This window comes from Planococcus kocurii, from assembly GCF_001465835.2.
Taxonomy (GTDB): Bacteria; Bacillota; Bacilli; order Bacillales_A; family Planococcaceae; genus Planococcus; species Planococcus kocurii.
In genome coordinates this window covers 2,614,465-2,729,807 of record NZ_CP013661.2, presented here as the reverse complement: position 1 = coordinate 2,729,807, position 115,343 = coordinate 2,614,465, and the positions used below count along the sequence as shown (strand labels likewise).

Annotated in this window: 99 protein-coding genes and 1 riboswitch (2 of these 100 only partly in view); of the genes, 26 read left to right on the top strand and 73 right to left on the bottom strand. The window is 40.3% G+C overall.

The genetic code is table 11. The features are described from left to right. The 5 genes from AUO94_RS13255 to AUO94_RS17460 form a co-directional block, all read left to right on the top strand. On the top strand, nt 1–224 hold the final stretch of the coding sequence (locus AUO94_RS13255) for an ABC transporter substrate-binding protein (protein WP_058384667.1). The gene continues 562 nt to the left of window position 1, outside the view; the window shows 224 of its 786 coding nt (coding positions 563–786); its start codon lies off the left edge, out of view; it ends in the stop codon at nt 222–224. A 28-nt stretch (nt 225–252) separates the two neighbouring features. After that, the gene (locus AUO94_RS13250) at nt 253–912 is read left to right on the top strand and encodes an amino acid ABC transporter permease (RefSeq protein ID WP_058384666.1); all 660 of its coding nucleotides are present in this window, start codon (nt 253–255) and stop codon (nt 910–912) included. Next, entirely contained in the window at nt 905–1,627 is a 723-nt protein-coding gene (locus AUO94_RS13245) for an amino acid ABC transporter ATP-binding protein (RefSeq protein ID WP_058384665.1), read from the top strand. Before AUO94_RS13250 ends, AUO94_RS13245 begins: the two co-directional genes overlap by 8 nt. A 136-nt stretch (nt 1,628–1,763) precedes the next feature. After that, on the top strand, nt 1,764–2,645 hold the full coding sequence (locus AUO94_RS13240; RefSeq protein WP_058384664.1) for a hypothetical protein: 882 nt from the start codon (nt 1,764–1,766) through the stop codon (nt 2,643–2,645). A 178-nt stretch (nt 2,646–2,823) separates the two neighbouring features. Then, nucleotides 2,824–2,988 carry a hypothetical protein gene (locus tag AUO94_RS17460; RefSeq protein WP_169793181.1) on the top strand — a complete coding sequence of 55 codons (165 nt, stop codon included), beginning with the start codon at nt 2,824–2,826 and terminating at the stop codon, nt 2,986–2,988. Between the two features lie 124 nt (nt 2,989–3,112). Here AUO94_RS17460 and AUO94_RS13235 read toward each other — a convergent pair whose 3' ends face one another. Then, complete coding sequence (locus tag AUO94_RS13235) at nt 3,113–4,120, bottom strand: LLM class flavin-dependent oxidoreductase (protein WP_058384663.1); 1,008 nt, start codon at nt 4,118–4,120, stop codon at nt 3,113–3,115. Between the two features lie 1,247 nt (nt 4,121–5,367). Next, a riboswitch (SAM riboswitch) is annotated at nt 5,368–5,473 on the top strand. Between the two features lie 74 nt (nt 5,474–5,547). Between AUO94_RS13235 and AUO94_RS13230 the strand changes: the two genes are divergently transcribed. From AUO94_RS13230 to AUO94_RS13210, 5 genes are all read left to right on the top strand, one after another. Continuing rightward, entirely contained in the window at nt 5,548–6,681 is a 1,134-nt protein-coding gene (locus AUO94_RS13230; protein WP_058384662.1) for a methionine biosynthesis PLP-dependent protein, read from the top strand. Next, nucleotides 6,665–7,837, top strand: a complete 1,173-nt coding sequence (metC, locus tag AUO94_RS13225) for a cystathionine beta-lyase (RefSeq protein ID WP_058384661.1) — start codon at nt 6,665–6,667, stop codon at nt 7,835–7,837. Before AUO94_RS13230 ends, metC begins: the two co-directional genes overlap by 17 nt. A 342-nt stretch (nt 7,838–8,179) precedes the next feature. Beyond that, entirely contained in the window at nt 8,180–9,244 is a 1,065-nt protein-coding gene (locus AUO94_RS13220) for a Fe(3+) ABC transporter substrate-binding protein (RefSeq protein WP_058384660.1), read from the top strand. 70 nt (nt 9,245–9,314) lie between these two features. Beyond that, nucleotides 9,315–10,946 (top strand): ABC transporter permease, encoded by a 1,632-nt coding sequence (locus AUO94_RS13215; protein ID WP_058386859.1) that lies wholly within the window; start codon nt 9,315–9,317, stop codon nt 10,944–10,946. A 1-nt stretch (nt 10,947) separates the two neighbouring features. After that, nucleotides 10,948–11,691, top strand: coding sequence for an ABC transporter ATP-binding protein (locus tag AUO94_RS13210; protein ID WP_058384659.1), 744 nt, complete (start codon nt 10,948–10,950; stop codon nt 11,689–11,691). Between the two features lie 76 nt (nt 11,692–11,767). On the opposite strand, the gene ystJ is transcribed toward AUO94_RS13210, so the two are convergent. The 15 genes from ystJ to AUO94_RS13135 form a co-directional block, all read right to left on the bottom strand. Continuing rightward, nucleotides 11,768–13,015, bottom strand: coding sequence for an NADP-dependent malic enzyme (gene ystJ / locus AUO94_RS13205; RefSeq protein WP_058384658.1), 1,248 nt, complete (start codon nt 13,013–13,015; stop codon nt 11,768–11,770). A 444-nt stretch (nt 13,016–13,459) separates the two neighbouring features. Beyond that, nucleotides 13,460–14,224 carry an SDR family NAD(P)-dependent oxidoreductase gene (locus tag AUO94_RS13200; protein ID WP_058384657.1) on the bottom strand — a complete coding sequence of 255 codons (765 nt, stop codon included), beginning with the start codon at nt 14,222–14,224 and terminating at the stop codon, nt 13,460–13,462. Continuing rightward, nucleotides 14,221–15,165 (bottom strand): 3-hydroxyacyl-CoA dehydrogenase family protein, encoded by a 945-nt coding sequence (locus AUO94_RS13195; RefSeq protein ID WP_058384656.1) that lies wholly within the window; start codon nt 15,163–15,165, stop codon nt 14,221–14,223. Before AUO94_RS13195 ends, AUO94_RS13200 begins: the two co-directional genes overlap by 4 nt. Nucleotides 15,166–15,248: 83 nt before the next feature. Then, nucleotides 15,249–16,565: a GntP family permease gene (locus tag AUO94_RS13190; RefSeq protein WP_058384655.1), complete on the bottom strand. Its 1,317-nt coding sequence runs from the start codon at nt 16,563–16,565 to the stop codon at nt 15,249–15,251. 30 nt (nt 16,566–16,595) lie between these two features. Further along, nucleotides 16,596–17,873, bottom strand: coding sequence for a histidinol dehydrogenase (gene hisD / locus AUO94_RS13185; RefSeq protein ID WP_058384654.1), 1,278 nt, complete (start codon nt 17,871–17,873; stop codon nt 16,596–16,598). A gap of 91 nt (nt 17,874–17,964) precedes the next feature. After that, entirely contained in the window at nt 17,965–18,951 is a 987-nt protein-coding gene (locus AUO94_RS13180) for a LacI family DNA-binding transcriptional regulator (RefSeq protein WP_058384653.1), read from the bottom strand. A 215-nt stretch (nt 18,952–19,166) separates the two neighbouring features. Beyond that, the gene (locus AUO94_RS13175; RefSeq protein ID WP_058384652.1) at nt 19,167–19,496 is read right to left on the bottom strand and encodes a hypothetical protein; all 330 of its coding nucleotides are present in this window, start codon (nt 19,494–19,496) and stop codon (nt 19,167–19,169) included. A gap of 169 nt (nt 19,497–19,665) precedes the next feature. Next, the gene (locus AUO94_RS13170) at nt 19,666–20,952 is read right to left on the bottom strand and encodes a nucleotide sugar dehydrogenase (protein WP_058384651.1); all 1,287 of its coding nucleotides are present in this window, start codon (nt 20,950–20,952) and stop codon (nt 19,666–19,668) included. Nucleotides 20,953–21,087: 135 nt separating this feature from the next. Continuing rightward, the gene (locus tag AUO94_RS13165; protein ID WP_058384650.1) at nt 21,088–21,591 is read right to left on the bottom strand and encodes a sugar-transfer associated ATP-grasp domain-containing protein; all 504 of its coding nucleotides are present in this window, start codon (nt 21,589–21,591) and stop codon (nt 21,088–21,090) included. A 97-nt stretch (nt 21,592–21,688) separates the two neighbouring features. After that, on the bottom strand, nt 21,689–22,636 hold the full coding sequence (locus AUO94_RS13160; protein ID WP_058384649.1) for a polysaccharide biosynthesis protein: 948 nt from the start codon (nt 22,634–22,636) through the stop codon (nt 21,689–21,691). A gap of 32 nt (nt 22,637–22,668) precedes the next feature. Next, nucleotides 22,669–23,364, bottom strand: a complete 696-nt coding sequence (locus AUO94_RS13155) for a CpsD/CapB family tyrosine-protein kinase (protein ID WP_058384648.1) — start codon at nt 23,362–23,364, stop codon at nt 22,669–22,671. Further along, entirely contained in the window at nt 23,306–24,094 is a 789-nt protein-coding gene (locus tag AUO94_RS13150) for a YveK family protein (RefSeq protein WP_058384647.1), read from the bottom strand. Before AUO94_RS13150 ends, AUO94_RS13155 begins: the two co-directional genes overlap by 59 nt. 369 nt (nt 24,095–24,463) lie before the next feature. Further along, nucleotides 24,464–25,159, bottom strand: a complete 696-nt coding sequence (locus AUO94_RS13145; protein WP_058384646.1) for a response regulator transcription factor — start codon at nt 25,157–25,159, stop codon at nt 24,464–24,466. Between the two features lie 17 nt (nt 25,160–25,176). Next, complete coding sequence (locus AUO94_RS13140; protein WP_237150124.1) at nt 25,177–28,398, bottom strand: ATP-binding protein; 3,222 nt, start codon at nt 28,396–28,398, stop codon at nt 25,177–25,179. 372 nt (nt 28,399–28,770) lie between these two features. Further along, the gene (locus tag AUO94_RS13135) at nt 28,771–30,444 is read right to left on the bottom strand and encodes a sensor domain-containing protein (protein ID WP_058384644.1); all 1,674 of its coding nucleotides are present in this window, start codon (nt 30,442–30,444) and stop codon (nt 28,771–28,773) included. A gap of 308 nt (nt 30,445–30,752) precedes the next feature. Between AUO94_RS13135 and AUO94_RS13130 the strand changes: the two genes are divergently transcribed. Then, nucleotides 30,753–31,511, top strand: coding sequence for an NRDE family protein (locus AUO94_RS13130; protein WP_058384643.1), 759 nt, complete (start codon nt 30,753–30,755; stop codon nt 31,509–31,511). Between the two features lie 97 nt (nt 31,512–31,608). On the opposite strand, the gene AUO94_RS13125 is transcribed toward AUO94_RS13130, so the two are convergent. Continuing rightward, nucleotides 31,609–32,028 (bottom strand): GNAT family N-acetyltransferase, encoded by a 420-nt coding sequence (locus tag AUO94_RS13125; protein WP_058384642.1) that lies wholly within the window; start codon nt 32,026–32,028, stop codon nt 31,609–31,611. 172 nt (nt 32,029–32,200) lie between these two features. Between AUO94_RS13125 and uvsE the strand changes: the two genes are divergently transcribed. Further along, a complete protein-coding gene (gene uvsE / locus AUO94_RS13120; protein WP_058384641.1) occupies nt 32,201–33,073 on the top strand; it encodes a UV DNA damage repair endonuclease UvsE in 873 nt (290 codons plus the stop codon). A gap of 469 nt (nt 33,074–33,542) precedes the next feature. Here uvsE and AUO94_RS13115 read toward each other — a convergent pair whose 3' ends face one another. The 3 genes from AUO94_RS13115 to AUO94_RS13105 form a co-directional block, all read right to left on the bottom strand. Next, on the bottom strand, nt 33,543–34,811 hold the full coding sequence (locus AUO94_RS13115; protein ID WP_237150218.1) for a sensor histidine kinase: 1,269 nt from the start codon (nt 34,809–34,811) through the stop codon (nt 33,543–33,545). A 112-nt stretch (nt 34,812–34,923) separates the two neighbouring features. Then, nucleotides 34,924–35,406, bottom strand: a complete 483-nt coding sequence (locus AUO94_RS13110; protein ID WP_058384639.1) for a sigma-70 family RNA polymerase sigma factor — start codon at nt 35,404–35,406, stop codon at nt 34,924–34,926. A gap of 702 nt (nt 35,407–36,108) precedes the next feature. Beyond that, complete coding sequence (locus AUO94_RS13105) at nt 36,109–36,630, bottom strand: GyrI-like domain-containing protein (RefSeq protein ID WP_058384638.1); 522 nt, start codon at nt 36,628–36,630, stop codon at nt 36,109–36,111. A gap of 226 nt (nt 36,631–36,856) precedes the next feature. Here AUO94_RS13105 and AUO94_RS13100 point away from each other — a divergent pair, with 226 nt between their 5' ends. The 5 genes from AUO94_RS13100 to AUO94_RS13080 all read left to right on the top strand — a co-directional run bounded on the left by AUO94_RS13100 (nt 36,857) and on the right by AUO94_RS13080 (nt 44,254). Beyond that, nucleotides 36,857–37,675 carry a TetR/AcrR family transcriptional regulator gene (locus AUO94_RS13100; RefSeq protein WP_058384637.1) on the top strand — a complete coding sequence of 273 codons (819 nt, stop codon included), beginning with the start codon at nt 36,857–36,859 and terminating at the stop codon, nt 37,673–37,675. 16 nt (nt 37,676–37,691) lie between these two features. Further along, a complete protein-coding gene (locus tag AUO94_RS13095) occupies nt 37,692–40,856 on the top strand; it encodes an efflux RND transporter permease subunit (protein WP_058384636.1) in 3,165 nt (1,054 codons plus the stop codon). Nucleotides 40,857–41,223: 367 nt separating this feature from the next. After that, nucleotides 41,224–42,249: a LysM peptidoglycan-binding domain-containing protein gene (locus AUO94_RS13090; protein ID WP_058384635.1), complete on the top strand. Its 1,026-nt coding sequence runs from the start codon at nt 41,224–41,226 to the stop codon at nt 42,247–42,249. Nucleotides 42,250–42,419: 170 nt separating this feature from the next. Next, entirely contained in the window at nt 42,420–43,607 is a 1,188-nt protein-coding gene (locus tag AUO94_RS13085; RefSeq protein ID WP_058384634.1) for a processed acidic surface protein, read from the top strand. After that, on the top strand, nt 43,601–44,254 hold the full coding sequence (locus AUO94_RS13080; protein ID WP_058384633.1) for a class D sortase: 654 nt from the start codon (nt 43,601–43,603) through the stop codon (nt 44,252–44,254). The genes AUO94_RS13085 and AUO94_RS13080 overlap by 7 nt, the downstream gene beginning before the upstream one ends. A gap of 54 nt (nt 44,255–44,308) precedes the next feature. Here AUO94_RS13080 and AUO94_RS13075 read toward each other — a convergent pair whose 3' ends face one another. Further along, a complete protein-coding gene (locus tag AUO94_RS13075) occupies nt 44,309–45,742 on the bottom strand; it encodes a trypsin-like peptidase domain-containing protein (protein WP_058384632.1) in 1,434 nt (477 codons plus the stop codon). A 628-nt stretch (nt 45,743–46,370) separates the two neighbouring features. Beyond that, a complete protein-coding gene (locus tag AUO94_RS13065) occupies nt 46,371–46,769 on the bottom strand; it encodes a hypothetical protein (RefSeq protein ID WP_058384630.1) in 399 nt (132 codons plus the stop codon). A 386-nt stretch (nt 46,770–47,155) separates the two neighbouring features. Here AUO94_RS13065 and secA2 point away from each other — a divergent pair, with 386 nt between their 5' ends. Beyond that, nucleotides 47,156–49,513 carry an accessory Sec system translocase SecA2 gene (gene secA2, locus AUO94_RS13060; protein WP_058384629.1) on the top strand — a complete coding sequence of 786 codons (2,358 nt, stop codon included), beginning with the start codon at nt 47,156–47,158 and terminating at the stop codon, nt 49,511–49,513. A 5-nt stretch (nt 49,514–49,518) separates the two neighbouring features. After that, on the top strand, nt 49,519–50,415 hold the full coding sequence (locus AUO94_RS13055) for an accessory Sec system S-layer assembly protein (protein WP_058384628.1): 897 nt from the start codon (nt 49,519–49,521) through the stop codon (nt 50,413–50,415). 269 nt (nt 50,416–50,684) lie between these two features. Here the strand turns inward: AUO94_RS13055 and AUO94_RS13050 are convergent, their stop codons facing one another. From AUO94_RS13050 to AUO94_RS13015, 8 genes are all read right to left on the bottom strand, one after another. Beyond that, nucleotides 50,685–51,233 carry a divergent PAP2 family protein gene (locus AUO94_RS13050; RefSeq protein WP_058384627.1) on the bottom strand — a complete coding sequence of 183 codons (549 nt, stop codon included), beginning with the start codon at nt 51,231–51,233 and terminating at the stop codon, nt 50,685–50,687. 222 nt (nt 51,234–51,455) lie between these two features. Next, nucleotides 51,456–52,151: a DUF998 domain-containing protein gene (locus AUO94_RS13045; protein WP_058384626.1), complete on the bottom strand. Its 696-nt coding sequence runs from the start codon at nt 52,149–52,151 to the stop codon at nt 51,456–51,458. A 106-nt stretch (nt 52,152–52,257) separates the two neighbouring features. Beyond that, entirely contained in the window at nt 52,258–53,358 is a 1,101-nt protein-coding gene (locus AUO94_RS13040; RefSeq protein ID WP_058384625.1) for a threonine aldolase family protein, read from the bottom strand. Between the two features lie 130 nt (nt 53,359–53,488). After that, complete coding sequence (locus AUO94_RS13035) at nt 53,489–55,165, bottom strand: glycerol-3-phosphate dehydrogenase/oxidase (protein WP_058384624.1); 1,677 nt, start codon at nt 55,163–55,165, stop codon at nt 53,489–53,491. 232 nt (nt 55,166–55,397) lie between these two features. Next, nucleotides 55,398–56,900: a glycerol kinase GlpK gene (gene glpK, locus AUO94_RS13030; RefSeq protein WP_058384623.1), complete on the bottom strand. Its 1,503-nt coding sequence runs from the start codon at nt 56,898–56,900 to the stop codon at nt 55,398–55,400. Between the two features lie 22 nt (nt 56,901–56,922). Next, nucleotides 56,923–57,753, bottom strand: coding sequence for an MIP/aquaporin family protein (locus AUO94_RS13025; RefSeq protein WP_058384622.1), 831 nt, complete (start codon nt 57,751–57,753; stop codon nt 56,923–56,925). 177 nt (nt 57,754–57,930) lie between these two features. Next, nucleotides 57,931–58,476 carry a glycerol-3-phosphate responsive antiterminator gene (locus AUO94_RS13020; protein ID WP_058384621.1) on the bottom strand — a complete coding sequence of 182 codons (546 nt, stop codon included), beginning with the start codon at nt 58,474–58,476 and terminating at the stop codon, nt 57,931–57,933. 31 nt (nt 58,477–58,507) lie between these two features. Continuing rightward, entirely contained in the window at nt 58,508–58,783 is a 276-nt protein-coding gene (locus tag AUO94_RS13015) for a YciI family protein (protein WP_058384620.1), read from the bottom strand. A 257-nt stretch (nt 58,784–59,040) separates the two neighbouring features. Between AUO94_RS13015 and AUO94_RS13010 the strand changes: the two genes are divergently transcribed. The 3 genes from AUO94_RS13010 to AUO94_RS13000 all read left to right on the top strand — a co-directional run bounded on the left by AUO94_RS13010 (nt 59,041) and on the right by AUO94_RS13000 (nt 61,659). Further along, the gene (locus AUO94_RS13010) at nt 59,041–59,760 is read left to right on the top strand and encodes an MBL fold metallo-hydrolase (RefSeq protein ID WP_058384619.1); all 720 of its coding nucleotides are present in this window, start codon (nt 59,041–59,043) and stop codon (nt 59,758–59,760) included. A gap of 280 nt (nt 59,761–60,040) precedes the next feature. Beyond that, nucleotides 60,041–61,216: a DUF2157 domain-containing protein gene (locus AUO94_RS13005; RefSeq protein WP_058384618.1), complete on the top strand. Its 1,176-nt coding sequence runs from the start codon at nt 60,041–60,043 to the stop codon at nt 61,214–61,216. Further along, on the top strand, nt 61,213–61,659 hold the full coding sequence (locus AUO94_RS13000; RefSeq protein WP_058384617.1) for a GDYXXLXY domain-containing protein: 447 nt from the start codon (nt 61,213–61,215) through the stop codon (nt 61,657–61,659). The genes AUO94_RS13005 and AUO94_RS13000 overlap by 4 nt, the downstream gene beginning before the upstream one ends. Nucleotides 61,660–61,790: 131 nt before the next feature. Here the strand turns inward: AUO94_RS13000 and AUO94_RS12995 are convergent, their stop codons facing one another. From AUO94_RS12995 to AUO94_RS12895, 21 genes are all read right to left on the bottom strand, one after another. Further along, nucleotides 61,791–62,495 (bottom strand): CpsD/CapB family tyrosine-protein kinase, encoded by a 705-nt coding sequence (locus tag AUO94_RS12995; RefSeq protein WP_058384616.1) that lies wholly within the window; start codon nt 62,493–62,495, stop codon nt 61,791–61,793. Nucleotides 62,496–62,497: 2 nt separating this feature from the next. Further along, complete coding sequence (locus tag AUO94_RS12990) at nt 62,498–63,223, bottom strand: YveK family protein (RefSeq protein ID WP_058384615.1); 726 nt, start codon at nt 63,221–63,223, stop codon at nt 62,498–62,500. Nucleotides 63,224–63,456: 233 nt separating this feature from the next. Further along, on the bottom strand, nt 63,457–64,170 hold the full coding sequence (locus AUO94_RS12985) for a sugar transferase (RefSeq protein WP_058384614.1): 714 nt from the start codon (nt 64,168–64,170) through the stop codon (nt 63,457–63,459). Between the two features lie 19 nt (nt 64,171–64,189). Next, the gene (locus tag AUO94_RS12980; RefSeq protein WP_058384613.1) at nt 64,190–65,515 is read right to left on the bottom strand and encodes a UDP-glucose dehydrogenase family protein; all 1,326 of its coding nucleotides are present in this window, start codon (nt 65,513–65,515) and stop codon (nt 64,190–64,192) included. A gap of 15 nt (nt 65,516–65,530) precedes the next feature. Next, entirely contained in the window at nt 65,531–66,421 is an 891-nt protein-coding gene (gene galU, locus AUO94_RS12975; protein WP_058384612.1) for a UTP--glucose-1-phosphate uridylyltransferase GalU, read from the bottom strand. A 256-nt stretch (nt 66,422–66,677) separates the two neighbouring features. Further along, nucleotides 66,678–67,631 (bottom strand): mannose-6-phosphate isomerase, class I, encoded by a 954-nt coding sequence (gene manA, locus AUO94_RS12970; RefSeq protein WP_058384611.1) that lies wholly within the window; start codon nt 67,629–67,631, stop codon nt 66,678–66,680. 57 nt (nt 67,632–67,688) lie between these two features. Continuing rightward, nucleotides 67,689–69,074, bottom strand: a complete 1,386-nt coding sequence (locus AUO94_RS12965) for a sugar phosphate nucleotidyltransferase (protein WP_058384610.1) — start codon at nt 69,072–69,074, stop codon at nt 67,689–67,691. A 436-nt stretch (nt 69,075–69,510) separates the two neighbouring features. After that, on the bottom strand, nt 69,511–70,818 hold the full coding sequence (locus tag AUO94_RS12960) for a glycosyltransferase family 4 protein (protein ID WP_058384609.1): 1,308 nt from the start codon (nt 70,816–70,818) through the stop codon (nt 69,511–69,513). Nucleotides 70,819–70,865: 47 nt separating this feature from the next. After that, nucleotides 70,866–71,975: a glycosyltransferase family 4 protein gene (locus AUO94_RS12955; RefSeq protein ID WP_058384608.1), complete on the bottom strand. Its 1,110-nt coding sequence runs from the start codon at nt 71,973–71,975 to the stop codon at nt 70,866–70,868. Nucleotides 71,976–72,032: 57 nt separating this feature from the next. Beyond that, nucleotides 72,033–73,409 (bottom strand): hypothetical protein, encoded by a 1,377-nt coding sequence (locus tag AUO94_RS12950; RefSeq protein WP_058384607.1) that lies wholly within the window; start codon nt 73,407–73,409, stop codon nt 72,033–72,035. A gap of 58 nt (nt 73,410–73,467) precedes the next feature. Next, nucleotides 73,468–74,439 (bottom strand): glycosyltransferase family 2 protein, encoded by a 972-nt coding sequence (locus AUO94_RS12945; protein ID WP_058384606.1) that lies wholly within the window; start codon nt 74,437–74,439, stop codon nt 73,468–73,470. A 41-nt stretch (nt 74,440–74,480) separates the two neighbouring features. After that, nucleotides 74,481–75,545, bottom strand: coding sequence for a GDP-mannose 4,6-dehydratase (gene gmd, locus AUO94_RS12940; protein WP_058384605.1), 1,065 nt, complete (start codon nt 75,543–75,545; stop codon nt 74,481–74,483). Between the two features lie 11 nt (nt 75,546–75,556). Continuing rightward, the gene (gene fcl, locus AUO94_RS12935; protein WP_058384604.1) at nt 75,557–76,507 is read right to left on the bottom strand and encodes a GDP-L-fucose synthase; all 951 of its coding nucleotides are present in this window, start codon (nt 76,505–76,507) and stop codon (nt 75,557–75,559) included. A 306-nt stretch (nt 76,508–76,813) separates the two neighbouring features. Beyond that, entirely contained in the window at nt 76,814–78,289 is a 1,476-nt protein-coding gene (locus tag AUO94_RS12930) for an MOP flippase family protein (protein WP_058384603.1), read from the bottom strand. A gap of 21 nt (nt 78,290–78,310) precedes the next feature. Further along, nucleotides 78,311–80,428: a protein kinase family protein gene (locus AUO94_RS12925; protein ID WP_237150123.1), complete on the bottom strand. Its 2,118-nt coding sequence runs from the start codon at nt 80,426–80,428 to the stop codon at nt 78,311–78,313. A gap of 45 nt (nt 80,429–80,473) precedes the next feature. Further along, complete coding sequence (gene rfbB / locus AUO94_RS12920) at nt 80,474–81,490, bottom strand: dTDP-glucose 4,6-dehydratase (protein ID WP_058384602.1); 1,017 nt, start codon at nt 81,488–81,490, stop codon at nt 80,474–80,476. A gap of 13 nt (nt 81,491–81,503) precedes the next feature. Continuing rightward, nucleotides 81,504–82,412, bottom strand: a complete 909-nt coding sequence (rfbA, locus tag AUO94_RS12915; RefSeq protein WP_062429935.1) for a glucose-1-phosphate thymidylyltransferase RfbA — start codon at nt 82,410–82,412, stop codon at nt 81,504–81,506. A gap of 17 nt (nt 82,413–82,429) precedes the next feature. Continuing rightward, on the bottom strand, nt 82,430–83,581 hold the full coding sequence (locus AUO94_RS12910; protein ID WP_058384601.1) for a DegT/DnrJ/EryC1/StrS family aminotransferase: 1,152 nt from the start codon (nt 83,579–83,581) through the stop codon (nt 82,430–82,432). A gap of 39 nt (nt 83,582–83,620) precedes the next feature. Then, nucleotides 83,621–85,099: a lipopolysaccharide biosynthesis protein gene (locus tag AUO94_RS12905; protein WP_058384600.1), complete on the bottom strand. Its 1,479-nt coding sequence runs from the start codon at nt 85,097–85,099 to the stop codon at nt 83,621–83,623. Between the two features lie 579 nt (nt 85,100–85,678). After that, nucleotides 85,679–86,590 carry a glycosyltransferase gene (locus AUO94_RS12900; RefSeq protein ID WP_058384599.1) on the bottom strand — a complete coding sequence of 304 codons (912 nt, stop codon included), beginning with the start codon at nt 86,588–86,590 and terminating at the stop codon, nt 85,679–85,681. Between the two features lie 194 nt (nt 86,591–86,784). Continuing rightward, entirely contained in the window at nt 86,785–87,909 is a 1,125-nt protein-coding gene (locus AUO94_RS12895) for a right-handed parallel beta-helix repeat-containing protein (protein WP_058384598.1), read from the bottom strand. A gap of 366 nt (nt 87,910–88,275) precedes the next feature. Here AUO94_RS12895 and AUO94_RS12890 point away from each other — a divergent pair, with 366 nt between their 5' ends. Beyond that, entirely contained in the window at nt 88,276–89,265 is a 990-nt protein-coding gene (locus AUO94_RS12890) for a GNAT family N-acetyltransferase (RefSeq protein WP_058384597.1), read from the top strand. Nucleotides 89,266–89,310: 45 nt separating this feature from the next. Here AUO94_RS12890 and AUO94_RS12885 read toward each other — a convergent pair whose 3' ends face one another. From AUO94_RS12885 to galU (AUO94_RS12850), 8 genes are all read right to left on the bottom strand, one after another. Then, nucleotides 89,311–90,777 (bottom strand): lipopolysaccharide biosynthesis protein, encoded by a 1,467-nt coding sequence (locus tag AUO94_RS12885; RefSeq protein ID WP_058384596.1) that lies wholly within the window; start codon nt 90,775–90,777, stop codon nt 89,311–89,313. A gap of 40 nt (nt 90,778–90,817) precedes the next feature. Beyond that, nucleotides 90,818–91,783 carry a glycosyltransferase family 2 protein gene (locus AUO94_RS12880; RefSeq protein WP_058384595.1) on the bottom strand — a complete coding sequence of 322 codons (966 nt, stop codon included), beginning with the start codon at nt 91,781–91,783 and terminating at the stop codon, nt 90,818–90,820. Nucleotides 91,784–92,016: 233 nt separating this feature from the next. After that, nucleotides 92,017–92,982 (bottom strand): UDP-glucose 4-epimerase GalE, encoded by a 966-nt coding sequence (galE, locus tag AUO94_RS12875; RefSeq protein ID WP_058384594.1) that lies wholly within the window; start codon nt 92,980–92,982, stop codon nt 92,017–92,019. Between the two features lie 305 nt (nt 92,983–93,287). Then, nucleotides 93,288–94,406 carry a right-handed parallel beta-helix repeat-containing protein gene (locus AUO94_RS12870; RefSeq protein ID WP_058384593.1) on the bottom strand — a complete coding sequence of 373 codons (1,119 nt, stop codon included), beginning with the start codon at nt 94,404–94,406 and terminating at the stop codon, nt 93,288–93,290. 134 nt (nt 94,407–94,540) lie between these two features. Then, nucleotides 94,541–94,774: a hypothetical protein gene (locus tag AUO94_RS12865; protein ID WP_058384592.1), complete on the bottom strand. Its 234-nt coding sequence runs from the start codon at nt 94,772–94,774 to the stop codon at nt 94,541–94,543. A gap of 193 nt (nt 94,775–94,967) precedes the next feature. After that, entirely contained in the window at nt 94,968–95,441 is a 474-nt protein-coding gene (locus AUO94_RS12860) for a VanZ family protein (protein ID WP_058384591.1), read from the bottom strand. A 195-nt stretch (nt 95,442–95,636) separates the two neighbouring features. Further along, nucleotides 95,637–96,641 carry a peptidoglycan bridge formation glycyltransferase FemA/FemB family protein gene (locus AUO94_RS12855; RefSeq protein ID WP_058384590.1) on the bottom strand — a complete coding sequence of 335 codons (1,005 nt, stop codon included), beginning with the start codon at nt 96,639–96,641 and terminating at the stop codon, nt 95,637–95,639. Nucleotides 96,642–96,885: 244 nt separating this feature from the next. Next, nucleotides 96,886–97,767 (bottom strand): UTP--glucose-1-phosphate uridylyltransferase GalU, encoded by an 882-nt coding sequence (gene galU, locus AUO94_RS12850; RefSeq protein ID WP_058384589.1) that lies wholly within the window; start codon nt 97,765–97,767, stop codon nt 96,886–96,888. Between the two features lie 435 nt (nt 97,768–98,202). On the opposite strand from galU (AUO94_RS12850), the gene AUO94_RS12845 reads away from it, so the two are divergent. Continuing rightward, nucleotides 98,203–100,437 (top strand): bifunctional diguanylate cyclase/phosphodiesterase, encoded by a 2,235-nt coding sequence (locus AUO94_RS12845; protein WP_082707587.1) that lies wholly within the window; start codon nt 98,203–98,205, stop codon nt 100,435–100,437. Between the two features lie 51 nt (nt 100,438–100,488). Here the strand turns inward: AUO94_RS12845 and AUO94_RS12840 are convergent, their stop codons facing one another. After that, a complete protein-coding gene (locus AUO94_RS12840; protein ID WP_058384588.1) occupies nt 100,489–101,682 on the bottom strand; it encodes a cation:proton antiporter in 1,194 nt (397 codons plus the stop codon). A 188-nt stretch (nt 101,683–101,870) separates the two neighbouring features. Further along, on the bottom strand, nt 101,871–102,218 hold the full coding sequence (locus AUO94_RS12835; RefSeq protein WP_058384587.1) for a helix-turn-helix domain-containing protein: 348 nt from the start codon (nt 102,216–102,218) through the stop codon (nt 101,871–101,873). 198 nt (nt 102,219–102,416) lie between these two features. On the opposite strand from AUO94_RS12835, the gene AUO94_RS12830 reads away from it, so the two are divergent. Beyond that, nucleotides 102,417–103,178: an SGNH/GDSL hydrolase family protein gene (locus tag AUO94_RS12830; RefSeq protein ID WP_058384586.1), complete on the top strand. Its 762-nt coding sequence runs from the start codon at nt 102,417–102,419 to the stop codon at nt 103,176–103,178. A 60-nt stretch (nt 103,179–103,238) separates the two neighbouring features. On the opposite strand, the gene AUO94_RS12825 is transcribed toward AUO94_RS12830, so the two are convergent. The 12 genes from AUO94_RS12825 to AUO94_RS12775 all read right to left on the bottom strand — a co-directional run bounded on the left by AUO94_RS12825 (nt 103,239) and on the right by AUO94_RS12775 (nt 115,039). Then, a complete protein-coding gene (locus AUO94_RS12825; RefSeq protein WP_058384585.1) occupies nt 103,239–104,144 on the bottom strand; it encodes a N(5)-(carboxyethyl)ornithine synthase in 906 nt (301 codons plus the stop codon). Nucleotides 104,145–104,557: 413 nt separating this feature from the next. Further along, entirely contained in the window at nt 104,558–105,313 is a 756-nt protein-coding gene (locus tag AUO94_RS12820; RefSeq protein ID WP_058384584.1) for an SDR family NAD(P)-dependent oxidoreductase, read from the bottom strand. Between the two features lie 86 nt (nt 105,314–105,399). Beyond that, a complete protein-coding gene (locus AUO94_RS12815) occupies nt 105,400–106,326 on the bottom strand; it encodes a hypothetical protein (RefSeq protein ID WP_237150122.1) in 927 nt (308 codons plus the stop codon). 181 nt (nt 106,327–106,507) lie between these two features. Next, nucleotides 106,508–107,497, bottom strand: coding sequence for a GNAT family N-acetyltransferase (locus AUO94_RS12810; RefSeq protein WP_058384582.1), 990 nt, complete (start codon nt 107,495–107,497; stop codon nt 106,508–106,510). 36 nt (nt 107,498–107,533) lie between these two features. Next, nucleotides 107,534–108,538 carry a GNAT family N-acetyltransferase gene (locus AUO94_RS12805; protein ID WP_058384581.1) on the bottom strand — a complete coding sequence of 335 codons (1,005 nt, stop codon included), beginning with the start codon at nt 108,536–108,538 and terminating at the stop codon, nt 107,534–107,536. Between the two features lie 171 nt (nt 108,539–108,709). Further along, complete coding sequence (locus AUO94_RS12800; RefSeq protein ID WP_058384580.1) at nt 108,710–109,648, bottom strand: acetamidase/formamidase family protein; 939 nt, start codon at nt 109,646–109,648, stop codon at nt 108,710–108,712. Between the two features lie 342 nt (nt 109,649–109,990). Beyond that, a complete protein-coding gene (locus AUO94_RS12795; RefSeq protein ID WP_058384579.1) occupies nt 109,991–111,400 on the bottom strand; it encodes an amidase in 1,410 nt (469 codons plus the stop codon). Further along, nucleotides 111,397–111,576 (bottom strand): hypothetical protein, encoded by a 180-nt coding sequence (locus tag AUO94_RS12790; protein ID WP_058384578.1) that lies wholly within the window; start codon nt 111,574–111,576, stop codon nt 111,397–111,399. The genes AUO94_RS12795 and AUO94_RS12790 overlap by 4 nt, the downstream gene beginning before the upstream one ends. Nucleotides 111,577–111,794: 218 nt before the next feature. Further along, nucleotides 111,795–112,049, bottom strand: coding sequence for a hypothetical protein (locus tag AUO94_RS17455; protein ID WP_169793180.1), 255 nt, complete (start codon nt 112,047–112,049; stop codon nt 111,795–111,797). 32 nt (nt 112,050–112,081) lie between these two features. Beyond that, nucleotides 112,082–112,873, bottom strand: coding sequence for an ABC transporter ATP-binding protein (locus tag AUO94_RS12785; protein WP_058386856.1), 792 nt, complete (start codon nt 112,871–112,873; stop codon nt 112,082–112,084). Between the two features lie 2 nt (nt 112,874–112,875). Beyond that, nucleotides 112,876–114,612, bottom strand: coding sequence for a DNA/RNA non-specific endonuclease (locus AUO94_RS12780; RefSeq protein WP_058384577.1), 1,737 nt, complete (start codon nt 114,610–114,612; stop codon nt 112,876–112,878). 163 nt (nt 114,613–114,775) lie between these two features. Then, complete coding sequence (locus AUO94_RS12775; RefSeq protein ID WP_058384576.1) at nt 114,776–115,039, bottom strand: hypothetical protein; 264 nt, start codon at nt 115,037–115,039, stop codon at nt 114,776–114,778. Between the two features lie 268 nt (nt 115,040–115,307). Between AUO94_RS12775 and AUO94_RS17710 the strand changes: the two genes are divergently transcribed. Then, a protein-coding gene (locus AUO94_RS17710) for a hypothetical protein (RefSeq protein ID WP_257721242.1) crosses the window boundary here: on the top strand, nt 115,308–115,343 show its 5' end (the start). 99 nt of this gene lie beyond the right edge of the window; only the first 36 of its 135 coding nucleotides appear in the window; it begins with the start codon at nt 115,308–115,310; the stop codon falls past the right edge of the window.

Below are 115,343 nucleotides of genomic sequence, written 5' to 3'. Positions count from 1 at the left end.
GTCGTATCGACGCCGCCTACATGGATAAACAAGTGGCTCTTGGCTATATCGAAGCACAGGATCTGGGTGCATTTGATGACCCAACAACTGCTTCACCCGGTATGGCCGTTGCTTTCCCGAAAGGCAGTGAGCTAGTAGAAGAAGTGAATGGCATACTTGCTGAAATGGAAGAAAGCGGCGAGTTAGATAAATTAAAAGAACAATGGCTGACTGAAGAAGAATAAATTACCTTGTAGAAAAGAGTTGTAATCGATGAACCTGGATTTTTCACAAATAGTTCCTTATATTCCGTTCATGCTAGAAGGAATTTGGACCACTTTGAAATTCGTATTTTTTGCGATTATTTTAGGTTCGATTCTTGGAACCTTGCTCGCTCTACTCAAAATAAGTAGCGTTGCACCTCTTAGATGGTTTGCCGATGCCTATACATCGATATTCCGGGGAACACCGCTGATTTTGCAATTGATGATTATTTATTACTCGATTCCACAGCTAACAGGCTATGACATTTCAGCATTTCTTTCGGCCATTTTGGCTTTTGGACTGAATTCATCCGCTTATATATCGGAAATTATTCGTGCTGGAATTCAAGCAGTCGATAAAGGACAAACAGAAGCGGCTCAAGCGCTCGGTATTCCGTACCGCTCGATGATGAAAGATATTATTTTGCCTCAAGCCTTAAAAAACATCTTACCCGCATTAATGAATGAATTTATCACCTTAACAAAAGAATCCGCTATCGTCTCGACCATCGGCTACCTCGATCTCATGAGACGCGCACAAGTAGTGGGTGCCGACTTGTTCCGTAACTTTGAACCGTTGTTATTTGTCGGCGTCATCTATTGGTGTCTCGTGATGGGCTTGACGATGATTGGTAAAGTTTTCGAACGGAGGTTAAAACAAAGTGATTAAAGTTCAACAGCTTTATAAAAAGTTTGGTACGAATGAAGTCCTCAGTGACATTTCTACTGTTGTCACGAAAGGTGAAGTCGTATCGATTATCGGTCCTTCTGGTTCAGGCAAATCCACTTTTCTACGGTGCTTAAACTTACTGGAACTACCGACTTCAGGCATTATTGAAATCAACGGTAAAAACTTAACGGCTTCTAAAAAAAATATCCACAAAATTCGGCAGCAAATCGGTATGGTATTTCAGCATTTTCATTTATTTCCTCATTTGACGGTGCTTGAGAATTTAACTTATGCACCGATGAAAGCAAAAGGCATCAAAAAAGAGGAAGCAGAATTGAAAGCACGATTGCTACTTGAACGCGTTGGCTTATCTGAAAAAGAAAAGGCCTACCCAAACAGCTTGTCTGGCGGTCAAAAGCAGCGTGTTGCGATTGCACGTGCTTTGGCTATGGAACCGGAACTAATGCTGTTTGATGAGCCTACTTCGGCACTGGATCCAGAAATGGTCAAAGAAGTGCTCGATGTCATGAAAGACTTAGCAAAATCCGGAATGACGATGGTTGTCGTGACTCACGAAATGGGCTTTGCTCGAGAAGTTGCAGACCGTGTTTTATTTTTGGATCATGGTGTATTAGTCGAGGAAGGCCAGCCGATGGAATTCTTTAGTCATCCGAAAACTGCTCGCGCTAAGGATTTTTTGGATAAAGTCTTGTAACAGGTATCCTTCTGGGTACCTGCTTTTCTATTTATCACTATTTGTTCATTTGATGCTCAAATGTGTTGGCGTTACTTCTCATTTCTGCATGTTATAATCGAAGCTGGCAAACACGCAGAAAACAGAGGTGGAAAATGTGTTTAGAAAAATCGTTATTTTAATAGGCGTCCTATTTTTCATGTCGCTGATTATCTTTACAGCTGTCATGTTCTTAAAAAATGAAGTAGAACTTTATTCGGAAACCGATGTGTCGTTAACCATTGAAAAGCCGACTTTCATTACATTCAGCGAACCGGAAGTCAGTAACAACGGTTCAGATCTTACGCAAGTTTACACGATGACTTTCCTTGGAATAGAGGTCGGCACATATACATTAGTCGATCGATCGCTTCAAAACGGCACTTCCATTATTTTCGAAGAAATCAAAAACACCGGTTGGATTCCTTACACATTGTCGATGAATGTTAACAAGTTAGAAGATACCGATTTTAAATCGTGGAATCCACAGCCGGTAGCCAAACTTGACGAAGCGTTGTATGGATTAGACTCAACGACCAATCCGCATGGCATTTTCACAACCAAAAATGGTGAAATTCTAATCGGCAATGTTTACGTATCGCGGAATCTACAACTAGGAAATGGCGACTCCGTGCAGGAATTGCGTCATGAAATTACGGATTTTACTACAGAAGAAGGCACCTTGTCGAAAAACCTTTGGTTGCCACCTAAGCACTCAAGTCAGACATGGCTAATGGCAGCTCAACAACCGTTATTCGAAACAGAAGAAGATGAAGACCAATGGATTGCATTTTCACTCGAAAATCGTTTGTCGCAGTTAAACTGGCTGACGCCTCAAGGTCCTTACGTTAAGCTTCAATTGACGGACGACCCACGAACACAACTTGCCTATGGGTATATCGATAAGCGAACGGCCGACCTCTCTTCCCTTGAATGGAATGAAACTTCGCCCTCTTTGTTCTTTGAGTCCATGATACTAAATGCTGAAATCAATCAATAATCATCTAAAAAGCGTTAAAGCCCCTGCTTTAACGCTTTTTTATATTCTTATCTTCTTTTCTTAATACCCAGGCAGTTAGCTTTCAAATTAACTAAAAATTCCGTATAATTAAAGTGAGTTAAAACCTTATTTCTGTTGCTACGCGGCGGCTGATTACTATATGAGGAGGTTGGTCATAATGGAACGCCGAGTACTCGATTCACAAGAAATAGAACTTCGGTTAGATGATGATTTTAATGCGATTCTGAATATGATTGGCGAAGGTGCACCCGTTTACACAACTTACAAAGAATTCAAGATAGAAAAAGAACGGCAGCGTGAAGAAGAAAAAGAGCTTCATTAATGTTGAATCATCGCTTTTCCGTTACCGGAGAGGCGATTTTTTTTATAACAAAAAGGGAGTGTCATGCAAAAGGAGCTACACTCAAAAGGTCCTAATTTATGACCTTTTGGGGCAGCCCCTTTACTTAATTCATCATTTTTGCTACAAAATCATATGAGCGCAAACGATCTTCCTGATAAAAAACCGGCGAATTGACGATAATCTCATTGGCTCTTGTTTTTTGAATAAAGTTTTTCAACTTTTGTCTAACAAGATCCGGTGTTCCAACCATCGTCGATTCAGAATCTAATTTGTCCCGGAAAATCGCAATTTCGCGGTCTGTCCAAACTTCCTCCAAGTGATCGATGGGTGCTCTAAATGTAGTTGGCTCGCCTCGCATCAAGGAGAACATCTGCTGCTGCGAAGAAGTCGCCAACCATTCTGCACGTTCTTGTGTTTTTGCAACAATAATCGTAACGCCAAGCATCGCGTAAGGAGCGGCCAACACCTGTGACGGTTTAAAGTTTTGATGATAAAGTTGCAAAGCCTGCATCATGTAATCCGGTGCGAAATGACTAGCAAATGAAAATGGCAAACCTTTTAACGCAGCCAGCTGTGCACTAAATCCACTCGATCCGAGTAGCCAAAGCGGAATCTTTATATTAGTACCAGGGTACGCCCGAACACGTCCGACAGGGTTAGCTGAAAAGTAATTTTCTAACTCCGCAACTTGCTGGGGAAAATCATCTCCGCTGCTATTCAAATTCCGACGTAACGCATGCGCAGTAGCTTGATCACTACCAGGTGCACGCCCTAGACCTAAATCAATGCGTCCAGGATAAATAGTTTCCAATGTACCAAATTGCTCTGCTATAACAAGCGGTGCATGATTCGGTAGCATAACTCCACCTGAACCTACACGAATCGACTCTGTTGCGCCTGCAATATGTCCAATAAGGACAGATGTCGCAGAACTGCCGATACCCGGCATATTATGATGTTCAGCTAGCCAATAGCGATTAAACCCCAATCGCTCCACATGCTGTGCCAACTCCACACTATTTTTAAAGGTCTGCGCTGTTTCTGCACCTTCGTTTATCGGTGCTAAATCAAGCACCGCCAATGGGATATTTTCAAATTTCTTAATATGCATAATTCCGTTCACTCCTATTCTCTTCCATTGTAGCGATGTTTATCTGAACCGTCCCTTTTTTTGCTCAAGCACCGAAAAGCGCAAGCTGCCATGTAGATTCGACGGGCATAAGACGCTCTGGTGAAGTGGCATGTTTTCAGCCACACAGCCGGAGTGGCTTATGACCCGAGAATCTGGCAGCTGGAGCTGGACAACATGAAAAGTGAAAGTGCCTCGTCAGCTCTGACAGGCATAAGACAGACCAGCAGTGTGGCGTTCTTTGCTACGCAGCTGGGTTGACTTATGTCCCGAAGAGCTAGGCACTTGCAACTGGACACCGAAAAGCGCAAGCTGCCATGTAGATTCGACGGGCATAAGACGCTCTGGCGAAGTGGCATGTTTTCAGCCACACAGCCGGAGTGGCTTATGACCCGAGAATCTGGCAGCTGGAGCTGGACAACATGAAAAGTGAAAGTGCCTCGTCAGCTCTGACAGGCATAAGACAGACCAGCAGTGTGGCGTTCTTTGCCACGCAGCTGGGTTGACTTATGTCCCGAAGAGCTAGGCACTTGCAACTGGACACCGAAAAGCGCAAGCTGCCATGTAGATTCGACGGGCATAAGACGCTCTGGTGAAGTGGCATGTTTTCAGCCACACAGCCGGAGTGGCTTATGACCCGAGAATCTGGCAGCTGGAGCTGGACAACATGAAAAGTGAAAGTGCCTCGTCAGCTCTGACAGGCATAAGACAGACCAGCAGTGTGGCGTTCTTTGCCACGCAGCTGGGTTGACTTATGTCCCGAAGAGCTAGGCACTTGCAACTGGACACCGAAAAGCGCAAGCTGCCATGTAGATTCGACGGGCATAAGACGCTCTGGTGAAGTGGCATGTTTTCAGCCACACAGCCGGAGTGGCTTATGACCCGAGAATCTGGCAGCTGGAGCTGGACAACATGAAAAGTGAAAGTGCCTCGTCAGCTCTGACAGGCATAAGACAGACCAGCAGTGTGGCGTTCTTTGCCACGCAGCTGGGTTGACTTATGTCCCGAAGAGCTAGGCACTTGCAACTGGACACCGAAAAGCGCAAGCTGCCATGTAGATTCGACGGGCATAAAGAAATTTTTCTTTTCCTATCCTCCCTTTACTAATCAAGCTAGTTGCCTACCCACTTCTTATATTTGCATTATTTAAAATTCAACACTTGCTTTCTTTCATTAATTGATTTATGATTAGGAACATCTAAACAGAAACACTAAACTTAATAAGATATTTCTTATCTAGAGAGACGGAGGGATTTGGCCCTGTGAAGTCTCAGCAACCAGTCTGACGAAGACTACGGTGCTAATTCCAATAGGCTTCTGCCTAACAGATGAGAAGAATGCATTTCCGGACAGGGGCTTTCTTCTTTATGAAGAAAAGCCCCTGTTTTCTTATTGAGAGGATGAGTAACATGACAAAACACAGCTTGGAAACTTTATTAGTTCAATTAGGCAATCACAGCGATCCCACAACAGGAGCCGTTAATCCGCCCATTTACTTGTCGACAGCCTACGAACATCAAGGACTTGGCCAATCAACTGGCTATGATTATACGCGCACGAAAAACCCGACTCGCTCTGTTCTGGAAGAAGGATTTGCAGAACTTGAAGGCGCAGATGCTGCATTTGCTTGCAGTTCTGGAATGGCAGCTATTCAACTCGTTTTGTCTCTTTTTCGTCCAGGTGATGAATTGTTAGTACCGGAAGATATTTATGGTGGAACATACCGCCTATTAGATCACTTTGCATCAGCTTATAATATTCACCCCAACTACACCGAGTTCAAAGATGTCCAAGACACAGAACAAAAAATAACCATTCATACACGTGCACTTTTTATTGAAACGCCCACCAATCCACTGATGCAAGAAATTGATCTCGTTGCTTATGCCGCATTGGCTAAAAAGCATAAGCTTCTATTAATCGTCGATAATACATTTTTAACGCCCTTCTTCCAACAGCCCCTATTACTGGGTGCAGACATTGTTATCCATAGTGCAACGAAATATATTGGTGGTCATAATGATGTTTTAGCTGGACTTGTTGCCGCTAAAGGCGATCGCATTTGCGAAAAACTGGCAACATTCCATAATTCGGTTGGTGCCGTTTTGTCCCCTTTTGACTCTTGGTTACTGGTTCGCGGATTAAAGACATTGCCTTTACGGATGCGACAGCATGACGCAAACGCGAAAACCATTGCTGAGTTTTTGTCTCAGCAGTCGTCTGTGTCTGATGTGTTGTATCCTGGAAAAGGCGGCATGTTGTCCTTCCGTTTGCAAAAAGAAGAATGGATAGCTCCTTTTCTTGAACACATTAAACTCATCACCTTTGCGGAAAGTCTTGGCGGTGTTGAAAGTTTTATTACTTACCCCGCCACCCAAACTCATGCAGACATGCCTTTTGAAGAACGGACGAAACGTGGCGTTTGCAATCGGTTATTGCGATTTTCAGTCGGGGTGGAACTTGCTGAAGATTTAATTGCTGATTTAGCACAAGCGTTTTCAGAACTAAATAAGGAGGTAGTTGAATATGACCGATCGCATTGAAACGAAGTTTATTCACTCTACTGGAGTCGACCCACAAACTGGAGCTGTCAATGTACCTATCTATTTATCTTCCACTTTTCACCAACAAAGCCTGGATTCGTTTGGACCGTTTGATTATAGCCGTTCTGGAAACCCCACTCGCCTAGCGTTAGAAGAAACCATCGCTAAGCTAGAAGGAGGCAAGCGTGGGTTCGCCTTTTCTTCAGGGATGGCTGCTATTTCCTCTGCTTTTATGCTGTTGTCTTCAGGTGACCATGTCTTAGTGTCAGAAGACGTTTACGGCGGAACTTATCGTTTTATCACGGAAATTTTGGACAAATTCAATATCGAATATACCTTTGTGAATATGACGGACTTAAACGAAATGGCTAATGCCATCCAGCCAAATACAAAAGTGATTTACTTGGAAACGCCATCAAATCCTGTTATGAATATTACCGATATTGAAATCGCTGCAAAACTAGCGAAAGCCAATAACTGTTTAACGTTTGTTGACAACACCTTTATGACACCGCTTTACCAGAATCCACTGGAGCTTGGTGCAGATATCGTTCTTCACAGTGCAACGAAGTTTCTGTCAGGTCATAGCGACGTCATCGCAGGTCTTGCTGTGACCAAAGATGAAGAACTTGGAAACCGTTTGGGCTTTATCCAAAACACGTTTGGCTCTGTTCTAGGAGCTCAAGATTCTTACCTGTTAATCCAAGGCATAAAAACTTTAGGTGCTCGGTTAGGCCAGTCGTCTCAATCGGCTCGCGTTATTGCTGAATACTTGCAGAACCATCCGTTAATTGAAGAAGTATACTACCCCGGATTTTCGTTCCATCCTGGAAACCCAATTCACGAACGCCAAGCTACAAATGCAGGAGCGGTTCTATCATTTCGTTTAGCTGATAAAAAATCCGTTCGTATATTTGTCGAACATCTGAGAATTCCGGTGTTTGCAGTTAGTTTAGGCGCAGTCGAATCGATTTTGTCCTATCCTGCAACGATGTCTCATGGCTCAATGCCTCCAGAAGAACGCGAAAAACGTGGAATCACCGACGGCTTGCTACGTTTTTCTGTCGGCTTAGAACATTGTGATGATTTGGTGCAAGATCTAAACCAAGCACTATTACAAGTAGCCCGTCGAAAAGGATTAAGCATCGCAAATTAAAGTTCCTTCTATAGAAAGAACTTTTGTTCTAAGAAACCCTCTTGCCTCATCTGGCAAGAGGGTTTCTTATGAATAGAGAACTCGATTTATCTTGCAGTCCTCTATCAAATTCTTCTTGGCTTTAAGCTATCTCTTGTTTTTCGCTCATTTCCATTTCTGCAACAACAGGGAATCGCAAATGAATAATGATTGGTAATTACTCACTCATTTTTTAGACACAATTATTAAAAAAACAAGAGATTCTATTGATAATGATTGACATTCTCAATTGGAACTTTATAATTGATGATGAGAATGATTTTCATTTGAAATCTCAATTACACATTAAGGGGAGAGACATCCATGAACAAACTTTTTTATCTGGTTATCGCTTTATTAGTTCTTGTTTTAGCTGCATGCGGAAGCAATGATGCATCCGAACCGGCAACAGATGCACCTGAAGAAACAGCTGAAAGCAAAGAAGTTAATTTATATACGGCAAGACATTACGATGTAGATGATGAATTATACAAAAAGTTTGAAGAAGAAACCGGTATTAAAGTAAATCTAATTAAAGGTGACGCAGATGAGTTGCTTGAGCGCATTAAGCGTGAAGGAGATGGCACTGAAGCTGATTTATTCTTGACTGCAGATGCTGGACGTTTATACCGTGCTAAAGAAGATGGCTTGCTACAGTCCGTATCAAGTGACATACTAGACGAACAAATTCCTGAAAAATTCCAAGACACAGACCAAATGTGGTATGGCTTAACAAAACGTGCACGTGTACTTGTCTACAACAAAGAAACTGTAAAACCTGAAGAATTATCTACTTATGAAGCTTTGACAGAAGACGAGTGGAATGGCCGTGTATTGATTCGTGGCTCTGAAAATATTTACAATCAATCGCTACTTGCTTCGTTTATTGAAATAGAGGGTGAAGAAAAAGCGAAAGAATGGGCTGCAGGCCTAGTAAATAATTTCGCACGTGATCCTGAAGGCGGAGATCGGGACCAAGCTAAAGCAATCGCTGCTGGAGTTGGCGACGTTGCTATTATGAACAGCTATTATTTTGGACAAATGTTGAACTCTGAAGATCCTGCTGAAGTAGAAGTAGCAGAAGGACTTGGATTGTTCTTCCCGAACCAAGATACGACTGGTACTCACGTGAACGTTAGTGGTGCGGGTGTTGTGAAAACAGCTAAAAACAAAGAAAATGCTATAAAACTTCTTGAATTCCTTTCTGCACCTGAAGCACAAGGAACGTTTGCAGAAACAAATTACGAATACCCAGTAAATGAAAAAGTCGAACCTTCTGAGTTACTAACATCATGGGGTGAATTTAAAGAACAGGACATTCCGCTTTCTGCTTTAGGAGACAATAATGCGAAATCAATTCTGATCTTTAATGAAGTCGGCTGGAAATAATGAATATGCTGTGCCCTTGCTGTATGTTTACAGCAAGGGATTTCTGGCGATTGGAGAAGGTGGCTTAACCATGCAAAGAAGATTAGCTAATATAAATATTTGGACGGTTGCAGCCATCGTCATTATCGCTGCATTGTTTTTACCGAATTTAACGATTGTGACAGGTCTTTTCACCCCCTCTAACGAGAACTGGGCACATATGAAAGAATTTGTCCTTTGGTCGTTTGTAAAAAACTCCTTAATACTCGTTGTAGCCACCGCTGCTTCAACAATTTTTATCGGTCTAAGCTTAGCTTGGCTGATTGCCCAGTATCAGTTCCCTTTCCGACGATTTTTAAAATGGGCACTGATTCTCCCCCTCTCAATCCCACCTTTTATTGGGGCCTACACGTACCACGGGATTTTTAATTATACGGGTGTGATTCAGACAACACTCCGTGAGCGCTTTGATATGGAACTAAATCCAGCATATTTTGACATCATGAACTTGCCAGGTGCTATTTTCATTTACACGGTTTTCTTGTATCCCTATGTTTACACCATCACACAAGTTTTTTTGGCACAGCAGTCGGCTTCACTCATTGAAAGTACACGATTACTTGGCAAAGGCCCATGGCGAACGTTTTTCCAAGTAGTCGTTCCGATATCGCGGATTTCGATTATCGCAGGTGCTAGTTTGGTCGTCTTAGAAGTATTAAATGATTACGGTGTAGTGAAATACTACGGCATCCAAACCTTTACAACAGCGATTTTTCAAACTTGGTTTGGCTTAGGCGACATCGAAACATCTATTAAACTAGCCGCTTCTTTAATGGGATTTGTCATTGTTATTCTGCTGATTGAAAAAATTCTGCGCGGCAGACGTCAATATAGCTACGCTTCTACAAAAGTCAGACCGCTGCCACTTGTTAAATTAACCGGTTGGAAAGCTGTTGCTGCTGCTAGTTATGGCTTCGCTATTTTGGCTTTAGGTTTTTTCATCCCGGTTGCGCAATTGATCGACTGGACCATTTTAACTTTTGGAACCATTCCATTAGATGAATTTATGTCCTATATAAGAAATTCTGTTTTCGTAGCCGGATTCAGCGCTGCAGTCATTATCGTTTTCGCACTGATTGTCGGCAATTTTGCCCGCCTCGTTCATGGCAGACTTGCTAAATTATTGCCCAAACTAACAGTTTTAGGTTATTCTATTCCAGGAGCTGTTATTGCAGTTGCCGTAGTAACTGCTTTTGTTTCATTAGATGAATTTTTAGCACCACTATATAAACTAGTTGGTATGAACACGACACTTGTACTTAGCGTGAGCATCATCTTGCTCGTCACAGCTTACATCATCCGATTTTTCGCCATTGGCTACAGTTCCATTGAAACGGGTTACGACAAAATCGGCACCGACTTCCAAGATGCTTCTCGCCTTCTTGGAGCCGGACTGACAAGAACCTTTTTTAAGGTAGACATGCCAATGATGAAAGGTGCCATCATTAGTGGATTTATTCTCGTATTCATTGACGTATTAAAAGAAATTCCATTGACTTTAATTTTGAGACCCTTTAATTTCGATACACTTTCTACAAAAGCTTTCCAATATGCCAGCGACGAAAAAATCATGGAAGCATCTCAAGCTTCTTTGCTGATTGTTGGTATTAGTGCCTTAGCAATTGTGGTCTTTTATAAGTTTTTGGAAAAGGAGTTGGATTAATATGTTCGTAACCATTGAAAATCTTTGCTTTTCTTACCCAAATACAAAAGCTGTAGCACTTGATAATTTCTCTTTAGAGATTGAAAAAGGAGAGGTCATTTCCATCCTTGGGCGAAGCGGTAGTGGAAAAAGCACTGTCCTTCGCTTACTTGCAGGGCTTGAAAATCCTTCAGTTGGAAAAGTGACGATTCAAGATCAAGTTCTTTGTGATCAACATACTTTCGTTCAACCTGAAAAACGTGGCATCGGCATGGTATTCCAAGATTATGCACTTTTCCCTCATATGACGGTTGCCGATAACATTTTATTTGGACTGTTCCGCATGAAAAAAGCGGCCAAGCAAAAGCGGCTCCAAGAAGTCTTGGAACTCGTGGAATTACAGGGTTATGAAAAACGTTATCCGCACCAATTAAGTGGTGGACAGCAGCAGCGTGTTGCGATTGCTAGAGCGCTCGCGCCAAATCCACATCTACTATTACTCGATGAACCCTTTAGTAATTTAGATGCCGAACTTCAAGAGAAAATTCGGAAAGAGTTGCGTGATATTTTAAAGAAAGCCAATATCACCTCTATCTTCGTAACACACGACGAGAAAGATGCTCATATTCTAGCTGATCGAATTGTTAAGATCAAAGACGGCAGTACTGATTTTATTGGTCGTCCTTGTGATTTACTCGATGTTTATCGTCAAGAAGCTCGCAACGCACCTACTATTGTAGAAGAAAAAGAATTAGTTCGTATTTAAAAACAGCCCTCCAATAGAGTGGTTTACTAAACCCATACAAAAACCCATTCGAAAAAAATCGAATGGGTTTCTTCTATTATAAGGTGTTGTGTTCGCCGACGACTGACAAGCTTTCTGTCTTTTGCTTCACATCTTCTATTTCAATTGCTTTCCGAGCAACGCCCGTATCCATAGCAGCCTTTGCTACTGCCGCCGCAACAGCTGAGGCCACACGCAAATCAAACGGTTTGGGTATAACATAGTCCTCATTCAGCTCATTTGCCTCTAGTAATCCCGCAATCGCTTCGACTGCAGCGATTTTCATCGCATCGTTGATGTCAGTAGCCAATACGTCTAAAGCACCTCTAAAGAGTCCAGGGAAGGCTAATACGTTATTGACTTGGTTTGGGAAATCAGAACGTCCTGTGCCAACTACTCTGGCACCGGCTTGTTTCGCCAAGTGCGGAAGAATTTCAGGGTTTGGATTGGCCATAGCGAAAATGATGGCATCATCATTCATCGTCCGGACCATGTCTCCAGTCAATGCACCTTCTGCTGATACGCCGATAAAGACGTCTGCTCCTTGGATGACATCTGCCAGTAGACCTTCTTTGCGTTCGTAATTGCTCATTTCAGCCACTTCTTCTTTAAACGGATTCATGCCATTTTTGCGTCCTTTGAAAATAGCTCCTTTTGTATCACACATGATCACGTGACCAAAGCCAAATTTACTCAGTAATTTAACGATGGCAATTCCTGCAGCTCCCGCACCGTTAACGACAATTTTGGTTTCCTGTACGTCTTTGCCGACCAGTTTTAATGCATTGATCAAGCCTGCCAAAGTAACAATTGCTGTACCGTGCTGATCGTCGTGAAACACGGGAATTCCCATTTCCTTTTTCAAACGCTCTTCCACAATAAAACAAGTCGGGGCCGAAATATCCTCAAGATTGACGCCACCAAATCCTGGTTCAAGCAATTTAACCGTTTGGATAATGGTTTCCGCATCGGTTGTATCCAAACAAATCGGGAACGCGTCAACTCCAGCAAATTCTTTAAATAATATAGCCTTTCCTTCCATAACCGGCAATGCGGCAAGCGGACCAATGTTGCCGAGGCCAAGAACTGCTGTCCCATCTGTCACTACCGCGACCATATTGCTTTTCATTGTGTAGTCGTGAACCTTTGACGGGTCTGCTGCGATTTCTCTACAAGGTTCTGCTACTCCTGGAGAATAGGCGAGGCTCAAGTCCCTTTCATTTTCCACTGCTACTTTTGACCGAATCTCCAATTTCCCCTGATGCGTCCTGTGCAGTTGCAACGAATCGTTTTTTAGCTTAGACATGTGCCTCATCTCCCTTTGTTCATAATTGTTTATTATAAAGAGTATTTTGATAATTGAAAGAGTTTTCAATTAATTTGATCAATGTTCAGACTTTAGGCGGATACAGTAGTAAAGTTTTCCTGTATCTACTGGTTAAAAAACGCTAACAAAAAGAGAACTGAAATTTCTTCAGTTCAGCTTGTAGACAAAAGAATACTTATTCATTTTTTTGTATGCATCTAGGATTTTCCGCAGGAAAGCCACTGACCGAAGGGACTTCGGGCAGTGGCTTTGCGACGAAGCTAGCGCAGCGATGCAGGAGCATGGGTTTTCAGTGACGAGGAGACTGAAGCTGAGCCCACCGGAAAGCGAAGTGGCCAGCTCAGTTGAAGATTATACATCACTATTCAGTTTAATAAGACTTTGTCTACAAGCTACTGAACTTTCTTCAGTTCTTCTTTTTAGTTAGATAGCTGTCCAGCCACCATCGACTTTAATGGTTTCACCGGTTACAAAATTAGCTAAGTTAGAAGCCAAATATAACACGGCTCCCGAGATATCTGCTGGTTGAGACAAGCCATCCAGTAAAATTCTACTGTCAATCTCTTGTTTGAACGTCTCGTCTTTGAACATATTGACAGTCAACTCGGTTTCGACAAAGGTCGGCGCTACCGCATTGACACGAATTCCTTGCTTTGCCCACTCTACTGCGAGAGCTTTTGTCAGTTGCACGAGACCTCCTTTACTTGAACAATACGCCGCTCGCTTCACATAACCGACAAAGGCCATTTGCGACGCGATATTAATGATTCGTCCACTGTTTTGTTCGAGCATGTATCTAGCTGCTGCTTGACTAGCAAAAAATGCCGTCTTTAAATTCAAGTCGAGTACCGCATCCCAGTCCGCTTCTGTTACTTCCATTGCCGGTTTCGCAATGTTAATACCCGCGTTATTAACCAATACATCAACAGTTCCAAATTCTGACGCAGCTTTATCAATCAGTTTCTGAACTTCCCCGATATCACTCAAATCCCCGGAAACTGCGAGGCATTTCGGATTGTATTCTTGTAGTTCCTTCAAAGACGCTTTGAGAACTGTTGCGTCTCGTCCAGAAATCACCACATTGGCTTTTAGTTTTGCGAAAGTCAACGCAATGTCTTTACCGATTCCTTTGCTGCCCCCTGTGACGATTACTGTTTTGTTTTCAAGTTCAGAAAAATAGGCAGTCATTCTGAGGCACCTGCCTTTAAATCCTTTTTCAAAAAGTGAATTAAGGTCTGTTCTCGTTCTTTATTTAATTTTGCCGAAACATCAGGCTCCCACGAATAAAACCCTTCTCCTGTTTTATCCCCAAGCTTGTTTTCAACTACAAGTGTGGACAGCGTTTCGCCTGATCGCTGATCTGTCGCTAGCTCTTCAAACAAATAGTTAGAGATTGCCGAGAAGACGTCAAGCCCTCCCATATCCGCAGTCATAAGTGGTCCGGTTACCGGCAACCTACGCCCAATGCTATACGTGACAGCTGCATCAATATCTTCTTTTGAAGCAACTCCAGCATCCAGTAAAGCTTGCGCTTCACGGAACAAGGCATATTGCAGACGATTGCCGATAAATCCTGGAATTTCCTTATGGAGCAAAATTGCTTTTTTGTTCATTTCTTTTAAAACAGCCATTGCTCGCTCAACAGTCTTTTCATCTGTCTGCTCCCCCTTAACTACTTCTACTAAAGGAATAAGATGTCCTGGATTCCAAAAATGCGTTACGACAAAGCGAGCGGGTAGCCGCATCTCTTCAGCCAATAAACTCGGTTTAAATCCTGAGGTGTTGCTGGCAATGATCACGTCATCGCTGATCAACGTTTCCAATCGACTATAAAGTTCTTTTTTCAGTTCCAATACTTCGGGTACAACTTCGATAATGAACGTCGAGTTCAAAATAGCTTTTTCAAAAAAAGTGGTCAATTGAATTCGTTGTCTAATTTCTTCTGCTTGGTCGACAGTAACCAGTTTATTGTCTGTCATGACTTTGAGTTTGTTATGTAATCCTCTATCCGCATTGCTAAGATCTTGTTCATCGATGCCATAAACCGTTACGGTTTCGCCGGCCCATGCTGCCGATAAAGCAATTGAGTGTCCCATCGTTCCTGCTCCGAGAATTGAAATTTTTTCCATCCCTTACACCCCTCTATCGTTTGACTGTCTCACGCAAACTGCCCAACAAACAAGGAACCGAAAGTTTGTTGGGCAGTTTCATCTTATAATCCAAGTGAGAATAATACAACTGCCAGTGCAGCACCAATGAGTGGCACGACAACGGTTAATGCACCAAATGCAGGATACGCATCTTTATGTGTTTCACCTGCAATTGAGCGAATAGTCGTTACGACATAACCACCCTGCGGCATTGAATCGAGTGAACCTGAAGAAATGGAAACCGTTCTGTGTAAGGCTTCTGGATCGACTCCCATATCTAAATAATGAGGTGCAAGCAGGGGTAAAGCAATCGCTTGTCCACCCGAAGACGAACCTGTCAATCCGGCAATGACCGCCACCGCCAGTGCACCCCCAATTAACGGGCTTCCTGGAATACCCGTCATGACATCAACCGCTGTTTCAAAAGAAGGTGTCGCTTTGACAACTCCACCAAAACCAACCACTGCTGCCGTATTAGCAATTGCGATAACAGCTCCTACTGCACCTTCACTGAAGGCATCTCCAATATTGCGGAAATATTTTCTGTTAAGAAAATAAGTTGTTGCAATACCGCCGCTTAACGCAATAATCAATGCCGAAGTTCCAAGCGAATTGTGGAAAAGAAATGAAATGCCTAGAACCACAACAAGCGGAATCATACTGAGTAAAGGATTTGGTAATTCTGTGCGTTCTTCTGCAGACGGATCGGTTTTCCGAGCGGTAAATCGCTCCCCTTTTACTAACGCTTTGGAAATCATTTTCTTCAACCACCAGTACCCAAAAATCATCATGAATAAGGCTACGATGATACTGACCTCCCACCCTGCATACGGTGTCGTTCCTAAAAATTCAATGGGAATCCAGTTTTGGATTTCAGGCGAACCAGCAGAAGTCATTGTAAAAGTGGTCGATCCAAAAGCAAGCGCCGCTGGGATAAAACGTCTCGGCAAATCAGCTTGTCTAAATAGGCTGAGTGCCATCGGATACACAGAGAAAGCGACAACGAACAAACTGACGCCGCCATAAGTTAAAACCGCACAAGCAAGAACAACAGCTAGAGCCGCACGTTTCATCCCAATTTTGCTAACGATCCATTTTGATACGCTGTCAGCTGCACCACTGTCTTCCATCACTTTACCAAAAATGGCACCGGTCAAGAACATCAAATACCAAGAAGCGATAAAGCCTGTAAAACCGGTCATGTAATTTGTTAAAAAGTTAGCTGCCCCTTCCTCAGCAAGCTGAGGAAACAACGGCAATCCATTTAATAACGCAACAAACAAAGCAGTTAACGGTGCTGCGATCAACAAGTTCATCCCGCGCATCGTCAAAATGATCAATAAAATTAAGCCACCAAACATTCCCAACATACCAAGCATAAAACAACCCCCCATACCCCTTAGAGTAACTTATTTACTGCCGTATCTTCTGACTCTGAGAAGCGCCTGTTCTGCATGTCCTGCGAAGTTTTCAAGCTGACATAAACGTGCTGCATATTCACCAATATAAGCACTCGCTTCTGGTGTTACTTTCTGATACGTAACGGTTTTGATGAACTTACCTACCCACAATCCACCTGTGTAACGAGCAGCGCCTTTTGTCGGCAATGTATGGTTAGTCCCAATTACTTTGTCGCCATATGCCACATTCGTTTCGGGTCCTAAAAATAAACAGCCATAATTCGTCATATTTTCAAGGAAATAATCAGGATTTTCTGTTAGGATTTCAACATGCTCAAATGCCAAACGGTCTGCTTCAATACGTGCTTCTTCTATTGAATCGACTAGTAAGATTTGGCCGTAATCTTCCCATGAAACGCGTGCAACATCGGCCGTTACTAATGTTTCTAATTGGCGTTCGATTTCTTTAATTGTTTCATTTGCTAGTTCTTCTGAAGTTGTAATCAATGCTCCTGGTGAAGTGGGGCCGTGCTCTCCTTGACCTAGAAGATCTGTCGCCACCATTTCGGCATCCGCTGTATGATCTGCTACCACTAGCGTTTCAGTCGGTCCAGCAAATAAGTCGATTCCAACACGTCCGTACAATTGACGCTTCGCTTCCGCTACAAAGGCATTTCCCGGCCCGACGATCATATCAACTGATTTAATTGTTTCCGTTCCGATCGCCATCGCTGCCATCGCTTGAATTCCACCAAGTAAATAGATTTCATCTGCCCCAGCAAGTGACATTGCGGCAATTGTCGCGTTTGGAATTTCTCCATTGATTGGCGGTGTGCAAGCGATTACACGTTTAACACCTGCAACTTTTGCTGTTAACACACTCATATGAGCGGAAGCAACCATCGGATAACGTCCACCTGGAATATAGCAGCCTACACTGTTCACTGGAATGTTTTTATGTCCAAGAATAACTCCTGGTATATTTTCTACTTCAACGTCATTCATAGAAGCCAGCTGTGCTTCTGCAAAGTCGCGAATATTTTTTTGGGCAAACTTAATGTCTTCGATAACATGATCAGGAACAGTGGAAACGATTTCATTTATTTCAGCCTGAGACAAGCGAAAAGATTCTGGCTGCCAATTATCAAATTTACCTGATAGTTCACGCACTGCTTGATCGCCATTTTCTTCAATGGCTAATAATGCCTCCGCCACTATTTGTGAAACTTTCGAATCGTTAGCGCTTACTTCTTCTTGGGATTTTCCTGCTTTCAATACTTTCATCATCATAATTCCTCCAAACCTTTATTTTTGAATACGTATGCAAAAATGAAACTATTTAGAGAATATGCGCATTTTCGGTAAATGTCAACACTTATTATGTCGTTTTCCGTTCAACAAATACCCCATCCACTTCTACAGCCTCTGCTGTGCCTGTGTAGTCAATCATTTCAGCTAATAAATAAGTCACCGTTTCTTCTACCATTTTTTCAATCGGTTGTTCCCAAGTTGTCAGTTCATAAGCAGGCCAAGAAGACATGCCAATGTTATCAAAGCCAATCACTTTAACTTGTGCTGGAACTTGAATTTCTTTTTTCCGTAAAGCATCCATAACTCCTAGCGCCATAATATCATTCGCTACAAAAAAAGCGGACGGCAGTGCCTCTTCTTCCATGATTGCAAGGGTTGTCTTATAGCCACCTTCATATGTATAATCTGATGAATACTTTTTGAAATTCAAATTGTGTTGAGTCACTACTTCGCTAAATCCTTCTTCACGTTCTTGACTAGTCGATGTATTTTCATTGCCCGAAATGTAAGCCATATCTTTCGAGCCTTTAGCGATCAGATATTCTGCTATTGCACGACCTGCACTCAAGTTATTGCAGCAGACCGAATAGAAATTAGAACGGCTCAATTTCCGGTTAAAAAACACCAACGGAATCTGATTTGCTCTGAAGCTTTCTGCAACATTTAGCGACATCGTTGCATCTGTGATAACCACTCCAGCAACATTGTAATTCAATAAGGTCTCAATATCTTCAGTTTGAATTTCATCGCTATTCGTATGGACGAATAGAATGCTATAGCCGAATTTTTTAAATGAAGCTGTAAACTGTGTTAAGACTTGAGGATAAAAAGGATTTTGTACGCCTTTCATCACTAAGCCTATAATTTTTGTTCGGTTGGTGATTAAACTTCTGGCAAACTCATTTGGCCGATAGCCCAGTTCTTCTGCTGCAGCCAATACTTTTTGACGTGTTTTTTTAGAAACTTTTGCACCTTCAAAATAGACTCTAGAAACAGACGATTGCGAGACACCTGCAAGCTTTGCAACATCTTTTGCATTGATTGTAGACTTCATTCTTTTCAACCCTTTTCCACTAATATCGAACTCTAGCTTACACTATAACTGCTTTTCTAGCATCCTTGTGTTTATTCGCAGTAAAAATTCCTGCAGGCAACAGCAGGAATTTTACTCTTTCATTTGCTCCGTTTTACGATTTTCTAAAACTGAAACTAGCATGAATCCTTTTGTGCTAACTTGGCAATTCTCATTGGTACAAACTTATAAAACTGTTACAAGTGAAACGAATCATCGTATAGCGGTTTCATGTGCAAATCGTATTCTTTTTTTACGTCTTCAATGTCGTAAATAGTGCCAGCGTGTTCAGCCGTACTCATCTGTTCTACTTGTTCATGAACCAAATCGGCGAAATATTTTCCGCAGGCGACATCATTCGGATATTTTGCCTTTACTTTAGCTACCAGCTCTTCATCGAGTGTTTGGTTGAAAGCATGATACATAGCTGCATTGACGATTGTTAACGATTTTTTAGAAGCATAAGACACCCTATAAAAATTTCCGTAACGATCTTTCAACAAATCTCTTTTCGGAATAATTTCCATAACTTCGCCCTCCTCCAGTTCTATACTGTTCCATACCCGTCAAGTCACTCGAAAAAACTGTAAGTGCGTAAATCCCTTGTTTTTCATTGACAAAAAAAGACCCATTTGCAAGAAGCAAATAGGTCAACTAGTGCAATTCGGTGAACTGACATTCATCCTTTTTTTATAACTATAGTCGCCATAACTGAATCTTTTCAGGTTTTTTCTTTGCATCAAGCGCCCCTTTTAGATCAAAGACTATTCCTTGTTGCTCAATCAATAAACTGTCAAACTGCTGCCAACCACTTTCTCTATAAGGCTTGTGCGGAACAGCCAAAATAACTGCATGCGCTGGTTTTAGTTGGTGGTGAGGTGAAAGATGAGACTCGTAGTAGAGAGTGGTGTCTTCAGCGGAAGCATAAGGATCTGCTAATTGCACATCGATGCCGTGTTCTTTTAGTTCCTTGACGATATCGACTACTTTAGAATTGCGTAAATCGGGAACTTCTTCTTGAAAAGAAAGTCCCAAGATCGTCACACGACTGGTTGCGACATTAGTATTCTCCTGATTCATTTTTTTGATTAACGACTGCGCAATAAAACGACCCATTCCGTCATTAATTTTACGTCCTGACACAATCACTTCCGAACGCTGCCCCAAACTTCTTGCTTTGTCCGCTAAATAATGTGAAGCTAGTCCGATTCCCTGTCCACCAACTAAATTTGGCATTGTTTTTAAAAAACCGCGTTTACTTCCTGCCGTTTCTAGCACTTCCTGTGTATCGATGCCCAACTGCTCGCAGATCTTCGCCAATTCGTTGATCAATGCTATATTAACATCTTGTTGAATATTTTCAATCAACTGTGCTGTTTCAGCAACACAAATGGAAGAGGCTTTATGTATACCCCCAGTAACGATACTGCCATAAACCATCGCCAGATATTCTGTGACTTCTTCATTTTGTCCTGCAACTACTTTTTTCATTTTTTTAAAGTTGTTTTTTTTATCTCCTGGAAAAATTCTTGCAGGGGAATACCCGACAAAAAATTCTTTGCCGCTTTCGTACCCAGAATACTTCTCGAGTAATGGAATACACAAGTCTTCAGTCACACCGGGTGCCACAATGGATTCGTAGACGATAACCGCGCCTTTTTTCATATGTTCCGCAACACATTTACTAGCCTTTTTTAAAGCGGATAAATCTGGCAGATGGTCTTCATCCATCGCTGATGGTACGGCTATGATAATAAACCCTGCATCTTTTAAATCTGAAGGGGTCGCCGTAAAAACGATCGTTGCTTTTTCAAATTCCTCACGGCTTACTTCGTTTGTCTTATCTAGTCCAAGCATCAAAGCCTGAATTCTAGCGGTATTCGTATCGTAGCCGGTAACTGGGTATTTATGATTAAACGCAATTGCTACGGGCAATCCGACATACCCCAATCCAACAACTGCTATTTTTAAATTTTGTAACATGATGACGGATATCCCCTTTCTCCTGCCTCTACCATGTGCTCTCGGATTGCCCGTGCCAATTTGTCAAATCTTGCACAGTTCTTATAGTAGAATGTCGAAAAAATAAAACAGCTAGTATAAGACACGTGAAATTTGTTAAAGTAAATTCTCTTTTTCCGTTAGTGAGGTAAGTAAGATGACTTGTCCTTTTGAAGTTAACGCTAGTTTCCATGACACAACATCTTCAACTTTGTTTTGAATATGCAAACTGATGACAAAAGCTTTAAGCCGATCAAAATGTGGAATTTGGCTTCCGCCAAAAACAAAACGTGTCTGTGGATGTTTATCAATTTTCTCAAGCGTATTCAACTTATATGCATGCGATTTTAAATTTCCTTGTTGATCCAAACCACATGAAATCTCACCGAGCTTTTCCACAAATCCATTATCGCTTTCAACCGCCCCAATTTCCAAACTGCCAGATAATAACGATACCGTATTGTTTTCGCAATACGTTACAAGATGAATCGTATTTAAAGCATACGGATAGATTTTATTTAAGAAAGGATGCTGTTCTATCATGTCTCTATCTTGAAAAGGTATGTTGCTTCCCACTAGTTCTTCAAAACTAAATTCATCTCGATATTTTTCTACACCCATCCGAATTCACCCTTTTCCTGTTTTATTATTCTACTGAGCAACAAAAAATTCGCTGCTTAAAAAGCAAAATCTTCAAACGCAATCATTCAGGTACCAGTTAGAAATTCTTTTGTTGTTCGATAATTGAAATAACCAGTTTACGCGCCTCATCTTCAGATGCTGTTTTCAACAGTTTCAACAAACGGGCCATGTCTAGTTGACTAAGCCCTTGTGATTTTTGGAGTACCTTGTAGATAGACTTCCCTTGTAGTTGAAACAAGCTACTTTTACCTATAGCTGTTTTTAGTCCTCCACCATGAAGAATGTGCTGAACTGCGTAACCAGTTTTTATTTTTTGCTCGAACAGCGGAAAGAAGTTTCCCGGTAGTTGTTCTTTAAAAACATGTGCTGGTAATCGAATGATGACGTACCGTGTCAAACTAGTTATTGAAATAGTATTTATGATTATTTCAGCCAATCTTTTATTCGCTTCTTTGAGGTTTAACGGCTTTGCTGCGTGCTCAGAAGATACTAACACAAACGCATCAACGTGATAGCGAGTGGCTGCTTCTGCACTATTTTTTGTTCCAAACGCTGAGATGTATACTGCTTTTAATGGCCTTTCTTCTGTGACATCAATTTGCTGTTGACCGTCTGTATGGTAGATTATATCGGGCTTGTATCGTTCGACTGCTTCAAAAAGACGTTTTTTGTCTTGAATATTTAAGATAATGGGGATAATTTCTGTCTGTCTTTTCATCAGTTTTCTTACTTCGTACTCAACCGAATAAATCGATTGCGGTCCATGTCCGAGCAGTAAAATTTGAGCGGGTTGATAGTGAATGAGCTGACGGCTAATTTCTGAACCAATCATTCCTCCCGCTCCGATTACCATCACTATTTTGTCAGTAAGATGAGGTGCTTGGGGCAAGACTACGTGTTCCATTTTTTCTTCCAGGTTTTCAAATCCTACGAGCACAAATGTATGGAAATGGCGAAAGAGGACAAGAACAGGAATGAGGCAACGATGAAGATTTCCAAGTAGTTGCTGTTTGCTAATCTTCATTCACTTTCTTCCTTTCCTACAGTTCCATTTGGTCATTCATTATAATTATGGTAATAGTAATTTTCCTTGTTCATCGGGTAATTATTCAACACCACTCCCAAAATTAAGGCTTTTGCCGTTGCTAAAGAATCACGTGCTTTTTCAACGCTTATTTTTTCTGATTTGCCGGTATTAACGACCAGTACCGTGCCGTCGCATCGATTGGCTAAAATTTTAGAATCGGTTACAGAAAGGATTGGCGGTGAATCGAAAAGAATATAATCGTAGGTTTCACGCATCTCTGCGATCAATTCATCCAAAGCATCCGCTTCGAGTAACTCGGCCGGATTTGGTGGGATTTGTCCACTCATAAGTAGGTCTAAATTTGCTATGCCACTCACTTTGACTGATTGCTTCAGGCTTCCTTTTCTCAACAATAAATTGGATAAGCCTGTGTTATTGCCGAGTTGAAATGTTCGATATAAAGTTGGACGCCGCATGTCTGCGTCGATCAATAGTACTTTTTTTCCAGTTTCGGCAAAAACGATGGCCATATTTGCAGCCGTTGTCGACTTTCCTTCTTCTTTTGCAGCAGACGTAAATAAAATGACTCTCGAATGCAAATCAGGCGTCGAGAAGTTAATATTTGTTCTTATTGTTCGGTATTGTTCCGCTGCGATGGAATGCGGATTAGTACGAGCCACCAATTTTCGCGGCATTAACCTTTTTGTCTTGTTCGCTGTCCGCATAATGATCCTTCTCCAATCTAGTTGTTAGATTTAACGGCTTTTCCATCTTTAAATTACTGTCTACTTGACTAACGACCCCCAAAATCTGAAGTCCAGCCATTTCTTCGATGTCTTCTTCCGAGCGCACTGTCGTGTTTAACTGCTCCAAAATTAGTGTGATGCCAACGCCAAAAGCCAAACCAACAATTGCACCAATCACCATATTGAAAATCGGATCGGGACGAATTGGATTAGGATTTGCAGTAGTTTCAGCTGCAGCTAAGATGCTGACATTATCCACTTTCATCATTCGCTGAATTTCCTCTTGGAAAACCTGTGCAGTCGTATTAGCAACCAGTACCGCTCCTTTCATAGAAGAATCTTCAACCGATAAAGTTACTACTTGTGAGCTTTCAATATTGTTGACAGTTATCCGATCGGTCAATGATTGAACCGTTTCGTCCAACTGTAATTTTTCAATTACAGTTGTTAAAATCGCAGGACTTTTAATAATGACGTTATACGTCCCGATTAATTGCAAGTTCGTATCAATATCCAAACTAGTAAAGTCCTGATTAATGGCGGTATTTTGATTGATCAAAATTTGAGTTGTCGCCTTATAAACCGGCTTTATAAGGGTATAACTTGCTACTGCACTAAAGACAACGAACGCAAGCGTAACAAAAATGATTAACGCCTTTCTCTTTTGCATCGCTTTCAGGAATTTATTCAGATTGAATGTACTCTCCATAATTAAATCCTCCTATGGTCTATCCTTTGTGCTTCTTATTTTGAAGTGACTAGGTTAAATAGACGTTAAATAATCTAAAAATTTAGAAAACAAATTATTCGTAGTTCTTACTACTTATTTTATTTTTTTAATAAAAAAAGGATGCAGTCAAAAAATCATAAACAATGACTTTTCGGCTACAACCTTGTTGAATTTGAAAAATATAAAGATGTTCTATTTCTATCAAAAGCAACTGGTCGTTCCAAAACTTTACCTCCAGGGTCTTGACAAGTTCTGTATTCTCGCCCGCGATTTTAAGAAAACAGACGGAGAAAAAGAGTTTCTTTTTCTCCGTCTGTTTTCTGTTAGAGGCTTATGGGACAGTCCCGCTTACGCTAGTATAAATTTATAGCCAAAACCTCGTACGGTTTGGATATAAATTGGATTGGCTGGGTCTTGCTCAATTTTTTTCCGTAATTTACTAATGTGTACTTTGACTGTTTGGACATCTCCTTCAGAATAATAGCCCCACACTTGATCGTATAGTTGTTCAGCGGTCCAAACTCGGTTGGGAGTCTGCGCGAGCAACAACAATAATTGAAATTCTTTATGATACAGTTTGACCTGCGTTCCTGCAACGTACAGTTCTCGGGCATCCACATGAATATGCAGGTCGTTATACTTCAAAATCGTTAGCTGTTCTTGTTCACCGCTCCTCCAACCGTTTCGTCGAAGAATTGCACGAATCCGAGCTTCTAACTCATTAAAATCAAAGGGTTTGGTAATGTAATCATCGCCCCCTACTTCAAGTCCTTGAATTTTATAAACCAACTCTTTTCGGTAACTAACGAACAAAATTGGCAAAGTAGTTTTTAATCGGATTTTTTTGCATACTTCCAGTCCATTCATACCAGGCATTTCTACGTCCAACAAAATGAGATCTGGCTTTTCTTTTTCTAATAATGTTAAAGCTTGATAGCCATCTTCAGCTTGGATAACACCATATCCTTTTTTTAGCAGAAACAACCGCATCAGTTCGCGGATGCCTTCATCATCCTCAACAATTAACACAGTCGCAACATTCATCTGTTTTCCTCCCATCCTTACTGAAAAGTTAGCGGCAATACAATGACGAAGACGCTTCCTTGTCCTTCTATACTATCCGCCCATATTTGTCCTTTATGCGCTAATACAATTTCTTTGGCGATTGCCAATCCAAGTCCACTTCCTTTGTAGCTAGCAGAACGATTGATTTTGTAAAAACGGTCGAAAATATAGGGCAAGGCCTCTTTCTTAATCCCACTTCCATTATCAGCAATGCGAACCACCAGTTCTCCATCAGATTCCTCGTCTAATAATGCATTGTCGTTGTTATTGGCGACGATTTCCATAGATAACGTAATTTTGCCTTCTTCTGGAGAAGTATGCTTAACAGAATTCCATAAAATATTGGAAATTACTTGATCAAGACGATCTAAGTCAATTGCTAATAGCGAGTGACTAATATTATCGGGATTTTTCGTACCGAAAAACTCGAAAACGCGGCCACTTTGGGTAACATCGGAAGCCATTGATTCTGCAAGCCTTGCGATCCACACGAGCGAATCTTTTTCTAAGAAACGCAGAGTCATATGTCCAGACTTGTATTTAGTCAACTCTACAAGATCTTCTGTGAGTCGTTCCAGCAGTAGTAGTTTTTTATGAATCATATCCAGATAGCGTGGGTTGTTTTCTTCGATTAAACTTTCTTTCACTGCTTGTATATAACTATGGATTAGCGTAATTGGTGTACCTAACTCATGTGAAATTGCTGACAACATTTCATTTCGAGATTTTTCAATTTCTTGAATTTCATCGTTCACTGTCAGTAGATTCATATTGGTAATTTCAAGTGCCATTGTTCGCTCATTCACATTGCGTTCAAGAAAGTAGTTCAGATTCGTAATTTCTTGAGTCAAGCTGCGCATATTTGCCAAGGTCTTAACACGCAATAAAAACTCTTCTTTATCACAAGGCTTTAGTAAATAGTCATTGGCCCCTGCTGTAAAAGCATCTTTTTTCTCTTGAAGACTGTCTGCATCCGATAACATCAAAATCGGCATTTCTGTTAATGTATACTCCAAGCGTATAAGTTTGCATAATTCATCGCTTGTCATGTCCGTTAAACTACCATCCATCACAATCAAATCTATTGATTGATGCGACAACAAATGCAGCGCTGTTTTGCCATCCTCTACACCGACTGCTTGATAGTTTGCTGATATCAGTTGCCGCAATAAAACAAGCCGATTGATTTCGTCTGTTTCAATCACCAGAACGTGCAGATTTTTTTTAGTAGGACGCTGCTTTAACAAGGAATCTGCTAACTGCGAAGCGGTCAATTCTTTCGTCTGATTTCTAGAGTCTCCTAGCAACGGAGCATTAGATGCATCCGTGCAAATGGGTAAAGTAACAATGAAAAGAGAGCCACTTTCTTTTAAAGACTCAAGTTTTAATGTCCCCCCTTGAAGTTCAATTAGATTTTTAGTGATTTTCAAATCCATCCCATGATTTCTCAACGGTTTTTCTTGCGGAATATTCCATTCAAAAAAAATTGGAATTTTCTTTTCCTCTATACTATTTCCTGTATCTTTTACTGAAATTTCTAAATCTCCTTCAAAAATCCTCGCCGATAGCACGATTTCACCTACACGGGTATGCTCAATAGAATTGTTGACAAGGTTACTCAAAATTTGTCGCAGTCGATCAGGATCTGCACATGGTTTTGGTAACGAGGCTGGTACTGTGTGATAAAGCTTGACGGCTTCATTTTTTAAAAGTGGCTTATAAATTGCGATCACATTCGTGCAAAGTTCATCAAGCGCAATCGCTGTCGTATGGCGCTGTAAAGAAGACGGCTTCTGTTTTGAAAAATCGACAACATCATTGATCAAATGTGCCATATTTTTGCTACTGGTCACCAGTTCATCCAATTGGGTTATCATCTGAGGAGACATTTTACCACTAGCAGATTGTTGAAGTGATTCTGCAATGCCAATCACACCATAAAGTGGTGTTCGCAAGCCATTTGATGCAAACGCCAGTAACTCATCTTTTCTTTTGTTGTCATTTTTTAGCGTTGTGACTTTCAGCAGTTGACGGTCATTCGCTTGACGTTCCAACTGTTGTGTTTTTTCAAGCTTCATTTTTTCTTTTTTCAGCAACGCTTTAGCAGCAAGTAAGAGTATGCTCCAACTGATAACGTACACGGCGTATTGAACAGTTTCGATATAGGGTAAAACCCCCATAGCCGTTAAAAAGGAAATGGTGAGGATGGCTATCGATACGAACAAGGCGGCAGTGTATGGAGCAGCATAAGAAATTCCTTTTTGCCAAGCGGAAAAAGCAAGAACACACGTTAAGACGATTGTTAGAGCAGAAGATGCAAAGCTGAACAGGCTTGTTAGTGAATAAGAAAAGAAAGAAACCATCACTGAAAACAAGACACACGCTACCATCCACTTAATAACCATAGAAAGCCAGTGTATGTTGAGAACACCTGACAACAATTCTTTAAGGATAAAGAACGTCATTAAACTCGCTGCACCACAAGCTACTAGTATCGTTTGATTACTTCCCCATTTAAAATCCGGCCAAATATAAGTGAAATTTAAACCTGTCCATTCAGCAGCAGTAAACAGTAACGAAACCGCCAAAATTAATAAATAAAGAAAATTTTTCTGACGATACTTAAAAAATGAGTAGATGCACCAGCCAAAAAACAACAGGCTTATTCCACTTACTAGTCCAATCATCGCCGTCATTTGCTGGGATTTAGCATCATATGCTGCGTGTTCCCAAACAGTCACAGGAAAGTATAGGACTCCTTGTGACTCAATTTTCATAAAGAATGTATTCTCACCTTTATTTAGAAGAGGCAACTTGAAAACCGGAGAGCGGCTTGAATAAAGTTTTTTCGAATCTGACATCGTTTCTCCAAATTCCGTAATCGAAAATCCCCCAGAAGGTTCTGGTGAATAAAGAACGACATGATCGAGAAAAGGATTTGCAAGTTCAAGAAGCCATTCTTCAGTTTCTGCACGATTTTCAATCGTAAACTTTACCCAATAAACATCAGATGAAAATCCCATATTCGGAATTCCATTTTCATTTAAACTAAATTTCCAACTGTATGGTGGAGACTGCAGCTCACTAATTCTAAGCGTACCTTCTACATCTTCAAGAATCTGAAGATTTTTTGAAAGTGTCTTTTTCTTATCCTCTTCACTTAACAACACTACTTTTTCGCTGTCATTCGTACTAGCAATTTTTTCAGTATCGCTCAAAAAAAAGAACGCCAAGAAAATGCAACACACTTTCACACTAATAGAAGTTTTTTGGTAGAAATTGTTCATTTTCTCACCTCAACTAATCAAATAAGTAGGAAATTATAAGAGAATATTAAAATATAGCGATAGTCTAGAGTACATATTATTATTAAATACTTCCAAAAAATATAATCATTAAAGGTCTATATAATTACTTAGAGAACCATTTTTTGTATTTTAATCAGGATTTATGGTTTGACAAAAGCATACCATTTTTTAAATTGAAAGCATACTTATTTTATTTCTGAAAATTCAAATACCACATATACGATTTATTACGATAAGTCGTCGGTTTGTTTCTGAACACAAAAAAACATGAGCTGCATTTGCTCATGTTGGACTTACGAAAAATGAATTTTTTTCCAGTTGCTTGGCTTTGTACATCGCCATGTCTGCACGCTTCATAATAGTAGAAATGGAAGTTTTCTCAGTTGGTGCTAATGCAACCCCCATACTAATCGTGATGTACAATGATAACTCTTGCACATTGATTGGTTCTTTCGTGACACGGTAAATAGCATCTGTAACTTCTGATACTTTTTCCTTATCGGCTGCATCCGTCAGTAAGACGATAAATTCGTCTCCCCCTAAACGGGCAGCCATATTTTCTCCAACCATACAACGGTGCAAACGATAACCGAACTCTTGAATAACCGCATCACCAATTTCATGTCCCCACTGATCATTAATGTCCTTGAAATCATCAATATCAATAAGTAGAATAGCTAAGTTTCTTTGGCTTGTGTCATTCTGTTCCAATTTTTCAGTTGCATACGCTTGAAAATAGCGTCGGTTTGGTAACTCGGTTAACGAATCAAAATAAGCAAAATGATGAAGTTGACTTTCATATTCTTTTTGAATCGAAATATCTCTTGCAACCATAACCATCCGGTTAAATTTTTGATCTTCTCCAAAAACCGGCATTCCACTGACTTCTGTCCAAATCCAGCCTCTACTTTTATGCAAAAGACGAATTTGTAATTGAAACGTAGAACCTTCTTTTGCTGCTTGATTAAAGGCTTGTTCAGCAACTGACGTATCTTCAGAATGAACATTATAAAATGGTTTTTTTCCAATAATACCTTCTGCTCTAAAGCCAAAAATATTTTCACATGATGGCGACATATAGAGGTATTGTTTGTCTTGGTCCATTAATATAATGACATCGTGGACATTTTCCGCAATGATTCGGAAATTTTCTTCTCCAGCTTCATAGAGACCTGAAATTTTGTCCAACTCTGTCATATCTTTGACAATCATATAAAATCCCGGGATGTTGTTTTTCACACTTATTGGAATAAACTTCACTAAGCAAGCAATCAATTTACCTGACTTATTAGAGATGCTAAAACGCCAATCTTTATTGTCACCTAAAATGGACAAGTGAAAATAGTTTTTTGCCCGCTCTACATCTTCCGCAATAACAAAGTCAAAAAAGCTTTTACCTGCTAATTCTTTCATAGCGCATCCACTGAGTATGCTGCCTGAGGAATTGCCTCCTGTAATATGTCCGTTAAAATCAACGGTGAAAATAGCATCTGCGTTATTATCAAAGAGGGACCGATATCGTGCGTTGCTTTCTTCTAGGCGTTCACGAATTCCTTCACTTTCTAGTTTGGCTATTTTCTCATTTGTTATATCTTTGACTAAGCTAACAATATGGGTACATATACCTTTTTCATCCAAAAAAGGTGTCATAACAGTTTTTGAATACAGCAACTTATTTTGGTTACAATAAAATGAATCTTCATAGCTTATACTTTGAGTTGTTTGAACGACTTCATTGTATCTTTCAGTTAAAAATGTTGTCATTGATGTGGAATGGACTTCTTTTAACTTTTTGCCAACTGAAGCAGAAACTAGTGAAGTCCTCTCTATTACTGCATTATTAAGAAAATCGTACGTAAAAGAATTCACTCCATCAACTCTTACAACAAACACCATTTCTTTAATTCCTTCCATTAATACGCGCGCAAAAGACAATGAAGCTACTTCGCTTTCCATCTCTGCTCCCCCCACTCCTTTAGAATACATATGTCCTATTCAAAACTCTTTTTATAGTGTATCAGAGATGAAATTAGATTGAAGCTTTATACCTAAATAAAAAAATATTTTTCCTACAAAAGTTTTATTTAATTGATACAAATAATCCTTTTTTACAAACAAAGCTTCGAATTTCTTGCTATTCTTACGTACTTTCTTGCTTACAAGCCCGTCTATTATTGGCTAAAAAATAGCAAAAGCATCGTGTCGCCACTGTTTCTACCATTGACTTCAACTATTGTATATACTAAATCTAAAAGGAGAATACTATGTGCCTGATCAACCTCCAATTTCGAAATCATCCAACTTACAAATTAATTATTGCTGCTAATCGAGATGAATTTTATAGTCGTCCTACTGCAGCTGCTCACTTTTGGGAAGATGAGCCCCATATACTAGCCGGTCGTGACTTGACACAAATGGGTACGTGGTTAGGTGTCACAAAGCAAGGACGCATTGCTGCATTAACAAATTTTCGCGATCCCACTAATATAGAAGCAGCTACTTTTTCTAGAGGAGCCGTCGTCAAAAATTTTTTAGCAGCTTCAACTTCCCCTAAAGACTATTTACGGTCAATCAATCCGAAAGACTATGCGGGTTTTAATCTGATTGTAGGAGATGTTGAACAATTGATGTACTATAACAATATTCAAAATAAATCCTACGAAGTTCCCCTGGGTACTCATGGACTCAGCAATCACTTTTTGAACACGCCTTGGCCAAAAGTATCGAAAGGAAAAGAAAGTCTCACTTCTTATATGGCGCGTACTTCTACAGTTGACTTGGAAGAAATTTTTGCGATACTTTCAGATGCTGAACAAGCACACGACGCTCTTCTTCCGACTACCGGTGTTAGCTTGGACTTAGAACGAATGCTGTCTCCGATATTTATTAAAACTCCTGAATACGGCACTCGTTCTTCAACAATCGTCTTAATAACGCATGACAACACCCTTACATTTGCTGAACGAAATTATGAAAACGGCCAATTTAAAGAGGATCGTCTTTTCAATTTCAAGATAAAGTAAAAAGAGAAAAAGCGCCCTCTGAATCCATTTGGGTGCTCTTTCTCTTTTTTAGCATCTATTCAAAATCAACTTACATTCTGTTGAAACTTGCGGCATTTTACGTCAATTCTTTGTATAGATAATAGTGAGTATACCCTTTAGGGAAATCTTCGAGTTTCCCCATCTCTTTAAATCCTAATCTTTTGTAGAATGCTGGTGCTTGGAAACTGAATGTTTCCAACCGAATAAGACGACAATCTTTTTTGCGTGCATAATCCTCAGCTTCTTGAATTAGTTGTTGCCCTTTTCCTAAACCACGCAGTGACTCGTCGACCCACAATATATCAACGAAAAAGCATTCCCAATCTATATGTCCAACGAGTCCACCCAGAATGTTTTCTTCTTCATCTTTTAACATAAAATTGACTTTCTCTTCTTCCGTGTAATCAATTAAATTCTTATTGTGCGTAATTAATTTGTATTTCATAAAATACGTATCTTCTTCTTGATAGCCTGTATGTAGCGTTAAATGAGTCATTTGAGTCACCTCTTCTTTAGATTTCCTTGGTATTATTATACTATAGAAAATTCTGGTTTTACAACGCCGTTATGAAGTCGAGTTACTCCCTCAAAATTCGCACATAACTTTTTCAATTTCAGGCATGTGCGCTATGCTGGAAGGGTATACGTATAGCAAGGAGCTGAACAACATGAGATTAGGTTATGCCTGTATGAACACTGAATTGAAAACGGTATTTAGAACTTTACGTGTCGCGACTGCAGAGGCAGAAGGCACGGGCAAAATAAAGGAATTGACGATGAAAAATTTCGAGACAACACTGGAAATTCTTCGCTGGAATTTAAAAAACGATATTTACTTTTACCGAGCTTCTAGTTCGATCGTTCCGCTATCCACTCACCCTATAAATGATTGGAACTGGTGGGAAGATCCAGAAGTGCTGGCCATAACAGATGAAATCCGCTTGTTTGTTAACACACATAAAATGAGAGTCTCTGTACACCCTGGTCAATATACCGTCATCAATTCACCTAGACCTGAAGTTGTTCGCAAATCGATAGAAGATCTTGAGTATCATGACCAATTGATTCAATTGCTTGGTGGATCTGATATCATCCTTCATACCGGTGGTGCTTATGGGGATAAAGACGTAGCTAAACAGCGTTTCGCTGCTGTCTATTTGTCGCTGTCTCCTAGCATTCGGAAGTGGTTACGCTTGGAAAATGATGATAAAACCTTTACCGTCAGAGACGTTTTAGACGTCCACAGCATGTGTGGCGTTCCTGTATGCTTTGATATCCATCATCATAATTGCAATAACGACGGTGAGCCCGTTGATTTTTCTGAAATCCTAAAAACGTGGCAAGGTTTTGGCACACCGAAAGTACATATTAGTACAGGCAAAGAAGGATTTACAGATTTACGCCATCACGAATTGGTTTCTGAATCCGATTTCCAACAATTAATAAGGCAATTAAACGGCATCGATGCTGATATCATGTTCGAAGCCAAACTGAAAGAGCAGTCTGTTCTGCCATTCGTACGTCAATTAATGAACAAATAAAACAGCAGCCTGTAAATAGGCTGCTGTTTACACTGTAGACAAACTTAAAGAATAAGTAGTCGTTTCATCTTAGGTATACAGGATTCTGCGCTCCATGCGGACGCTTTCCGCAGACGAAGCGCTGAGCCTCCTCGTCGCAAGCTCCTGCGGGGTCTCATCACTTCGTTCTTCCGCAGGAGTCGCCGCATTGCGCTCCGAATCCTTGAGAGAGTACTGATGAAAAGTAGATTTGTTGGGTACTCTCGCTGATTTGAGCCACCTGCTGACAACCCGTATGGCTACGCAGACTCCTGTAGAAGCAGCAAAGCGATGAAGGCTGCAGGTCCCGCAGCAAAGTCAGTAACGAGGAGACTGAAGCTGAGCCCATGGAAAGCGAAGTGGCCAGCCCAGTTGGAGATTGTACATCACTATTCAGTTTAATAAGACTTTGTCTACAATCTGAACAGCAGCCTGTAAATAGGCTGCTGTTTTATTTACTTTTCGTTGTAGCAAGATTTGCAAATTCCAAAGTAAATTCGGTACCTTTTCCTTTTTCAGAGTCTACTAAAATTTGACCCTCCATTTGACTGATGATGCTATAAGTCACCATCATTCCGAGTCCGGTTCCTTTAAGTTTACTAGAGAAGTAAGGTTCCCCTAAACGTCTGACTTGTTCTTTTGTCATACCGACTCCTGTATCGGTTACCCGAATCCATACTTTTGTTGGAGATGATTTGACGGTAAGGACTAGCTTGCCGCCTTCTGGCATCGCTTCAATACCGTTGCGGATAATGTTGACTAGCGCTTGTTGGAATTTATAACGATCGATTAGAATTTCAGCACTTTCATCCAGTTCATCTGTATGCATTTCTACATCTTTTCCATTTGCATAAGGTACCATAATTTTCAGCACATGACTGACTTCTGAAGCGACAATGATTGGTTCAAGCTGACCATACGTAGGCTTAGCGTATACTAAATAATCCTCGATTAACTCTTCCGCAGCATCGATTTCTCTCAAAATCGTTTGATGAAATTCTATCTGCCTTTCGCGACTGTACTCATATTCCTTCATTAACTGAACAAACCCTTTAATACTTTGCAAAGGATTTCTCAATTCGTGCGAAACGGCTGCTGCAAAATGGCTAACTGTTTCCATTTTTTCGTGCTTCAGAAAAGCTTCATACATGTATTCTTGTCGCTGCATATGTTCAATCATTAAAGCCGTTAACGCAATAATGGTACCTTGATTGATCATTAACATGATCCAAATACCCACAATATCGTGAATCGGATTTCCAAAGAAAAAAGCACCTGCGAACAAATTGAAAAGGAGTGAAGTAATTGAAATGCTAAATATCAACATAATTTTTCGAGAACGATTGATGCGCATATAGAGCGGTCGAAAAAATGGCACTCCTACCGCAATGACAAATTGATTCAAAAGAGCGATGTACATTCCGTCTCCACCAATAATAATCCGACTGATTGAAGCCACAAGGAACAAAATGGCTGAAACCAATGGACCTCCGTATAGGGCTCCAACGATCATTGGAACTTGGCGCAAGTCAAAAATATAGCCATCGGTTATAAACTGATAAGGAAACAGCATACACAGTACAAGCGATACTGAAAAAAGTACAGTCATCATAAAGCGATGACTAACAAAGAAATTTCGTTGACCTGCTGTCGCCAACATTTGATAAACGATGAGTGGAAACACAATAAAAAAGATATTATTAATCATCCCCGTCATCATTGCTTCCAAGAAAGTCACCCCCTTTTTTAGTGCTGCGCTACTCATTTTTGTAAGGTTTGATCCTTTTCTGTCACTTCTTTCATAGGGTCATTTCCATTAATGTTACCACTTTTTATGTCTTAAATGGATGGTCTATTGCATCTCTCACCTTTTTCAATAGTCGTTCGCGTCTCTTTTTCATGCCAGCAAGTGAAATACCTTGTTGATCAGCTAAATAAGAAAGACTGTATCCTCTCACAAAAAGTGCCTCTAGCAACCATTTTTCTTTTGCGTCTAATTTGTTTAGGATTAACCATTCCGGCAAAGTTTCCATCTCTTCTTCTATGCCTTCTTCTATTAAAATACTTTCTAGTAGAGAGAGTTGATTTGTTCTCTTCGTTTCTCTTTTTAATTCATCAAGCATTGCTCCTCTAATACTACGATAAGCAAAAGGAGTGAAATGTCCTTTTCCCTCTTCAAAGCGTTGCCATGCTTGCCACAATGCGATATTGCCAAGTTGCCTAAAGGTATCGTAATCACGATGAATATGAAGTTTGCGAATCATCGCAGAAATCATAGGGGCATACTGTACAGCAACTTCTTCAAAGTTTTTCATTGTTTTGTCCTTCTGAACGTTCGTTAATTCCCGGGTCTGTTCAGAATAAAATAAAAAAATAATTGCAGCCAGTTGGCCACTAAACGGTTTCCTTCACTTAAATTCCCTCTTTACACATCACAAATAATTTGTTCATTTTATCTAATTGTCAAAATAGTATATATTTTCAAAAAATATTTATTTTAAAAGTTATAAATGGTAGAATTTTCATGTATCGTGAAAGGAGAGCTTGAGATAATGGCGACATATGATAAGCATTTGATTGGTTGAGCAGTATTGTTTGTAACAAGTTATTTTGAGGAAGGAAAAAGTCTGAAATTGTGCCGAAAAATGGTCTATTCTATTGCAATCATTCGGTTCAGATTTTGATTGGTAGCTATGTATGAGGGTCGTGTAAAAGCAACAAGGCTTCATACAAAAAATAACACTTCTCATCTCTAAAGACGGATTGGCCGCATATCCCCCAAAATCATCTAGTAATCTAGATTGCGTATGCTGTTTGATGAATAAAAGGTCTTGGTAGAAATTGATGTCTCTACTCGTATCCTCCAAAAGCAACGAAGTCACCTGCATCTTTTATACTTACGTTCGCGAAAGAAACAAGTCCTAATTATAAAAAGACACCTCTCTCTGCACTAGCTAGAATGCTAGTGCAGAGAGAGGTGTCTTTTTTCATCTTCACAATTCCTTAGAATTATAATCTTAAGCTGCATCATCGCGAACGAGTAAAAAGGCGATTTCGATTGCCCAATTGTTTAGATCAGTTTGTCTATCCGCATCGGTTACGTAAAATTCAAAACGACCGTTCCAAATTTCATCTCTACCTTCCCAACGTTTGTCGATATCCAATCCTTCTTGCACAGCCCATTCTTCTAGTGCAATCAGCGACTTTTCTAAATGATCGGGATGTCCCTTATGCAAAGCCGTCGCATAGGACCCTCCCGGAATATATCCCACAACTACATGATGATCTCCCGTTACCATTCGTTTGACTGGCACACCTACTTCCATCTTGTAGTTGCCATTCGAATCAGCCATGCACCAATAGCGAAAAAATGGAGCTCCTGCCGGTTTACTATTATTCACCTTTAGCCAGTCAAACAACTCCCCCACAAGCCTGTTAATTGCTTCCCATTCCGATGAACCAGCAAGAACAGAAATTCCCACATACGGCTGTTCTGTACGTTCTTCTACAAATGGTTCACTGATATACTTCTGCACCATCCAACCATCTCCTTTATGAACAATTTACACAACTACTCCTATATGTTCTATACCCCCACAAGCTCTTTTAAAATCTGTTTGAAAAGGCGTTAGGTAAATTAAAGAAGCCACTTGATTGTCACAACATCAACATCTCTCCAAATTGACTTTAGGTAAACTACACGATAATCTAAAAAGAGTGACTGAACGGTCACTAAAAGTGACTAAGTAGTTCGGGAGGGTCTAAATGAATAAAAGAACGGAAATAATGAATCAAGCTGTGCATTTATTTTCATTGAAAGGCTTTCATCAGACCTCTGTACAGGAAGTAGCAGAAGCTGTTGGTATTTCTAAAGGAGCCTTTTATAAGCATTTTGATTCGAAAGAAAATATGTTTATTGAAATTTTAAAGCAATACCACGAAGAAATCACGACAGAAATTTCCGAATCACAGCATGCTCCAGGGTCTGATAACAAAGACGTTTTCAAAAAGAAATTAGCCATTGAAATTGAACGCACACTTTCTAATCAGGAATTTTTCATGATGATTTTCAAAGATTTCACACTGACAGAAAGCGGACAATTAAAATCGGTGTTCATGGAGTTAAGGCAGTCGACGATGATTTTACACAAAACCATTTTAATAGACACGTATGGTGTAGAAATCGAACCCTTTTTGCCTGACTTAGTAGCACTGCTTGAAGGATTGATGCAGCAATACATTTTCGTACTTGTATTCGAAAAGAAACAAGTGCCAATTCCAAAGCTCGTTACTTTTATCACGAGTGCGATCGATGCCATAGTGGACAATTTAGAAACCATGGAGCCGGTTTTAACTGAGGCACGTTCTCCTGCTGCAACGCTTGAAGAAGCTTTTCAGCAAGTCGCTTATAAAATTAGAGCGTCCGAAGAATATCCTGATAAATTATTAGCCTCACTGGATATGTTGAAAGAACAAGTTGCCAATAAAGAGTCAAAAGAATTTTTAATTGAAGCCCTACTCGTTTACTTGAAGCAACATTCTTCTATTAAGAACGAAGTATCGTATTTAGAAAATTTTATATAAAAAAGGAGTCTACAACTTGAAGAAAATTATCGACTTTTCATTAAATAACAAATTTGCGATTTGGATTTTGACTATTATGGTCGTCGTGGCAGGCTTATACGCAGGCTTAACGATGAAACAAGAGTCAATTCCAAGTATTACCTTACCTGCAGTTACTGTCGTAACTACTTATCCTGGAGCTGCACCCGATGAAGTTATGGAAGAGATTACGATTCCGATGGAACAGCGCATCCAAAACATGAACGGCGTTGAGCTAATGACTTCTTCATCACTAGCAAATGCGTCAACCATTCAAGTTCAATACGATTTTGAAGTCGACATGGATGAAGCAACACGTGAGTTAGAAGATGCGCTATCGCAAGTAGCCATTCCGGAATCGGCGAATGACCCTCAAGTTTCGCGTCTTAGTTTAGATGCCTTCCCGGTCTTGTCACTGAGCATCAGCGATTCTGGCAGTTCACTAGAAGAACTAACAGCAACTGTTGAAGAAAACGTGCTACCTGAACTTGAAGGAGTAGCCGGCTTATCCGATGCTCAAGTTTCTGGTCAGCGTGTACAAAAAGTGACCATGTCCTTTGATCAGCAAGCTTTAGCAACATATGGCTTGACTGAAGAAACCATTCAACAACTAATTCAAGGATCCAATCTGACGTTCCCGTTAGGCTTGACTGAGTTTGATGGCGAGTTGAAAAATCTAGTGATTGACGGCGACGTTACGTCCGTTGATGATTTGAAAAACCTGCAAATCCCAGCTGTCCCTCAAATTGCACCGGTTGCACCAAGTGAAACACCGGCAATACCTGGTGCACCTGGAACTGAAGCACCAGGTGCCGAAACTCCTGTTGTTGAAACGCCAGCTATCCCGTCTGCGATTCCAACTGTAGCCTTAAGCGAACTAGCTGACATTGAAATTGTTAGTGAAGCAGAGTCGATTTCGCGCACGAACGGAGAAGAATCGATTGGGATTTCAATTGTCAAATCACCAGATGCCAATACCGTTGAAGTCGTTAATGGCGTAAAAGACATCGTTGCAGAAGTTGAAGATGAATACGGTTTGACCGTGGCTTCTACATTTGACCAAGGCGAACCCATCGAGAAATCAGTTGAAACGATGCTCAGCAAAGCGTTATTCGGTATTTTGTTTGCTGTCGTCATCATTTTGCTATTCCTTCGTAGTTTCAAAACAACACTAATCTCAATCATCTCTATTCCTTTGTCGTTATTAATGGCGATTTTCCTACTGAACCAATTGGATATCACTTTGAATATTATGACGCTCGGTGCTCTGACTGTTGCGATAGGACGCGTTATTGATGACTCGATTGTAGTAATTGAAAACATTTACCGCCGGATGGCTTTGCCTGGTGAGAAATTACGTGGCAAAGAATTGATTCGTGAAGCAACACGCGAAATGTTCGTACCCATTTTCTCATCTACTGTCGTTACCATCGCGGTATTCCTACCACTTGCACTTGTTAGCGGACAGATTGGCGAATTGTTCTTGCCGTTCGCTTTAGCTGTTGTCTTTGCGTTATCTGCGTCGCTGCTTGTTGCTGTTACCATCGTACCAATGATGGCGCATTTGATGTACCGCAAACAATTGCAAAACTTGGACGCCAATAAATCCACGAAAAAAGCACATAAGCCAAGTAAAATGGCAGCAAGCTATAAACGTATTTTACAATGGTCATTAAACCATAAAATCATTACATTTGGTGGTGCTTCAGCGGTTCTTGTGGCGAGTTTGTTCTTGATTCCTGTTATTGGTGTCAGCTTCTTGCCTGAAGAAGAACAAAAAATGGTAATGGCAACTTATAGTCCTGAACCAGGGCAGACTCGTAAAGATGTAGAAGCTGTTGCATTAGATGCAGAAAGTGCCATTGATGGACGTGAAGGCGTTACATCTTACCAATACTCACTCGGCGGTGGCAATCCACTGACAGCAATGGCTGGCGGAGGGGATAATTCCGCACTGTTTTATATTGAGTATGAGGATGAATTCGAAGCTTTCGGTGAGGAAAGCACTAATTTAATTGACGAATTAAACGGCTCTACTGAATCCGGTGAATGGGCAAGTCTCGACTTTGCTGCTACAGGAGCAAGCGGTCTAGAAATGTTCATCTACGGTGACAACCTAGAAGATATCCAATCGGCGATTGATCAAATTCAGCCATTTATGGAAGACAACCAAGGGCTGGAAAATACAGAATCGAGTTTAACCGAAGCCTATGATCAATTCACATTAGTCGCAAGTCAACAAAGCTTAAGCGAAAATGGATTGACTGCAGCACAAGTCGGCATGGCACTAAGCAGTGTTGCTGAAGCACCTGTATTAACGACAGTGACTCATGAAGAAAAAGACATAAATGTTTACATCGAAACAGAAGAAACACAATACGCTGGCATTGAAGATGTAACAGCTGTAGAAATTCCAACAGCACTTGGCACGACTGTCACAGTTGGCGAAGTCATGGAAGTAGAAGAAGGCAAATCACCCGATACAATTAACCGTAGAGACGGTCAAATGTTTGCTTCTCTAACTGCAGATGTACGCGGTAATAATGCCGCTGAAATCACGACAAAAATTGATGAGCAAGTAGCAGAGCTTGACTTGCCAGCGGGTGTCACAACCGATCATGGTGGTATCACTGAACAAATCAACGAATCGTTCACTCAGCTCGGCTTGGCTATGCTTGCAGCTATCGCGATTGTTTACTTTGTTCTAGTCGTCACATTCGGCGGCGCGCTTGCTCCATTCGCTATTCTGTTCTCACTGCCATTCACAGTGATTGGCGTTCTAGTGGCATTATGGATCACTGGAGAAGCATTGAGTGTCAACGCATTGATTGGTGTATTGATGTTGATCGGTATCGTGGTTACGAATGCTATCGTCTTGATTGATCGCGTTATCCATATGGAAAAAGCCGGATTGACTACACGTGAGGCTCTACTAGAAGGCGGCGTTACACGTTTGCGTCCGATTCTGATGACAGCCTTAGCTACAATTGGTGCGCTTATTCCACTTGCTCTTGGTGTAGAAGGCGGCGGTGGCGGATTGATCTCCCAAGGCCTTGGAATCACAGTTATCGGCGGATTGATCAGCTCGACTTTACTGACATTGGTTATCGTGCCGATCGTTTATGAAGTGGTATCGAAATTCCGTAAAAAACGCGTCGACTAAGTGGTACATTAATAGCAAAACAGGCAGCTCGTGTTATGAGCTGCCTGTTTTTTTACGGAGTTTTGGCTGACCGCACCTTATTCGGTGAAAAGCGCACCTCATTTACCGATAACCGCACCTCGAACGGGCAACACCGCACCTCGCAGGCTCCTAACCGCACCTCAAACAGCAAAGACCGCACCTCACTCCCACTAAATTCTATTTTAGCTCCCCAATAAAAATTTCTTAATATTCAGTTATAATCAAGGAAAATTATTTCTATTCATGGTATATTAGGTGTATAGTATTGTCGGAAAAATCTTCTATCACCCGGATCCCTATACATACGTTGACTCTAGTCAGCGCACCAACTAAAGGGGTGAGAAAGGTGCTTTCTAAATGGCTTAAAGTCTCAGCAGCCTTCGTATTAATCCTGTTTACTGTCTTGTCTTTCTCTAGTCAGTCACAAGCAGCGAGTTCCACCTACATCACCAAAGGCAACACGACCGAAAAAGTGGTCGCTTTGACTTTTGATGACGGTTCAGATGGCACGAACATCAATAAAATCTTAGACATTCTGTCGGCCAATAAGGTCACAGCGACGTTTTTTTTAACAGGTTCCGGAGCAAAAAGTCACCCGTCTTGGATTAAAAATATTTCAGCAAAAAATCATCAGCTTGGCAATCACTCTTATTCTCACGCTGATTTCACCAAACTGTCGGCCTCAAAAATAACAAGCGAGCTTAGCACAACAGAAAAAACCATTAAGGACATTACCGGAAAATCGACCAAACCCATTTTCAGAGCTCCCTTTGGTGCATCCAATGCCTCAGTCCTGAAAACAGTTGGTAATGCAGGATACACCCATACACTCCAGTGGAACATTGATACTGTCGATTGGAAAGGTGTTTCTTCAACACAAATTACCAATAAAGTTATAAATAACATCGTACCAGGATCCATCGTTTTGATGCATACGGGCGCAGGAGCATCTGGAACTCCGGGTGCTTTACCCGGCATGATCAGCAAATTGAAAGCGAAAGGCTATAAATTTGTTACTATTTCTGAATTACTGAAGTTACCTACAGCACCTGTCAGTGGAACTAAATACACAGTCAAAGCTGGGGATACGCTTTACAGCATTGCAAGAACATACAAAGTAACGGTCTCCGCGTTGGCTAAAGCTAATAACATCACCAACTATAATTTGATCAAAGTTGGTCAAGTATTAACGATTCCCGGAAAATCTACGCCTCCACCTGCTACTTCTATTAAATACACAGTCAAAGCTGGGGATACGCTTTACAGTATTGCTCGTAGCTATAAAACGACTGTCGCTAAAATCGCAACAGCCAATAACATATCGGACGTCAACTCCATTCGTGTAGGACAAGTGCTGGTGATACCAAACTAGCAGAGTTACAGACTTAGAATGTTACGGAACAACGATAGAAAGAAGCTGGAATTTGTTTTCCAGCTTCTTTTTTTGTCTAAAATAACAAGTTATATATACCTATTCTAATAGAATGAGTGCAACTCTATAATAGTATGGATATTCCATTTTTTAATACAGGAGGAAAAAAAGTGAAACGTTTAGCTGTATTTTTATTACTGTTAGTATTTGCATTTAGTGCAATGCCACTTTCTGCATCTGCTATCAAATCAAACAATGCTGAATTTGAACAATTTTTAGCTGACATCAATTGGGAGAAGCAAGATTATTTAGCGTATTTAAAAAGCAAAAACTGGTCTTTAGACGAATTTGATACAGTTGACGAATTAGGCACCCCTTTAACTGAAGAAGGCGTTCAATTGTTGACTGCAACACTAGACTTAACTCGCGCAGAATTGAATGAAATTCTTTATGAATACGGTGACCTCGAGTATGGACAAGATGTTCTTGATGGCGTTTACTTAATTTTTATAGAGGATGTTGAATACTCAATTGAATTTTATCTAAATGACGGTGCAGGAACTCCGATTGATGCGATCAATCTTCAAGAGTTAATGGATAGATTCGGATTCACCTCTGAAAAAGAACTTGAAGAATTTTTGCAAAACTATTCGGATTCTCTTTCAAACTATGATTTTATCGAAGACTTGGAGTCTTCTATTGTTTTTTATACAGAAATGGATGATTACGAACTAGAACTTGATGGACTTTTTACTGAACTAGGTTTGACAGACGAAGAAGTAGAACGGCTGGTTGCTCACCTTGAAACATTGGATTTCGAAGATCCTGCTTTCGAGCAAAAACTAACACAATTAAGTGATCGCATGATGGCAATGGAAGAATTTGAATCGGCAGATGAGTTAACCGCTGAACAAATTGCTGAAGTCCTGGATATTTACAGCGACATGATTGACTTATTTGAGTTAAGAACCGCTTATTTCTTTGTAAAAGATGGTCAAAAAACAGCTGTTTCATTAGCGACTTTAATGACGCTTGAATCAACTGAAGGCGCTGATTTATTAATTGAAATTTATAATTTAAAAGATGTATTTTTGGCTGACGTTCTTTTGACTGCCGACATGTTCGGATCTGATTTAATCGTAGATACAGGGAAAGACCTGGGTGCTGTTGAAACAATCATCGCAACACCAGCTGTCGTACAAAAGCCAGTAGAAGTTCCTGCTACTCAAACTTTAAAAGGTGCAAAATTACCCGCAACAGCTTCTGATTTTGCAGCCCAAGCAATTTTGGGATTCGTACTACTTTTAAGCGGTTTAGCATTATTCCGTCGCTTTAAAGTAGGAAAAAATGAATGCTGACCAACCAACCGAAAAAAAAGAAGAACATACAACGGTTCTTTCTTACTTTCTCTGTCGTCCTTATCGTTTCGGGTCTATGGTTTAGTACGACAAGCACTGCCACTTTCGTAAAAGGCTACCTGCTTTATAAAACAGGTAACGTTGAAGCAACGGACTTTAGCAGTAAACCTGAGTCTCTTTTTGTTGCACATAGCGACAAACACACATCAAAAGAAACAACCCATTCTGAATATCCAAAAACGCCCGAAATCGGAGACTTAATGGGAGAATTGATTATTCCGAAGCTCGAAGCCACGCTACCGATTATACATGGCACCGATGAAGACGAACTTGAAAAGGGCGTTGGGCATTTTGCGCAAAGCGTGATGCCAGGTGAAAATGATAATTCCGTATTGTCTGGACATCGCGATACGGTCTTCCGAGAACTTGGCGATGTTGGCAAAGGAGACTTGCTGATTGTTGAAACCTATTCAGGCACCTTTACCTACAAAGTACGTCAAGTTCGAATTGTGGATGAAGACGACAGAACCGTCATTGTTCCAAAACCAAGAGCCACTTTAATTGTTTCCACCTGCTACCCATTCGATTACGTTGGGTATGCTCCAGATCGATATATCCTAGTAGCAGATCTCGTTTCCAGCAATTAAAAAAAGAAATTCCCAACTTTCGGGAATTTCTTTTTTTGTCTTTTGCTTTAATAATTACTCCTTATTGACAATATCCGAAATATAGTAAAAGCCATATTCATCCATGACAATCGTATAGGTTTTGCTGCGTTCTTGAACAGACCACTTGCCGCTTGCATCTTTAAAGTCAAATGCCTCTTCCGTTTGAACAACAGCATGATCGTCTAAAATTTCGATGCTTGAAATTTCCAGCTTCGTAAAGTTAAATTCCATTCCTTGCCCAGCAATGTCTGTAATGTATTCAGAAATACCATTGTAAATATCACTTTGATAAACCAATAGATTTTGAACATAAAAGAAGTCTTCTTCTTTTAAAGCTGTTTCATAATAATAACGGAAATCACCGATAAACTCGCTTAAATTAGTTTCATCGAATTTCATTTCTAAATCAACATCGTATTCATAATCTTCATCTTCGTACCCGCTAAAATCGTCGTACACTTTGAATAAAGCGGCTACTTCTTCTGCGGACATCGGCGTAGTAACCCACTGACTCAATTGATCATGCATTGAATACATAGGAATCGAAAAGCCAATTGAATCGCCTTCTTCGATTACTAATGAGTTAATGCCAATCACTTTCCCGGTCGTTGCGTCTACTAATGGGCCCCCGCTGCTACCTGGCGCAATTTTCGCATCCATTTGGTAAATATCCTCGTACGTAAATTCTTGATAAAAGTCGCGATCAATGCCTGTTAAGTAACCAATTGAAGCGGTATTTTCCATACCCGCAGGACTCCCGAGTGCAATGACTTCAGTACCTACATCAGTTGCTTCCATTTCAACTGGCAATGGTGTGATGCCTTCAAACGCTTCTACATGGATCAACGCAATATCAGATTCAGCGGAAATGCCAACGACTGTGCCTGGATGATCTTGTCCGTTAATGTTGCGAACTACGACATCTGTAAAACCTGCTACTGCGTGGGCATTCGTCACAACCATCCCTGTATCAGAAAACAAGAATCCTGACCCTTGTCCTCCTTCAGTCATTATGGTGTAAACTTTTTGCTGTGATTCTTTAATGATTGCCGTTTTCTCTTTTTTCTTCGGTTCCACTTTTTCTGTTTGCTCAGAAGGTGGCACAACATTTTCTACTTTCGTTACAGTACCCGCGACTTGTTCTTCCGCTGGAACTGTTTCTTCAGGTTCTTCAATTTTCTCTACTACACCCGGTTCTTCTGTTTTTGGTTCTTCTGTTGCTTCTGGCTCTTTTTCAGCCGGTTTTTCTTGTTTTGGTGGTTCTATTTGATCTTCTTGAGCTGATTTATCTGCCATTAATTGGGCCGATCCAACACCAACTCCGAGTAATGTCAAAACTAGTACGATTGCATAGATAAAATTACGTTTTTTCTGCTTTTTACTTCTTTTCTGTATAAGTGAATGCCCACAATGTTTACAGAATTTTGAGCCTTCTTCATTTTCTTTTCCACATTTATTGCACGTCATAGCTGAACCCCCTTGATGGACTAGCATAAATTTCTTTATTTTCTTCCATTATAAACCTTATAACGTCAAACAACTACTCAGGGTTGCAAGATGTAATGAACTCTTCGTATTTGTAATAATTCTATCTATTCAGAACATAATGTTACCATGAAAATCATATTTATATTTAAATAATGAAATAAAATTTAGTTTTTTAAGAATGTGTAAATCAATTCACATGAAAAGATAAGCTCAGCTTCGCAAACTACTTTTCCAAAAATCTTTTGCATGATAAAATTTCGAATGCTGATAAATATGGAAAATTTAGAGACTTAGTTAAAAGCCTAAACTTGTTAGGAACACCTAAGAGACTGTTTCTAACTCTCCAACCTAAAACAGACAAAGAAAAAGGAAATCTTTTCTTTGTCTGTTTTTTGAGTTGATGCCCACATTATTGAATTCGGTGTGTACTTTTTCGAAATCTTCGAGGTAAATTCACCGGAACGTTTGATTGCCTTTTGTAGGACAGAATAAACTTTCTGCCACAATTTTGCGTCTGCCATAGATATTCCTCATCGATCTATCCTCAAGGGCTGATGGCAATGCAGATGGTGACTCCTTTTGAGATAGCTCCCTTTAGTTACCATTTTTATTTCACATCCATCTCGTCTATTTTCTTTTGTACTCGCAATAAATCTTCAAACTTATTGCTTAAAAGAGTCGATTCGGCCGCTATTTCTTGAGATATAGTATTTAGTCTTCGTATTAACTCATCTAAAGTCGACTGATATTGCTGGTATTGTTCAAAACTAATCATTTCTTGTCTTTCTAGCGCTGCAAGTAAACGGTTCAGTGCTTCTTCTACATCAGCTAATTGTTTCTCGTAAGGAACTAATTTTTCTGTAACTTCAGCCTCTAGTTCATTGAGTGTTTGTTGTTCATCCATTGCCGGAGCTTCTGCTGCCATGTAATGGCTGTCAACATTCATGGTCAAGAACAATCCAATAAAAAGAATGGGAATGAACATTTTCAAAAACAAGGTTCTCAAATCTGTTTCCTCCTCTAAACTAATTAGATATTACAGTCAGCTTATCCTATCTTTTCATAGAGGCAACACCTTTTCCTAAGACTTTAGAATTTCTTAATATACGCTTTACACTCACACCTAAGTTCAATCAATTTAGGATAGACTTGAGTACAAGTTTACAGAGCCCCATAGCTGTTTTATTGCTATACTATCCTCAGCTGAAAATTTCTTATATAATCAAAATATTATCACTGATACAGCTTGTTTCATTCATTTTAAAAAAAGCTGAATTTAAGCGACAATCTTGTTGCAGAGACGGTTATCGATACAAAGTAATGTGGAGTTTACTGGGAAAGTTTGATAAAATAAGCAGGTAGCAATTGGAGAGAAGAAGGAGATTAGTATTCATGGTAACGTTATTCAAGCGATCAACTAAATCGATTACAAGACCGTTGAAAAAGTACAATCGGATTGTAGCAGCCATTAATGCACTAGAAGCAAAATACCAGGGCATGTCCGATGAGGAACTTCAGCAAATGACGGCCATCTTTAAAGAACAACTACTAAAAGGAACGACTATAGAAAAAATTATTCCAGACGCTTTTGCTGTCGTTCGCGAAGCTTCAAAGCGTGTACTAAATATGCGCCATTTCGATGTTCAGTTACTAGGTGGATTAGTACTAGCTGAAGGAAATATCGCTGAAATGCCAACCGGCGAAGGAAAAACACTAGTATCTTCCCTTTCTGCATATGTTAGAGCGCTAGAAGGAAAAGGCGTACATATTATAACAGTCAATGACTATTTAGCAAAACGAGACTATGACCAAATAGGCCAAATCCATCGCTTTTTAGGATTGACGGTTGGGTTAAACCTTCCAATGATGCTTAGCGATGAAAAACAACAAGCTTATCAAGCAGATATAACGTATGGTGTCGGCACCGAATTTGGCTTTGATTATTTACGAGACAATATGGCACCCAGCTTGCAAGAAAAAGTACAGCGTCCTTATCATTATGCAATTATCGATGAAGTCGATAGTGTCTTGATTGATGAAGCAAAAACACCTCTTATCGTCGCTGGAAAGATGAAAGTCAGCGCTGAGCTTCATCAAATTGCGTCCTTGCTGGCTCTGCGTTTTATTGAAGATGAAGATTACGAATACGATGATGAAACAAAAGCCACTTCCTTGACGGATAAAGGCATCGAAAAAGTGGAGAAAGCATTTGGAGTCGACAATCTATATGAGCTCGAACACCAGACGCTTTATCATTATGTGATTATGGCACTTCGTGCGCGCGTCATGTTTATACGAGATGTCGACTATATTGTCAAAGACGACAAAATTCTTCTGGTAGATATGTTCACGGGTCGTACTTTAGACGGTAGAACTCTTTCTGATGGTCTGCATCAAGCAATCGAAGCAAAAGAAAAAGTAGAAATCACCGAAGAAAACAAAGCACAGGCTCAAATTACGATACAGAATTTTTTCCGGATGTATCCGCATCTTTCCGGCATGACGGGCACAGCAAAAACTCAGCAAAAAGAATTCCGTGAAGTTTACGGCATGGATGTCATAGCAGTACCGACTAATCATCCGAAAATCCGTGTCGATTTGCTTGATCGCGTGTTTCAAACTGCGGACCATAAATACAAAATCGTTGCTGAGGAAGTTGGCAAGCTTCATCAAACTGGTCAGCCTGTTCTTATTGGTACTACATCCATCCTGCAATCAGAAGCCGTTGCTGCTTATTTGAAAAAGCACGATTTGACTTTTCAATTACTTAACGCGAAAAGCATGGAACAAGAAGTTGAGTTGATTTCGCAAGCAGGTCAGTTAAACCAAATTACAGTTGCCACCAATATGGCGGGTCGCGGCACCGATATCGTTTTAGGCGATGGAGTAGCAGAACTTGGCGGCTTACATGTGATTGGTACCGAAAAGCATGAAAATCGGAGAATTGATAATCAATTGCGTGGGCGATCTGGTCGTCAAGGCGATCCAGGTTCATCTCAATTCATCATTTCTCTTGAAGACGATATGTTCAAACGTTTTGCAAAAGAAGACGTTGAAAAATTCGAGAAAAAAATGAAAACGTCGAAAACTGGAGAAATCACCAATAAAGACATCCATGAACTAACTGATCGTACGCAACGAATTGTAGAAGGTTCTCACTTTTCCATGCGCGAGTATAACCTGAAACTTGATGATGTCATTAACGAGCAACGTAAAATCGTTTATGACCTTAGAAATCGCGTGCTCAGCGGACAAGAAAACTTCTCAATCGTGCAAGGCATGGTTCGAGACGCCGCTGATTATGTCATCTCTGAAACACTTCCTGAAAACGACGACATTCAATTGATTCATCTTGCTGCTATCAAACAGGACTTGCAACAACTATTAGGAGAATCCATCACACTTTCCGAAAATTTAAGCAAACGAAAAGCCATTGACGCGGAAATCGAACCTTATTTGCACCGCATTTCCGAGTTTATTGGCTCCAATCAAGACGATCTTAAAGTCGCTAGAACTGTTCAGCTCGTTATGCAATCACAAATTGATGCCATGTGGATCAAACACTTGGAGTCAATGGCTCACCTGAAAGAAGGCATCGGACTTCGTTCTTATCAACAAGAAGATCCTATGCGAATTTATCAAAAAGAAGGCCTTGAGCTATTCGCTTTGAATTTCCAGAACCTGCGTTATTCTGTTGCTTCAGAGATACTTGGATTTCTGCGCAACTTGAATCGCCACGAAAAGGGGTAAAAAAATTGAGTATTTTTTCTTTCTTCAACAAAACCGGGAAAACTGGAAAAGATTCTATTGTGTCTTCTACAGAACTAGGAGCCGGTTCCGAAACAGCAGCTTTAGAAACACAAGAAGTGACACCTACTTTATCCATTTCTCAAGAGTGGGAGATTAGCAAAGAACAAGAATACGTCCTAAAATTCCTATCAAATGACCTCCCACCTTTGCAAGTAAACCAATTGTCGTTGGCAGGAATTGATATCGAAGCAGATCCATACACAGGCGATTGGAACGTCCAAGCCTTTTTCCGCTCATCGCTCGAACGTCCATTTACGATGGAAAAAGCCGAGTTGGTATTGCAAGATGGCAACAAAGAAACCATTGCGTCACAAGAATTCGATTTATCGGAATTGGGATCAATTCCCGCTCTGTCCAATCGCCCTTGGATTTTCAAATTCAAAAAAGATTCGATTCAAACGGCTCAAGTTCCAACTGCCGATTGGTCATTAGCTTTTAATGTTCAATCTCTTGTGCCACATGCGTTGGATTTAGATATTTCCTGGGAAGAGGCATTATCAGCTGAAAAAAAATCCGTATTGAGAGATTTAGTCCAAAAACTCCCTAAGTTAAATTCTCAGGAATTGAATCTTACAGGGTTTCAGACAAGCTTTTCGGAAGATGGAAATTTAGCGGTTTCCGTTTTTATTCGTAACGGTTATTCAAAACAGATCGAATTAGAAAATTTGCCTTTGGAAATCATAGATGCAACGGGCTCATCCGTAGTAAAAGGCTCATTTAAACTAGCACCGCTCACTGTCAAAGCTAATACAACAAAACCTTGGACTTTCATTTTCCCGAAAGATACACTTCAAGTCAGCAATCCTGATTTGTCACGGTGGACAGCGCGGATTCCAAACTAACAAGAATAGGCCACGCGCCTATTCTTGTTTTTTGGCGAGGTGTGCTTCTCTCCTTCTGAGGTGCGCTTCTCTCTTTCCGAGGTGCGGTTCTCTCTTTCTGAGGTGCGGTTCTCTCCTTCCGAGGTGCGGTTCTCTCTTTCCGAGGTGCGGTTCTCTCCTTCCGAGGTGCGGTTCTCTCTTTCCGAGGTGCGGTTCTCTCTTTCCGAGGTGCGGTCACATAATTTGGACAGAAAAATACAGCCATTCCAGTGGAATGGCTGTATTTTTTTCTATGCTCTTGTCGATCTGCGGCCACGACCATCGTATGCCAGTTGAGATTTTGAACGTTTTTCTTTTTCTTCGATTTCACGTACACGGTTCTCGATTGCGGCTGACACCAAGCCAAGAATTGTTCCAAAAGCTGCTCCAGCTACTACCTCAACCGGCTGGTGACCAAGCAACTCTTTCAAGTCTTTTTCACGCTCCACAAATTCAAAGCTTGGAAATTCGCCTGAGAATTTCACAAAGCTGTCTTCTAATTCATTCACTAGTCGAGCAATTTCTCCAGTATGGCGACGTATTCCTTGTGCGTCGTACATCACGATAACACCAAATACGATTGCAAGGGCTGTCTCTGTATGACGTGCGCCTTTATTGGCAGCTACGTACGAGGCGAGTGCTGAAACACCAGCTGAGTGGGAGCTTGGCATGCCACCTGTTGTAAAGGCCTGTCTCCAATCCCATTGACCTGTCACGGTTTTGTGAGTGACGATTTTTAATGCTTGTGCCGCAGCAATCGCACTTAATGAAGTAATCATTCCTCGGTTCATCTTTCTCATCTGCTCATCCCCTAGTTTCAACTTGGCAAACTGTCGTTGCCGTTCAATATACTTCTTTACCCATTATCGCAGGACATTATGTGAAATTTGTTTAACTTTTTGTAAATTTTCCGAATAGGACCGAGTGCATGAAATAGTAGCAATGATGTGGATCACAAAATCGTTGTGAACGCTAGTTTTAACGTTCGGCGGCAATTGCTTTTACTGCTGCACTAAAGTCTTTCATCGCTCTTTGTAAATTTCCACAAGGCCGACACGCTTTAATTCCATATCCATAATTTTAGGTAATCTGAAGAGATAGATAGATAAGACGAACATCCATAGTTGAAAAGTGAAGATTAATAGACGTTCGAGCAGCCCTGGATAGGGAAAATCGCTGTTTAAAACGAATGGAGTTGCGATGCCTGCTAAGACAATTACAATGGCACAAGCTAGTGTAAACTGTCCGATGCCGCGAAAGTTTTTGGTCAGCAACAGGCCATGACCCATCATAAACAAAGCACCCACTGTTGCAATCAAAACGATCGCAGTTATTGCCAAATGCATAAAGTTGCCAAAAGTCAGGACATCGCCTCCTTGCTCTAATGGAAATAACCCAAAGCCAATCAACGAAGCTATGTACATCACAATCAAAAGTATAGCTCCCAACTGCGCAGTTTTTTGAACTTGGTATTTGCGGAATAACACATAGACAGTAACTGAAAAAAGCAGCGCAAGCAGTCCGTAGCCAATGGTAAAGACCCTCAGCATTTCGGCGTCTGGTGCTCCGTTGCCGGTCAGTTCACTAATCGTCTGTCTGACGTGACTGTAACCGTCCCATAACACACTGCCCATAATGACGTGAGCCATGTAAATGAGGACACTTAAAGCTCCGCTTAACGTCGCTATTTGCCATCCACTTTTCTGCTGAATCCACATTACCCGATCACCGCCATTTTTTCTAATTTTTTAATCCGTAGAGGGTTTCTAAACGTCCTACTTCACCTACTGTTTAATTAGTAGAAAAAGCTTTGAAGAGCTTTCTTTAAAGCTTTTGGTTAAATTCATTCCGCATTTTCTCGGCTAACCACTCGAATGTGACAATGACTTTACCTTTTGGAATTTTTTCGTATTGATCTCCGATACTTAGTTCAAATGAACAACCTGTATTTTCAGCCCTTAAATACCTTGTCAGTCCAATATTCATCATCTGCTGAACTTGACTCAATAGAGGCGCGATTTGCTCTGCCGTGTCTTGAAAATGCACATGAAACATATTCGTAACTGGCACGGTTGGAATCGTGGAAATCCCAGTACACCTATTAAAAAACGAAGCCAATTCAACAGCGTTCTCATAATATGCAGCCATGCGATCTTTGCGTTGCGCGAAATACGTTTCTGCACTCAAAATATACGGATACAATGAAATTAAATCGCCACCGTGACGCTTTTTCCAGATCTTTGATAGGGCCATAAAGTCTTGATCCCCCGCCAAAATGGCTCCAGCGATTCCACCGATGCCCTTATACATGGATAAATATACAGAATCAAATAAATCACATACTTCTTTAATAGTCTTCTGATAATAAGGCAAGCACTCCAAAATACGTGCACCGTCTAAATGCAGCTTAATGCCTTGTTCGCGACAGTATGCTGAAATTGCCTCAAGTGTTTCAAAACTAGGCAGCTGACCACCAATTTCGCGTTGCGGCAATTCCAATAACAAACAAGCAATTTTTTCATCCATAGACAACACGTCTGCTAATTCAATCACACGGCCTTTATCAGCTAAAAGAATCGTTTCAATGCCATGCAATTCCTTTAATCCGTCTTCTTCATGAATTTCCAAATGACTCAATGGATGATAAGCAACTTTTTTGATGCCTTGTTGATCACACCAAATTCGCAAAGCGATTTGCTGTGCCATTGTTCCACTTGGAAAAAACACCGCTGATTGTTTTCCTAAAAATTCCGCCATTTGTTCTTGGAAACCTTCAATAACTGGACCACTTCCATAATTATCACTCTTTAAATGGCCATCGATTGACTCAAAGACATCCTTTAAAACTGCTACGTTTCTCGGTCCGTGTCCCGCTAATTGGTGTAAAGACGTTTCATAGGTTTCCATTAATTCAGCGTTGCTCATATTCATCGCTCCTCCAGAATTCAGAATAGTCCTTCTTTTAATTTTACTATAACATGAGTTAGAAAAAAGGTGTTTTCTACATAAAAATCCCGCCTGAAATCCATTTACGGATTTCAGGCGGGATCGTTTTTTAGCTTAAGCTTTGAGAAGATACTTCAACTGGATGCGTTGCTTCATAAAGCAAGCCTTCCAATTCATCGCGGTAATCTGTAGTTTGTTCTTCGGTCCAATTAAAGATTTTGCTCATATAAGCAGTGACTGATTCTTTATGTGCATGGACCCAGTGGATATCGAAGAACAACGCTCCGGTACGACGGATAAAGAAGTCAATTGGCTTATAGGCGGATTCGTATTCTACTGAATAACGCAACATCGCGTACACTAATGGATCAAGATCCGCGTCTGTCGCTTCGTCGAGGCCAGCTGTATAGAAATGCAACACTTTATCGACATTCGCACCGTAGCGACTTACGAGCATACGCATTGCATCAGCTGTTAAGCCCATGCTGCCTGCTTGTTGGACGCGGTCAGCCATAAAGGTTTCAAAACCTTTTGAACCGCCCACTTCTCCGCCTGCAATCGGCAATCGTTTAGTTGAACTTTTTGGATATTTGACTCCATCTTCTTTTTGTAATTGCTCTGCTACTAGATTGACGATGCTTTCGCCCATTTTACGGTAGCCGGTCAATTTACCACCCGCAATCGAAATCAAACCAGAATCCGAAACGAAAATTTCATCTTTTCGTGAAATTTCAGAGGGGTCCTTGCCTTCTTCATGAACCAACGGACGTAAACCAGCCCAGCTAGATTCAACATCTTGTTCCGTAATCGCGACTTCTGGGAACATAAAGTCGACCGCTTTCAAGACATAATTCCGGTCTTCTAACGTCATCGTTGGATGTGCAATATCTTGCTTGTAAACCGTATCCGTTGTTCCTACATAAACTTTGCCTTGACGCGGAATCGCAAATGCCATCCGGCCATCTGGCATATCAAAATAGATGGCTTGTTTTAACGGGAATCTACGGCCATCAAAAACTAAGTGAATGCCTTTTGTTAGCTGAAGAGTCTTGCCAAATTTCGAGTGATCTTCGTCGCGCAATGTATCAACCCATGGACCAGCCGCATTGACGATTTTTTTCGCAAATAATTCATGAATTGTGCCGTTGATTTGATCTTCTACTTCAATACCGACTACTTTACCGTTATCGTAGATAAAGCTTTTGACTTTTGCGTAATTCATTGCCATTGCGCCTTTTTCAATCGCTTTTTTCATAACTTCCATCGTTAGGCGTGCGTCATCGGTTTTGTATTCGACGTAATACCCTCCGCCTTTAAGGTCTTTTTTCTTTAATAAAGGCTCGCGGCGCAATGTTTCTTCTTTGCTTAACATTTTACGACGTTCGTCTTTTTTAACACCTGCTAAAAAATCATACACACGCAAGCCGACATTTGTGCTGAGTGGTCCAAACGTTCCACCTTTGTAAAATGGCAAAAGCATCCATTCAGGGGTAGTCACATGTGGTCCATTTTCATAAACAATTTCGCGTTCCTTGCCGACTTCCGCAACCATTTTCACTTCAAATTGCTTTAGGTAGCGCAACCCTCCGTGAACCAATTTGGTAGAACGACTACTTGTACCTGCTGCAAAATCCTGCATCTCCACGACTGCTACATTCATGCCACGTACGGACGCATCCAGTGCGATCCCAGCACCTGTGATTCCTCCACCAATGACTAGTACATCTAGTTGTGACTGTTTCATCTGGTTATAACGTTCATTTCTGTTTAAGCTTGAAAATTTCATAAGTTAATCTGCTCCTTTTTTTAGATGAGTTTTTACTGCTACGATTCCCAAAAATTGTGTTCTTGCGGGCCTACCGATCGACGTGGCGTGTTCAATCTATTCCCTGTCAAACTTGTATACCCGTTTTTCCATATAAAAAGAGAGATCCAGGCACAGTTGCAGAATTTTTCTGCTAAACTGGCTTGGTCTCTCAAAGTCTCCGGCCGTATATCTCTCATGATTAACTTGTAAGTTATTTTGCTGGTTTAAATGATCGTGTTGCCGCTACTGCGTTTTTCCAGCCTTCGTAAAGCTTTTCGCTTGTTTCAACTGGCATATCACATGTAAAGCTCTTGTCGATCTTCCATTGCTGTGCGATTTCTTCTTTGTCTTTCCAGAATCCAACTGCAAGGCCCGCTAAATAAGCTGCGCCTAGAGCTGTCGTTTCCTGAACGACTGGACGTTCTACAGGAACATCTAGAATATCACTTTGGAACTGCATAAGCAAATCGTTAGCAACTGCGCCACCATCAACACGCAAAGTCTTTAACTCAATCCCTGCATCTTCTATCATAACATCTACAACGTCTTTTGTCTGGTATGCGAGCGCCTCAAGTGTTGCACGAATGAAATGAGCCTTTGTTGTTCCGCGTGTTAGACCGAAAACTGCACCGCGTGCATCGGTATCCCAGTAAGGCGTTCCAAGTCCGACAAATGCTGGTACCATATAAACGCCGTCTGTCGAATCAACTTGCATCGCGTAGTTTTCACTTTCTGGTGCATTTTCAATGATTTGCAAACCATCACGCAACCATTGAATTGCTGAACCTGCTACAAAAATACTGCCTTCAAGCGCATATTCAACTTTCCCGTCAACACCCCATGCCAATGTTGTCAATAGTCCGTGTTCCGAATCGACACCTTTTTCACCGGTGTTCATCAACATGAAACAGCCTGTGCCGTATGTGTTTTTCGCCATGCCTTTTTCAAAGCAAGCTTGACCGAATAGCGCAGCTTGCTGATCTCCAGCCATACCGGCAATCGGTACTTCATGGCCGAAGAAATGATAATCGATCGTATTGGCATAAACTTCAGATGATTGACGCACTTCTGGCAGCATACTCTTTGGCACTGTCAAAATATCCAATAATTCCTGATCCCATTCCAAGTCATAAATATTGTACATCAATGTACGCGACGCGTTACTGTAATCCGTGACGTGCGCTTTACCGCCTGACAGTTTATAGACCAGCCACGTATCAATGGTTCCAAACATTAAGTCGCCATTATCCGCTTTTTCACGTGCGCCTTCAACATTATCAAGAATCCATTTTACTTTCGTTCCTGAGAAGTAAGCATCAATCAACAGACCGGTTTTCTTACGGAACACTTCGTTTAACCCTTGTTCTTTTAATTCGGTGCAAATACCATCTGTTTGACGTGACTGCCAAACGATCGCCTTATAAATTGGTTTGCCTGTATGGCGGTCCCAAACGACTGTCGTTTCACGTTGGTTGGTAATCCCAATGCCGGCAATTTGGCTTGGGCTAATGTCTGATTTGCGTAGTACTTCTGCTATACATGCCAGTACGGAAGTCCAGATTTCATTGGCATCATGCTCTACCCAGCCTGGTTTCGGAAAGAATTGCTGAAATTCTTGCTGACTCGATTCAACGATTTCACCTTTATGATTGAATAATACTGCACGCGAACTCGTCGTCCCTTGGTCTATGGATAAAATATAATCTTTGCTCAAAATGATCTCCTCCTATTATAAGTTACGAAATTTTTTCTTCGATTGTATCTGCAGTTGTATGCTCTTTTCTCAATTCTACACTTGCTGCTCCAAATAATACTAGCAATAAGACGGCGCTCATAACCCAAAATGGTAAATCATATGCACCGGTAAACATAGCTTTATAAAACAATGCTCCGTAAATACCACCAAAAACAGGACCGACAACTGGTACCCACGCATATGACCAGTCAGAGCTTCCTTTACCTGGAATTGGCAGCAAAGCGTGTGCAATACGTGGACCTAAGTCACGCGCAGGGTTAATCGCATATCCTGTTGTGCCCCCTAGCGACATCCCGATTGCAACGATCAACGCACCAACGATTAACGGATTTAAGCCTTCAGTAAAGTCATTGGCACCAATAAACAATAAGCCCATTACTAATACAGCTGTACCAATAATTTCACTAACTAAGTTAGAGAATGGTCGACGAATCGCTGGACCTGTAGCAAAAACCGCTAGTTTCGCAGCTTTGTCTTCAGTCCGTCTCCAGTGCGGTAAATAATTTAAGAAAACAATAACTGCACCGAAAATGGCACCGAGTATTTGTGCTGCAATGTAAACGGGTACTTTTGCCCAAGGAAAGTCACCAACAGACGCAAGACCAAGTGTTACTGCCGGATTTAAATGCGCTCCTGAAAAATTCCCTACTGCATAGACACCCATTGTAACCGCTAGACCCCAAGCAAGCGTGATCAAAACCCAACCACCATTTTCCGCTTTCGAATCTTTTAAAACTGCACCTGCCACAACGCCACCACCAAAGATAATCAAAATCATCGTACCAATTACTTCTGCTAAAAATTCCGTCATCGTTTTACACCCCTTTGTTTTTAGCTTCAGAACGGATTAGAAGAAAACGAAAAGACCCACACTGAACCAGACACTCTTTTTTTAAAGGTGCTTGTTTCAGTGCGGGTCTCCATTTCTCCAACACAGTTCTTAACTTGTAAGTATAAAGTTATCAGTTAATGAAAACGCTGTCAACCGTTATATTTTCCATAATTCTGGTTGTGATGTGGAAATGGCTTTTGCTCCGCCATCGTAAGCAAGTTGAATGTCCTCTTTTGTCCGAATCAGTCCACCCGCAATAACCGGGATCCCCGTTTTATCGAAAACTTCCTTGATAACAGAAGGAATGATTCCCGGCAAAATTTCGATGTAATCGGGTTTCACTTGATTGATTAACTTGATGTTGTGCTCAAGCGCCTGACTGTCTAGCAAAAACAAACGTTGAATCGTCAGCAGCTTATTCTTCTTCGCCAAGGAGATAACATTGCTTCGTGTTGAAACGACACCATCTGGTTTCACTTCTCTAACCAGATACTCGAATCCATAAGCATCTGTTTTCAGTCCTTGAATCAAATCCACATGCAAAATCACTTTTTTATTCGCTGCTTTGGCGACTTGTACCAATTGCTTTAACTGCGCCAACCGAATCTCCAAAAAAATGATGTACTCATGATCGCTATTTAGTAAGCGTTCAAATTCTTTCATATTGCGCAAAACAGGCAAAACGCCTTTTAACTCATGCACCAGGTTTCCTCCTCAAATTGTTGCCATCCCTTTACGTACCATTATCCGCCCAAACCGCTTCCCATTCAAAGATTTCGTATTTTCTGGCACCTTCTACGATGTACGGATCTGCCTTCACCAATGCTTCACAGTTTGCAAATGACTCAGCTCGGTAAATAACAAGTCCGCCAGAGCCATCTACAAATTTCCCATTGACTACTACTTGTCCACTGTTGCGCTGGGCTGCTAGAAATGCCAAGTGCTGTGCTCGAAACTCCTGACTTTTGTCAGCGTCTTTCATGGGCAATAATACCGCGAAATATCTCATAAGAACATCTCCTTTCCCTTCATTATAATGAGAAAAATAAGAAAAGTCAGTTTTTCTTCACGAATCACATTGTGCGGCGCGCTATTATTACCATTTTATGGATATACTATCCGATTCTCTTAAAATACTGTCCAAACTGGCGAAATACTGTCCAGTTCAGATAGAATACTGTCCAACTCCTGTCATTTACTGTCCAAACCCTATCAATAGGATAAAATAGAGTGACCTACACTTGATTCAGGAGGAGCGGAGCGAAAATGCAGATGACCAAAAAAGGACCTATTTACCAATTAACATTTATGCCCCGATTTTTCCCTATAAATTGCTATGTCGTAGATGAAGGAAAAGAGTTAACTTTAATTGATGCAGCCTTAGGATTTACTGCCAAACAGATTTTATTATCAATCAAGGTCATGAAAAAACCGTTAACCCAGATTGTCATTACCCATGCACATATCGATCACTTGGGTGCACTTGATGCTATCAAACAGGAATGGCCTGACGTTGTCGTTAGTATGTCTTCGCGCGACGCTCGCCTGCTTGCTGGTGACACTAGCCTGCTCTCTGGTGAGCCCAATTTACCGATAAAAGGTGGCATTCCGAAAACGATCAAAACGCCGCCTGATCGCCTTCTCGAAGAAGGTGACAGAATTGGTTCACTCGAAGTCATAAGTACACCTGGTCACACACCTGGTTCCATTTCATTAATTGATACGCGCAACCGATTTCTCGTTGCCGGTGACGCTTTCCAAACACGCGGCGGTATCGCCGTTTCCGGTACAGTCAAAATATTATTTCCATTTCCTGCTTTTGCGACTTGGGACAAACAAGTAGCTCTTGAAAGTGCTCATAAAATTCGCCAGCTAACCCCTCAGTTGCTAGCAGTTGGACATGGGCAAATGATTGAAAAACCCCTTGAAGCTATTAACTTAGCAATTTTAGAAAGCGAGAAAAATCTTTACTATAAAGAGACTTAGTGTCACGTTAAGTATTCGGCTGAACACTTTTTCGCATAACCACTTTGTCATTTTTTGAAAAGGCACTGACTCTTAATTTGGTTACCAAGCCCTCTTTTCAACTTAGCCAACTCTAAAAAAATGTCCTTTTCTCGAAATCTATTTGAGGCAATTTCTTAAACTTAATTTTGCTGAACATCCCATTATTTTTTGGGGTAAATGTATCTTATTCCTCTCTCACAACTGTCATTCCTACTATTTCAGGACTATAATCATAGTAAGAGTATGGGAGGGATTAGCTATGGATATGGAGAAAAAAATAAAGCAATGGCAACAAGCTTCGTTAATAGATCAAGACACGGTAGACAGACTTTTAGCATTTGAAAAACGTCAACCTGCGCCTAAAAAATTACCGTTGCTTTTGATGATTGGGTTCATTTTCTTCTCTCTTGCCGTCTTTAGCTTTATCGCAGCAAACTGGCAGTTGATACCTGATGGAGCTAAAGTCGGGCTGATGCTGTCATTAATGTGGCTATTTTATAGTGTTGCTTATTTTTCAGAGAAAAAAGCTTTTGGTTATCCTCTGCTGTTTAGGGTCATTGGTCTCGCCATGTTTGGTGCTACTTTGCTGACAGTGGCACAAACTTTCCATTTTCCACTGGCAAATTCCTTTTTGCCTTGGGCGCTGTTTTTGGCCACTATCGCTCACTACTTTTACTGGCGACATGTTATTTATTCTTTTCTCGGATTTTTCTTTGGAGCAGCTGTTTTAATCTCATTTGTGCCTGAAATCGGTTGGCTAGAATGGAGCGTCTTCATTGTTATTGCAGCAGCTTGGTTTTACTTTAGTCGAACCTTTGCCCCTTTGGCATTCAGTTGGATGTTGCTATTCGCTTCTGGTTTTATGCTATGGATTCTAGTAGATTACAACAGTACACTATGGCCAATTTGGACTTTGTTTGCGCTCGTCTTGTTGTTCGCCATTATTCCTGAAAACAAGCAGCGAATGGTGCGACCGCTTTATCTAATTACAGCAGGTATGCTAATCGTCGTATACTTAGCGATTCGCGGACAAACGTTCATTGGTTTGATTGATAAAAGTCATTTCGCAGAAGCCGTCGCTCTAGCTTTTGCTGGTATCGCCGTTCTGCTTTTCAGTTTTTTCAAATTCCGTTCTCTCATGTGGATCGCACTTCCTGGCACCATTGGGTTATTGCTCTATGACGAAACAGCGATTGGCCTTGCAGTTGTTGCGGAATTAGGGGGCCTTGCCTACTTAATTATGGCCCAGCGTCAAAATCAACCTCTTGGACTAGGATTTGTCTATTTCATCGTTGTACAGTTTGTTATTTATATCATCTATGCATGGGAACGCCTCGACATGTCGCTGTTCTTCTTGCTTGGCGCTTTGCTGTTGTTCCTGTTATCAGCTGTAGCCTGGTGGATCAATCGCCGGAAAGAAGGTGTCACGTCATGAAAACCTGGCTCTTCCCAATCGTCCAAACAGCCGTCGTCTTAATTCTACTGGTTAGTTATTACGCAGCGTCATGGTTCGGCGAGCAGTATGTGTTAAGAGCTGAACCTTTTGATCCAGTTGATCCATTTTACGGTGAATATGTTGCGCTGCAATACCCCGATTTGCAGTCAGCTTCTATCAACAATGACGATTCTGTTTATTTTACTTTGAAATCGGCAGATGATGGCTATGCGGTTATCGATCGTATTGAAAATGAAGCTTTCTTCGGAGCCATTAAAGGTTCTGTTTACAATGGTAACGTCACTGCACCACAATTAGAACAATTTTACGTCGAACAAGGGATGGGCCCTCAACTTGAAGCAGCGCGTGACTTGCAAGTGACTATAGACGTTTCTCGTTGGGGGACGCTTCGTCCAATCAGTTTACAACAACGGACAAAATAAAATACAAAAAAGTTCAATCAATAACTGATTGAACTTTTTTACTGTATATATAGAAAAGTTACTTTTAAAGCTTAGTGCCTTGGTACAGAGTCAGCAGAATAGAATTTCACCGTTCAACTACTCGGAATCTACTATCTTTCAACTCCGTAATACTGCCCATAATCACTTTCCTGTTGAACTTTGACATTATTCAGCACGGCACCGAGCAAGCGAGCTTTTGTCGCAGTAGTAATGGCTTCTTTTGCTTTAAGCGCATAGGCCTTTTCGGTCTTTCCTGAGTTCACCACTAAAATTGTACCTTCGCATTTATTCGCTAAAATCACACTATCTGTGACAGATAATACGGGCGGTGTATCAAAGATTAGTAAATCGTAGGTGTCTAAGGCGTGTTCAAGAAGAAAATCCATATGATTCGAACTCAGCAATTCTGCAGGATTCGGTGGAATTGGACCAGATGGCAAAAGGTCTAGGTTTTTGATTTCAGCAGGCTGAATTGCCATTTTCAATGCGATTTGACGACTCAATACCGTTGAAAGCCCTCTTGTATTGGCAATATTAAATGTATGGTGCATAGTCGGTTTTCTCATATCAGCATCGATGAATAAAACACGCTTGCCTTCTTGAGCAAAAACAATCGCTAAATTCGAAGCCGTAGTCGACTTTCCTTCCGAATGAGAAGCCGATGTGACGACCAACGAACGGATATCTCCATCAGGAGAAGTAAAATGAATATTCGTTCGCAATGTTCTAAACTGCTCTGACACGCGTGATTTGGGATTAGTGAAGGTAATCAATTTTCTGTTTTTCACTTCTGGTTTCTTCTGTTGTCCGACCATTTTTATGCCTCCCTACGCTTAAAGGCAATCGGCTCATTAGCCGGGATGTCCTCTTCTTCATTCATCGGTGAAATTGCGCCGAGGACCGGTATTCCTAACACGTTCTGAACATCTTCTTCACTTCTGAGTGTCGTATCCAAATAGCGTAAGATCATGGCCATGGCCATACCAATTAGAAGTCCGACAATTGCGCTAAGCAATATGTTTAATGGAGGATTTGGCGATACGGGTGCCTGACTTTCTGTGACTACGGCCGGTGATAAAATCGAAACATTATCGACATTCATTAGTTCGATAATTTCAGCTTCAAAAATTTCAGCAGTTTTATTTGCGATACCGACAGCTACAGCAGGATCTGCATCCATCACCTTTATATTGAGCAGCTGCGAACTTTCCGCGATTTCTACATTCACTTTTCCTTGTAACTCTTCGTATGACATTTCTAATCCCAATTGACTAATCACTTGCTCGAGTATCACCGGACTCTTAATAATTTCACTGTATGTAGCGACCAATTGCAGATCGGCTTCGATGCTTTGACTATCTACTACTACTTCACCGCGCTGTTGACTAATAAGCAACTGAGTAGATGTTTGATAGATGGGTGTAACTAAATAATACGATACCAATGCCGTGATAATCATAGCTACGATTGTGACAGTCAAAATCAAGCGAATTCTATTTTTTAATATCCCATAAATTTCACGCAAGCTGATCGTTTCTATCATTTCGCCAAACCTCCTTTCATTTAGAAATAGGGAAGCGTAAAGATGGTACCGCTCCAATATTCACTTCCTCAACCCTTTTCGTGTAGACCCAGCTATGGGACATCAACTCAATTATTGATGTCCCCGAGTTAAGATGTATCGCTTATCTTCTTCTGCAAGGACCTTATGTAGATTCCATGCGTCGGTTGTCTCTAATTCAACTAAGGAATTCGTTTGAAGCGTGAGTTCATGTATCAATACGCATCTTTCGAGCCGAATAGCACCAAAATAGTTTTAAAAATCAGTTTGATATCCATCGTTGTATTTCGAGTGCGAATATATTCCAAATCCATTTCAACCCACTCCTGAAAACTAATATTACTCCTCCCGTTAACTTGCCAAAAACAAGTCAATCCTGGAGTTACGCTTATGCGTTGCTTTTCATAATTTGTGTATTGTGCCACTTCATCTGGTAACGCGGGTCTTGGACCGACAACCGTCATATCGCCATTGAGTACGTTAACTAGTTGAGGCAATTCATCAATACTCGTTTTTCTAATGAATTTCCCGATTTTAGTAATTCGTGGGTCGCTCTTGATTTTAAATACAGGCCCTGAAGCTTCATTTTGCTGCTGCAAAGAAGCTTTTAAGTCTTCTGCATTGCAGACCATTGATCGAAATTTGTACATATCAAAGGTTCCACCATGCTTCCCTACTCTTTTCTGCTTGAAAAATACAGGACCTTGGGGATCTTCCATTTTAATCAGCAGACCGATAAGTAGAAACAAAGGCATCAACATAATCAGCCCCACTAGCGAACCGACAATATCAAGAAAGCGCTTCGTGTACAAATAACCATTGCTCGTATTTGTTTTTACGCTTTCAAATACCGTTTCGCTATACCTTATATTTAGATCTATTTTTTCTTTTTCAGGTGCGGACACTGACATTTGAATCACCACTTTCATTATAAATTCTCGTTATTATTCAGATGGACGCCACTTCAGCTATTTTTGCTGGAACAGATCTACCAATTGAATAATAGTCAATCCCGTTTCTCTCCATTTCCTTTACAGAGAAACAATTTCTTCCGTCAATAACGAGTGGCTTTTTCATCTTTTTGAATACTGCTAAATCTACATTTTTAAATTCATCCCAATCCGTCAATATTAATGCGGCATCACTATTTTCAATAGCTTCTTCAATTGATACCGCATATTGAACGAGCGGATCTAAAATGGATTTCGCATTAGTCATTGCGATAGGATCGTATGCCACAACTTCTGCACCTTGCTTGATTAATTCTGTCGTCACAAGAATCGAAGCTGATTCTCGTAAATCGTCTGTATTTGGTTTAAAGGCCAGTCCCAATACGGCAATTTTTTTACCCAGGATATTCGGAAGGCAGTCATTTAACTTTCCAATCAAGATTCCCTGCTGTTTTTTGTTGACATTAACTACGCCTTTTAGCAACTCGAATTCATACTCGACATTTCCCGCGATTTGAATTAATGCTTTTGTATCTTTCGGGAAACAGGATCCTCCGTAACCAATTCCAGCTTTTAGAAACTGACTCCCAATTCGTTGATCCATCCCCATACCGTTTGATACATTTTCGATATCTGCCCCTAATAATTCGCAAATATTAGAGATTTCATTGATAAAACTGATTTTAGTTGCTAAAAATGCATTGGACGCATATTTGATCATTTCAGCACTTTTTATATCGGTTTTAAAAACAGGTACCTGGAACGGCTGATTGATCTGCTCAATTAGGCTAGCTGCGCGTTCACTGTTTGCGCCAATAACAATGCGGTCTCCGTGAAATGAGTCATAAATGGCCGATCCTTCTTTTAAGAATTCAGGATTCGAAACGACCTCGACCTCTATATCACTGGTCAAATGACATTGCATGATTTCACTAATCATGTCATTTGTCCCGACTGGCACCGTGCTTTTAATGACGACGATGACATTGTGATTGATACAGTCAACAATATTGTGCGCCGCCTGAACCACAAAGGATAAGTCAGCAGAGCCATCACTTTTTTCAGGAGTTCCAACAGCAATGTAAATCACATCCGCTTGCTCGATCCCTTCGCGATGGTTGCTAGTAAAACTCAACCGCCGTTCATTGATATTTTTTGTCATTAATTCACTAAGTCCCGGTTCATAGATAGGTGATATCCCTTGTTGCATTTTTGCAACCTTCTCTTCGTTGACATCTATACAGCTAACTCGATGACCAATTTCAGCTAAACTTACGCCGGTTACCAGCCCGACGTATCCCGTTCCTATGACAGCTATTTTCATACCGTTCCCCCCGAACTAAAGTAGTGGTGCAGCTGATTTTCCGGCCATTAATTCTTTAATAATGTTTTCTACGTCTTTTCCAAATTCGGGGCTATCTAAAGCGAATTCAATGGTTGTCCGCAAAAAGCCGAGCATTTCACCCACATCATAGCGCTTGCCTTCAAAGTCGTAAGCGTAGACATTCTGCACTTCGTTAAGTTTTTGGATAGCATCGGTTAATTGAATTTCTCCACCGGCTCCAGCACTTTGTGTACCAAGAAAATCAAAAATTTCAGGTTCAAGAATGTAGCGTCCCATAATCGCCAAGTTTGAAGGGGCAGTTCCCAAAGTTGGCTTTTCCACAAAATTGCTAACCTCGTAGCAGCGTCCATCGATTCCACTTGGATCAATGATTCCATATCGATGCGTTTCATGTTCCGGAACTTGCTGGACCCCAATAATAGATGATTGCATTTTATCGTACTGATCAATTAACTGCTTTAAGCATGGTTTTTCAGCTTTTACAATGTCGTCCCCCAACAGCACCGCAAAAGGTTCATTTCCAATAAACTTACGCGCACTCCAAACCGCATGTCCAAGACCTTTTGGTTCTTTTTGACGAATGTAATGAATTTCTACATTTGAGGTATGTTGAACTTTTTCAAGAAGTTCAAATTTACCTTTTTTAAACAAATTATCTTCGAGTTCAAAATTTTTATCAAAATGATCTTCAATGGCACGCTTTCCTTTACCCGTAACAATAATGATGTCTTCAATTCCTGATGCAATCGCTTCTTCGACAATATATTGAATAGTTGGCTTGTCTACGATTGGCAGCATTTCTTTTGGCATCGCTTTCGTTACTGGAAGAAATCGAGTACCAAGACCTGCTGCTGGAATAATTGCCTTTGTCACTTTTTTTGTCATAGTATTCACCCGCCTTTCGATTTTTCAGGACATCGATTTCTTTTTTCTACTCGACGCGAACCTTACTGTTATCAAAAAACAGGTTCTTTTGCGTGTAGCGCTGACCAGTGCCTCGTTCATCATCGATAATTCCTGAATTGTAGTTTGAAAAATTTAACTCGCAAGACTTGAACAGTTTGCGATAATCAGCAAAAGTTCTTGTAAAGCGCAAATTATTTTCAGTTACTTTTAAATATTAAGATAATTGCAATTGTGTTTAAGTATGAGATACGATCATCTCTAGATTTCCATCAATAAAATAATTACCGATAGTCGCTGGCACAATAAAGTTATCACCTTTTTTTACTGTGGAAACACTTTCCTCAGTTACAATTTGACCTGTACCATTGATAACACTGACTAGTAGAAAACGAGTCGTTAATGGGACTTCGACCTTTCCACCAAGCTTCCAATGATAAACCGTAAAGAATTCTCCTTCAATTAAGCGAGTAGACTCTAGATCTGTTAGTTGTTCTTTTAAATTGTCTTGTATGACTTGCCTATGTGGACAAGTCATCACAGCCAATGCTTGTTCCAAATGTAATTCCCGTTTTTTTCCTTGTTGATCGATACGGTCATAATCATAGAGACGAAATGTAATATCAGAACTTTGTTGTGTCTCCAAAATCACAATGCCTTTACCAATCGAATGCAGCGTCCCACTCGGAACATACACAAAATCTCCTTTTTTCACTTTGAGACTTTGAAACAACTTTCCCCATTCTCCTTTGATCATTAGCCGCTGAAACTCTTCTCTCGATTGCGCTTGATGCCCAATAATAATTTCGGCATCTTCTTCACAATCCAAAATATACCAACATTCTGTTTTTCCACTAGGCTTGTCAACAAGCTCTTTAGCGTATTGATCATTGGGATGTACCTGGACAGACAACTGGTCATTTGCATCGAGAATTTTTACGAGTAACGGAAACTCACTATCGGTGACTCTTGAACCGAATAACTGTGGGTAATTCCACCATACTTCCGATAGGCTCATTCCTTGCAGTTCACCATTCATGACAATAGACGGTCCATTTTCATGAGCAGATATGACCCATGCTTCTCCTGTCGTCTGCGAAGGAATATCGTAATTAAACAATTCCTGCAGTTTGCCTCCACCCCAAATTCTTTCTTGAAAAATCGGTTTTAAAAAAACCGGTTCCTTATACATGAGATCTCCTCCCATCATGGAAATAGCAAGTCACTTATACTTAAAAATTTTCTTACATTATCCATAGCGAGCGATTAACTTCTCTTTGCAAATTTCTTCAATTTCTTCCCATTCATGCGAAGTACGGAAAATGTCTTCTTCAATCAGTTCACTACCAGTTTGAACTTCGATAATTTCCATATTGGTTGTGGCCTTTAATGTATGCTTAGCACCTAAAGGAATGTGAATGACATCGCCCGTTCTGACATGGCTTAATTGATCATTAAAAACAAAAATCCCTTCTCCTTTAACAATGGTCCACACTTCACTGCGTTTATAATGCATTTGATAGCTAAGATTTTTCCCTGCATTTATGCCCAGCCGCTTGATCAATACTTCATTACCTTCTGCATACCGCGTATATTCCAATACACGGTACCACCCCCACCGTCGCTCTTCGTACATCGGACGGCTGTTAAAGCCTTCTACATATTCTTTTACTTTCGTACTAGCGTCTTTATCTGTCACCAAAATCCCATCTGGACTTGCTGCTACAACAACGTTACTTAATCCAAGCAAAGTGATTGGGATGTCAAGTTCATTGACAATATGAGAATTTTCTACTCCTTTGCCAATAACTCCTTTGCCTGTTATTTGGACTGCCATTTCATCTGTCAACGTATTCCAAGTACCCAAATCCTTCCAATACCCATCATAGGGCAGCGACACAATATGAGCTGTACGTTCAACAACTTCATAGTCAAAGCTGTTTTTTGGAAGACGGTGATAGTTTCTCAGCAGTTGAGCGTACTCGATTGGCATTCCTCTTTCTTTTAACAGCTCTATGATATAGCCCAATTTAAAGGCGAATACTCCACAATTCCATAAAGCATGTTGTTCGATTAACTCTTCCGCTTGCTGCTCAGTTGGCTTTTCTTTAAAGTAATCTACTGTCAAATAGGAATTATCTTCTTGATTTTTTGGGATAATGTAACCGTATTTTGCAGAAGGGTACGTTGGTTTCACTCCCATTAATGCTAAATCTGCACCAGACTCAAGCAATGCTTTTTCCAGATCCTGAACACGATTAAAAAATCGATTCTCAACATAAGGATCCACTGGCAGCATTCCTACCACTTCATCCAATCCGCACTTCTGGACAGAATAGAGATAAACAGCTGCAAGAGCGATTGCTGGAAATGTATCTCTTCTCTCTGGTTCAGTAACGACATGAACCTCTTGCCCCAATTGTGTTTTGATCATATCTATTTGTGAGCTACTCGTAGCGATAATGGAGTTTTCAGCCATTCCTGTTTGCTCGATTTGTTTCCAAACCCGCTGAACCATAGAAACTTTATTGCCATCTTCATCACTCAATACTTTAAGAAACTGCTTTGACCGTGCATCATTAGAAAGCGGCCACAAGCGTTTTCCTGATCCTCCTGATAACAAAACTAATCTCATAGTAAGTCCTCCTTCTCTCTATCCAACTCCATAAAAAATAGTCCTTTATACTTATTTAACAACTAAAATAATGAACTCATAAAAATTACATAGGTAATTTTTATCCTAAAGCAAAACTAAGTAACCACTATTTTCAATCTTTCTAGTAAGGCATGACCCTATTATATATATAAATACCTAATATTTCAATGTAATTTTCTAATAAATTAGAAATATCAGATATATTTACCTATTTAATATCCCGAATGCTATTAAATCAAGCTTTCTAAGTTGTTTTATTATTCTTTTTTTTAGAAATTAAAGGCATTTTTTAGTTTGTTAGTTATCTAGACATCACGTGTTTGCAATTTACTTGTTTGCTTATCAAAAATCCACATTAAAAAACCACTTCTGAGAAATCATTTGATTTCTCAGAAGTGGTTTTTTAAAACTGTAATTATTTTTTGTGGACAACTTCTTTATATTGTTTTGGTTGAAAAGAATGTTCAAGCGGTGAGTTGTCTGCCACTGCCTGGAGTACTTGACGATATTTGTTGATAGAGGTAGCTCTCGTTAAATTTTCCTCAAGATAAGCACGACCTTTTAAGCCCATCGCTTTTAGTTCCCTTGGATCTAAGCTATGCAAATAATGAATAGCGTGAATAACACCCTCATAATTTTGCGGTTCAATGACCACTCCTGCTCCACTTTCAAAAATCAAACGTTGCACTTCGCTTCCTTGTTCCAAAACACCGAGAACTGGCTTTCCTGCTGCCATAACCCCATAAATTTTACTTGGCACAGAAACACCTTTAATGCCTTTTTGATTGACAACTAAATGAACATCCGCCGAATTCAATGAATACTTGAGAAATTCTTTCGGTTGATAAGGCAAAAACTTCACGTTTTCTAGATTTTTTTCAGTTACATATCGTTGAATCCGCTCTTTTACAGCGCCTTCTCCGATAAATAAGAAGACAATATCAGGCTGCTCCCTAAATTTGTCCGCCACTTGAATCAAGTTCTCTAGGTCGTAGTAGAGCCCTAGATTTCCTGAGTACATGACAATAAACTTGTCCTTTAAGCCATGCGTCTCCAAAAATCCACGTATCGCAGGCTCGCTTTTTTCAATTGGCACAATAGCATCTTCATCTGTCCAATTGCTAATAACGGTATAATTTGGCACTGTCTCATCTTCAAAACGGCCTCTCAAGGTTTCCGCCATGTCCTCACCGACGACCAGCACTTGGTCTGCGTAACTGCAATTTAGTTTATCGATTATTTTCGCGATTTTAAAAACGGACTGATTGTTAGTATAGGCTACTGCCTGAGCTTGTTCGGGATTAAAGTCATGAATACTATAAACATGCTTCGAACGTTTCAACAACTTACCAATAGTGCCGATCAATCCACCTAATACAGGGGGCTGAGAAATCGTGAAGATGACATCGGTTCCTTTTTCTTTCAATAAAGCAATATTGGCTAAGAAAAAGTAAGAAGAAATATACTTTAATCGACTAACTTTCGAGTTTTTATTCACCTCGGGTAGTTTAATGCGAACTACTTTAATCGATTCTACATATCCTTCTTCAAAGAGTTTTTTGCTTTGATGATTTTCGCCGGCATACCCTGGCTGCGCTGCAATTACCGTAATCGTAAAATCTTTTTGAAGATACCCAGTCAGCTCTGTCATCAACTGACTGGTCGCAGCTAATTCCGGATAAAAATAATTAATTACAAAAGTAATTTTCTTTTTACGTAGCATATGGCACTTCCTTTTCCAGAGAGCATGCAAAAAAAAGCCGTCTCCATTTAAAGTTTGTCAAAAATGGCAACTACAGAATCAGTGTATTTGTCTTCCGTATAAAATTCTTCAAATGTTTCTCGGCTCACCCTCCCAAGGCGCATACGTTCTGCATCATCAGATACCAAAGCTTTGATCGCAGTTTTGACGCCTTCAACTGTCGGTTCAACGACAACTCCGCAGTCTTTGATCAATTCTGCGATGATTCCCCGGTCTGAAGAAATAATCGGCAATCCAGCGGCCATCCCTTCGATAATGGACATCGGCTGACCTTCTACTTTGTATTTAGTTGGCAGAGCCATCATATCTGATTCTAGGAAAAAGCGTTTTTTCTCTTCTCCTTGCTTGAGACCATGGTATTGAATATGCTGCTCCATCTCATTTGTCGCAATATAGCGTTGTACTTCTTGAAATTCACTTTCGTTTTGAATTCCACCAACTAAGTTTAACCGAAGATTATGGCCTTCTTTGATCAAAGCAGTCGTTGCTTTGATTAGTTCGACATAGCCTTTTTCGAACATCAGATTACTTAAATACAAGAGAGAAAGTGGTCCGCTCTTCTTCGCTTGACCCACTTCATTTTTTAAGATGAAGTCTGCAGGTATGCCGTTAGATACTACTTCAATGCGATCGACATAACCGCGATAATTAGTTGACAATTTTTCACCTAACACAATGCCGACATCAATTTTTTTCAGCGTATTGACAACAAATTTTTCTGTGATTCCAGAAGTTGCGTCAATCGTCCCACCTAAATTGTTCCCATGCAAATGACTCACTACTTTGCCGCGTCCTACTACTTTACAGGCTTGAATCATTACACAATCTCGTAAAAGTCCCATTTTTGTTTGTGAAATTGAAATATACAAAATCGGATTTTTCATCCGAAGGGACAGCAAGATCGAATAGCCAATGGCAAAAGAATCGTGAAACAATTTATCAAAAGAAAGGGCGCCAGGATGTTCAAAATCTTTGCGACTTAAATTGATTTTTTTCACTTTATACTGCCTGTGCAGCCTATCAGAATTGTATAAAGATTGAAGAGCGATACTCTCTCCTAATATCGGAGGTGGCAAAGGTCCAACAAAAATTAAATCCCTTTTTTTTGTTCTAGTCATTCTAAATCCCCTCCTCGAACTAAGCTCTGCTTGCCCGCTATTCATGTGTATCAAATGCTAATGAGGATCAGTAGAGTTTAACGTAGGTTTGTCTACTAATTCTTTTTCGAACGATGAAATAATAAAATAAATAAGAATAAAAATAGGTAAGATAATGACTAACGGCTTAATGAAATAAATAAAACCATACCAAAATACGCGCGCAATGGTTAGCACAATCCAGTAATAGCCTAGCGCCAAACCAAATTTCCCAAACAGTTTTTTTAGTATAAAGGCTGGTATGAAAATAACGGCATACGTAACAAATGGCGCTGCAATCAGTCCAAGGACTTCGTAATTTAAGTAAAATTCACCATATACAAACAAGCCATAATTTGTATGAATCAGCGAAGCAACGAGATGAGCCGCTTGCGGACTCTGGGCTTCAATTCCAAAAAAAGACGGAATGAGCTGAGGGATGTAATCGATGAGCGTATAGTAATTGCCATAGCTTTGAGTGACCTCAATGGCAGCCGCTGTTGAATAAACCAAATCTTGAACCGTCGGGTAATTAATGAGAATTGATACAGAATCCACAATTGCTTCTACATCAAAAATGAGTCCCGAATGCCTAACCAAACCCAAATAAGAAAACACCAGCAATCCTCCTGCAATCAATGCTGCTTTCTTAAAGGAAAATTTTGACTTCACCACATCCAGCTTTTTAGTTGCAGTTAACAACATATACAGAATGAGCAACAACCCTAAAATATCAACTCTCGCATAATGCGATAACAACCAAAACGGCACAAATAATAACGCGAATTTTCGAATAGCACTGCCTTTAACACCCATTAGCACAAAGAAATAGGAAATTACGACAACAGAATTCCAAGCATTTCCCGGCAATAAGCTAGGCGACAAATCCTTATAGGCTAAGCCTGGCAGATCAGGTAAGTAGATAATAGAAGAGACGATAGCTAATGCACTGAACACCCATGTCGCCAATAAACTATGAACCGTCCCTGAATAATAGGACAAAATTTTAGCATCGTAATTGCTATAGGTTTTATTGGTCATCCACAGCAGTATCGACCAAATGTAGTAGAAAAACAGCGCACTAAATGCCAGTGTATAAAAGTGTTTTTCAATGAGGTGAGTGCGGTCATTGAATAATGCTTGCACTTCTCCTATCGGTGCAAAGCCCAGTATGCTAATAATGGGTAAAAACAGCAGCACTAACGAAAAAGAAGCAAAACCTATTTTGAAGATGTAGATGTCCATAACTAATTTAAGAGAAAAAATAAGCAAAATGAACAGGTTCCATGGATCTTCACTATTGAAAGTCTGGCCTAAGTGAAGTAAATAATAAATCACTGAAATCCCAGTTATTAAATTAACGATGATAAACAGGACTTTTTCAAATCGATCATCGGCCTCAATATGCTTTTCCATCGTCTCATCCCTTTATTTATGATTCCCTTAGCGACAACCCAATTTTTACCTACCTATTTCAAGAAGGTGCATCCACGGATAGAAGATGAGATTTTTTATTGGTTTTTTTGGATTGTGTATAGAGATAGACTAAAATCTTCAAATTTAAAAAAGTAGAAATATAATAGAAGAGAAACTTTAATGACATTCGATTATTTTTGAACGCTTCTATCAATATATTTCTAGACAGCTTTATCGTTTCTTTGTTTTGATCCGTAATGCCAGCTCTGAAAATAACTTTCCAAATGGTTAAAGCAAAACGATGAAAAGTGGCTTTGCGTTGTTTTCCCGCTAACTCTCTGTACTTTTCAAAAATACTCAAATGACCACTGAGCACCGAATTTACATTCGTTGTGATGCGTTCACCACTGTGATGATAAAACAGCACAAGACTTTCTTTAACAAAATCAAACTCAGTGATTTGCGCTAGTCTTATGTACAAATCCCAGTCCTGGCAACTGGGCAAACTAGAATCGAAACCTTCCGTCTGATCTAATATGTCTTTTCTCACTAATACAGAAGAAGTCGTGTCAATATAATTAAATTCAAACAATTTGGCTAATATATCACCTCGAAACTCAGGAATTATTTTACGAGTAGATTGATTGTTTTCGTCCACTACTTGAACTCCCGTGTAGATTACACCTACATTCGGTTTTCCTTGAAATTGTTTTAGTTGTTTTTCCAACTTTTTCGGAAGCCATTGATCGTCTGAATCTAAAAAGCCAATATAATCTCCTGTGGCTCGTTTGATCCCAGTGTTTCTAGCTTCCGATCCCCCTTTGTTCTTACTATGTTTAAGATAAATAATTCGTTCATCCGCCATCTTCTCTACGACTTCTGCTGTATCATCTGTCGAAAAATCATCAATAATAATGATTTCCAAGTTCTGATGACTTTGGTTTTCTAAACTTTTCACTGCTTTTTTCAGCAACGCTGAACGATTATACGTCGGAATAATAACGCTAACTTTATCATTTGAAGCCATCATTACATTCGATCCCCCCACTCGGATAAGGAACTTCCCTTCGACTAATACTCAACGATCGTAGTTCTTTCTTCTTTCAACAAATTGCAGTCGTGCGTGACCATGATTTCTACAAGTTCTTCAAATGACGTCGCAGTTGGATTCCACCCAAGTAGTTTTTTCGCTTTTGAAGGGTCTCCCATTAGTTGCTCAACTTCTGACAACCTGAAATATTCGGGATTGACTTCCAGCACAACGTCTCCTGTTTTTGCATTGATGCCTTTTTCGTCAATTCCTTCTCCTTGCCATTCAATTTCAATTCCTGCATGTTTAAAAGCAAGCGTCGCAAATTCACGAACTGTATGCATTTCTCCTGTCGCAATGACAAAATCTTCAGGCGTCTCATGCTGTAAAATTAGCCACATGCATTCCACATAATCCTTAGCATAACCCCAGTCCCGCCTAGCATCCAGGTTACCAAGCAACAGTTTGTCTTGTTTGCCACTGGCGATGCGTGCGACTGCCATCGTAATTTTTCGCGTTACGAAGGTTTCACCACGACGCTCTGATTCGTGGTTGAACAGAATGCCATTGACTGCGAACATATCATAAGATTCACGATAGTTTTTCGTAATCCAGTAGCCATAAAGTTTCGCCACACCGTAAGGAGAACGAGGATAAAATGGCGTCGTTTCCTTTTGTGGAACTTCTTGCACTTTGCCGTAAAGTTCTGAGGTAGAAGCTTGGTAAATTCGCGTTTTTTTCTCTAGCCCTAAAATACGTACTGCTTCTAAAATACGTAAAGTTCCAATGCCATCCACATCTGCTGTATATTCAGGCGTCTCAAAGGATACTTTTACATGAGACATTGCTGCTAAATTGTAAATTTCATCTGGTTTAATTTCGCTAATTAACCGAATAATATTAGATGTATCGGTCATGTCCCCGTAATGAATATAAAAATTCTCACTCGACTTTAGTTCTTCAATATATAAGTGTTCAATACGTCCCGTATTAAAACTAGAACTTCTACGAATAATGCCATGGACTTCATAACCTTTGTCTAGTAAGAAATCTGATAGAAACGAACCGTCTTGCCCGTTAACTCCTGTAATCAATGCCTTTTTCATGATTTTCCCCCTCAAGTGGTTATGGTTGTATTTTTTTCTACATGTTCTAAAAACCATTTATAAGCTAACTCTAAGCCATCATCTAACGAAATTCCCGCTTCCCATCCGAGGCTTTTTAGACGACTAACATCTACTAATTTGCGCGGAGCTCCATCAGGTTTTGATGTATTAAAGACGATTTCTCCTTGGTACCCAACCGTTTCCCCAATTTTCTCTGCCAACTCTTTAATCGAAATATCTTTCCCCATTCCGATATTGACCAAATCATTGCCGCTGTAAGTATTCATCAAGTAAACCGCAGCATCAGCCAAATCATCTGAGTAAAGAAATTCTCGTTTTGGCGCTCCCGTTCCCCATACCTCTACAGTTGTTATGTGATTCATTTTCGCCTCATGAAATTTCCGAATTAATGCGGGTAGAACATGGGAACTCGTTAAATCGAAATTATCATTTGGTCCATACAAATTTGTTGGCATAATCGAAATAAAATCAGTGCCGTATTGACGGTTGTAGGATTGGCACATTTTAATACCGGCAATTTTGGCAATCGCGTAAGGCTCATTCGTCGGCTCAAGTTCCCCCGTCAACAACGAGTCTTCTCTCATTGGCTGTGTTGCTAGCCTCGGATAAATGCACGTACTGCCTAGAAATAGTAGTTTTTTCACATTATTTTGGTAAGCTGTATCAATCACATTTGTTTGAATCATTAAATTATCTCGAATAAAATCTGCTGGATAATCGTTATTGGCAACAATGCCACCTACCTTTGCAGCAGCTAAAAATACATAGTCAGGTCGCTCTTTTTGAAAGAATGCGCTAACCTGACCGGCTTTTGTCAAATCCAATTCTTGGCTAGTCCGAAATACGAGATTCGTATACCCATTTTTCTGTAGGTTTCTCACAATTGCAGAGCCTACAAGGCCCCGATGTCCAGCTACATAAATTTTTGAATCTAACTTCATAAGTACCCCACCTTTTTTTCAGCCTATGCCATTATGAGTTCATGGATGCTGGAATTTATTACATGTTCCTCAGAAAAAGGATAATTAATAACTATAAAACCTTTGTACCCAAGACTATATACTTACTAATTAATTTTATTTTCTTATTCTAACACATAATAACCTAAATATTACAGATTATTTAGACTATTTAATAATTAATATGAATTCTCTTTTATTTTAACAACAAACTTTCAACCAATCTGCTAAAACTTTTTTCATGCATAGCGATTAGACTCGTCTCCCCCAGCTGTTTGCCGTATTTTCTCACCCTTCTTTAATCGCTGTTCTTTTTTGAAAAAAACTCTTTACTTCTATTACTAGCTCACGTTGATTTAAGAATACTAACAAGCTGTAAATTAACATTCCGATAATGACATCGATCGTCATAATACCAAGTGGCCCAACTTTCGTTAGCTGAGTATTTATGATATACAAAGGCGCTAACATAATAACTGAGTGAATGACCGGCTTAGCAATTGCTCTATTTAGTTCACTTAAACTATCACCAATAATTTGACGAATCCTGACAAAATAACTGACATAAAATAAAACCAGTCTGAGTATACCAACCGCTAAGGCAACAATAACGACACTTCCTGATAAACCGGCGAAAAAGACAACAATTGGAATAATCGCTAATTGAACCAGTTGCCAGTAAAAGCTCCACCTTACTTTCCCCACTGCAATAAATAAGCTGCCACTTGGATTACCCAAAGCTTTGAACAAAGCATATAGACAAAGGATTTGAATAATGACTGTGCTTTGTTTCCAGTCATCTCCAAGCACTACTGGAACTGCATACGGTGCTAACACTACTACTCCTGCCAATAACGGTGCATTAAAGCTCGTTAACATATGGGTTATGAATAAATAGGTTCTACGCAACTTGCTTTTATCCAGCTGAATTTTCGAAAACACCGGAAAGGCTACCCGATTAATCATGGAATTTAATTTCTGAACCGGCTGCATAATTAGGTTCATAGCCATGCTGTAATAACCAAGTGCCGCTGAACCAAGAACAATGCCGACAATCATTTGATCAATTTTCGTCGTGAAATAATTGATGCTGGTCGATCCTAGACGATACATACCAAATGCGACAAATCCTTTAATAGCAGCCCAAGAAAATAGCCATTGTGGTCTCGTTTCTGGATTTCGGTATCCTTCAATTACCCATGGAACACTCCTAAACACTGACATAACGATGTGGCCATAGACTAAAGACCACGGACCAAGATTTGTAAAAATAGCCAAACAAATAGTCAGCATCACACCAGTAGTTGTTGCTAAAATTTCATTTTTTGTAATTTGCAGAAACTCCAACTTTTTTGTGGCAAGTGTTTGGAATTGTAATCCAAACGGTAAAATGAGAAAGCTAATGCCCACTACTTGAATCATCGACGTTAAGCTCGGTTGATCAAACAACCCTGCAATTAAAGGAGCCGCAAGCAACAAGACAATAAATAGCACCAGTCCAACAAAAATAGAAAACCAATACAAACTTGATAACTCAATTTTGGTGATTTTTTCTTTCTGAATAATAGCATCGGTTATTCCCATCTCCAGGAATAATTGAGAAAACTGAATGACAATTTGGACCATCGCAATTAGTCCGAAAACTTCTGGCCCCAATACTTTACCTAAAATCAGCAATTGAGCGATTTGAAGGACACTGGTTACGAGCATGGAAATGGAAGTGAGTTTTACACTGCTTGCTGCTTGGTTTTTCAAAGACGCCATAAGTCATTCCTCTAATCGCGTTTAATATAAAATCTTCTTCCACATATTCCGGCGCTGCTTTGGAAATATTCCATAAGGCTTGTCTGCTGAAAAATCTTCTGGAAATCCGTTCAGATCAAATGAATCATTAACATTTGGTGGGAGTTGTTCATATTGATACAAAAACTCAAAATCAATAATTTTTAATCCATCAGAGCTCAGCAAGATATTTCCGGGATGAAAGTCAATTAGCGCATAGCCTTTATTGTAGAAAAATTCATTTATCGTAAAAATCTCCTGCTTATGTTTTCGTTTTAGAATTTGCTTTTTAATATGCCAACTTTCAGTCAGTCGATTGGTTTTCAAGTACGGAACGATAATGTAATTCTCCCCACTGTCTAGCAGCTTCGGAATAAAATCACACTCCTTACTCAATTCTCCGTAAACAAATTTTTCTCGTTCCAAAAATCGTTCTCTACCCGCTTTATACGTTTTCTTCACCGCTTTATTTCCTAGATATTCAATAATCTCTACTTTAGCGCGTCGCTTTTTTTCTGAAACGTCTGCAATTACTTTTTCCTGCGTTCGATAAGCTTCATCCCAACAATTGATGACGTCTTTAACTTCATTTACGAGATCAGGAGCAACTGCAGCGATATAATCCAGCGCTTCAATTTCATCATCGGCGCTGTGAAGTGGATTAGCACGTTGTTCTTTGGACAATGCACCATTAATTTCCGAGCGCAGCTGCTCTTTTAGTAAGTAATGTTCATTTGAGACATGCGGATACTTTTTCTTCATTTTTGAATCGAGTTGTTTTGGATGATAATCATACATGACCAGTAAAGTGGAAGGCTTGCCTCCACTAACTGGCCATGGACCTTGCCCCCAATTTCCTCCCCTCAAATTTTGTGCAGCGTTTCTTTTTTGTTCATCATCGAGTTTGATTGCACGAATTAAACATAGACCATTACGTTCAAACCAGTCGATCATGTAATCTGTCAGTTGCCGCTGTTCTGCCCATTCCCGAACGACAAAAACCATTAATTCGCCATCCTTCTCAAAATGATGTTCACTTGACTTGATAACAGACTCTAACCAATTGCCACTGACTCCAATAAGCTTCCGAATGGTATCTGTCGAAGGTGCCCAGCCTTGTTCCTCCAAAAACTGATGAAAATAAGGCAAACTAATTTCTTCAAGAGAATTACCCGTTTCAGCTGCAAGTTGCTGAAGAACTGCTGGATAATCATGATCTTGAGGCATTTTTTTAACACGGCCTTCTACATTTGCTGGAATTCCTGATTTTTCACCTTTATGATAAACTGCGTGATACATCAGACTAAGAAAATAATGAATGTTAGACGGTACGTAATACTTGTTGTTCCACAGTTTTTTTTGGTCCAATATGGTTTCAGCAAGATAAGGTGGGTAATAGGCAATATTTTTAAAGTTACTGCCTGTCAGCCCTCCTACGCTATAAATATCAAACGGCAATATGCCGACTTTCTCATTTAACAGTTCTCTGACTTTTTCAATGTGTTTATCCGAAACTAGCAGATCGACATCTTCGTTAAGGTCTAGAAAAGGAAGTTCATCAAACCAGCGCAATACAACGTAATCCAGTTGATGTTCGTTGAGAAGCTTGAAAAAAGAATCAAGTCCAAGTTCCGGTGACAAGTATTGTCGGGCTTCTTTGTCCTTTTGATGATCTCGTTTAAAGACAACGGTCGCTTTTGTTTTTCCCAAACCGTCAATAAAGGACTCAAAATAGAACGTCCATTTTTTCTTTCTCGCTAGTTTGTAAGCCCAAAGCGGCAAGAAACTGGCACGATCAACAATGTTAGACGGAATGAAAAGAATTAAATTTGCTGATGAATGAAACGCATTTTTCAAATCTAAAAAATCAGCGTTGTTCATAATCAATACTTCGGCATTGTTTTTATACGTTAGCGTCTTTTCAGTCGCATAATACAGCTCTGGATCCTGTTTATCACTTGATTTACGTCGACAAATTCCAAGAAAGTTTTTATATCCTGAAGTTGCTAGCTGTTTTTTTAAACTGCTGGTTTCAGCATTGTATTCCAGTATTTTCACTGCTTGTTTGTTCGGATAAGAAGCCGTTATATACTCGCTGATTGTTGGCTGATTTGCCATCATTCCATTCCTCCTCGTCCACCGGCATACTAGACTATGCACATTTTGTTATTTTCTTGCATACTGCCTGTTGAAATACTGTTGGTATTCCCCGCTGATGATCTGTTGCCACCATTCCTTATTTTCCATAAACCAATCGATTGTCTGGGCAATGCCTGTTTCAAAGTCATAAACAGGTCGCCAACCCAATTGCTCAATTTTTGTCGGATCGATTGCATACCGTTTATCGTGACCTAATCGATCTTCAACAAACTCGATCAAGTCATGTGATTTGCCTAAAGTCTCAATAATCGTCCGCACCACTTCCAAATTCGTTTGTTCGTTGTGACCGCCGATGTTGTAAACTTCGCCAATTTCCCCGCTATGCAACACTAAATCAATCGCTGAACAATGATCCAGAACGTGCAACCAGTCACGAACATTTTTGCCATCGCCATAAACAGGCACTTTCTGATCATTTAATACGCGTGAAATTGTTAACGGAATTAGCTTTTCTGGAAAATGATAAGGACCATAATTATTAGAGCAACGCGTAATGTTAACTGGCAAACCGTAAGTCTCGTAATAAGCTCTGACCAATAAATCCGATGACGCTTTACTGGCACTGTAAGGACTACTTGGCTGCAACGGTGTTGTTTCGGTAAAAAAAGTTGTCGGATCGAAATCTAACTCTCCGTATACCTCATCTGTCGAAACGTGGACAAACTTTTTGATCGTTGATCGTTTTGCGGCATCCAGCAACACTTGTGTGCCTAACACATTTGTCCGGATAAAAATTTCTGGCTCTGTAATCGAACGATCTACGTGGCTTTCTGCTGCAAAATGAACAATATAAGTAAAATCTATTTGCTTAAATAGTTCACTAATTGCCTGCCGATCTGCGATATCAAGACGAACAAAGCTATAATTTTTTCCATTTTCGATTTTCTGATGTTTTGTTAAATCCCCTGCATATGTTAGTACATCTAAATTGTAAATATGATAATTCGGATATTTGTCGGCCATATATTGGACAAAGTTCCCCCCAATAAAACCTGCCCCACCGGTTACTAATAGGTTTTCCATAGGTGTGCTCCTTCTATGAGTTATTGGGCAACAATGTATTTCTCGACAACAACGATTTTTCAGAAGCAATATCTAATAAATACTGCCCGTAATCCGTTTTTTTCAAAGGCTGCGCTAACTCTATCAATTGCGCTTGGCTAATATACCCTCTCCTATAAGCAATTTCTTCTAAACAAGCGACATATAACCCCTGTCTTTTTTGAATAGCTTCGACAAAGTTTGAAGCTTCCAGCAAAGCTTCGTGCGTCCCAGTGTCTAACCATGCTAGTCCACGCCCCATAATATTGACATTCAATTCCCCGCGCTTTAAGTATTCATCGACAACAGAAGTAATTTCTTTTTCTCCGCGCGCTGAAGGCGTTATGCTTTTAGCGATTTCAACAACTTGATTGTCAAAGAAATAAAGACCTGGAATAGCATAGGAAGATTTTGGCTGTTCTGGTTTTTCTTCTATAGAAACGATATTTAATTCATCATCTATTTCGACTACCCCATACGCTCTCGGGTCCGCTACGTGACAGCCGAAAATAATGCTACCTTTCGTTAATTCTGCAGACTCTTGTAACCTGCTACCAAAATCCGAGCCATAAAAAACGTTATCGCCCAATACGAGCGCAACCGTTGAATCCCCAATAAAACTCTCACCAATTGTAAATGCTTCAGCCAATCCGTTCGGTTCTTCTTGGATTGCATATTCCAGTTTAATTCCTAATTTTTGTCCATTACCGAGCAAGCTTAAAAATCCAGAAATATCTCGTGGTGTTGAAATAATTAAAATTTCTTTAATTCCCGCAAGCATTAAAACAGACAGTGGATAATAAATCATGGGCTTGTCATAGACAGGCAGCATTTGTTTAGAAATCGATTTTGTTAGCGGGTAAAGACGCGTACCCGTTCCACCAGCTAAAATTATTCCTTTCATCATAACTCCCTCATTTCTTATAGTTGAGATAGACTTTTTTGTGTCACATGAAGTTCTTGGATGATGCCGCAGATCGCTGCGACCGAATCGGTTGATAATGCCCCGTAATAAGGCATGGCCAGCACTTGCTGAACAGCCTTCTGACCATTCGGCAAGTTTTCCGGTCGTGCTGACGGTAAATCGCTGTACCAGTCAAAATCACTACATAAAGGATAAAAGTACTTTCTGGCAAATACATTGTGTTTTTGAAGTTCGCGATGAACATCGTCTCTCGACTTCCCAAATTTAGCCTCATCAATTTCAATAACAAAATACTGATAGCTGCTCGCTCTATCCTCAAGAGTCGTCAAGACTCTAATGCCTTCAATAGCTGCTAAATGCTGTTCATACACTTTTTTAACAGCATGGCGCTTGGTTCGTTCTTCGTCCATTACTTTCAGAACTTCTAGCCCAACGCCTGCCTGGACTTCGTTCAACTTAGCATTTAACCCTGACAGCACTACTTCTTCAGAATTAGCAATTCCAAAGTTTCTCAGTAAATCCAGTTTTTTGACGAGCGCAGGATCCTGATAAACTAGTGCTCCACCTTCAATTGTGTTGAACAGCTTTGTCGCGTGAAAACTGAACATGGTCATATCTCCAAAACTGCTAATCGGTATCCCGTTTATTTTCGATCCAAAAGCATGAGCGCCGTCGTAAATTACTTTTAACCCATGCTTATCCGCAATTGCTTGAATTTTTTCCACATCGCACGGATTACCAAATACGTGAACACCCAAAATGGCACTTGTTTTTTCAGTAATTAAGGCTTCGATTTTATCGGCATCAATATTAAAAGTAACAGGGTCAATGTCGCAAAATACCGGCGTCAAGTTGTTCCAATCTAGTGCTTGTACAGTTGCTGGAAATGTAAATGGCGTTGTAATGACTTCACCTGTTAACGCTAAAGCTTTCAATCCGAGCAATAACGCTAACGTACCGTTATTGAACATAGACAAGTGATCCACTTCTAAGTAAACTTTCAGCTTGTCGCTCAACTCATTGTGTTGTGCACCAAAATTCGTTAATTGCTTACTGTCCCATACGGTCTTTATCCGTGCTGTAACGTCTGTGATGTCTGGCAGTAACGGTCGAGTCACATAAATCGGATGTTCAAAAACTTTTGCCATTCCATTCCCTCCCTCAATGTCAACCAACTTTTTTCTAAATTATCCCGTCTTAGCGGGTTTTATCTTTTTTATGACCGGTACCAGTAACTTGTAGACCGTATCGAATTCTTTGATGTTAAACAATTTGCACATCGTAATGTACAGAACCACTCCTATTCCAATTTGTATGGTGAGCGTTAAAAGTTCTGTAAACGGCAAGAGATTGCCAATCCCGTATACAACAGATCCCATAACAACTGAAATCGTAAAAATCGGTAACAAATCCAGGAATTGTTCTTTCGTACTGTAAGAGATTTCACGTCCCGAAAAATAAACATTAATAAATAGTGATATAAACGAATCTAATACAACCGTTGCTACTAATGCCGTGAGACCTAAGTCCATCCAAATAACGGTAACAATCAACAGTGTTGGAACAATCGTTTTAATAATTTCTAAGTATAAAAATAAATCCGAGCGTCCTTTTACTTGTAAAATATTTAAATTTAAGGCATGAATCGGGTAAAGCATACCGGCAATGGCTAGAAGCTGAAAATAAGGAACCATATCTATCCATTTGGCACCGAATATTAAAAGAATGAGTGGCTCTGCAACAGCTGCAACACCTACCATGAGTGGAAAAATTAAAAATCCTGAAAGCTTAATAACCTTCTTAAAACTTTGTTTTAATCGCTCTTCTTGATCTTGAATACCACTTAACACCGGGTATGTCACACGTTGAATTGTCGCCGTTAACGACTGTGTCGCGACATCGCTAAATTTTGCAGCATTGGTGTAATACCCGAGAGCACCGGCTGAATATTGTTTACCAATAATCATGTAGTACACATTGTTGTAAGCCGTGTCGATTAATCCAGAAACAAGAAGTTTCCAACCAAATCCGAATAACTTTCGGAATGATGTCATGCTAAACGTTAACGAAGGCAGCCACTTTCTAGAAAAAACGAGAAGTAGCGCTTGAATTAAATTCATCAAGAGCATGCGCATGACTAAACTCCAGACACCATATCCTGTCATTGCCATTGCAACTGCAACTACGCCTGATAGAATACTGGCAGCCATATTGACTTTTGCCTGCACTTTGAAGTTCACTTCTTTTGTAAACATTGCCCGGGGAATAATTGAAAATGCATTAATGATGACGCCTAGCGCCAATACTTTAATAATGGATGTTAGTTGTGAGACTTCAAAAAAACCGCTAATTAATGGAGCAGAAAAGAATAATGCAGCATAAATGACGACGGATACACCTAGATTAAAATAGAATACCGTCGAATAATCGGTTTGATCGGCTTTTTGATCACGGATTAACGCTTGTGTAAATCCGCTGTCTACAAGTGAATTTGATAACGCAACAAAGACTAAAATCATTCCAATAATCCCAAAATCCTCCGGCATGAGTAAACGTGCCAAGATAATTTGAATGATAAACTGAATGCCCTGATTTCCCATCAAGTCTCCGAAGCTCCACAGCAGTCCACTGATTGTCTTTTTTTTCAATGAATTTTCCTGTTTCATCTGCTGGCTCCTATCTGAAAAACTATTTACTCAAACCTATTGGTAACTTGGTCGAATTAATAGTACTCATCTATTATTATTGATGTTCGAGACACTAAGAAAAAAACTTTACTTAAAACGCTTTGACCAGAAAACTTAATACTCAGATTTTTGAGACCAGATTTTATTTTTCAATTAATTATAGGTAAATTAAATCTAGTTAACCTCTAAATTATTAATCCTCCATTTCAGATACACTACTTTGTGCTTAATTCTAATTCTTAATTTTCATTCTATCACACTACATGTCATAAATAACAGATAATTTAGATTATTTTTTATTTTAATTAAGCAAATTATTCCACTTTATTTTGACAAAATGAAAATACATTCTTTTTTTGATGAATTTCACGCGTAAAATTCAGTTTTTTTCTGGTATATCCTTCCTGTTTCTTGTTATTTTCATCGAATTTATTTTTTTAGACTCGTTATAGGTCTATTTTGCTAATTAAAAATCAAAACAAAAAGGAATTGGTTATAAAACAACCAATTCCTTTTTGTTTTTCGTTAGTAAGCAAGCTTTTTTAGCTAACAAGTACTTCAAATTGTGATTTTTTTAAAGATTCTTCTGAAAAATTCAGGTTTTACGTAAAATTGTCTATAACCTGCCTTCAATGTTTCTTTTATTTTTAGCTGTTTTAACAGCACATAAAAACGATCCCGACGTTTTGTTCGATTGATGACTTTATCGTATTTAAAATGAGTATAGCTATTCACTTCATCGAGTAGGTTTTCAACATCTTGAAGATGTTTTTTCTTTGCAGAGATGCCACAGAGTTGTGTATCCGTCCAAGAGCCTTTGACTTCTACTCGGTATGCAGCCATATTCCGGTCCATGTAATAAACCGTCCCGTTTAATGCCCCACAGATAACCAGTGGATAGTCACCGATTGTGGCGTTTAGGTAATACTCAGGCATCTCGGAAATTCTACTACGAGAATAGAGGATTGAATTGGTGGCGAACAGTTCTCCTCCTCCTTCAATCACTTCTTCTACCGAATAGACTTTGTTCTTATAACTTGGCCGAACCGCAGCAATCGTTTTTTTAGTTACGGCAGAGACCTTTTCTGCAGCATGTACGCACATGCTGCACTCAGGATGCCTTTCCATATAATCCACTTGTATTTGCAGTTTCTCTGGATCGGTCCAGTAGTCATCTCCTTCACAAACCGCCATATACTTCCCTAATGCACGTTCGTTAGCAAGTAACTCAAAAGGAATACCCTGGGAATACTGATTTTCGGTCTGATAGATTGGTTTAATAATATCTGGATACTGCCGTTCATATTTTCTGATGATATCAGCTGTTCGGTCAGTAGACGCATCATCATGAATTAAAATTTCAAAAGCGAAATTTGTTTTCTGCATCAATATACTGTCCAATGCTTCCGCTATAAAAGCTTCATGATTGTAACTGTTGCATTCAATACTCACCATTATCTCATTTGTCATAAATTACAGCCCCTTCCCAGTTAAGCATATTTTGTCAGCAGCTATAATGAATTCGTCCAACTCTCCACTGTCAGATTCAGCTGAACAAAATTTTACCAATTCATTTACACAGTTTATATCTTATCACAGAAACTAAATGTAAATTGATTATTCTGAAAAATAAACAAAAAATTTACAATTATCCAAGCTGCCAACTACTGTTTGTCAATGACAATGAAATTCTCTTGCTGGTATTTTACTCTTAAGCTCTCATCGCGCAGAATCAGGTTGTTTTTTTCAACCGTATTGCCTTGCACGATATGTCCGTTTCCAACATTGATATAAATTCCACGCTCCGAGCTTTTTCTCGGATTGATTGCCAGATTATGAAGAATGCTAATATGATGACTCGGCGTCATCAAATTAGCACCTCCGTCACCCGGCCTGACAGCGATATTGTATTCATTGTTGTAGACTAAATTTCCTTTAATGACATTCGACTCTGCTCCATTTTTGACATCAATACCATAATAAAAACCGCTAACCATATTTTTTTCAACTTTACTGCCTTTTTCACTTTCTACCGTAATGCCTTGTTGATCGGTATAGCCTGGGCGATTTTCTGTCACTACGCAGCCTGTCACCAGGTTTTTCTTACCTCCCCCAAATAACGAAAGGTGGCCATCTCCAGAGTTTCTAACGACGCAGGACTCGATTGTGTTGTAATCTGATGCAAAATTAATAATACCGGAACCATAATTGGATTCACTCGTCACATTTCGAACAATATTGTTATTGGCGTGGTGCAAGTGAATGCCTTGAGAATAATTTTTGGTATAGACGTTTTCAATTGAACTTTCTTGGCTGTCTTGAAGCAGGATGGCAATATTGGAAGTTAATGATCCATCCGGTAGTTTATCCCCCATCAAAAAACCACCCTTTAAATGGACATCCGCAGTAGCCATAATCCAAAAAACACCATATTGCCCTGCTGATTCCGTCTTGAAAATCGCTTGATCCATCACAATCGTAATCGGCTTGGAAATTTTCAAGGCAAAAAAACTATCTCCGTATCCTGTACTGGCTTTTAAATTAGGATTTTTGGTCAATTTATAAATCCCCGGTGGAATATGCATCGTCCCACCTATTGGCGTTTCATCAATAGCTCGCTGTATTGCTTTCGTGTCATCCGTCACACCATCACCTTCTGCTCCAAACTGTATTTTTGCATCAATTTTTTCTTCAGGTAAGAAAGAGCTTTGTCCCATAATAAATACAGCAACCATCCCACAAATTCCTAGTACACAAAGAAGCCTACGAAAAATCTTCTTGTAGGTCATCAACATTTCTCCTTCCACCTCCCCACTACATCGAAAGGGTATAGCATTGTTACACACTGTTTAATGCTAGTATAAGCTAATTTTTCTTTAAATGCACATTTTTCTGAATACTATTTTCTTTAAAAAATAACCATTTCCTCCTTCATTTTGTACTGTATTTAAAATTTTTATGTAGTTTGTTGGACAAACAAATGATTTACCCCCTCGCATTTACCTATAATATCAGCTATAATCGATAGAGAGTTTAATTTAATTGAAAATTTAGTTATATCTAGCAAGAGAATGGATTCTACATGACTGAACTTAGAATAGAGAAGATGAAGGTTAAAATGTATCCTAACCAATTTGAAGAAATGAGGTTTTATTTTGAGGGATTTATTTTTGACAAAAGATTATATTGAACTTTATGAAAAGATGGAAGGAGGAATTTGCGAAGTTTTCGAATTCGAACATCCTCTAGGATCGGTCTATCACCAATTTATCAAAAGAGAAATTCCGGTCTCACTAGAAGGTGGTCCTTATTTTGACCTACTGACGCCTTATGGCTACGGAGGTCCTATCATTACCGAATTAGCGGACAAAACTCGTAAGGATGAACTGATTACGCAATTTTCTCAAGCTTTTCAAGATTATTGTCAAAGACACAATATCGTCAGTGAGTTTGTTCGCTTTCATCCAATTGCCGGCAATGCTGAAGATTTCAAGTCCTGTTATACGGTTCTTTTCAGGCGCCATACTACAGGCGTCACGTTAAAAGGGTTTGAAGATCCTGTACAGGAAGAATTTTCAGGCTCAACACGCAAGAGAATTCGAAAAGCATTAAGAGACGGTGTGACTTATCGAATTACATTGAATCCATCTAACTTAGATCAATTTCAAGATATTTATCTCGCCACAATGAAACGCGTTGGTGCCGCCGATTTCTACTTGTTTGATCGTGAATACTTTTCAAAAATTCTTGATAATTTTGGTGATCAGCTACTATTAGTTGAGGCCATTTTCGATTCCCAAGTGATTGGTGCAGAGCTCCATTTCCATTCTGGCAATGTCATCCATACTCATCTTTCTGGCACCGTTGACGGCGACTTTAATCACCTGTCACCTGTTTACGTCATGACCTACGCCATTGTGTTATGGGCTAAAGAACAAGGCGTGGAATATATTCATTCAGGTGGCGGTGTTAATCCTGGTCCCGATGACACGCTGTATTTATTCAAAAAGAAATTTGGGAAGAATACGGAATTCGACTACTATGTTGGCAATAAAATATGGGACCAACAAGTTTACCAGCAATTACTAAAAGAAACAGATGCCAATATTGAAAGCGAACTTTTCCCAGCCTATCGATGGCCATAAACATAAATGAAGAAGTCCCAAAAACCGGTAAGCAGCTAATCTTGCTTACCGGTTTTTTAATGAAGGAATAGACATGATTAGTTTATAGACCGTCTTCAGTTCCCCGACGTTTGCAATCCAACAGGCCGTCACGTAAACGACTATTCCAGCCGTAACCTGGATTGTCAGTTGGAAAAAAACTGGCATTTCCAACATTTCGCCAAGTGTCCATACGACACCGCCCATTCCTAGAGACAGCAAGTACGTTGGAAGTAAGTCACGCACTTTTTCTTTCGCTGGATAGGCCACTTCTTTTTTAGAGAAATGACAGTTAACGAAAAATTCAAGGTACGTATTTAAGATCGCGGCTACGATCAATCCAATAACTCCTAAGTCCAGGACAATAGCAACTGCCAGTAGCACGGTCAACGACGTTTTATTGATTATTTCCAAAAGAAGATACAAATCAGATCGGCCTTTTACTTGGAAAATGCTCAGATCGAGAGCTAAAATTGGGTAAAGCATTCCCGCGATGGATAACAATTGGAAGTAAGTGATCATCGGAAGCCATTTTTCACCAAACACGAGAAGTACTAGCGGCTCACCCACAGCTGCCATACCTACCATTATCGGAAAGATAAGAAAAGCTGCGAGCTTCGTGATGTTTTTATAAGACTGTTTTAAGCGTTCATTATCATCTTGAATGCGACTAAGCACTGGATAAGTCACCCGTAGAATAGTAGCAGCTAAATTTTGTGAAACAATTTCACTAAAACGAGATGCATTTGTATAGTACCCTAATTGTGCAGTGGAATATTGCTTGCCGATAATCAAGAAATAAACATTGGTATAGAAAGTATCGATCAAACCTGAGACGAGAAGCTTCCAGCCAAAACCGAATAATCGCTTGAACGAGGTGACGCTAAACACGAATGACGGCATCCACTTTTTCGATAGCGTAAACAACAGGGATTGAATGGTGTTCATCGACAATTGCCGTAGCACCAAACTCCAAACGCCATATCCTGCCATCGCTAGTCCAACCGCGATAAGTCCCGATAGAATACTGGAACTCAAATTAATTTTTGCTTGGACCTTGAAATTCACTTCTTTAGCGAACATCGCTTTGGGTATAACGGCAAATGAGTTGATCATAATACCGATAGACAATACGCGAACAAGCTGTACGAGTTGTGGCTCATCAAAAAAGCGACCAATACTTGGTGCTGCCGCGTAGAGAACCCAGTAAATCAGGACAGCAATCAAAAAGTTAAAGTAAAAAACCGTTGAATAATCCGTTTGACTCGCGTTTCGTTCTCGTATTAAGGCTTGCGTAAATCCACTGTCGACTAAGGAATTCGACAATGCAATAAACACCAGTATCATGCCTATTAACCCAAAATGTTCAGGCAACAGCATGCGTGCCAAAATGATTTGAATAAGAAACTGAATGCCTTGATTGCCGACTAAATCCCCGAAACTCCACAGCAGACCGCCGATTGTCTTTTTTTTCATTGACGATTGTGGTTCCATTTACCGATCTCCTATTCTTCTGTTCGCCTTGCCCTTATCCTTATCGAATCATTTTCCACTTTACTTTTCGGAGCGTATTTGTGATGGTTGGAAAATACCGTTTCATCTCCAAAACTATTCGTTTTTTCATACTGAGCTCTAAGTAAATTTTTCGGTGGTCCCCCTGCTTTATTTCTTTAAATTTCCCCTGATCCAGTAAACGTAAAAACTGATAGCGATTTTTCGCCTTAGTCAATGCATCGTTATACATAAAATGGGTGTATTCGTTAATCTCGTCGAACATTTCTTCCATATGATGATAATGGTTGATCCGCTTTGTGCTGGTTGCTAACTCCCGTTCTGTCCATGAGCCCTTCACTCCTACTCGATAAGACGACATATTGTCATCCAAATAATCTACCGTTCCATGAAGCGCGGCTAAAATAACCAACGGGTAATCTCCTACTACTGCATTCAAGTAAAACGGGGCAAGTACAGCTATTTTTTCTTTGGAATAGACCATGGAGTTTGTCGCAATCAAGTCGCCGTCTCCCTCTATTACGCGTTCCATGGAAAAAACGGCATTTCCATGCGCCGGTCTTACCGTAGATAGAACTTTCTTCTTGTCTGAAAGCACACGGTCTGCCGCATGCACCGTCATACTACAAGAAGGATGAGCCTCCATATAGTCAACTTGTTTTTGCAATTTGTAGGGATCTGTCCAATAATCGTCACCTTCACAAACAGCGATGTATTTTCCTTTGGCCCGGTTGTGATTAAAAAGTTCAACTCGGACTCCTTTTGAATATTGATTGTGGGTTTGGTAGATTGGGTTAATTAAAGAGGGATACTTATTTTCGTATTGTTTGATTACGTGAGGACTATGATCAGTTGAAGCATCGTCATAAATCAAGATTTCCACATCAAATGTTGTTTCTTGCATAAGAAAGCTATCAATCGCGTCAGCTAGATAATCTCCGTGATTGTAGCTCGTGCAGACAATGCTGACTAGCGGGGTAGTTGTCATGCGCTTCACTCCTCAATTTTGAGTAAGATAGATTACGAGTTTAACAGGTTTTTTTAGAAATACCGAGCAGAGATGACAGCTCAAATCATCGCTTTATACTCCTAGCTTAGTATCTTTTTCATTTTAGCATACAATGAAAAAATAAATACAAAAAATTCTAACTTTTCAGAAATAAAATAGCTTTGTAACATTTTTAAAACCCCTTTGAGCAATCTATGCTCAAAGGGGTTTTGTTATTTCGAATGCCATGCCCACGCGCTCGATATAATAGCAGTCAAATCGAATGTTGGTTGCCATCCTAATTCTTTGCTAATTTTATCGGATGAGGCAACTAAAGCTGCTGGATCTCCTGCACGTCTCGGCGCATAGTTAATCGTTGCTTGCTTGCCTGAAATTTGTTGACACGTTTCGATAATTTCATTGACCGAGTAACCTGCACCGTTACCCAGATTATAGGTTTGATTCGCGATTTTCCCACCGGTCATTCCTTCGTAAGAAAGAATATGCGCACGCGCTAAATCAGTTACATGAATATAGTCACGGACACATGTGCCATCGCTTGTTTCATAATCCGTACCAAACACTGAAATTTGCTCACGCTCTCCAAGAAGATGCTGAAGCACAATTGGAATCAAATGCGATTCCGGATCATGGCTCTCACCGATTTCTCCCGAATGATGCGCACCTGCAGCATTAAAATAACGCAGCACGACATATTGAAAATCGTGAACGCGAGCCATATCAGCCAAAATTTGCTCAATCATCAGTTTTGAGCGTCCATAGGGATTGATCGGATTGGTGGCGGTTTCTTCGGTAATCAGTTCTGAATTAGGTATGCCATAAGTCGCCGCTGTTGATGAAAAGATAAAGCGGTTGACGTTATACTCAATCATTTTCTCCAAAAGCACCAAAGTGGCACCGACATTATTGCGGTAGTATTTTAGCGGATTTTCCACTGATTCCCCCACTAAGCTATTCGCCGCAAAATGAAAGACTGCGTCAATGCTATACGTTTTGAAGATTGTGTCTACTACTTCCGGATCGCCCAAATCACCTTTGACGAAAGTTGCTCGCTCATCGACTAAGCTTTCAAAGCCAGTCGTCAAATTATCGAGCACGACTACCTCGTATGTAGTTACCAACTCTTTAACAGTGTGACTGCCAATATATCCTGCGCCCCCACAAACTAAAATTGCCATAGATTATTTTCCTCCTTTAGCTGTTTAACATTGTCTTATTGTCAATTATATCATTTGTAGAAAATTTGTAAGAGCGTTTATTTTATTGATGAGAACTGACCGCACTTGAAACGGGTAAAGCCGCACCTCGCACGGCTAGAAGCGCACCTCCATTCGACTAAACCGCACCCCAAACGGCTAGAAGCGCACCTCCATTCGACTAAACCGCACCCCGAACGTGCATGACCGCACCTCACTTTACAGCAGGCAGTAAAAAACACGATTCCCCAAGCTTTTATCCGCTCTAAAAGGAAACGTGTTTGATTTTATTCTTCTACAAAAAAGTTTTGGCTTTCATAAACTTCTAAATCTTTTTCTGGAATGATGAGATTGTCGACATTTAACGTATTTCCAATCACGACATGGCCGTCACCTGCACCAACATAAATTCCATAGGAGGATTTACCTCGCGGGTCCACAACCATATTGTTAAGAATCTGTGTATTGTAGCTTGGCAACTCTAAGTTTTCACCACCATCTCCACCTCTTACAGCGATATTGTATTCGTTGTTAAAGGCGATGTTCGATTCGATGATGTTTGACTCTGAAGCATTTTTAACATCAATGCCATAGTAAAATCCGCTTACTGTATTGTTTTCAATCGTGCTAGCCTTTTCACTTTCCACAGTAATTCCTTGTTGATCCTCATAACCTGGCCGATCTTCAGTAACCATGCAGTTAACTACACGGTTGTCACTGCCACCTCCATAAAGAGAGATATGGCCATCACCCGAATTTCGCACGACGCATGAATCAATGACATTTTGATCAGAGTCAAAGTTGATAATTCCTGATCCATAATTGAATTCGGAGGTTACTTTTCGAACAACATTATGATCTGAATGGTTGAGATGCACGCCTTGAGAATAATTTTTCATGTAAGTGTCTTCAATTGAACTATTGTTCGTATACAAAAACAAAATTGCGATATGAGAGGTTAAAGAGCCTTCTTCTGGTAAACGTTCTCCCATAAGAAAACCACCTTTTAAATGAACATCTTCTGTTTCATTCACCCAAAACACACCGTATTCGTCATCTGTATCTGTTTGGAAGATAACTTCTTCCATTACAATAGTGATTGGCTTTGAAATTTTTAATGCAAAATAACTGTCACCATATCCAGTGACCGCTTTCAAATCCGGGTTTTTGCTAAGCTTGTAAACGCCCGGTGGAATTTCCAACGTTCCTCCAGCTGGTGTTTCATCGATGGATTTTTGAATTTCTGTTGTTTTATCGACTGCTTCGTCTAAAGCTGTACGATTGCCTTCACTTCCGTTTTCAACTTCAACTTCTTGCGGCAGCTTTTCCATTATTAAAAAGAAATAACTAACCCCCGCGATGCCTAGAAGCAATAGCAGCACAAAACCAATTTTCCTTATGTTCAACCCAATCACCTCTCACAGCATAAAATGTCTTCACTTCTTATCATACAGATAGTTGACTGGAAATAACAATTAAAAAACTGAAAATTCAAATAAAAATAAGAATTAGTCATTAAGAACTAAAAAACACGACAGCCTCATAGTTGCTCTGAAGGATGCCGTGTCTTGTTTTCTCTATGTGATTTTTGTTGTTCTGCTGGTTGTGGTTCTAAAATAGTGACAACCGTTTCTTTTGCGACAGTGTCTTTGTTACGTGCCAATAGTTCTTCGCGGTGGCGATGGCTAGCATCTTCTCGTTTTGAGCTTGCTTTTCCCAACGAAAAAATGATGGCCGTAACGAATACAAAACCACCTGTTAGTAAAGCCCACATGGACTCCACCTCTCTTTTGGCAAACTAATTGCTGACATGATTGCATTACTCCTTATAATTTCCATTATTATTGCTAATTGATACTATCTTACGCTAAATTTTCAACATTTACTAGTCTCATATCTATTAGCGCATCGGAATTATCTATGACTTTTGAACCTAATCCAGTCATAAAGTTGTCATTTTTACATCTTTACTTTCTTTTTAACGTCTTTTCTTTCATCGAACCCCATAAATACCCAAACAAGCTATAGATTAAAACGCCTAAAGTTGCCCCAGCACTATCAATCATGACATCTCTAACTTCTCCGCTTCGTCCTTCAATAAACAATTGATGGATCTCATCAGTTGTTGCGAACAATATACACATGCCAAGTCCAAGAATTAGTTGTTTGAGTCCAGTAAATCCACTGCTTCTCCAGGCATTCAAACTTAACAGACCCAACAGAAAATAAGCGAAAAAGTGAGCGTTTTTTCGAATAAAGGTATGAAATGTTTCCACATTTAATTCTACTTGCGGTGCTATTAGATTAATGAGGTCTAACAATGCCGTTACAACGCCCGAACTTAAATTACTTGATGCAGAACCTGGTTGATGAGACAGATAAAAAATAACCGCCATCCAGAACAACGCTGCTATCCATGAAAAAAATTTATAAGTAGTCATATGATAAGTCCTTTTCTGTTGAAATTAGTTCATATTCAATAAAGTCTATTATAACAGGTAGTTTAAAAAGCGAAAACCAGCCCTATCGATAGGAAGAGTCGTTTTCTGAATCCCTGAAGCTTTTAGACAACCCAAAAAGAGGTCTGCTCCAAAGCAGACCTCTCGTTTTACGCGTAAATAATTAGTAGAAGCAGTTTATTTATGTACTGCTTGTGTTACTTTTGAGCGATAAGCTGGGAAGGATGTTGATTCTTTGTCCACCCATGCTGTTGTGCACAGTAAATCGTAAATTTTTTGATTCCAGATTTTATTGCTAATGTAGTACTTGAATTCTGTGTTTTTACCGAATTGCTTTTTGAATAGATACAAAGGATCGTCCGCGTTTCCTGTTACACCGCCACCTTCGTGAGTCAGCTCCATGCCATTCTCTTTCCCCCACTTAACGAGCGCGTATCGCATAATAAAAGCAGAAGACAGGTGTTGGTATTCTTTGAGTGTTCCAGATAAGTGAATGTGGATAAATTTTTCGTGAATCAAGTTTAAGCCAACTGCAATAACCTTTTCTTCGTACAATACTTCTACAAGAACGATGTGTTCTCCTAAAGTATCCAGCAATTTACTGAAATAGGCATCATTGAAATAGTAGACAGCATCCGCGTCTTTTCTTTTCATCGTTGAATAGTAAAGACGTTTAAATTCCTCTAAATCTGGAGGATTGACTGTTACTCGGTATTCTACACCTGCTTGTAAAGCTTTTTGAATACTTTTTTGCTTTGACTTCGAAAATTCTGATTTGACAGGATCGTCGTGATCTTTCAAGTTGGTTCCTGTTGTATACCTGCGAAATGTTAAGTCATAGCAACTTTCAAAATCTTGCGCATTCGTAAACAAAGGATGAAAACGTACAAACTCACAAACAATATTTTCTTTTTGACAATACGCTTTAAAAGCAAGCTGAAAAGCTTGAACTAGCTCACGCTTATGGACTTCTTCACATTTCGTAATGCGAGGACCACCATAGCCATAAGGTGTCGTAATATCAAAATAGGGTTCTTCATTGATGCTTATTGGAACAGCTCTTTTAATGAACATGTGATTGACTGTTCCTAAATCATGATGAAATTCAAAAACCTCGCACGTTCCTTGTTCAATTTTTTCATAGAGTCGACCATAATTTGGTTCAAAGTAAATATCATTCACCTCAAAGATGCCTCCTTCACCTGGATTTAAAAAACACTGACAGATTGATCATAAAAGCTAGCTGTTAAGATTTTCCACTCTTCATCAAATAGTCTACCACAGTTTTTTTGTTTATTCACTAAAGAAATCAGATTTTTGAGATTATTCACCTTTTAAGCTATTTATACAAAGATACCGTTGATCAGTAGACACAAATAAAAATCGTTTCACCCGATTGGATAAAACGATTTTTATGGCCTTCTGCTTATTTCTCGCTAATGTATGACTGTTTTAACTTTTCCTCAAAAAGCTTTAACAATCGATCTTTAAGTTCAGGGCGTTTTAAAGCAAATTCAATAGTCGTTTCAATAAAGCCAAATTTTTCACCGACATCAAAGCGCTGTCCTTCAAATTCATAAGCATAGACAGACTGTACTTCGTTGAGCTGTTGGATAGCATCGGTTAATTGAATTTCGCCGCCTGCACCAAGCTGATGCTGTCCTAAAAAATCGAAAATTTCAGGTGTCAAAATGTAACGGCCCATAATGGCATAATTGGATGGAGCAGTTCCCGCTTCTGGCTTCTCCACAAAGTTATCAACTTTAATTAGCTTTCCGTCAATTGAAACGGGATTAATAATGCCATAACGATGCGTTTCGTCTTCTGGAACTTGCTGAACGCCGATGACACTTTTACCAGTCAACTCGTTTTGCTTCATCAACTGAGCAAGACAAGGCTCGTCGTTTTCTACAATATCATCGCCTAGCAATACGGCAAATGGTTCATTGCCAATAAAGCGGCGCGCGGACCAAATGGCATGACCAAGTCCAAGTGGTTCTTTTTGACGAATGTAATGGATTTCCACATTGGAAGTTTCTAGAACCGAATCAAGCATGTCAATCTTGCCTTTTTTTAATAAGGTGTCTTCCAATTCAAAGGCGTGGTCGAAATGATCTTCAATGGCACGCTTTCCTTTACCAGTAACAATGATAATGTCTTCAATTCCAGAAGCAATTGCTTCTTCCACTATGTACTGAATTGTTGGCTTATCGACGATAGGTAGCATTTCTTTTGGCATTGCTTTAGTTGCCGGAAGAAATCGTGTTCCAAGACCAGCAGCTGGAATTATTGCTTTTTTAACTTGCATCTTTTCACCTTCTCATTCTTATTTTCTAAGCCTTTATTGTTTAATAATAACAGTTCTCTATTATAAAGCTATTGTTATAAAACCGTTTCAGCCTTAGCACGACGAATCGCTTTTAACATGAAAATATTTTATTAATAAATTTTGAAAATAAATCAATTTTATTGATAGCTGTGCTAAGATAAATAAGTCATACGTCCTTAATTACATTCAATAATTTCTATTTTTTTATAAATAACTCTATCTTTTTACTCTCTACTAAATAAAGGAAGTGTAAATTACTTGAACGTTTTACCATTGTCTTACGATCCACGATTAATCTTTCTTTCGGTCGCTGTCGTTTTCGTTTCTTCTTTTATCGCCTTGAACATCAGCGGAATGTTGCACGAGACCGTTGGAAAAGCACGAATAAAATGGATCTTGTTCGGAGCTCTCGTCATGGGACTTGGCATTTGGTCTATGCATTTTATCGGTATGCTGGCTTTTCATCTCTCGATGGAAGTAACCTATAATACAGCGTTGGTTGTTATTTCAATCTTTCCGGCTCTTTTCGCAAGCGGACTTGCTTTCAGCATTATCAGTAAACCCGTCGTCCAAAAATTCGAGGTAATCGCTGGTGCTGTTTTAATTGCAACCGGCATTGTTGCCATGCATTACACTGGGATGGCCGCGATGCAAACGCAGGCGATTGTCTACTATGATGCCGTACTGTGGATATTGTCAGTAGTGGTCGCGTTAGTCGCTGCTCTATTAGCCATGTTTTTACTGCATTATTCGAGAGACCGGCACGGATTTTCTTGGTCAAAAATAGCCAGCGCTGCGCTGATCACGATCGGTGTTTCAGGCATGCATTACATCGGCATGTTAGCTGCACGATTTGAAGCGTCTACTCATCACGTAACAACAGCTCCTTCAATGAACAGTAGTTATCTTGCTTATAATGTTGGGATTGGCATGGCATTAATTTTGCTGATTGCTGTACTGAGCATTCGCAGCGACAACAAAGTAAAATCATTACTTGATGAATACAATCGTCAATTTCAATCGATTATCGAATCCGCAACAGATGGGATTGTCGTAACAGATGCAAAAGGCACAATCATCCAGTGGAATGGAGGCGCACAGTCTCTTTTTGGCTACAACAAAAAGGAAATTGTTTACGAAGATGTTCGTTTAATTTTTCCTGAAGCACGCCAGGATCCGAGTCAATACGTCGAAGCATCAATCACTCAAAAAACGCTTGAGCTAATTGGCTCAAAAAAAGATGGCAGCCAGTTTCCAGTTGAATTATCCATAGGATCTTGGGAAACAGCCAAAGGCAACTACTACAGCCTGATTATTCGAGACATCACTGACCGGAGAACAAACGAAGAGAAAATCAGCAACCTGGTCTACCTGGATTCGTTAACGAGCTTGCCAAATCGCCGATTGTTCAATGATCGCCTTCGTTCGACAATCAATCAAGCACTAGAAAGTAAGATGGTTTTATCTGTACTTTACCTTGACTTAGACCATTTCAAGATGGTCAACGACACGTATGGTCATCAACTAGGGGATCAGCTGTTAGTGAAAGTGGCCGATCGCATTAAATCCTGTATCCACAAAAATGATACATTTGCGAGGATTGGCAGTGATGAATTTGTTTTACTGCTGCCCAACACGGACGATGAAAAAACTCAAACTACCGCACAGAAAATTTTAGAGATGTTAAGTAACCCCTTCCAATTAAACAACGAAGCTGTTTTTATTACGCCTTCTATCGGTGCTAGTTTATTTCCAGCGGATAGCACAGATGCTGAAACTTTAGTGAAAAATGCCGATCTTGCGATGTACCGCGTGAAAGAAGAAGGCAAAAACAACTTTCAATTTTTTACTTCTGAGATGAATGAACTGATTGCTCGGAAATCAAAAATTGCTATGAGTATCCGAAAAGGCTTAGAGCTGAACGAATTTTCGGTTCATTATCAGCCACAATTTGATCTTGAAACCGAAAAAATCATTGGTGTTGAAGCGTTGGTTCGCTGGCATCATGCGAAGCTTGGAACCATTTCTCCTGCTGAATTTATTCCAATTGCAGAAGAAAGTGGCATGATTCTGCGTATCGGTGAATTTGTTCTTCGAACTGCTTGTCAACAAACAAAAGATTGGCAAGATGCAGGAGTAGAGCCGTTTCGCGTAGCTGTCAATATTTCAGCGAAGCAGTTTTCACAAGGGAATATTGCCGAAGTCATCACGTTAGCTTTAGACGATGCGGGACTCGCACCTGAATTTCTTGAACTCGAATTAACTGAAAGCATCATTCAAGGCGCTACATCCGCCATTTCAAAAATGCAACAACTCAAAGCGATGGGCATTCATTTATCAATTGATGATTTTGGTACTGGCTACTCTTCTTTAAGCTATTTAAAATTGTTCCCGATTGATACATTAAAAATTGACCAACATTTCACACGCAATATTCTCATTGATTCAAAAGATGCAGCTTTGGTCGACACAATCATCCAAATGGCTCGTAATCTAGGATTGAATGTAATCGCTGAAGGCGTGGAAACTTTGGAACAGCTAACATTTTTAAAAGCTCGACGATGCAATCAAGCTCAAGGCTATTATTTTCAAAAGCCTTTATTGCCTGAAAAAATAGAGGAATTGTATTTGAAAGTAAAAACTAGATAAATCGTTAAAAATAGCGTCTGCCAGAAGTTCAGTTTCTTGGCATGCGCTATTTTATTTGCTAGCGAGCAGCTTTGATAACGGATGTATGCCAAGACTCTGAATAATCAAGGACAAGATGACCACTGAAAACCCTAACGAAATCAATTCTGCTGCCGCTTCCCCAGTCGCTAGCGTTTCCAACTGTAGGAGTAAGAATACAGACATCGAACCACGGATGCCAGACCACGAAATGACGAGAGACTTTTTCCAAATGGATTTGTGTTTTTTGCCAGCTACTACCTTAAATGTACTACCGACAACAAGAAATCGAATCGCAATGCTCACAAACAAGATGAGGATTGCCAGTAGCCAATTATCCCATGATAAATATTTGGTTGCTTCGATGCCAATTAGTAAAAATAACAGCGACAACAGCGATGGTTCAACCACTTCCCAAAAGCCTGAAAGCGCTTCTCGGTAATGATCTTCTTTATTCGTATGTGAAAATTCCCAAGATAACATAATGCCGGCAAAAACGGTTGCTAATACGCCTGAAAATCCGAAGCTCTCAGCCAATTGAAACACACCATAAGCGAGCACGATACTAAGCATGACTTGATAATCACGATGATGCGTAATGTGAACCGCTTTACTCATCACCCAGCCTACAGCAACTCCCAGTAGGATTCCTCCCAGTGAAACGTAAAGAAAATCACCAAAAACAGTGATTATATCGAGCGATTGTGATTGCAGATACATACTCGACAAAACAGTGAATAAGACAATACTGGTGCCATCGTTAATCATTGACTCACCGTCGACAATATCCGCAATACTTTTATCAGACGCTGATTTTTTCAAAATGGAAACGACCGATGCGGGGTCAGTAGGTGCTAAAATCGCTGCAACTACGAATGCACCAGCCAGTGAAATCGAGAAAAACCAGCCGCCGATCCAAAAGATCGTCAGTCCCACAAGTACAATTGTCAGCCCGAGGCCAACTGTACTCAACAAACCGATCATCCCAGCATTTTCTCGTAGCGCTTTTGTTGAAAATTGATAAGCCGATACAAACAATAAGCCGGGTAAAAAGACATCGTAAATTAAATTTTCCGTTACTTCTACTTGATTAAAATAAGGAACAAATGACAAGCCGATCCCAATTAATACGAGCACTACCGGTACAGGAAAGTTTTCTTGTTTTTTATCAATTGTAAATACCAAATAACCGATACCTAACAGTAGGATTACGAGTGCAGCTGACATTGCCATCTCCTCCAAAATTTAAAGCATCCATAAGTCAAAGATTTCCCTGAAACATAGCTTTTTAAACTAGCCGAGCACAGGAACTATACAGTATTTGTTCACTCAAAAGAAGCTATCTGTGTTTTCACAGATAGCTTCTTTTGAGTGAACAATCCATTAACGTTTATGTTGCAGACTGTTTTTTCGGTCTACGAGTCTTGTTGTTGCAAGCGGCGTTTAATCTGCAAGTAAGAAGCAACTTCTGTCAGTTCTTCATCGTTTACCGGTCGGTCATCTACTACTAACTTGATGGATTCTAAATCCAACACTTTTAGAAAGTCGAGCTCAGTAACTGCTTGGTTGCGTTCTAGTAAAAAATCTACTGATACTTTATAGTAATCAGCTAGACTTTCTAAATGAGCAACGCTTACTTGCTTTTTACCACTTTCATATCCCCAGATGACGGTTTTGGCAAATCCTGCTGCATTCGCCAAGTCTTCCACGCTCAATTGATTTTGTTCTCTCATTTGCTTTAATTTACCGCCAATTTGCTTCATTTAAAACGCCCCCTATTGTTGCGATAAGAGTTATATTGTCGGTCTATTATCCCCTTTCCACTTGCATTAAAACTGCTAAAACAGCTTCATAACTGTTTTGACTACAAATTACTCATAAATATTCTGAAATTTCAACTAATTTAATGTACAATTGTGGTAAAATAGAGTTAATTTCAAAAAAGAAAGGTAGGTATTAAGATGCTAAAAAAATTAATCTATTTGTTAATTATTGCTCTTATTTTTATTGTTGTAGCTGGAGAAAAAAATTTAAATAGCGTCAAGCTATCAGAAGAAGTGGCATTCCTTCCTACAATAGAAAAAGTACAAGCAGAGCCTATTGGCTTTTCAGAAAAGTTGGCTGCGGGGAATCCTGTGACGATTGTCTTTTTAGGTGACTACGTGACGTCTGCTGACTCATTGCCGGATGGCCACCCCAATCACGTATCTCTGTTGACTGAATGGTTGGATGAAAAATACCCGGAGCAAATAACCGTCATCAACGCAGGAATGAACGCCAATACCGTTTCTCATATGAAAGAGCGAATCGCCAGTGACGTTTTAACTCACGCTCCTGATTTGGTCATTATTTCCGCTGGGCTAAACGATGCACTTGGTGATTGGAAAATTCCTGTTGAGGAATACGCCAAAAATTACCGACTGATTGTGGAAGAAATTATCGCGAATGGTGAAACGGAAGTGCTAATTCGAACACCAAATCCTACGACTTCCTTTAAAGACAACTTAAAAATGCTGCCTTATATGCGAGCAAGCAGTAAACTCGCTTCACAAGACAAAGTTTATTTATTTGATTTTTATCAAGTGATGTCAAATGACGTTCATACGAAGAAAATCGCACAAACCGATTTGATACAAAATAAGTTGTACCCGAACACAAAAGGACAAGCTTATTTGTTTGGTGAATTCAAAAACTATTTGACGACAGCGTTCATTAACCAGTAAATGATTCATCTAAAAAAGAGTCTCAACCGACAATTGCTGTCGGTTGAGACTCTTTTTCTTTTACTTCACTAATAGATTTCTAGCTTCTCTAAACTCTCGAATGTGACGATCAAGAATATGGCCTTTTTCAATCACCATCGATTTTTGAATCATCTCTGTCCAGTTGCCTTCGATAAAGTTATCAACCATCGGCGAAAACCCTTCGCTCAATACTTTAGTAACGGTATGTGGGAACATCGCCGGCGTGTTGTCTACTGTGTAATGGATGATGCCATCCACTGTATAAACGGGATCATCAATCGTCGATGGACGCGATGTCTCGATTTCCATGTTTGGATCACAGCTAACGTCCACGATCATTGCGCCCTTTTTAAGACGCACTAAATCTTCTTTGTAAATAATGCGATCGGTACGATTGGTGTCCCACATAACACAGTTAACAAGAACATCGTAATTGCCCATATTTTTCATAAACAACGACTCGAGCTTACGGCCATATACATCGACATCGGCACCTAAACCATGAAGAATGCGCAGTACGCCTTTAGTCGTGTGACCATTACCGAGAACCGCTACTTTCGTTTCGTACGGCATTTTGCCGCAATATTGGTAAGCTTGTAAAATAGCAGCTTCTCCTGCTACTTCACGGTTGCGATAGAAAATATAACGTCCGTCTTCGAACATTTCTTCCCAAGCAATGACGGTGTGGTCTCCCGCAAGTACAGAATCTGTAAAAGCGATATCTTGAACTGCATGAGCCCAGCCAATCAATAATTTCCCAGGTGATAATTGATCAAAATAATCTGCGTTGCCTAATTTTACGTCGACAATGGCGTCACATTTTAGTACTTCTTCACGCGATACAAATTGTGCACCAGAAACTGCATATTCCGCATCTGCATAGCCAAGTGCGTCACCGTAACCCACTTCAAAAAACAATTGCTCGATATTTTTGATATTCGGCATGTCCTTCGGTAAAAGCGCTCTTCGTTTTTCGTTGTTTTTATGACTAATAACAAATCCTATAGTAGTAATAAGAAAACCTCCAATTGATGAAATAAAGTAAATACTGATCTGCAAATAATCGACAGTTCATATAGAAGTGCCCGGACAATAGTCAAAAATTGCCGAGCAAATTTGTATATTTATATCTTTTCCGTAAAGCTGACCTACTCAGCATCATACCATATTTCGGGAACATTATAAGTATTGTGTAACACGAATTAAAAATAAAGATCAAACGTGTTCACAGTTGATCCGCGACGCAAAGTAACTACCGCAAAGACAGTTATTTTCTAGCCCTTGGTTGTTCTTTTTTATTCGATTCAACAAAAAAAGCGTTGAAAACCAACAAGGTTTCAACGCTCTAGTGTGCTTAATTAATGCAACATAATGGAACCACCATCGGCCATCAATGTTTGTCCCGTCATGTATTTGGAATCTTCCGAAGCTAAGAATACAGCAATCGGTCCAATATCATGTTCCAAATCGCCAAACCGGCCGAGTGGAATGTTGTTTTTCACTCTTTCATAGTATTCAGGTTGCGCTTTGGCCCATTCCCGTACACCCGGTGAGTCAGCTACTGGGCTAATCACATTGACATTAATGCCAAATTGCCCCCACTCGTTTGCAGCGACACGCGAGATCCCCCGTATGGCTTCTTTAGCAGCTACATAAGCCACTTGTGTTGCATGACCTTCTAAACCAGCTCCTGAGGCAAAATTAATAATACTTCCTTTCGTTTCTTTTAAGTAAGGAAGTGCTGCTTGCATCAGGTAAAATGTCGGATAAAAGCCAGTACCAAATGATAAATCAATATCTTCTTGCGTAGTGTCTTCAATTAACTTTTGTTTAGAGGCATGCGCATTGTTCACTAAGACATTTAGCTTACCGTATTTCTCAATTACAGTATCAATAATGCCACTTAGTTTGTCACGTTCCATCAAGTTGGCTTTTAAGAACATAGACTTTGGAGAAATTGCCTGCAACTCTTGCTCCATCGCTTTACCTGTTTCTTCGTTTAAATCGACAACAACGACAATTGCGCCTTCTTTAACCATTGCTTTTGCCATTCCTCCGCCAATTCCTCCAGCTCCACCGGTGATAATGACTACTTTGTCTTGTAATTTATTCAATCCGAACAGCTCCTTAATTAGTTTATCGCAACTAGTTTAACACTAAACTAATTACCTTTAAACTATTTGCATGTTCTTTCTCTCAGTTAAACCAATTGCTTTTTCATCATGTCCACCAAATACGCCATGTCCTCTACAGTATAGCGCTGATCGCAAGGCAGTGGCAGGATGTTGGCAGCGTATTGGTATTCGGTACTTCCTTCTGGACAGTCATCGAGAACATTTGGCCACAACAACGGAATGTAAATTTTCTGCTTGGCGAGTCTACTTCTACTGGCGACACCATCTTCTACTAAGAGTGGATAAGCAAAAGCCCCTTCTGGCATTGTTAGTTTCAGCAAATTTTCTTGTCCCAATTGTTTGTCTAGGTAGGCATAGTTTTCATTTCGTAGTCGATTGGCCTGTTCATAATCGACAGCGCCCATAATGTTGCCTGTGAGTTTTGACATCGTCCGGAGCGGTGCTTCAGAAAGTTTGTCGTTACTGCTGCGAAAATCTGCGTAATAGTCGCTAGCTGTTCCCTCAAGGCGACCAAGTACGTGTGTCATGCGGTCTTTTGAAACGTCCTGCTGGAGTGTTTCTGCTAGTACGACGTCCGTCGCTAAATAAGCACCGTCCGGCACGCCAAAGTATTTGCGGCAAGAGTAAATCGTATCGACGCCTTTTATTGGCTTCTGGAAAAAAGCCTGACTATGATCTAAAATCAGTTGGTCGTAGCGTGTTTTTAGCGCACGCGTTTTTTCTTGTGTGACTTGGCCATACAAATTAACGACATACAAATACTCCCCTTGCAGCAACGGCTTGTCAAAAATCGGTTGAAACTGTGCGTCAACAGAATAATACTCATATTCATAGCCGTATTTAGTCAACAGATTACTAACCGAGTCGCATAAATAATAGGGGATGTAGAGTTTTTTCATGTCACGTGCTTTCAATAAATACAACAATGCGTTACTGCCGCTATTTAACGCCAGCAACTCGCTATAAAATTCATCGTGGATTAACTTCTCCATGCCAAAGTATCCGCCTAGTTCTCTCATATTAGATCGCCCTTTCATCTTCTGCATTTATGTCTGACCGCACCTTTTATGCTAGTTTCCGCACCTCAAATGGTCAACACCGCACCTCAATCAACCATTTCCGCACCTCGCAGCGTATTTTCCGCACCTCAGTCACTAAACCGTACCTCGCATATCATCCTCGGTATAACGGAAAATAACCGGGAAGTTCTATGCCGCCATTTTGACGCTTGGCTTCGACCAATTGGTCATAAGCTTGCTGGTTATGGATTTTCTTTCCCATCAATAATTCGAGTGGCTCTGCTTTGGTGAAATTCCGCTTAAAACGGTAGAGATTTTCGTTAGGCGCACCTCCAAGATGAACTTCCTTCTTGTCATGCTCGACTGCCCAGCGGCAAAGTTCATATACGATGAGACTATTGCCGGATAGCGATGAGTATTCCGGGTCATTCGCTGTTAAATGATAATGAGCGTACTCTCCGTGGTGAAGTACAAATGTAGCCGAAATATACTGTCCTTGGTGCTTCGCAAACAACAGAAATTGGCTCCCTCCAAATTTTTCAAAAGAGCTGCGAAGAGATTCTATTGAAAATAAATAATACGGTTCGATTTGATTTTTTTTAACTGTCAGCATGTACAAACGGTGAAATTCTTCAACATGTTCACCAGTAAAATCGAATTCAATTTCTACATCTTTTTTTAAAGCTTTTCTGACTTGTCCTCTTGTAACAGAAGCAAATTGTTGCATAAAAAAATCTTCTTCCCTTAAATCGATATACAACACATGTCCATTGTCTCGAAATTCGTAAAGCGATTCGAAATCCAATCGGTTTTTTAACCATGGACTAAAGCGAACATATTCCGTAACGATTCGGTGTTCGTCACAATAGTCGCCAAATTCTTTCTCAAAAAGATTTATAAGCTGGGGTTTATTTTCTAGGTCACCTGATAGAATGATGGGTCCGCTAAAACCATACGGCGTAATGATATCGTAATACGTCTCTTCTTCTATTTGTACCGGTGTTGGACGAACGATAAATTGATAAAAAATATGGCCTAATTCATTGTTTATTTCAAAAAAATGGACTTTGCCATCTTGTTCTTTTGTTTCGAAAAATTTGCCCCATTCAGGCAAAAAATAAATATCTGGCATGACAGTGGCCATATGCTCTCCTCCTAAATCGACTTGCGTTTTTTTGAACTAATAGACAGGTACTGGTGATCCCGAGCTACGGTATGCAGGAAACTGGTCGCTGCCCGTTGATGCGTTATTTATGTAGCACAGTTGTTCATAAACCGCTCTATTCCAGATTTTGCGACCTATAAAATACGTCAATTCTGAGCGCCGTCCAAATTTCTTTTTAAAAAGATACAGCTTGTCATCCATGTCTTTCGTCCGACCACCGCCGTGATGAATTAATTCTTTGCCTTGCTCTTTTCCCCACAACGCAAGAGCATATTGAAGAATATAAGCCGGCGCCAGCTGATGAAACTTCTGGCATGTACCTGTGAGATGGACGTGAATAAACGAGTCACCGACAAAATTTAAACTCATGCCGATAATTTGTTCTTCGTACGTCACTTCAACGACTACCAAATAATCACTCAACCGGTCTATGCATTGCTGAAAGTACTCATCATTAAAATAATAGATCGTCTTTGCAGCATTGCGTTGCATTGTGGAATAATAAAGTTTCTTGAAATCCTCTAAATTTTTCGGATGTTCGATGATGCGATACGTGACGCCAGCTTTTAAACCGTGACGAATATCTCTTCTACAAGAAGCCGAATATTCCGTAAGAATCGGATCATCGATGCCTGCCAGTCTCGTTTGAATCGTCTGACGCCTGAAGTTCAGTTCGTAGCACGATTCAAAGTCTAGATGATTTTTGATAACTGGATGAAAACGAACCGATTCGGAAACAATGTGGTGGTTAGCGCAATACTTTGCAAATTCTTCTTCAAAAGCACTTACCAATGCTACCTTGTTTCTATTTTCGCCGCTAACAATTCTTGGACCTCCATAGCCATAAGGTGTCACCAAATCATAAAACACCTGACCAGTTAATTTGTGTGGAATTTCACACTTGATAAACAAATGCTGTATCTTTCCTAACATATGTTCAAAAATAAACTCTTGGCATTCACCTTTTTCAATTTTTTCATATAAACGGCCATACTCTTTGTTAAAATAAATATCGTTCATTTAGAGGCCCTCTTTCTTACTGAAAATTGTTTCTGGAATTTATTTCATTTTCCCAGTTACTAAGGATGCTGTTCTCATTTTACCACCTAGTTAACTAATAATACAGATAATTAAGAAATCTTTTTAAATTTGTGTATTAAAAAACGCCACCGAATTTGGCAGCGTTTTAGGCTATTCCTCTGTAAACACAGCGAGTGGTAATAGCGCACTAACGATGTATTGCCCCGCATCGACGATTTCGGAGATTTTAAGGTCGACACAGGCGCTTGACAGCAAGTAGGCATCTTTGGGATCCATTTCGTAATTCTCAGAAATGTGTTCCACCATCGCGCGGATAGCGTCGCGCGCAGCTTCCATCAAATCAGGTCCCACTCCTGTTGTGCCGTAAAATCCTTTGTGGTCGACTTTTGGCGTCAGTGCGCCAGCTGTTTGAAACTGCGGTGCTGGAATTGTCTTGCCTTTAATCAATCGGAATTTTAACGATGCCTGCATCGGACATTCCACAGCACTGACGCAAACTTCACCGTCTCCTTGTGCCGCATGAGCGTCCCCACAGCTGAACATCGCCCCCGCTACTTGCACAGGCAAATACAATTTCGTGCCCACAGTTAAATGCCGCGTGTCCATATTGCCACCAAATGTGCCAGGCGGCATAATGGCTTGCCCTTCCGCATTTTGGGGTCCAACGCCCATCGTGCCGAGAAATGGTGTAATCGGCACTTTGATGTTGTCGTTAAAATGGATGAATTGCCCGTCACTCAAATCAAAAGTTCGTAAGTAGGCTTCCGGAAACTCTTCAGGCAATAAACCAAGTCCCGGCAGAATCGACATCCAGCCCCAGCTTCCAGGAACCAGCTTGACGATCTCAATTTCCAGCGTATCTCCGGGTTCGGCATCTCGAATTTCGACGGGTCCCGCGAGTGGATACACTCTTGCCCAGTCGAGTCTAGCAATGTCTTCTGTCACGGAGTCTTTATTGAATTGATCATCAGCCACTTCGCGTGTGGAAAATTCCACTTGATCGCCGCTGTTGATCGTGAGTACGGGCTGCGGGTCTTTGTCCCACGTATAATGAACGCGGTCTTCTGGAAATTGATGGGTAGTGGTCATATAGGATATCCTTTCTTTGGTCAAAGTTGTATTTGGAGCTGCTATAGCGCGTGTATTCTCTACTAGATTTCCCAGTTAAATGGATATACTGTCCGATTGGAGTGAAATACTGTCCGAATCGCTCCAAATACTGTCCGATAAATGAAAATACTGTCCAAAACAAGTGAAATACTGTCCAACGCTCTAAAATCCGTTTGATTACCCGCAAAATGGCAAACAAAAGTTTGCGCTTTCCACACAAATTTACTGGGGGCTAAACTACTTTTGCGCATAATAGCTTTTATTTCATGGCTAGGAGATTGGTTGATCCCCCTCATAACTTCAGGTTTCGCACTCAATGAATTACGTCAAATTTGGCTTCTGGCCTTTCATTAGCTCCAGCTTCTCGAGGGCATAGGCGACGTTGAGAACTTTTTCTTCTTGAAACGCAGGACCCATAATTTGCAGGCCAATTGGTAATCCGTCACGAACACCGCACGGAATACTGAGTGCGGGTAATCCTGTCAAATTGCCTGGTCCCGTAAAACGAATCACTTCATCCAAGAAACTCAATGACTGACCGTTAATATTGACCATGCTGTCACCAATCGACGGTGGCAAAAAAGGCAAAGTCGGTGAAATGAGCACATCCACTTTTTCAAATGCCGCGGCAAATTCGAGATTTAGCTTGCGGCGAATTTGCTGGGACTGTACGTAGTCAACACCCGACATGAGCTCGCCTACTTCTAACAAAAAGCGAACATCCTCCCCAAATTTCTCCGGCTGTTTGACGAGATTGTCATGATGGACGGCGCTCGCTTCGGTCGTAATGGTCACCAGTTCCGCGAATTCTGCTTGTGCCAATGACGGAATTTGAACAATTTCGATCCGTGCGCCTAGCTTTTCTAGCTGTTGCAACGCATTTCGGACAGCTTCATCAACACGGCTATCGACATTTTTGAAAAAATAACCTTCTTCAATACCGATGACTAATCCGTTGACGTCTTCATTCAATAAACCAGAATAATTTTGCGTTGGCCGGTCAACCGAAGTGGGATCTTTCGGGTCGTAACCACCGAGCACTTCTAGTAACAGCGCCGCATCAAAAACGGTTTTTGTCATGGGGCCAATGTGATCAAGGCTCCAAGCTAACGGAAAACAACCATACTTGCTAATGCGGCCATGGGTCGGCTTTAAGCCAATGATGCCACAACTCGCCGCCGGAATCCGAATTGATCCACCGGTATCGGTTCCGAGTGAGGCAATGGCCATGTCTGCAGCCACCGCAGCACCTGAGCCACCACTCGAGCCGCCTGGAATTTGGTTGAGATCCCAAGGATTTCGACAAGCACCATAATGCGGATTGGTCGTCGTTGCGCCCCACGCATACTCATGCATATTGAGTTTGCCGTGAAACGTCACACCGGACATCTTGAGTTTTGAAACCACGGTCGCATCAAAATCAGCAACAAACCCTTCGTGGATTTTTGAACCCATCGTCGCCGGTTCATCTTTAAAATACAGAATGTCTTTCAATGCCATTGGAATCCCATGCAAAAAACCGCGGTAATTACCGCTTTGGATTTCTTGTTCTGCTTGTCTCGCAGATTCCAGTGCTTGCTCTTTTTGAACAACAATAAAAGCATTGATGTCTTTGTTACGAGCATCCACATTCGCTAAGACTGCTTCTGTTAATTCAACAGGTGATAGCTGCTTGTCGCGCAATTTAGGTGCCAGTTCTCCAATCGATTGTGCTGCTAACTCGTTATTCATGGACGCTCACCTCCTGGTACATGTGTCAGTGCCATATCAAAATCTTTTAACTTCGAGCTGTCTACTGTTTCCCGTAACTTTTGTACAGCTTGCATCTGCTGCACCAGCATTTCCTGATGTTCCTCCGGTACTCGAATTCCCCGCTCTTCTAAAATCTTGTGAATGCCCTCTACCATCGAAAGTCCCCCCATTTGGATGATTTTAAAACGTCTGAGAATCTTAGCTGTCTACCGAAAGTTTAACACAGTTCACAGATAGTTCAGTCTTTTTAGAACGATTCGCAAAATGAAAACCTTACTAGCTAGAATGTTCTTTTCGCCGACAAGGTCTTTATAACGGGTAGCGTCTAGCAAACTCGATATGTTCATCATGACAAGAAGGAATTGCCATTTACCTAGTTATTCGTTTTGATTTCGAATATTTTTTTCATTTCGATCGCCTTTTCCCAGTTAAATGGATATACTGTCAGATTCGAGTTAAATACTGTCCAAATCGCTCCAAATACTGTCCAATAAACGAAAATACTGTCCAGATCGAGTGCATTACTGTCCAAAGCCTCAAACCCCATCCAATTACCTAAAAAAAAGGAAAGCGCACTGCGCTTTCCGCTAAAACCTTGACGCCGAACGCATGTATTGGTCGGTTCCAAGCAGTTTGGCTTGGAACCTTGCCCTTAGCCATTCAGTCGTTGTTACTTCTGGCTTTTGATAGCAAAGGACGTCCATCATTCCACATGACGTTTACCGGCAGTTCAAAAAATGCGCTAAGTTGTTCACTGGTGACGAGTTTTTGGGTATCTCCAGAAGCGAAGACGCGGCCCGCTTTAAGCAACAGGATTTTTTTAAATTCCGGTAAAATTTCTTCTATATGATGCGTAACGTAAATGATGGTCGGGCCATTTGGTTTTTTAGCGATGGCCGCGATCGACTCAAGCAGTTCTTCGCGTGCGATAAAATCGAGTCCGGCAGTTGGCTCATCGAGAATGAGTAACTCAGGATTCGCCATTAACGCGCGACCAATTAGCACGCGTTGCTTTTCACCTTGCGACAGCGAGTGATAATGTCGATTGGCATACTCAAGGCAGCCGAGTTCTTGGAGAATATCGACACCTTGTTGATCGATTGCTTCTGTCGTTTCCTGGTAAAGACCAAGTGAAGCAAACGCTCCGCTTAACACCACTTCGTAAGCATTATCATGAGTCGGCAACTTTTGCTGAACAGACGCTGACACAAAACCGATTCGGCTGCGCAATTTTTCCGCCAGATAAGTCTTACCGAACTCTAGGCCGAGCACGGTGACTTTTCCTTGTGTCGGGAAAAAATAGGCATTGATTAAATCCAATAACGAGGTTTTACCGGCACCGTTCAAGCCGTATAACACCCAGTGCTCGCCTCGTTGGACTTGCCAATCTACTCCGTCCAACAGCAGTTTGTCATCTCTGCGACGCGTTACGCCTTCGAGTTCCACCATCATTTTCATAAACGAATGTCCTCACGGCTCTGGACTAAAGCTACTTGCCCCGCTGCTAGTGGATCAGCTTTTTGCAGCTCACCAAAATTCAGTCCTGTCAGTTTTTCAATTTGTTCGATCGGCACTTGATACGTTTCGAATTTTCCGTAGACAAATTCCAAATTACCGCCAATCAAATCTTCTTGTGTTTGCACATAAGCCGTTGCTGATAGCTCTGTATCGTCTTTCACCATTACAGCCACTTTCCAAAACTGGCTTGGAATTTTTGCACCTCGGTAAATCCGGTCGCTGTCACGGAACACCGGTCCTGTAAAAATCGACACTTTCATGTCGTGATCGCGCGCATTATCGAGCAGGTAATCCTCTAAATCAAGCCATACTTTTTGATTGAAATTTTTATGCTGCGGAGAGCTATTGGTAAAATGGAACGTGTGCTCATTGGCTTTTACGGCATCAATGCCCCAGTTTGGATCGCGTCGACGCACCAAATGGCCACGGTCAATATCATTTGATTGGTAAAAATCATTGCCGAGTTGATACGATTCATCAATACGTGGATCAAAATACCAGCGGTCTCTGCTTCGTTTGACGTCTACGAGTTGATTGCCATCGATGTTAACGGCTGTGAAAAAAGCAAGACGCCGCGACTGACTCATCGCAATCGAGAAATGCGTATAATCCAGTTCGAGCTTACCATCTGTCGTTTTCGCTACGTCTGCTAGCATGGCGTCACTTAAACCAGGCAACGCTACAGTGAATCTTTCGCCTAAAAATGCGGGGTTATAACCTGTTGCACCAGCATACCAATCGGCGTCCAGCACCCCTACTTCCATCGGTGTGGCCGTTGATCCCGGCATAACCACTGAAAGCAACTGATCTAGTAGTTTACGCGACTCCTCGTTTTCTATTCCGCCCCGCTTGTCACTGAGATGTTGAATAATCGAACTGATGCGAATGCCTTCATTGGCAATCCAGACGTTGTTGTCGTTCGGGTCGGGAATTCCGGCGTGGTGCAGCGAGACGACCATCCACTGGTCATTAAAAACAGGTGAGCCAGACGAACCGGGTTCTGTGTCGCTGACATACTGAACAAAATCAGAAGAAATGAACTTGACTTCGTTTTCACGAATGGTAATTGCTTTTGGCCCCCCGTTTGGATGTTGGATAATGGTGACGTACTCACCTTCAAGAATTTTCCCTGGCTTTGGCAGCAGCGGCAAATAGCCGAAATTCGACAACGGTACCGCGTTTGAATTATTCGGTTCCACTGCAACCAGCGTAAAATCAAGCGCTTCATTGGTGATGAAAAACAGGCGAGGATCCAGTCTGAAACTAATGATTTCAAGCGGCATAAAATGGACATCGTCTTGATAATTAAATTCAGCCACTGCATACATCGCTGATTCTGCCGTTTCCAGTACATGATTGTTTGTCAGCAATAAATTCGGCGACACAAGAAATCCCGTACCGTAGCCTTCAAGCTGTCCGTTTTTGCCACGAATGGCGATGCGGCATACTGCTTTACTAACGTCGAGTCCCGCCTGTAAATGCGCAATCGGAAACAAGTCGCTTTTGTTGATAATGCGTTCAATCGCCAAATTGTCGTGATGATTGATAATACTCGACCGCGTCATCATTTTCTCTGTCGACGCCGCAGTAAAGCTTTCTGTTTCCCGCTCTTTTTCGAATTTCAAATAGCGTTGCAACGCTTCTTGTTGAATTTGTTTCATTTTGTCAGTCATCTTCCTCCAGCTCCTTCCGATTCCTAAAGAAATTATGATTTGTGCTTACTAGTTCTATTTTCTAAATAAAATTAAATATTCTATTTTTTTACTTTGTAAAAAGTTTATCACATGTGAATAGAGAAAACCCGTTCCATTGGATGGAGCGGGTTTTCAAGTCCAGTTAACGTGTCCATTTTTTATTGTCATTCTTAATCATGGTCTTTTCACCCGTTTTTGAATCACGAACCACTTTGTCTTCTGTCGGAACATCTCCTGTGCTTTCGTCCGGCGTCGGTTGATGTTCTTCGCCGACTTCACGGCTGCCGTTCTGACCGTCAGACTCCCAGCCTTCATCGCTACCACTCAGCATCTCGCTTGTTTTCTCGACGATTTTATCAAACGTGGAGTCGTGATCGTCTTTCTTGTGTTGTGAATTATTTGTCATCGTGCATTCCTCCTGAATGTGTAGTTGCTTGTACTTTACCCGGTGTGCAAAGAGATACTCTTTTTTAGAGAAAGTGGAATTGAGGTGTTAGATTTGGGGTTGGACAGTATTTTTCAGATTTGGACAGTATTCCGGCTTGAACGGACAGTATTCGCGTCAAATCCGACAGTATTTCAACTGATTCGGACAGTATTCCCAGATTACACCAAAAAAAACGAAAAGAATTAGCGATGCAAGCCCATGGAAAGCGCGCTTTCCGCTAGCTGAGATGCTAGACTTGCTTGTTGCTGGATTGCTTGTATCG

Bases quoted from the DNA above. Each gene is read 5' to 3' on its own strand.
- AUO94_RS13220 (WP_058384660.1), top strand. From the start codon at position 8,180: ATGAACAAACTTTTTTATCTGGTTATCGCTTTATTAGTTCTTGTTTTA.
- manA (WP_058384611.1), bottom strand. From the start codon at position 67,631: ATGTATAAGGAACCGGTTTTTTTAAAACCGATTTTTCAAGAAAGAATT.
- AUO94_RS13250 (WP_058384666.1), top strand. From the start codon at position 253: ATGAACCTGGATTTTTCACAAATAGTTCCTTATATTCCGTTCATGCTA.
- AUO94_RS12860 (WP_058384591.1), bottom strand. From the start codon at position 95,441: ATGACTACTTATAAATTTTTTTCATGGATAGCAGCGTTGTTCTGGATG.
- metC (WP_058384661.1), top strand. From the start codon at position 6,665: ATGACCGATCGCATTGAAACGAAGTTTATTCACTCTACTGGAGTCGAC.
- galE (WP_058384594.1), bottom strand. From the start codon at position 92,982: ATGGCAATTTTAGTTTGTGGGGGCGCAGGATATATTGGCAGTCACACT.
- AUO94_RS13015 (WP_058384620.1), bottom strand. From the start codon at position 58,783: ATGAGATATTTCGCGGTATTATTGCCCATGAAAGACGCTGACAAAAGT.
- AUO94_RS13040 (WP_058384625.1), bottom strand. From the start codon at position 53,358: ATGAGCAACGCTGAATTAATGGAAACCTATGAAACGTCTTTACACCAA.
- AUO94_RS13010 (WP_058384619.1), top strand. From the start codon at position 59,041: ATGCAGATGACCAAAAAAGGACCTATTTACCAATTAACATTTATGCCC.
- AUO94_RS12865 (WP_058384592.1), bottom strand. From the start codon at position 94,774: ATGTGGGCTTTACTAACAGGTGGTTTTGTATTCGTTACGGCCATCATT.
- AUO94_RS13150 (WP_058384647.1), bottom strand. From the start codon at position 24,094: ATGGAGAGTACATTCAATCTGAATAAATTCCTGAAAGCGATGCAAAAG.
- AUO94_RS12960 (WP_058384609.1), bottom strand. From the start codon at position 70,818: ATGCTACGTAAAAAGAAAATTACTTTTGTAATTAATTATTTTTATCCG.
- AUO94_RS12880 (WP_058384595.1), bottom strand. From the start codon at position 91,783: ATGACAACTACCCCGCTAGTCAGCATTGTCTGCACGAGCTACAATCAC.
- AUO94_RS12795 (WP_058384579.1), bottom strand. From the start codon at position 111,400: ATGAATAACGAGTTAGCAGCACAATCGATTGGAGAACTGGCACCTAAA.
- rfbB (WP_058384602.1), bottom strand. From the start codon at position 81,490: ATGGAAAACCTATTAGTAACCGGTGGGGCAGGTTTTATTGGGGGGAAC.
- AUO94_RS12830 (WP_058384586.1), top strand. From the start codon at position 102,417: ATGCTAAAAAAATTAATCTATTTGTTAATTATTGCTCTTATTTTTATT.
- AUO94_RS13180 (WP_058384653.1), bottom strand. From the start codon at position 18,951: ATGAAGTCTACAATCAATGCAAAAGATGTTGCAAAGCTTGCAGGTGTC.
- hisD (WP_058384654.1), bottom strand. From the start codon at position 17,873: ATGATGAAAGTATTGAAAGCAGGAAAATCCCAAGAAGAAGTAAGCGCT.
- uvsE (WP_058384641.1), top strand. From the start codon at position 32,201: ATGAGATTAGGTTATGCCTGTATGAACACTGAATTGAAAACGGTATTT.
- AUO94_RS13145 (WP_058384646.1), bottom strand. From the start codon at position 25,159: ATGAATGTTGCGACTGTGTTAATTGTTGAGGATGATGAAGGCATCCGC.
- AUO94_RS13210 (WP_058384659.1), top strand. From the start codon at position 10,948: ATGTTCGTAACCATTGAAAATCTTTGCTTTTCTTACCCAAATACAAAA.
- gmd (WP_058384605.1), bottom strand. From the start codon at position 75,545: ATGAAAAAGGCATTGATTACAGGAGTTAACGGGCAAGACGGTTCGTTT.
- AUO94_RS13075 (WP_058384632.1), bottom strand. From the start codon at position 45,742: ATGACGTGCAATAAATGTGGAAAAGAAAATGAAGAAGGCTCAAAATTC.
- AUO94_RS12945 (WP_058384606.1), bottom strand. From the start codon at position 74,439: ATGATGGCTTCAAATGATAAAGTTAGCGTTATTATTCCGACGTATAAT.
- AUO94_RS13125 (WP_058384642.1), bottom strand. From the start codon at position 32,028: ATGACTCATTTAACGCTACATACAGGCTATCAAGAAGAAGATACGTAT.
- rfbA (WP_062429935.1), bottom strand. From the start codon at position 82,412: ATGAAAGGAATAATTTTAGCTGGTGGAACGGGTACGCGTCTTTACCCG.
- AUO94_RS13160 (WP_058384649.1), bottom strand. From the start codon at position 22,636: ATGAAGATTAGCAAACAGCAACTACTTGGAAATCTTCATCGTTGCCTC.
- AUO94_RS13130 (WP_058384643.1), top strand. From the start codon at position 30,753: ATGTGCCTGATCAACCTCCAATTTCGAAATCATCCAACTTACAAATTA.
- AUO94_RS12905 (WP_058384600.1), bottom strand. From the start codon at position 85,099: ATGAAACAGGAAAATTCATTGAAAAAAAAGACAATCAGTGGACTGCTG.
- AUO94_RS13190 (WP_058384655.1), bottom strand. From the start codon at position 16,565: ATGCTTGGTATGTTGGGAATGTTTGGTGGCTTAATTTTATTGATCATT.
- AUO94_RS13170 (WP_058384651.1), bottom strand. From the start codon at position 20,952: ATGTTACAAAATTTAAAAATAGCAGTTGTTGGATTGGGGTATGTCGGA.
- AUO94_RS13135 (WP_058384644.1), bottom strand. From the start codon at position 30,444: ATGGAAAGCGAAGTAGCTTCATTGTCTTTTGCGCGCGTATTAATGGAA.
- AUO94_RS13165 (WP_058384650.1), bottom strand. From the start codon at position 21,591: ATGGGTGTAGAAAAATATCGAGATGAATTTAGTTTTGAAGAACTAGTG.
- AUO94_RS12995 (WP_058384616.1), bottom strand. From the start codon at position 62,495: ATGGTCGGACAACAGAAGAAACCAGAAGTGAAAAACAGAAAATTGATT.
- AUO94_RS12800 (WP_058384580.1), bottom strand. From the start codon at position 109,648: ATGACCACTACCCATCAATTTCCAGAAGACCGCGTTCATTATACGTGG.
- AUO94_RS13200 (WP_058384657.1), bottom strand. From the start codon at position 14,224: ATGACTGCCTATTTTTCTGAACTTGAAAACAAAACAGTAATCGTCACA.
- galU (WP_058384589.1), bottom strand. From the start codon at position 97,767: ATGCAAGTTAAAAAAGCAATAATTCCAGCTGCTGGTCTTGGAACACGA.
- galU (WP_058384612.1), bottom strand. From the start codon at position 66,421: ATGACAAAAAAAGTGACAAAGGCAATTATTCCAGCAGCAGGTCTTGGT.
- AUO94_RS13100 (WP_058384637.1), top strand. From the start codon at position 36,857: ATGAATAAAAGAACGGAAATAATGAATCAAGCTGTGCATTTATTTTCA.
- AUO94_RS12815 (WP_237150122.1), bottom strand. From the start codon at position 106,326: ATGGAGAAGTTAATCCACGATGAATTTTATAGCGAGTTGCTGGCGTTA.
- AUO94_RS12810 (WP_058384582.1), bottom strand. From the start codon at position 107,497: ATGGCCACTGTCATGCCAGATATTTATTTTTTGCCTGAATGGGGCAAA.
- AUO94_RS12790 (WP_058384578.1), bottom strand. From the start codon at position 111,576: ATGGTAGAGGGCATTCACAAGATTTTAGAAGAGCGGGGAATTCGAGTA.
- AUO94_RS12825 (WP_058384585.1), bottom strand. From the start codon at position 104,144: ATGCCGAATATCAAAAATATCGAGCAATTGTTTTTTGAAGTGGGTTAC.
- AUO94_RS12835 (WP_058384587.1), bottom strand. From the start codon at position 102,218: ATGAAGCAAATTGGCGGTAAATTAAAGCAAATGAGAGAACAAAATCAA.
- AUO94_RS13175 (WP_058384652.1), bottom strand. From the start codon at position 19,496: ATGGAAATTATTCCGAAAAGAGATTTGTTGAAAGATCGTTACGGAAAT.
- AUO94_RS12895 (WP_058384598.1), bottom strand. From the start codon at position 87,909: ATGACCTACAAGAAGATTTTTCGTAGGCTTCTTTGTGTACTAGGAATT.
- AUO94_RS12910 (WP_058384601.1), bottom strand. From the start codon at position 83,581: ATGGCAAAAGTTTTTGAACATCCGATTTATGTGACTCGACCGTTACTG.
- AUO94_RS13045 (WP_058384626.1), bottom strand. From the start codon at position 52,151: ATGTGGATTCAGCAGAAAAGTGGATGGCAAATAGCGACGTTAAGCGGA.
- secA2 (WP_058384629.1), top strand. From the start codon at position 47,156: ATGGTAACGTTATTCAAGCGATCAACTAAATCGATTACAAGACCGTTG.
- AUO94_RS13025 (WP_058384622.1), bottom strand. From the start codon at position 57,753: ATGACGGAATTTTTAGCAGAAGTAATTGGTACGATGATTTTGATTATC.
- AUO94_RS13115 (WP_237150218.1), bottom strand. From the start codon at position 34,811: ATGATGACGGGGATGATTAATAATATCTTTTTTATTGTGTTTCCACTC.
- AUO94_RS13235 (WP_058384663.1), bottom strand. From the start codon at position 4,120: ATGCATATTAAGAAATTTGAAAATATCCCATTGGCGGTGCTTGATTTA.
- AUO94_RS12885 (WP_058384596.1), bottom strand. From the start codon at position 90,777: ATGGAACCACAATCGTCAATGAAAAAAAAGACAATCGGCGGTCTGCTG.
- AUO94_RS13050 (WP_058384627.1), bottom strand. From the start codon at position 51,233: ATGAGAAAGATGAACCGAGGAATGATTACTTCATTAAGTGCGATTGCT.
- AUO94_RS13110 (WP_058384639.1), bottom strand. From the start codon at position 35,406: ATGAAAAACTTTGAAGAAGTTGCTGTACAGTATGCCCCTATGATTTCT.
- AUO94_RS17460 (WP_169793181.1), top strand. From the start codon at position 2,824: ATGGAACGCCGAGTACTCGATTCACAAGAAATAGAACTTCGGTTAGAT.
- AUO94_RS13035 (WP_058384624.1), bottom strand. From the start codon at position 55,165: ATGAAATTTTCAAGCTTAAACAGAAATGAACGTTATAACCAGATGAAA.
- AUO94_RS13195 (WP_058384656.1), bottom strand. From the start codon at position 15,165: ATGGAAAAAATTTCAATTCTCGGAGCAGGAACGATGGGACACTCAATT.
- AUO94_RS12775 (WP_058384576.1), bottom strand. From the start codon at position 115,039: ATGACAAATAATTCACAACACAAGAAAGACGATCACGACTCCACGTTT.
- AUO94_RS13230 (WP_058384662.1), top strand. From the start codon at position 5,548: ATGACAAAACACAGCTTGGAAACTTTATTAGTTCAATTAGGCAATCAC.
- AUO94_RS12780 (WP_058384577.1), bottom strand. From the start codon at position 114,612: ATGACTGACAAAATGAAACAAATTCAACAAGAAGCGTTGCAACGCTAT.
- AUO94_RS13155 (WP_058384648.1), bottom strand. From the start codon at position 23,364: ATGCGGACAGCGAACAAGACAAAAAGGTTAATGCCGCGAAAATTGGTG.
- AUO94_RS12955 (WP_058384608.1), bottom strand. From the start codon at position 71,975: ATGACTAGAACAAAAAAAAGGGATTTAATTTTTGTTGGACCTTTGCCA.
- AUO94_RS12965 (WP_058384610.1), bottom strand. From the start codon at position 69,074: ATGAGATTAGTTTTGTTATCAGGAGGATCAGGAAAACGCTTGTGGCCG.
- AUO94_RS13005 (WP_058384618.1), top strand. From the start codon at position 60,041: ATGGATATGGAGAAAAAAATAAAGCAATGGCAACAAGCTTCGTTAATA.
- AUO94_RS12930 (WP_058384603.1), bottom strand. From the start codon at position 78,289: ATGGCGTCTTTGAAAAACCAAGCAGCAAGCAGTGTAAAACTCACTTCC.
- AUO94_RS12950 (WP_058384607.1), bottom strand. From the start codon at position 73,409: ATGGAAAAGCATATTGAGGCCGATGATCGATTTGAAAAAGTCCTGTTT.
- AUO94_RS12925 (WP_237150123.1), bottom strand. From the start codon at position 80,428: ATGATGGCAAATCAGCCAACAATCAGCGAGTATATAACGGCTTCTTAT.
- AUO94_RS12840 (WP_058384588.1), bottom strand. From the start codon at position 101,682: ATGTCAGCTGCACTCGTAATCCTACTGTTAGGTATCGGTTATTTGGTA.
- AUO94_RS13105 (WP_058384638.1), bottom strand. From the start codon at position 36,630: ATGGTGCAGAAGTATATCAGTGAACCATTTGTAGAAGAACGTACAGAA.
- AUO94_RS12785 (WP_058386856.1), bottom strand. From the start codon at position 112,873: ATGATGGTGGAACTCGAAGGCGTAACGCGTCGCAGAGATGACAAACTG.
- AUO94_RS13000 (WP_058384617.1), top strand. From the start codon at position 61,213: ATGAAAACCTGGCTCTTCCCAATCGTCCAAACAGCCGTCGTCTTAATT.
- AUO94_RS12985 (WP_058384614.1), bottom strand. From the start codon at position 64,170: ATGAAAGTGGTGATTCAAATGTCAGTGTCCGCACCTGAAAAAGAAAAA.
- AUO94_RS12980 (WP_058384613.1), bottom strand. From the start codon at position 65,515: ATGAAAATAGCTGTCATAGGAACGGGATACGTCGGGCTGGTAACCGGC.
- AUO94_RS12845 (WP_082707587.1), top strand. From the start codon at position 98,203: ATGGGACTTGGCATTTGGTCTATGCATTTTATCGGTATGCTGGCTTTT.
- AUO94_RS12990 (WP_058384615.1), bottom strand. From the start codon at position 63,223: ATGATAGAAACGATCAGCTTGCGTGAAATTTATGGGATATTAAAAAAT.
- fcl (WP_058384604.1), bottom strand. From the start codon at position 76,507: ATGAAGTTAGATTCAAAAATTTATGTAGCTGGACATCGGGGCCTTGTA.
- AUO94_RS13215 (WP_058386859.1), top strand. From the start codon at position 9,315: ATGCAAAGAAGATTAGCTAATATAAATATTTGGACGGTTGCAGCCATC.
- AUO94_RS12900 (WP_058384599.1), bottom strand. From the start codon at position 86,590: ATGACAAATGAGATAATGGTGAGTATTGAATGCAACAGTTACAATCAT.
- AUO94_RS13080 (WP_058384633.1), top strand. From the start codon at position 43,601: ATGCTGACCAACCAACCGAAAAAAAAGAAGAACATACAACGGTTCTTT.
- AUO94_RS12805 (WP_058384581.1), bottom strand. From the start codon at position 108,538: ATGAACGATATTTATTTTAACAAAGAGTATGGCCGTTTATATGAAAAA.
- ystJ (WP_058384658.1), bottom strand. From the start codon at position 13,015: ATGTCTAAGCTAAAAAACGATTCGTTGCAACTGCACAGGACGCATCAG.